This window comes from Wenzhouxiangella psychrophila (assembly GCF_042310375.1).
In the GTDB taxonomy this organism is placed as follows: Bacteria; Pseudomonadota; Gammaproteobacteria; order Xanthomonadales; family Wenzhouxiangellaceae; genus Wenzhouxiangella.
The window spans coordinates 1-115343 of the sequence record NZ_JBHJMQ010000001.1; the positions used below are offsets into that span (position 1 = coordinate 1).

96 protein-coding genes, 2 tRNA genes and 1 pseudogene (1 of these 99 running past the window's edge) are annotated in these 115343 nt (G+C 64.1%); 63 read left to right on the top strand and 36 right to left on the bottom strand.

Annotated features, from left to right (window positions below):
• The first annotated feature begins 292 nt into the window (after window positions 1-292).
• Both ACDC66_RS00005 and ACDC66_RS00010 read left to right on the top strand, forming a co-directional pair.
• A complete protein-coding gene (locus tag ACDC66_RS00005; RefSeq protein WP_376694619.1) occupies window positions 293-2332 on the top strand; it encodes a prolyl oligopeptidase family serine peptidase in 2040 nt (679 codons plus the stop codon).
• 368 nt (window positions 2333-2700) lie between these two features.
• Window positions 2701-4236, top strand: coding sequence for an amidase (locus ACDC66_RS00010; RefSeq protein WP_376694620.1), 1536 nt, complete (start codon window positions 2701-2703; stop codon window positions 4234-4236).
• Window positions 4237-4388: 152 nt separating this feature from the next.
• On the opposite strand, the gene ACDC66_RS00015 is transcribed toward ACDC66_RS00010, so the two are convergent.
• The 3 genes from ACDC66_RS00015 to mutM form a co-directional block, all read right to left on the bottom strand.
• The gene (locus ACDC66_RS00015) at window positions 4389-5525 is read right to left on the bottom strand and encodes a trans-sulfuration enzyme family protein (RefSeq protein WP_376694621.1); all 1137 of its coding nucleotides are present in this window, start codon (window positions 5523-5525) and stop codon (window positions 4389-4391) included.
• 139 nt (window positions 5526-5664) lie between these two features.
• A complete protein-coding gene (locus ACDC66_RS00020) occupies window positions 5665-5871 on the bottom strand; it encodes a DUF3185 family protein (RefSeq protein ID WP_376694622.1) in 207 nt (68 codons plus the stop codon).
• A gap of 81 nt (window positions 5872-5952) precedes the next feature.
• Complete coding sequence (gene mutM / locus ACDC66_RS00025; RefSeq protein WP_376694623.1) at window positions 5953-6765, bottom strand: bifunctional DNA-formamidopyrimidine glycosylase/DNA-(apurinic or apyrimidinic site) lyase; 813 nt, start codon at window positions 6763-6765, stop codon at window positions 5953-5955.
• Window positions 6766-6981: 216 nt separating this feature from the next.
• Between mutM and ACDC66_RS00030 the strand changes: the two genes are divergently transcribed.
• From ACDC66_RS00030 to ACDC66_RS00040, 3 genes are read left to right on the top strand one after another with little or no spacing between them, the layout of a single operon-like run.
• The gene (locus ACDC66_RS00030; RefSeq protein ID WP_376694624.1) at window positions 6982-7320 is read left to right on the top strand and encodes a P-II family nitrogen regulator; all 339 of its coding nucleotides are present in this window, start codon (window positions 6982-6984) and stop codon (window positions 7318-7320) included.
• Window positions 7321-7334: 14 nt separating this feature from the next.
• Window positions 7335-8591 carry an ammonium transporter gene (amt, locus tag ACDC66_RS00035; RefSeq protein WP_376694625.1) on the top strand — a complete coding sequence of 419 codons (1257 nt, stop codon included), beginning with the start codon at window positions 7335-7337 and terminating at the stop codon, window positions 8589-8591.
• A 49-nt stretch (window positions 8592-8640) separates the two neighbouring features.
• Window positions 8641-9132: a macro domain-containing protein gene (locus tag ACDC66_RS00040; RefSeq protein WP_376694626.1), complete on the top strand. Its 492-nt coding sequence runs from the start codon at window positions 8641-8643 to the stop codon at window positions 9130-9132.
• An 828-nt stretch (window positions 9133-9960) separates the two neighbouring features.
• Here ACDC66_RS00040 and ACDC66_RS00045 read toward each other — a convergent pair.
• Both ACDC66_RS00045 and ACDC66_RS00050 read right to left on the bottom strand, forming a co-directional pair.
• Complete coding sequence (locus ACDC66_RS00045) at window positions 9961-12711, bottom strand: S9 family peptidase (protein ID WP_376694627.1); 2751 nt, start codon at window positions 12709-12711, stop codon at window positions 9961-9963.
• A 186-nt stretch (window positions 12712-12897) separates the two neighbouring features.
• Window positions 12898-13344 carry a hypothetical protein gene (locus tag ACDC66_RS00050; protein WP_376694628.1) on the bottom strand — a complete coding sequence of 149 codons (447 nt, stop codon included), beginning with the start codon at window positions 13342-13344 and terminating at the stop codon, window positions 12898-12900.
• Between the two features lie 135 nt (window positions 13345-13479).
• Between ACDC66_RS00050 and ACDC66_RS00055 the strand changes: the two genes are divergently transcribed.
• Window positions 13480-15576, top strand: a complete 2097-nt coding sequence (locus ACDC66_RS00055) for an alpha/beta hydrolase (RefSeq protein ID WP_376694629.1) — start codon at window positions 13480-13482, stop codon at window positions 15574-15576.
• Between the two features lie 33 nt (window positions 15577-15609).
• Here ACDC66_RS00055 and ACDC66_RS00060 read toward each other — a convergent pair whose 3' ends face one another.
• Window positions 15610-16851 (bottom strand): GspE/PulE/PilB domain-containing protein, encoded by a 1242-nt coding sequence (locus ACDC66_RS00060; protein WP_376694630.1) that lies wholly within the window; start codon window positions 16849-16851, stop codon window positions 15610-15612.
• Between the two features lie 108 nt (window positions 16852-16959).
• Complete coding sequence (locus tag ACDC66_RS00065) at window positions 16960-17958, bottom strand: hypothetical protein (protein ID WP_376694631.1); 999 nt, start codon at window positions 17956-17958, stop codon at window positions 16960-16962.
• 168 nt (window positions 17959-18126) lie between these two features.
• Between ACDC66_RS00065 and ACDC66_RS00070 the strand changes: the two genes are divergently transcribed.
• Window positions 18127-19272 (top strand): threonine synthase, encoded by a 1146-nt coding sequence (locus ACDC66_RS00070; RefSeq protein WP_376694632.1) that lies wholly within the window; start codon window positions 18127-18129, stop codon window positions 19270-19272.
• Between the two features lie 6 nt (window positions 19273-19278).
• Here ACDC66_RS00070 and ACDC66_RS00075 read toward each other — a convergent pair whose 3' ends face one another.
• Window positions 19279-20367 carry a DUF2891 domain-containing protein gene (locus ACDC66_RS00075; RefSeq protein ID WP_376694633.1) on the bottom strand — a complete coding sequence of 363 codons (1089 nt, stop codon included), beginning with the start codon at window positions 20365-20367 and terminating at the stop codon, window positions 19279-19281.
• A gap of 923 nt (window positions 20368-21290) precedes the next feature.
• Window positions 21291-21500 carry a transcription antiterminator/RNA stability regulator CspE gene (cspE, locus tag ACDC66_RS00080; protein ID WP_376694634.1) on the bottom strand — a complete coding sequence of 70 codons (210 nt, stop codon included), beginning with the start codon at window positions 21498-21500 and terminating at the stop codon, window positions 21291-21293.
• A 372-nt stretch (window positions 21501-21872) separates the two neighbouring features.
• On the opposite strand from cspE, the gene ACDC66_RS00085 reads away from it, so the two are divergent.
• The 7 genes from ACDC66_RS00085 (at window position 21873) to ACDC66_RS00115 (ending at window position 28871) form a co-directional block, all read left to right on the top strand.
• Window positions 21873-22136, top strand: coding sequence for an RNA recognition motif domain-containing protein (locus ACDC66_RS00085; RefSeq protein WP_376694635.1), 264 nt, complete (start codon window positions 21873-21875; stop codon window positions 22134-22136).
• 72 nt (window positions 22137-22208) lie between these two features.
• Entirely contained in the window at window positions 22209-22754 is a 546-nt protein-coding gene (locus ACDC66_RS00090) for an ECF-type sigma factor (protein WP_376694636.1), read from the top strand.
• Window positions 22751-25204, top strand: coding sequence for a protein kinase domain-containing protein (locus tag ACDC66_RS00095; RefSeq protein ID WP_376694637.1), 2454 nt, complete (start codon window positions 22751-22753; stop codon window positions 25202-25204). Before ACDC66_RS00090 ends, ACDC66_RS00095 begins: the two co-directional genes overlap by 4 nt.
• A gap of 100 nt (window positions 25205-25304) precedes the next feature.
• Window positions 25305-25766, top strand: coding sequence for a cupin domain-containing protein (locus tag ACDC66_RS00100; RefSeq protein WP_376694638.1), 462 nt, complete (start codon window positions 25305-25307; stop codon window positions 25764-25766).
• On the top strand, window positions 25763-26197 hold the full coding sequence (locus ACDC66_RS00105) for a GFA family protein (RefSeq protein ID WP_376694639.1): 435 nt from the start codon (window positions 25763-25765) through the stop codon (window positions 26195-26197). The genes ACDC66_RS00100 and ACDC66_RS00105 overlap by 4 nt, the downstream gene beginning before the upstream one ends.
• A 74-nt stretch (window positions 26198-26271) precedes the next feature.
• Entirely contained in the window at window positions 26272-27090 is an 819-nt protein-coding gene (mddA, locus tag ACDC66_RS00110; RefSeq protein ID WP_376694640.1) for a methanethiol S-methyltransferase, read from the top strand.
• Between the two features lie 122 nt (window positions 27091-27212).
• A complete protein-coding gene (locus ACDC66_RS00115; RefSeq protein ID WP_376694641.1) occupies window positions 27213-28871 on the top strand; it encodes a hypothetical protein in 1659 nt (552 codons plus the stop codon).
• Between the two features lie 10 nt (window positions 28872-28881).
• Here the strand turns inward: ACDC66_RS00115 and cysK are convergent, their stop codons facing one another.
• On the bottom strand, window positions 28882-29844 hold the full coding sequence (gene cysK, locus ACDC66_RS00120) for a cysteine synthase A (protein WP_376694642.1): 963 nt from the start codon (window positions 29842-29844) through the stop codon (window positions 28882-28884).
• A gap of 115 nt (window positions 29845-29959) precedes the next feature.
• Between cysK and ACDC66_RS00125 the strand changes: the two genes are divergently transcribed.
• From ACDC66_RS00125 to ACDC66_RS00150, 6 genes are all read left to right on the top strand, one after another.
• Window positions 29960-30562, top strand: coding sequence for an ABC transporter ATP-binding protein (locus tag ACDC66_RS00125; protein WP_376694643.1), 603 nt, complete (start codon window positions 29960-29962; stop codon window positions 30560-30562).
• Window positions 30559-31362 carry an ABC transporter permease gene (locus ACDC66_RS00130; RefSeq protein ID WP_376694644.1) on the top strand — a complete coding sequence of 268 codons (804 nt, stop codon included), beginning with the start codon at window positions 30559-30561 and terminating at the stop codon, window positions 31360-31362. The genes ACDC66_RS00125 and ACDC66_RS00130 overlap by 4 nt, the downstream gene beginning before the upstream one ends.
• A 135-nt stretch (window positions 31363-31497) precedes the next feature.
• Window positions 31498-33312 (top strand): diguanylate cyclase, encoded by a 1815-nt coding sequence (locus ACDC66_RS00135; protein ID WP_376694645.1) that lies wholly within the window; start codon window positions 31498-31500, stop codon window positions 33310-33312.
• Window positions 33309-34106 carry a flavin monoamine oxidase family protein gene (locus tag ACDC66_RS00140; RefSeq protein ID WP_376694646.1) on the top strand — a complete coding sequence of 266 codons (798 nt, stop codon included), beginning with the start codon at window positions 33309-33311 and terminating at the stop codon, window positions 34104-34106. Before ACDC66_RS00135 ends, ACDC66_RS00140 begins: the two co-directional genes overlap by 4 nt.
• Window positions 34048-34251: a hypothetical protein gene (locus ACDC66_RS00145; protein WP_376694647.1), complete on the top strand. Its 204-nt coding sequence runs from the start codon at window positions 34048-34050 to the stop codon at window positions 34249-34251. The genes ACDC66_RS00140 and ACDC66_RS00145 overlap by 59 nt, the downstream gene beginning before the upstream one ends.
• Window positions 34226-35077, top strand: a complete 852-nt coding sequence (locus ACDC66_RS00150; protein ID WP_376694648.1) for an SAM-dependent methyltransferase — start codon at window positions 34226-34228, stop codon at window positions 35075-35077. The genes ACDC66_RS00145 and ACDC66_RS00150 overlap by 26 nt, the downstream gene beginning before the upstream one ends.
• Here ACDC66_RS00150 and ACDC66_RS00155 read toward each other — a convergent pair.
• Entirely contained in the window at window positions 35074-36648 is a 1575-nt protein-coding gene (locus ACDC66_RS00155) for a phospholipase D family protein (protein WP_376694649.1), read from the bottom strand. The genes ACDC66_RS00150 and ACDC66_RS00155 overlap by 4 nt on opposite strands.
• Before the next feature lie 141 nt (window positions 36649-36789).
• On the opposite strand from ACDC66_RS00155, the gene ACDC66_RS00160 reads away from it, so the two are divergent.
• Genes ACDC66_RS00160 through ACDC66_RS00170 form a run of 3 tightly spaced genes read left to right on the top strand, consistent with a single transcriptional unit; the run spans window position 36790 to window position 38708 of the window.
• Window positions 36790-37083: a sll1863 family stress response protein gene (locus tag ACDC66_RS00160; RefSeq protein ID WP_376694650.1), complete on the top strand. Its 294-nt coding sequence runs from the start codon at window positions 36790-36792 to the stop codon at window positions 37081-37083.
• A gap of 5 nt (window positions 37084-37088) precedes the next feature.
• Window positions 37089-37304 (top strand): ChaB family protein, encoded by a 216-nt coding sequence (locus ACDC66_RS00165; protein WP_376694651.1) that lies wholly within the window; start codon window positions 37089-37091, stop codon window positions 37302-37304.
• A 33-nt stretch (window positions 37305-37337) separates the two neighbouring features.
• Complete coding sequence (locus tag ACDC66_RS00170; protein ID WP_376694652.1) at window positions 37338-38708, top strand: M24 family metallopeptidase; 1371 nt, start codon at window positions 37338-37340, stop codon at window positions 38706-38708.
• 13 nt (window positions 38709-38721) lie between these two features.
• Here ACDC66_RS00170 and ACDC66_RS00175 read toward each other — a convergent pair whose 3' ends face one another.
• Window positions 38722-39888: a lipase family alpha/beta hydrolase gene (locus tag ACDC66_RS00175; RefSeq protein ID WP_376694653.1), complete on the bottom strand. Its 1167-nt coding sequence runs from the start codon at window positions 39886-39888 to the stop codon at window positions 38722-38724.
• 123 nt (window positions 39889-40011) lie between these two features.
• Between ACDC66_RS00175 and ACDC66_RS00180 the strand changes: the two genes are divergently transcribed.
• A tRNA-Ala gene (locus tag ACDC66_RS00180) sits at window positions 40012-40087 on the top strand.
• 15 nt (window positions 40088-40102) lie between these two features.
• Here the strand turns inward: ACDC66_RS00180 and ACDC66_RS00185 are convergent.
• Together ACDC66_RS00185 and ACDC66_RS00190 are read right to left on the bottom strand one after the other, a co-directional pair.
• Window positions 40103-41440, bottom strand: coding sequence for an EAL domain-containing protein (locus tag ACDC66_RS00185; protein ID WP_376694654.1), 1338 nt, complete (start codon window positions 41438-41440; stop codon window positions 40103-40105).
• A complete protein-coding gene (locus ACDC66_RS00190; protein WP_376695134.1) occupies window positions 41424-42506 on the bottom strand; it encodes a PilT/PilU family type 4a pilus ATPase in 1083 nt (360 codons plus the stop codon). The genes ACDC66_RS00185 and ACDC66_RS00190 overlap by 17 nt, the downstream gene beginning before the upstream one ends.
• 198 nt (window positions 42507-42704) lie before the next feature.
• Between ACDC66_RS00190 and ACDC66_RS00195 the strand changes: the two genes are divergently transcribed.
• The 6 genes from ACDC66_RS00195 (at window position 42705) to ACDC66_RS00220 (ending at window position 54129) form a co-directional block, all read left to right on the top strand.
• Window positions 42705-44198 (top strand): sensor domain-containing diguanylate cyclase, encoded by a 1494-nt coding sequence (locus ACDC66_RS00195; protein ID WP_376694655.1) that lies wholly within the window; start codon window positions 42705-42707, stop codon window positions 44196-44198.
• Window positions 44195-44953: an SDR family oxidoreductase gene (locus ACDC66_RS00200; RefSeq protein WP_376694656.1), complete on the top strand. Its 759-nt coding sequence runs from the start codon at window positions 44195-44197 to the stop codon at window positions 44951-44953. The genes ACDC66_RS00195 and ACDC66_RS00200 overlap by 4 nt, the downstream gene beginning before the upstream one ends.
• 845 nt (window positions 44954-45798) lie before the next feature.
• Window positions 45799-47412 (top strand): FAD-binding oxidoreductase, encoded by a 1614-nt coding sequence (locus ACDC66_RS00205; RefSeq protein ID WP_376694657.1) that lies wholly within the window; start codon window positions 45799-45801, stop codon window positions 47410-47412.
• Entirely contained in the window at window positions 47409-49046 is a 1638-nt protein-coding gene (locus tag ACDC66_RS00210; RefSeq protein WP_376694658.1) for a glycerol-3-phosphate dehydrogenase/oxidase, read from the top strand. Before ACDC66_RS00205 ends, ACDC66_RS00210 begins: the two co-directional genes overlap by 4 nt.
• Window positions 49043-50605 (top strand): FGGY-family carbohydrate kinase, encoded by a 1563-nt coding sequence (locus ACDC66_RS00215; RefSeq protein WP_376694659.1) that lies wholly within the window; start codon window positions 49043-49045, stop codon window positions 50603-50605. The genes ACDC66_RS00210 and ACDC66_RS00215 overlap by 4 nt, the downstream gene beginning before the upstream one ends.
• 272 nt (window positions 50606-50877) lie before the next feature.
• A complete protein-coding gene (locus ACDC66_RS00220) occupies window positions 50878-54129 on the top strand; it encodes an SNF2-related protein (protein WP_376694660.1) in 3252 nt (1083 codons plus the stop codon).
• 107 nt (window positions 54130-54236) lie between these two features.
• Here the strand turns inward: ACDC66_RS00220 and thiI are convergent, their stop codons facing one another.
• Window positions 54237-55712, bottom strand: coding sequence for a tRNA uracil 4-sulfurtransferase ThiI (gene thiI, locus ACDC66_RS00225; RefSeq protein WP_376694661.1), 1476 nt, complete (start codon window positions 55710-55712; stop codon window positions 54237-54239).
• 265 nt (window positions 55713-55977) lie between these two features.
• On the opposite strand from thiI, the gene ACDC66_RS00230 reads away from it, so the two are divergent.
• The gene (locus ACDC66_RS00230) at window positions 55978-56403 is read left to right on the top strand and encodes a DUF2784 domain-containing protein (RefSeq protein WP_376694662.1); all 426 of its coding nucleotides are present in this window, start codon (window positions 55978-55980) and stop codon (window positions 56401-56403) included.
• 194 nt (window positions 56404-56597) lie between these two features.
• Here the strand turns inward: ACDC66_RS00230 and ACDC66_RS00235 are convergent, their stop codons facing one another.
• Window positions 56598-59054, bottom strand: coding sequence for a DUF305 domain-containing protein (locus ACDC66_RS00235; protein ID WP_376694663.1), 2457 nt, complete (start codon window positions 59052-59054; stop codon window positions 56598-56600).
• Between the two features lie 232 nt (window positions 59055-59286).
• Here ACDC66_RS00235 and ACDC66_RS00240 point away from each other — a divergent pair, with 232 nt between their 5' ends.
• Window positions 59287-59514 carry an AbrB/MazE/SpoVT family DNA-binding domain-containing protein gene (locus tag ACDC66_RS00240; protein WP_376694664.1) on the top strand — a complete coding sequence of 76 codons (228 nt, stop codon included), beginning with the start codon at window positions 59287-59289 and terminating at the stop codon, window positions 59512-59514.
• Between the two features lie 3 nt (window positions 59515-59517).
• Window positions 59518-59937, top strand: coding sequence for a type II toxin-antitoxin system death-on-curing family toxin (locus tag ACDC66_RS00245; protein WP_376694665.1), 420 nt, complete (start codon window positions 59518-59520; stop codon window positions 59935-59937).
• A 129-nt stretch (window positions 59938-60066) separates the two neighbouring features.
• On the opposite strand, the gene ACDC66_RS00250 is transcribed toward ACDC66_RS00245, so the two are convergent.
• Window positions 60067-62160: a S9 family peptidase gene (locus tag ACDC66_RS00250; RefSeq protein ID WP_376694666.1), complete on the bottom strand. Its 2094-nt coding sequence runs from the start codon at window positions 62158-62160 to the stop codon at window positions 60067-60069.
• 314 nt (window positions 62161-62474) lie between these two features.
• Here ACDC66_RS00250 and ACDC66_RS00255 point away from each other — a divergent pair, with 314 nt between their 5' ends.
• Window positions 62475-63629: a GGDEF domain-containing protein gene (locus tag ACDC66_RS00255; protein WP_376694667.1), complete on the top strand. Its 1155-nt coding sequence runs from the start codon at window positions 62475-62477 to the stop codon at window positions 63627-63629.
• A 23-nt stretch (window positions 63630-63652) separates the two neighbouring features.
• Here ACDC66_RS00255 and ACDC66_RS00260 read toward each other — a convergent pair whose 3' ends face one another.
• A complete protein-coding gene (locus ACDC66_RS00260; protein ID WP_376694668.1) occupies window positions 63653-64357 on the bottom strand; it encodes an SDR family oxidoreductase in 705 nt (234 codons plus the stop codon).
• A 188-nt stretch (window positions 64358-64545) separates the two neighbouring features.
• Between ACDC66_RS00260 and ACDC66_RS00265 the strand changes: the two genes are divergently transcribed.
• The 5 genes from ACDC66_RS00265 to ACDC66_RS00285 all read left to right on the top strand — a co-directional run bounded on the left by ACDC66_RS00265 (window position 64546) and on the right by ACDC66_RS00285 (window position 69107).
• Window positions 64546-64824 carry a type II toxin-antitoxin system RelE/ParE family toxin gene (locus ACDC66_RS00265; protein WP_376694669.1) on the top strand — a complete coding sequence of 93 codons (279 nt, stop codon included), beginning with the start codon at window positions 64546-64548 and terminating at the stop codon, window positions 64822-64824.
• Between the two features lie 27 nt (window positions 64825-64851).
• Window positions 64852-65139: a HigA family addiction module antitoxin gene (locus tag ACDC66_RS00270; protein WP_376695135.1), complete on the top strand. Its 288-nt coding sequence runs from the start codon at window positions 64852-64854 to the stop codon at window positions 65137-65139.
• A 90-nt stretch (window positions 65140-65229) separates the two neighbouring features.
• A complete protein-coding gene (locus ACDC66_RS00275; RefSeq protein ID WP_376694670.1) occupies window positions 65230-67392 on the top strand; it encodes a S46 family peptidase in 2163 nt (720 codons plus the stop codon).
• Window positions 67393-67726: 334 nt separating this feature from the next.
• Window positions 67727-68851 (top strand): Fic family protein, encoded by a 1125-nt coding sequence (locus ACDC66_RS00280; RefSeq protein ID WP_376694671.1) that lies wholly within the window; start codon window positions 67727-67729, stop codon window positions 68849-68851.
• 19 nt (window positions 68852-68870) lie between these two features.
• Complete coding sequence (locus ACDC66_RS00285) at window positions 68871-69107, top strand: MazG-like family protein (RefSeq protein ID WP_376694672.1); 237 nt, start codon at window positions 68871-68873, stop codon at window positions 69105-69107.
• Between the two features lie 21 nt (window positions 69108-69128).
• Here the strand turns inward: ACDC66_RS00285 and ACDC66_RS00290 are convergent, their stop codons facing one another.
• Complete coding sequence (locus tag ACDC66_RS00290) at window positions 69129-70031, bottom strand: alpha/beta hydrolase fold domain-containing protein (protein WP_376694673.1); 903 nt, start codon at window positions 70029-70031, stop codon at window positions 69129-69131.
• A gap of 129 nt (window positions 70032-70160) precedes the next feature.
• Between ACDC66_RS00290 and ACDC66_RS00295 the strand changes: the two genes are divergently transcribed.
• The 7 genes and pseudogenes from ACDC66_RS00295 to ACDC66_RS00325 form a co-directional block, all read left to right on the top strand.
• On the top strand, window positions 70161-70547 hold the full coding sequence (locus ACDC66_RS00295) for an HIT family protein (protein WP_376694674.1): 387 nt from the start codon (window positions 70161-70163) through the stop codon (window positions 70545-70547).
• 48 nt (window positions 70548-70595) lie between these two features.
• Window positions 70596-71888, top strand: coding sequence for a protein NO VEIN domain-containing protein (locus ACDC66_RS00300; protein ID WP_376694675.1), 1293 nt, complete (start codon window positions 70596-70598; stop codon window positions 71886-71888).
• 587 nt (window positions 71889-72475) lie between these two features.
• A complete protein-coding gene (locus ACDC66_RS00305; RefSeq protein WP_376694676.1) occupies window positions 72476-72676 on the top strand; it encodes a ribbon-helix-helix domain-containing protein in 201 nt (66 codons plus the stop codon).
• Window positions 72669-73838 (top strand): DNA cytosine methyltransferase, encoded by a 1170-nt coding sequence (locus ACDC66_RS00310; RefSeq protein ID WP_376694677.1) that lies wholly within the window; start codon window positions 72669-72671, stop codon window positions 73836-73838. Before ACDC66_RS00305 ends, ACDC66_RS00310 begins: the two co-directional genes overlap by 8 nt.
• Window positions 73839-74777, top strand: a complete 939-nt coding sequence (locus ACDC66_RS00315) for a DUF4928 family protein (protein WP_376694678.1) — start codon at window positions 73839-73841, stop codon at window positions 74775-74777. It abuts the gene before it with no gap.
• Entirely contained in the window at window positions 74774-75178 is a 405-nt protein-coding gene (locus tag ACDC66_RS00320) for a very short patch repair endonuclease (RefSeq protein WP_376694679.1), read from the top strand. Before ACDC66_RS00315 ends, ACDC66_RS00320 begins: the two co-directional genes overlap by 4 nt.
• 141 nt (window positions 75179-75319) lie before the next feature.
• A pseudogene (locus ACDC66_RS00325) lies at window positions 75320-75499 on the top strand (Smr/MutS family protein); the annotation flags it as partial.
• An 82-nt stretch (window positions 75500-75581) separates the two neighbouring features.
• Here the strand turns inward: ACDC66_RS00325 and ACDC66_RS00330 are convergent.
• Entirely contained in the window at window positions 75582-76283 is a 702-nt protein-coding gene (locus ACDC66_RS00330) for an SIMPL domain-containing protein (RefSeq protein WP_376694680.1), read from the bottom strand.
• A 153-nt stretch (window positions 76284-76436) separates the two neighbouring features.
• Between ACDC66_RS00330 and ACDC66_RS00335 the strand changes: the two genes are divergently transcribed.
• From ACDC66_RS00335 to ACDC66_RS00345, 3 genes are read left to right on the top strand one after another with little or no spacing between them, the layout of a single operon-like run.
• Window positions 76437-76631, top strand: a complete 195-nt coding sequence (locus ACDC66_RS00335) for a FitA-like ribbon-helix-helix domain-containing protein (protein ID WP_376694681.1) — start codon at window positions 76437-76439, stop codon at window positions 76629-76631.
• Between the two features lies 1 nt (window position 76632).
• On the top strand, window positions 76633-77130 hold the full coding sequence (locus tag ACDC66_RS00340) for a 3'-5' exonuclease (protein WP_376694682.1): 498 nt from the start codon (window positions 76633-76635) through the stop codon (window positions 77128-77130).
• A 26-nt stretch (window positions 77131-77156) separates the two neighbouring features.
• A complete protein-coding gene (locus ACDC66_RS00345; RefSeq protein ID WP_376694683.1) occupies window positions 77157-77411 on the top strand; it encodes a Smr/MutS family protein in 255 nt (84 codons plus the stop codon).
• A 29-nt stretch (window positions 77412-77440) separates the two neighbouring features.
• Here ACDC66_RS00345 and ACDC66_RS00350 read toward each other — a convergent pair whose 3' ends face one another.
• Window positions 77441-78718, bottom strand: coding sequence for an ATP-binding protein (locus ACDC66_RS00350; RefSeq protein WP_376694684.1), 1278 nt, complete (start codon window positions 78716-78718; stop codon window positions 77441-77443).
• A gap of 270 nt (window positions 78719-78988) precedes the next feature.
• Between ACDC66_RS00350 and ACDC66_RS00355 the strand changes: the two genes are divergently transcribed.
• Genes ACDC66_RS00355 through ACDC66_RS00365 form a run of 3 tightly spaced genes read left to right on the top strand, consistent with a single transcriptional unit; the run spans window position 78989 to window position 80464 of the window.
• Entirely contained in the window at window positions 78989-79240 is a 252-nt protein-coding gene (locus ACDC66_RS00355; RefSeq protein WP_376694685.1) for a type II toxin-antitoxin system Phd/YefM family antitoxin, read from the top strand.
• Window positions 79237-79491 (top strand): Txe/YoeB family addiction module toxin, encoded by a 255-nt coding sequence (locus ACDC66_RS00360; RefSeq protein ID WP_376694686.1) that lies wholly within the window; start codon window positions 79237-79239, stop codon window positions 79489-79491. The genes ACDC66_RS00355 and ACDC66_RS00360 overlap by 4 nt, the downstream gene beginning before the upstream one ends.
• A 22-nt stretch (window positions 79492-79513) precedes the next feature.
• On the top strand, window positions 79514-80464 hold the full coding sequence (locus ACDC66_RS00365; protein ID WP_376694687.1) for an MBL fold metallo-hydrolase: 951 nt from the start codon (window positions 79514-79516) through the stop codon (window positions 80462-80464).
• Between the two features lie 13 nt (window positions 80465-80477).
• Here the strand turns inward: ACDC66_RS00365 and ACDC66_RS00370 are convergent, their stop codons facing one another.
• From ACDC66_RS00370 to ACDC66_RS00395, 6 genes are all read right to left on the bottom strand, one after another.
• Complete coding sequence (locus ACDC66_RS00370) at window positions 80478-82166, bottom strand: hypothetical protein (protein WP_376694688.1); 1689 nt, start codon at window positions 82164-82166, stop codon at window positions 80478-80480.
• Window positions 82163-84226: a TIR domain-containing protein gene (locus tag ACDC66_RS00375; protein ID WP_376694689.1), complete on the bottom strand. Its 2064-nt coding sequence runs from the start codon at window positions 84224-84226 to the stop codon at window positions 82163-82165. Before ACDC66_RS00375 ends, ACDC66_RS00370 begins: the two co-directional genes overlap by 4 nt.
• 14 nt (window positions 84227-84240) lie before the next feature.
• On the bottom strand, window positions 84241-84690 hold the full coding sequence (locus ACDC66_RS00380; protein ID WP_376694690.1) for a hypothetical protein: 450 nt from the start codon (window positions 84688-84690) through the stop codon (window positions 84241-84243).
• 139 nt (window positions 84691-84829) lie between these two features.
• Window positions 84830-86833, bottom strand: coding sequence for a hypothetical protein (locus ACDC66_RS00385; protein ID WP_376694691.1), 2004 nt, complete (start codon window positions 86831-86833; stop codon window positions 84830-84832).
• Window positions 86830-87735 (bottom strand): serine/threonine-protein kinase, encoded by a 906-nt coding sequence (locus ACDC66_RS00390; protein ID WP_376694692.1) that lies wholly within the window; start codon window positions 87733-87735, stop codon window positions 86830-86832. Before ACDC66_RS00390 ends, ACDC66_RS00385 begins: the two co-directional genes overlap by 4 nt.
• 89 nt (window positions 87736-87824) lie before the next feature.
• Window positions 87825-88820 (bottom strand): hypothetical protein, encoded by a 996-nt coding sequence (locus ACDC66_RS00395; protein WP_376694693.1) that lies wholly within the window; start codon window positions 88818-88820, stop codon window positions 87825-87827.
• 192 nt (window positions 88821-89012) lie between these two features.
• Between ACDC66_RS00395 and ACDC66_RS00400 the strand changes: the two genes are divergently transcribed.
• The 3 genes from ACDC66_RS00400 (at window position 89013) to ACDC66_RS00410 (ending at window position 91340) form a co-directional block, all read left to right on the top strand.
• Window positions 89013-90572 (top strand): hydroxymethylglutaryl-CoA reductase, encoded by a 1560-nt coding sequence (locus tag ACDC66_RS00400; RefSeq protein ID WP_376694694.1) that lies wholly within the window; start codon window positions 89013-89015, stop codon window positions 90570-90572.
• Between the two features lie 65 nt (window positions 90573-90637).
• A complete protein-coding gene (locus ACDC66_RS00405) occupies window positions 90638-90922 on the top strand; it encodes a FitA-like ribbon-helix-helix domain-containing protein (protein WP_376694695.1) in 285 nt (94 codons plus the stop codon).
• Window positions 90912-91340, top strand: coding sequence for a type II toxin-antitoxin system VapC family toxin (locus ACDC66_RS00410; protein ID WP_376694696.1), 429 nt, complete (start codon window positions 90912-90914; stop codon window positions 91338-91340). Before ACDC66_RS00405 ends, ACDC66_RS00410 begins: the two co-directional genes overlap by 11 nt.
• A 64-nt stretch (window positions 91341-91404) precedes the next feature.
• Here the strand turns inward: ACDC66_RS00410 and ACDC66_RS00415 are convergent, their stop codons facing one another.
• Complete coding sequence (locus ACDC66_RS00415) at window positions 91405-91998, bottom strand: hypothetical protein (RefSeq protein WP_376694697.1); 594 nt, start codon at window positions 91996-91998, stop codon at window positions 91405-91407.
• Window positions 91999-92134: 136 nt separating this feature from the next.
• Between ACDC66_RS00415 and ACDC66_RS00420 the strand changes: the two genes are divergently transcribed.
• The gene (locus tag ACDC66_RS00420; RefSeq protein WP_376694698.1) at window positions 92135-92854 is read left to right on the top strand and encodes an SDR family oxidoreductase; all 720 of its coding nucleotides are present in this window, start codon (window positions 92135-92137) and stop codon (window positions 92852-92854) included.
• A 128-nt stretch (window positions 92855-92982) separates the two neighbouring features.
• Here the strand turns inward: ACDC66_RS00420 and ACDC66_RS00425 are convergent, their stop codons facing one another.
• The 4 genes from ACDC66_RS00425 to ACDC66_RS00440 all read right to left on the bottom strand — a co-directional run bounded on the left by ACDC66_RS00425 (window position 92983) and on the right by ACDC66_RS00440 (window position 100603).
• Window positions 92983-99144: a carboxypeptidase regulatory-like domain-containing protein gene (locus tag ACDC66_RS00425; protein ID WP_376694699.1), complete on the bottom strand. Its 6162-nt coding sequence runs from the start codon at window positions 99142-99144 to the stop codon at window positions 92983-92985.
• Between the two features lie 247 nt (window positions 99145-99391).
• A tRNA-Arg gene (locus tag ACDC66_RS00430) sits at window positions 99392-99468 on the bottom strand.
• A gap of 191 nt (window positions 99469-99659) precedes the next feature.
• The gene (locus tag ACDC66_RS00435; RefSeq protein ID WP_376694700.1) at window positions 99660-100049 is read right to left on the bottom strand and encodes a DUF6768 family protein; all 390 of its coding nucleotides are present in this window, start codon (window positions 100047-100049) and stop codon (window positions 99660-99662) included.
• Window positions 100046-100603, bottom strand: a complete 558-nt coding sequence (locus tag ACDC66_RS00440; protein ID WP_376694701.1) for an RNA polymerase sigma factor — start codon at window positions 100601-100603, stop codon at window positions 100046-100048. The genes ACDC66_RS00435 and ACDC66_RS00440 overlap by 4 nt, the downstream gene beginning before the upstream one ends.
• A gap of 125 nt (window positions 100604-100728) precedes the next feature.
• Here ACDC66_RS00440 and ACDC66_RS00445 point away from each other — a divergent pair, with 125 nt between their 5' ends.
• The 4 genes from ACDC66_RS00445 (at window position 100729) to ACDC66_RS00460 (ending at window position 104220) form a co-directional block, all read left to right on the top strand.
• Window positions 100729-100947 carry an EF-hand domain-containing protein gene (locus ACDC66_RS00445; protein WP_376694702.1) on the top strand — a complete coding sequence of 73 codons (219 nt, stop codon included), beginning with the start codon at window positions 100729-100731 and terminating at the stop codon, window positions 100945-100947.
• A 247-nt stretch (window positions 100948-101194) separates the two neighbouring features.
• Window positions 101195-102232: a DUF2235 domain-containing protein gene (locus ACDC66_RS00450; protein WP_376694703.1), complete on the top strand. Its 1038-nt coding sequence runs from the start codon at window positions 101195-101197 to the stop codon at window positions 102230-102232.
• A 74-nt stretch (window positions 102233-102306) separates the two neighbouring features.
• Entirely contained in the window at window positions 102307-103161 is an 855-nt protein-coding gene (locus ACDC66_RS00455) for a glucosaminidase domain-containing protein (protein ID WP_376694704.1), read from the top strand.
• Entirely contained in the window at window positions 103162-104220 is a 1059-nt protein-coding gene (locus ACDC66_RS00460) for a polysaccharide deacetylase family protein (RefSeq protein WP_376694705.1), read from the top strand.
• 22 nt (window positions 104221-104242) lie between these two features.
• On the opposite strand, the gene ACDC66_RS00465 is transcribed toward ACDC66_RS00460, so the two are convergent.
• Window positions 104243-104581 (bottom strand): hypothetical protein, encoded by a 339-nt coding sequence (locus tag ACDC66_RS00465; RefSeq protein WP_376694706.1) that lies wholly within the window; start codon window positions 104579-104581, stop codon window positions 104243-104245.
• Between the two features lie 97 nt (window positions 104582-104678).
• Between ACDC66_RS00465 and ACDC66_RS00470 the strand changes: the two genes are divergently transcribed.
• Together ACDC66_RS00470 and ACDC66_RS00475 are read left to right on the top strand one after the other, a co-directional pair.
• The gene (locus ACDC66_RS00470; RefSeq protein ID WP_376694707.1) at window positions 104679-105506 is read left to right on the top strand and encodes a M90 family metallopeptidase; all 828 of its coding nucleotides are present in this window, start codon (window positions 104679-104681) and stop codon (window positions 105504-105506) included.
• Window positions 105507-105606: 100 nt separating this feature from the next.
• Complete coding sequence (locus ACDC66_RS00475) at window positions 105607-107625, top strand: S9 family peptidase (RefSeq protein WP_376694708.1); 2019 nt, start codon at window positions 105607-105609, stop codon at window positions 107623-107625.
• 794 nt (window positions 107626-108419) lie between these two features.
• Here the strand turns inward: ACDC66_RS00475 and ACDC66_RS00480 are convergent.
• The 3 genes from ACDC66_RS00480 to putP all read right to left on the bottom strand — a co-directional run bounded on the left by ACDC66_RS00480 (window position 108420) and on the right by putP (window position 113080).
• Entirely contained in the window at window positions 108420-108935 is a 516-nt protein-coding gene (locus tag ACDC66_RS00480; protein ID WP_376694709.1) for a fasciclin domain-containing protein, read from the bottom strand.
• Window positions 108936-109057: 122 nt separating this feature from the next.
• Window positions 109058-111607 carry a tetratricopeptide repeat protein gene (locus ACDC66_RS00485; protein WP_376694710.1) on the bottom strand — a complete coding sequence of 850 codons (2550 nt, stop codon included), beginning with the start codon at window positions 111605-111607 and terminating at the stop codon, window positions 109058-109060.
• Window positions 111608-111625: 18 nt separating this feature from the next.
• Window positions 111626-113080, bottom strand: a complete 1455-nt coding sequence (gene putP, locus ACDC66_RS00490; RefSeq protein ID WP_376694711.1) for a sodium/proline symporter PutP — start codon at window positions 113078-113080, stop codon at window positions 111626-111628.
• 360 nt (window positions 113081-113440) lie between these two features.
• Between putP and ACDC66_RS00495 the strand changes: the two genes are divergently transcribed.
• Window positions 113441-115343, top strand: partial view of a PKD domain-containing protein gene (locus ACDC66_RS00495; RefSeq protein ID WP_376694712.1) — the 5' portion only. The gene runs 401 nt beyond the window's last position; only the first 1903 of its 2304 coding nucleotides appear in the window; the start codon lies at window positions 113441-113443; its stop codon lies beyond the right edge, outside the window.

Here is a 115343-nt window from a genome sequence, read left to right on the forward strand (position 1 = left end):
ACTGGAAGGGTGCCCTGAACCAATTTATTATCCAGTTCGAAGATCGGGTGACCGATCATCTATGAGAATGGGCGGTTACACAGAAATCGGGACAGGCTCTTGCACGTCTTGAGTTTTTCTTCTTGTCCCGTGCCTTTCGTGAGTTCCGTGGCTAATTGTTTTTGGTTTTTGTTCTATTGTTTACTTCGCGTCTTTGCGTTTCAAGGATTCTGACATTAACTTTCTCCGCGCACTCCGCTCCTCTGCGGCTCTGCGTGAGAACCCAACTGCAACTCGATAAAAGAGGGCAACGATGAAAAGAATACTGCTAACCCTGCTACTCCTCCTCCCCACCCTGGCACTGGCCCAGGACGACAACGGCGACGATGAACGCAAGGTTCTCTCGGCCGAGGTGCTGTGGGAGCTCGATCGCATCGGTTCGCCGGTGATCTCGCCCGACGGCGACTGGGTGGTCGCGCCGGTGACCGATTACGACGTCGAGGAAGACAAGGGCGAAACGCGGCTGTGGCTGTTCGCCGCCGACGGCTCGGTCGAACGGCCCTTGACGGTCGAGGGCCAGGACGCCTCCAGCCCGGCCTTCTCATCCGACGGTGATCGGCTGGCCTTTGTCGCCAAGCGCGGTGACGACGAGGCCGGCCAGATCTACCTGATCAACATGGACGGCCCCGGCGAGGCGCAGCGCCTCAGCGACGTGCCCACGGGCGCGAGCGCGCTCAAGTGGGTCGGCGAGCATATCTATTTCATTTCCAGCGTCTGGCCCGAGATGGACTGGGAGGCGATGGAAGAGAAGCTCAAGGAAGAAAAGGACGCCAAGGTGTCCGCCCACCAATGGAACGCCCTGCCTTATTCGTCCTGGGACCACTGGATCGAGGAAGATCGCCACAATCACGTCTTCCGCATCCCGGCAGACGGTGGTGACGTCGAAGAACTGACCCAGCCGCTGGATCGCCAGCTCTCGCGCTCGGGCGCCGCTGCCGGCAGCTACGACATCCATCCCGACGAGACGCATATCGCCTTTGTTTCCGATCGAAAGCGTGACGGTGTCGATCCGGACTACGACGTATTCCTTGCAGAGATCGGCAGCGAGTCGGCGGAGAATCTCACCACGGAAAACGAAGCCAACGACGGCACGCCGATGTTCAGCCCGGACGGCGAGACCCTGGCCTACCTGAAGCAGAACATTCCGGGTTTCTACGGCGATACGCAGAACATCATCCTCGTCGATCTCGATTCGGGTGACGAGCGCAACATTACGGCCGACTGGGATCGCTCGGCCTCGGGACTGGTCTGGGCGCCGGACTCGAGCGGCTTCTACGGTTCCATCGACGACGAGGGTACGGTCCGTGTGTTTTTCATCGACGCGCAGGGCCGCCAGCCGCGCGCGATCTCGACCGACACCAGCTACGGCGATCTGGCCATCGCCGATGGCGGCACCCTGGTCGGCACCAATCAAAGCTTCCTGTATCCGCCGCGCCTGGTGCGAATCGATACCGACAGCGGCGAGACGGAACGCCTGAGCACCATCAACGAGGAACTGCTGGCCGAGGTCGATGCCGGCAGTTACGAGTCGGTGACCTATACCGGCCATGACGGTGCCGAAATCCAGATGTGGGTCAACTATCCGCCGGGTTTCGACGACAGCAAGGAATACCCGCTGTTCCTGCTCATCCACGGCGGTCCGCACGGATCCATCAATGACACTTTCCATTTCCGCTGGAACGCGCAGACCTTCGCGTCCTGGGGTTACGTCACCGCGTGGCACAACTTCCACGGGTCCTCGGGCTTTGGCCAGGATTTCGTCGATTACATCAACCCCGACTGGATCACCGCGCCCTACAACGACACCATCGCCGCGGCCGAGTGGTTCGAGGACAAGGACTGGATCGATGATGACCGCATGGTCGCCGGTGGCGGAAGCTACGGCGGTTACCTGTCTTCGATCCTGCTCGGTAAGGCGCATCCCTTCAACGCGTTGATGATCCATGCGCCGGTCTACAACATGTACTCGCAGATGGCCGCGGACTTCGCCGTGCACGCCCAGCGTTTCGGCAACTTCTGGGAAGCCCCCGAGATCTACAAGGAGATCTCGCCGCATTACTATGCGGAAAACTTCGACACGCCGGCGTTGATCATCCACGGCCAGCAGGACCTGCGCGTGCCGGTCGGCCAGGCCTTCGAGCTGTTCCGCACCCTGCAGAGCAAGGATATCGACTCGCGCCTGATCTACTTCCCCGACGAGAACCACTGGGTGCTCAAGCCCAATAACTCGCTGTACTGGTACGAGGAAGTCCGCAAGTGGTTCGCGGACTTCGCCGAGCCGGGCGCTCAGTAGGGACCTGGTAACCACGGAAGACGCGGAACAAGGGCGCCGGGTCTCGGCGCCCTTTTTTGTGGCTCGATCGGGAACGTGGGGGCGCGTCCTTAAGACCTATTAAACGCAAAGACGCTAAGCAGCAAAGAACGCAAAGGAAAACCTGAAATCGTTTAACGACGGAAGATCACGGAAGACACTGTTCTTTGAAAGAAAGGTCTTTCCGCGTGTTCCGTGCCTTCCGTGGTTCCAATGTTTTTTTCGTTCTTTTATTTTTTCTTTCTTTGCGCTCTTTGCTGCTTAGCGTCTTTGCGTTTTTAAAGATTTTGATTTTTCCCAACGCACTAGTGGCATCATGCCCGGAAAGAGTCCAACACCGGAGAAATGCCATGCGCCATTTAACTCTCGCCTTGCTCTTGATGCCTGCGTTATTCGCCGGCGCACAGGAGTTGCCCGATGTGGCCGAGATGGACGTTGCCGCCGTCCAGGCCGGTTTCGAGCGGGGTGACTTCACGGCGCGGGACGTGACCGCGGCCTACCTGACGCGCATCGAAAAGCTCGATCGCGCCGGCCCGATGCTCAACGCAGTTCGCCACGTTAGCGAACAGGCACTCGAACGAGCTGCCGCCCTGGATCGCGAACGGGCCGAAGGCAAGGTGCGTGGCCCGCTGCACGGCATACCGGTGCTGATCAAGGACAACATCGACACCGCCGACATGCCGACCACGGCCGGCAGTATCTGGCTCGAAGGCGTGATTCCGCCGAATGATGCCTTCATCGTCGAGCGTCTGCGCGAAGCCGGCGCGATCATCCTGGGCAAGACCAACCTGAGCGAGTGGGCCAACTTCCACTCGAGCACCTCGTCCAGCGGCTGGAGTCGGCTCGGCGGCCAGGTCAGGAACCCCTATGGCGATGGCCGCAATCCCTGCGGTTCGAGTGCCGGCTCCGGCGTGGCGGCCGCGGCCAGCCTGGCGACCCTGACCATCGGCACCGAGACCAACGGTTCGATCGTCTGCCCGTCCAACGCTAACGGCATCGTCGGTCTCAAGCCCACGGTGGGGCTGTGGAGCCGCAGCGGCATCATTCCCATTTCGCATACTACCGACAGCGCCGGTCCGATGACCCGCACGGTGCGCGATGCCGCCGTGCTGCTCGGCGCCCTGGCGTCCGAGAATCCGGCCGATGACAAGACGGTCGGCGACGAGATCCCGCGTCATGCCGACTACACGCAGTTTCTCGACGAAGGCGCACTGGAAGGCAAACGGCTTGGGCTGTGGTCCGGCCCGACCGAACAGAACCATCGGGTCGAGACGTTGACGCGCGAGGCCGTTTCGGCGCTCAAAGCCGCCGGGGCCGAAGTCGTCGAGATCGACACCATCACCGAGGAGAACATCGGCGGCGATGCCTTCAACGTGCTGCTCTACGAATTTCACCACGGCATGGACGCCTACCTGGCCGCGCTGGGCGAGCGTGCGCCGTTCGAGAACTACAAGGCGCTGGTCGAAGCCGTCCGCAAGGATCCGGAATCCACCGCCCGTTTCGATCGCTCGCTGCTGTTCCAGGCCGCCGACAAGGGCGACATCGAAAGCAAGGAATATCTCGACGCCCTTACGCGCATGCTCGAACACAGCCGCGAAGAGGGGATTGATCGAGTACTGGCCGAACACGAACTCGACGCCATCATCGCGCCCACCGGCTCGCCGGCCTGGATGACCGACCTCGTACTGGGCGACAACTTCCAGCTCGCCAGTTCATCCCCGTCGGCACGTGCGGGTTATCCGATCATCACGGTGCCGATGGGACAGATCGAAGGCCTGCCCGTGGGGCTGTCCTTCTTCGCCTCGGCCTGGAGCGAACCGACATTACTGGGCCTGGCCTATGCCTACGAGCAGGCAACGAACAAGCGCGTGCCGCCGGAGCTGTAGCCAGTTTCGGGGGTTGCCGATTGGTCGTCCTGAAGATCTTATTGACGCTAAGACGCAAAGCAGCGAAGAGCGCAAAGAAAACCAAAAATCATTTTACTTCGCGTTCTTTGCTGCTTTGCGTCTTAGCGTTTTAAAGATTTTGCTTTTCTGGATCAGTCTGCCAAGGCCCGATTCAGATCGGCCCAGATTTCGTCCACCCCCTCGATTCCAACCGACAGCCGCATCAGCCGGTCGTCGATACCGAGCGCCCGACGCTTTTCGTCTTTGAGCTTGGCGTGGCTCGTTTTCGACGGCTGGGAAATCGTTGACTCCACACCCCCAAGGCTGATGGCCGGGGCGATCATCTGGAGTTGCTCGAGGAAGATCTCAGGGTCAATGGAATCGGCCAGCCTGAAGGTCAACATCCCGCCGAATCCACTCATCTGCTTTGCGGCGACGGCATGGCCCGGATGGTCGGACAGGCCCGGGTACCGCACTTCGGCAATGCGCGAATCGCTGTCGAGTCGTTTCGCCAGATCGCCGGCATTCCCGGATGCGCGTTCCACGCGGACGGCCAGGGTCTTGATCGAGCGCTCCAGCAGGGCCAGGTCCTGGCCGTTGAGCGTCGCGCCCAGGCGCACGATGTTGGGGTGGATGCGATCAATCAGTTCCCCGGATCCGGCCAGCGCGCCGCAAAGCAGGTCCGAGTGCCCGCCCAGGTACTTGGTCGCCGAGTGCATGATCAGCTCGAAGCCGTGTTCGGCCGGGCGTTGCATGACCGGCGTGGCGAAGGTGTTGTCGATAAAACTGACAACGCCATGGTCACGGGCGATCGATGCCGTCGCGGCCAGGTCGACGATGGACAGCAGCGGGTTGGTGGGCGACTCCACCATCAACAGCCGGGTATCGGGTTCGAACAGCTCGGCCAGTGATTCCGGGTCGCCGTTCCACGTGGTGAACCGCATGCCCATCGGCTCGAGCAGGCCTTCGATCAGGTCCGTCGTGCCGCCGTAGAGCCCGTCGAGAATCACGGCGTGGTCGCCGGGTTTCATCAGGCTGAGAAAAACGGCGCTGATCGCCCCCATGCCCGAGGCGGTGACCCGTGCGGTTTCCGTGCCCTCGAGTGCTGCGATCTTTCCGGCGACGACATCGTGGTTGAGCGCGTTGACGTAGCGTGGGTAACGAACGCCCGACTGACGATAATCGAAGGCGGTGCTGGTCACGATGGGGCTGTTGAGCCCGAAACGGCTGTCGTGATGTTGTTCGCCGGCGTGGACGCAGGCGGTGTCAGTCCAGGATTTGCGGGTCATGGTGTCGAATGCTAGAGGTTGCCGTAACTATAGCGTGGGGATGAAACAAGCAGAGGTGCGGTGCTTCGGTTGGGCGATTTGGAAATCTCCGATTTCGTATGAGCCCGACCGAAGCGCCGCACCCCTGCTGGTGTGATTGCTATTTCCCGCCGCGCAGGGCCATGATCAGGCCGACGACCAGTGCCGCGCCGCCGCCGAGCAGGTACCAGGTGGTTTCGTCGGTGAAGCGACCGGTAAAGGTTTCGTGGACTTCTTCGGTCAGCGAGCCGGTGGCCTGCAGGCCGAAGAACAACAGTCCGCCGCCGACGATGATCAGGATGATGCCGATAATGCGGTTCGTGCTCATGAACGTGCCTCCTTAGATGAGTCCCCCAGCACAGAGCATAGCTCGCACGGAGCCGGCCTGTACAGCCGACCGCGTTGGCACTTACCGCTGGCAACGGGGACAGAAGAACGTGCTGCGCTGGCCGATGACTTCGCGTCGTATCGGCTCACGGCAGCTTCGGCAGGGATCGCCCTCGCGGCCATAGACTTGCAGCGACTGCCCGAAATACCCGGGCGTGCCGTCGCCCACGGTGAAGTCGCGCAGTGAAGTCCCTCCGAGTTCGATTGCGTCGGCCAGGGTCTGCCTGATGGTGCCGGCGAGGATGTCGTAGCGCGCCCGGCTTATCCGTCCGGCCGGTCTTCGGGGGTGGATGCCGGCCGCGAACAGGGCTTCGGAGGCATAGATATTGCCCACGCCGACCACGGTCTTTGCATCCATGATGAACAGCTTGACGGAAGCCTTTCGCCCACGGCTTAGTCGCCATAGCCATTCGCCGTCGAATTCGCCGCCCAGCGGTTCGGGGCCCAGTGTTGCCAGGCGCGGATGCTCGAGCGGGTTGTCGCCGCCCCACAAGAGGGCGCCGAAACGGCGCGGATCGGTAAAGCGGATCAGGTAGCCGTCCTCGACCTGCAGATCGACATGGTCGTGCGGTCCCGGAGCCGGGGGATGTTGCCAGCCGCGAAAGGATCCCGACATGCCCAGGTGCCATAACAGCGATCCGGACTCCAGGCGCCAGATCAGCCATTTGGCGCGACGCTGCAGGGCGGTAATGGTCCGCCCCGAGATGTCGTCGACTTCCCGCGGAATCGGCCAGCGTAGCTGGCGTTGCCGGATGGTGATCCCGGCAATGCGCCGGCCCACGACCAGCGGTTTGAGACCGCGGCGGGTGGTTTCGACTTCGGGTAACTCGGGCATGGGCGATGCGTGGTCCGGATGAGAAACACCGGAGCGCATTATCGCCCATGCTGCGCCGCGGCCCGATGACCGGCCTGCCCTGATTGTGAGCAACATCTGCCTCTAATCTGGGCAGCGGCAAGGGGTTCAAGCTCCACAAATCTCCTCTAATCAATGGCTTGCAGATCTGGCACGAGGCTTGCGCTGTCTTTCTGGGACATTCACGGGAGATTCTTCATGAAACTGGTCACGGCCATCATCAAACCCTTCAAGCTCGACCCGGTGCGCTCGGCGCTGGCCGAGGTCGGCGTCACCGGCATGACGCTGACCGAGGTGCGCGGCTTCGGCCGGCAGAAAGGCCACACCGAGCTCTACCGCGGCGCGGAATACCACGTCGACTTCCTGCCCAAGATCAAACTCGAAATCGCCGTCGATAGCGATCGGCTCCAGGACGTGATCGAAGCCATCCAGGTTTCGGCCGGCAGCGGCCGGATCGGCGACGGCAAGATCTTCGTCGCCGAGCTTGATCAGGTCATTCGTATTCGCACCGGCGAACGTGACCAGGACGCCATCTAAGGGAGACGGAAACCATGGAAGCCATTATCGAAACACGTTACGCCCTCGACACCTTCTACTTCCTGGTCTGTGCCGCGCTGGTCATGTGGATGGCCGCCGGCTTCATCATGCTCGAAGCGGGCCTGGTCCGGGCCAAGAACACGGTCGAGATACTGACCAAGAACGTTGCCCTCTACTCCATCGCCTGCTTGATGTACCTGATCATCGGCTACAACCTGATGTACCCCGCCGACGGCATCAATAGCATCTGGCCCGGTATCGACTGGCTGCTTTCGGCCGCCGACAACAGCACCGAGGCGGTGCTGGCCAGCGACGGTGACCTCTACTACTCGAGCCTGTCGGACTTCATGTTCCAGGTGGTTTTCGTGGCCACGGCCATGTCGATCGTCTCGGGTGCCGTGGCCGAACGCATGAAGCTGTGGAGCTTTCTTGCCTTTGCGGTCGTGCTCACCGGCTTCATCTATCCCGTCCAGGGCTACTGGAGCTGGGGCGGCGGATTCCTCGACGGGCTGGGTTACAGCGACTACGCCGGCTCGGGCATCGTGCACATGGCCGGCGCGGCCGCCGCGCTCGCCGGTGTCCTGTTGTTGGGCCCCCGACAGGGCCGCTTCGGACCCGACGGCAAGGCGCGCGCCATCCCCGGCGCCAACCTGCCTCTGGCTACCCTGGGCACCTTCATCCTCTGGATGGGCTGGTTCGGTTTCAACGGCGGCTCGGAACTGGCGGTCTCCAGCGTCGAGTCGGCCAACAACGTCGCGCGGGTGTTCGTCAACACCAACACCGCCGCGGCCGCCGGCCTGGTTGCTGCCCTGCTGGTCGCGCGTGCCGCCTTCGGCAAGGCCGATCTGACCATGGCGCTCAACGGCGCGTTGGCCGGCCTGGTCTCGATCACGGCCGACCCGCTCTCGCCCACGCCGGTGCAGGCCCTGCTGATCGGACTGGTCGGCGGTGGCCTGGTGGTCGCTTCCATCATGCTGCTCGACAAGCTCAAAATCGACGATCCGGTCGGCGCCATCTCGGTGCACGGCACGTGCGGCATCTGGGGTGTCCTGATCGTGCTCTGGACCAACGGGGATGCCACCTGGGGCGGGCAGCTGGCCGGCCTGGCTGTTATCGGTGGTTTCGTGTTCGCCGCCAGTCTCGCCATCTGGGCGATCCTGCGCGTGACGATGGGCCTGCGCGTCCACCCCGACGACGAAGCCGCCGGTCTTGACCGCGTTGACTGTGGCATGGAGGCGTATCCGGAGTTCGCCCCCGCTGGCGGAGACTGAGCGGGCGTCATGGCATCATGGGGCCGGGTCCAACGGAAACGGAGGCCACATGCCACTCGAAATCGTTGAGGGCGACATTGCACGCCAGCCCGACCTCGATGCCGTGGTCAACGCCGCCAACGCGCAACTGATGCCCGGCGGCGGCGTGGCCGGCGCCCTGCACCGCGCCGCCGGCCCGGAGCTGGCGGAGGCCTGCCAGCCCCTGGCCCCGATCGACCCCGGCGAGGCGGTTATCACGGAAGCCTTCGAGCTGCCCAATCGCTGGGTGATCCACGTCCTCGGCCCCCGCTACGGGCTGGATGAGCCGGCCGATCGCCTGCTCGCCGACGGCTATCGCAATGCCCTGCGCCTGGCAGAGGAGAACAGCATCAAGTCGATCGGCTTCCCGGCCCTGTCGGCCGGGGCCTTTGGCTATCCTCTGGAAAAGGCAGCGCGAATTGCGCTCGAGACGGTCCGCGCACATGCGCCATCGAACTTGCACGTTCGCTTTGTGCTGTTCGACAAGAAGACCGTGAAGGTGTTTGAGCGCCTCATGCAGTGACGGGGCGCCGGGTGGTTTGGCGCCACCGGGCGCGGTGCGGGCTTCGACACGTCAAAGGCTATTTCGCCCGGCCTGCTTCGCAGGCTCTTGCGGTGACTCCTTCATTGCCTTATCGGCAAACAGCTTGTTGCTCCGAGGCAGCGGTGGGGGCTTCGACACTTCAAAGGCTGTTCCGCCCGCCTGCTCCGCAGGCTGATGGCGGGTAACTTTTCTCTTGCGCGAGAAAAGTCACCAAAAGCGCGCTGAAAAGATGACGGACTCGTCCCAGGAGTCCCACCGGGGAGTGGCTTCAGTATTTTGTCTGGGGCTTCGTTTGTAATCTCTGAGACGCAGGCGGGCTTACGACGTCCGTTTGGGCAGGCCCGCACGCAGCCGCACGACTTCGAAAGCGAGCGTTCGAGGTCGGTGCCAGGATCCAGAGCCAGGGCGCATTCACCCGAAGTCTTCTCCGATGGCGCAGCCAAAGCCGGGGTGATCGAGATCGTGCCACCAGAATGCAGACTACGCCCCAGGGACGTCGAAGACGCCATGTGTCTAGACGGAGCTGGAGCGAAGGCTTAAGCAAAATCCTGAAGCCCGCACGTCTCGTTGTTCTTGCGGCGCATCCGTAATCTTTTCAGCGCGCTTTTGGTTACTTTTTTCGCGCGAGAAAAAAGTAACTCGCCGCAAGAGCCTGCGAAGCAGGCCGGGCGAAACAGCCTTTGACGTGTCGAAGCCCGCACGGCGCCCGGCGGCGCCAGACCACTTGGCGCCACGGCGCGCAAAGCATCCACAAAAGAAAGAGGCCCGGCTAAACCGGGCCTCTCCAAACGGATGGCGAAGCCGCTCTTATTCGCCGACGCGGGTCAACTCGGTGCTGTATTCCCCGCCGCCCATTTGTGCCGGCAACTTGCCTTCGGCGCGCAGTACCATGCGCGGCGGTTCGGCAGAAACCCACATCGTCAGATCGCCGCCCTCGCCGTCCAGCGCTTCGAGATTCACCTTCCAGGCGTCGTACTCGCCGGCCGGTACCTCGATCGATTCCCGTCCGGCGACGCTGATGGTGAAATAGCGCACCCGCTGCTGCATGCCGACTTCGGCGATGCGCACCTGAGTGCTATAGCCTTCCTCCAGCGGCAGGCCCAGGATCACGGCCTCGAGCGCGGCATCGCCGCCGTAGACGGGCGCGTCGAGTTCGATTTCGATGGGGATTTCCTGCTGGGTCTTGATGGTGCCGGTCACCTTGCGTGCGCCGTACTCGACCTTGATGACGGCCGGGCCCTGGGCGAGCGTGCGGCTGATCGGTCTGAGCGAGTCGCCTTCGAGCACGATCTGGTCGCTGGCCGCGCCCATGTTGGACCGGGTATCGCTGGTGATGACCATGGTGTCACCGTCCTCGCCTTCTTCCATGACGATCTTGCGCTCGGCCTGCATCTCCATTTCGTTGCCCTGCATGCTCAGGGTCGTGGTGTAGCCGAAGTTGCCCTTTGCCACTTTGTCGGCATCGCTGTTGGGTAGCGGCAAGGTCTTGGCCGCGTCGAGCTCATCGGCCACGTTCTCGACTTCGACCGTGTCGACATCGACGGTGATTTCGGCCAGGCGTTCAGCGACTTCGTCTTCCATGTCTTCCTGGTGACGGCCGCCCAGGTGCGTGCCCAGGAAAGCCTCGGTGCGAGCGAACATGGCCAGGCGGTTGTCGCGGCCGCGGAAGCCGTGGCCCTCGTCCGGGGCGACGATGTACTCGACCGGCAGGCCGGCCTCGCGCATCGCCACGACGATCTGGTCGGATTCGGCCTGCTTGACGCGCGGATCGTTGGCGCCCTGGATCACCAGTAGCGGCTCGGCGATCTTGTTGACGTGGTTGAGCGGCGACTGCCGTTCGAGCTGAGCCTTGCCTTCCTCGGTGCTGGGATCGCCCATGCGCAGGGTGAAGATCTTGCGGATCGGGCCCCAGTAGGGCGGAATCGAATTGAGCAGGGTGATCAGGTTGGACGGGCCGACGATGTCGACGCCGCAGGCGTAGAGATCGGGCGTGAAGGTCATGCCGGCCAGGGTGGCGTAGCCGCCATAGGAGCCGCCCATGATGCACACCCGCTCGGGGTCGACCAGGCCTTTGTCGACCAGGTGCTCGACGCCGTCTGTGATGTCGTCCTGCATGGCATCACCCCACTCGTTGTTGCCGGTGTTGAGGAAGGCCTTGCCGTAGCCGGTCGAACCGCGGAAGTTGGGTTGCAGCACGGCATAGCCGCGGTTGGCCAGGAACTGCGCCAGCGAGCTGTAGCCCCAGGTGTCGCGGGCCCAGGGGCCGCCGTGAATCAGCGCCACCAGGGCGAGCTTTTCGCCCTCGACGCCCTTGGGCGTGGTCAGGTAGGCGGGAATCTCGAGTCCGTCGCGTGCCTCGTAGCGAATCGGCTCCATTTCCGCCATGTGTTCCACCGGCAGTTCGGGGCGCGAGCGATACAATTCGGTGACTTCCATCTCGTCCCAGTTGAACAGGTAGGTGGTGCCGGGATCGACGTCGCGCGACAGGCCGACGAGCACCAGCGAGTCGTCAGCGGTCTGCGGGCGGAAGCTGATCTCGCCCTCCGGCAGTTCCTCGCGCAGGAAATCCAGCGCCCCGGCAAAGCGTTCGTTCTTCGGGTAAATGCGCGGTTTGTCGCCGACGTAGACGGTCGCAAGCAGCTCGTCGGTGGCATTGGAATAGACGGCACCGCTGAAATCGACTTCGCCTTCGGGGTCGCGCTCGACGAATTCCAGTTCACCCGTTTTGACGTCCATCAGGTAGAGGCCGACCAGGTCGGTGTCCTCGCCCTTGTTGGACTGGAACCAGACGCGCTCGTTGTCCGGGTGGAAGCGGTTGGGGCCGCAGGTTTCCTGCCAGGAGCAGGTGTAGAGCGTTTCGCCCACCTCGCCGTCGCTCACGCGCAGGGTCTCCGTGCCGCCGTCCTCGGTCTGGCGCACCGCCAGGCGGACATTGCCTTCCAGGCCGACGACCCAGCCGGCGATGTTCTGGTCGTTCTCGATCAGCAGCTCGCGTTCGCCGGAGTCGATGTCGACGCGATAGACGTCGTGCAGGGCCGGGTCGCGGTCATTGAGGCCGACGATGATCTCGCCCGGTGTCGATTTGGGCACCGAGTAGATCTGGGCGCGAACATCGTCGATGTCGGTGAGGTTGCGCGCCGATGGGACGGCGCTGTCTTCAGCCGGCTCGCCGTCGGCGTCGACGGCCCAGACGTGGAAGTTCTCGTCGCCACCCTTGTCCTGGACGTAGAGTACGTACTCGCCGTCGCGGCTCCAGAAGTAGCCCGGCACGGGACGGTCGTCGTCGGTCAGGGGGCGGGCGTCGTCGAAGGACTCGTCGATACCCTTGATCCAGATGTTGCGCACGCCCTCGAAGGGCCGCATGAACGTGACGAATTTGCCGTCGGGTGAAATCTGCGCGCCGGAAATCTCGGGGTCGCCGAAGAAGAGTTGGCGATCGAGCTGCGGCGGCAGCTCGTCGAGGTAGCCAACCGGGTCGACCTTTTCGGCGGCGCCGGCGGCCATCGCCGCGAGCAGGGCAAGGCTGGTCAGACCGTGCAGTAGCAATCTTGGTTTCATGACGAAGTTGCTCCTTGGGTGGGAATTGGGCAATCGAAAAATCCAATCCGATCAGCGAGCCTAAATCAGCCGGAGCTGCAAGCCAATAGCCCATTGGTCATGCGGAATGTGAGTTGCCGCATGGTCCGGCATGACCAGGGTCGTTGGGTCGCGGCGGGGGGTGCCGCCGCCGATGACTGTGGTCGGTCAGTCGTCCTCGGGTTCGAAGGACTGCATGTAGGGATTGTCTTTGCGTCGGACGATATTGATGAAGCCGTAGTCGGTAGCCTGATGGCAGGCGTTGCAGGCTTTGATGAGCCTGTCCAGGCCGGCATCGACCGCCCCGTGGTCCTTTCCATCCACGGCTTCCTCGAACGCCTCGAACGCGGGTATCAGCATGGCGGTGGTCAACTCACCGACCCTGATGCCGTGGTATTCCTCGATGCCCTGTGCCTTTTCAATGTTTTCTTCGACCTCGTGCGCGTAAAACTCCACCAGGTCATTATTGCCGGCTCTGACCGACAGCTCGAGCTTGTGGATGAAATACTGCATGTCGCCCATGGTCTCGATCATGCTGGGTTCCTCTTCGGCCCGGGTCAGGCCGGTTCCCAGGGCCAGGCAAGCGGCCAGGCAGGTGAGGGTGAAGGTCTTCATGAGTAGTTATCCGGGTATGTAGGAAATGATTGCTCCAGACAATAGCATTCCCGACAGAGCGTGACCAGCGACACTGTCGGTCAGCGGTCGACTGCGCTAATCTGGGTCCTTCGTGATTTCCGGGGGAGATGCCTCATGCGCCACCTGCTGTTTCTGCTTGCCTGCTTCTTCGTTCTACCTGCTTTCGCCTTACAGGACGACCCGCCGCCCTCCGAACCCGATGAAGCCGTCGCCACGGAACCGGATTCGACGACCGTTACTGAAGGCAGCAGCGAAATCCTGGACTTCGAGTGGCTGCGCGAGACGGGCCACGACACCGTGGTCTGCCCGTTTCGCACCCGTATCGACTACGAGCCCGGCGAGGTCGAATGTGGCCTGATCCAGGTACCGGAGAACCGCGAGATTGCCGGCAGTCGGACGATCGAGTTGCACTTCGTGCGCATTGCCGCGCGCGGCGAGGATGACGAGGGCAACGAGGTCGAGATCCGCGACGACCCGGTGATCTATCTCACCGGCGGCCCCGGTGTGACGGTCGAAACTTACGTCGAGCGTCTCAAGGATCACAGCGTGATCAACGGCCGTGACCTCTACATTCTCGAGCAGCGCGGCATTGGCTACTCGGGCGATTTCTGCCCGTTCTTCGCCGATCGCAATCGCGCTGATTTCCAGGCCGACAATTTCGTCGACAGCCAGCGCGCCATGTTCGAGCAGGCCCGTGCCTGCATCGAAGGCGCCAAAGCGCGCGGCGTCGACGTCACCGGCTATCACACCTTCGAAAACGCCCGTGACATCAAGGCGCTGCGAATGGCCTTGGGCCTGGAAGACTGGAATGTCTGGGGCATCTCCTACGGCTCGGTGCTCGGGCAGGCCTACATGAAGGTCGATCCCGAGGGCATCCGCGCGGCGGTGATCGATGCCATCGTGCCGCTCGACCTGCGTGAGCTGATGCGGATACCGCACTGGCACGAACAAAACCTCGAGCGCCTGTTTGCCGCCTGCAACGAGCAGCCCGACTGCGCGGACAGCTACGGCGGCCTCGAACGTCGCTATCGGGCCGCCATCGCCAACATGACCGAGGACCCGGTTCGGGTCGAGGTGCCCGAGGGTGAGCGTTACCCCGACGGCGAGACCTGGTTCTTCGCCGATGTCATCGCCGGCCTGCCTTTCAGCCTGCTCTATGAACAATCCAACCATCCCGCCATTCCGGCGATCATCGAAGGGCTCACCCGTGTGGTCGAGGAAGAGGATGAAACCTTCTTTCGCGCGCTGGCCTTGTCCGAGCAAACGGGCGGGCCGGGAATCAGCATGGGCATGTCCGTGGCCGTTCGCTGCCTTGACGGCTACGTCGACCGCTGGGCTGAATCGGCACCCGACGACTTCCGCGACTACCCGACACTGGCCCGTGCTTTCGGCGCCCTGGAGGTGATCGAGGATGCCCCCGGGATGTGCCGGGACATCGGTCTGGCCCCTCGCGACCCGGAGCAGTTCGAGCCGGTCCAGAGCGATCTGCCGGTGGTCGTGGCCAACGGCGCCTGGGATCCCATCACGCCGGTCCCCCTGGCCGAAGCAATCATGCCCGGTTTCAGCAACGGCCAGCTGGTGGTGTTTCCTCATGCCGGTCACGGGCCGACCCGCTCGCTCGACTGCGCCGGCGACTTTCTCAACGGTTTCTACGACGACCCCTCGGCCGGTCTCGACATGGCGTGCGTGGAAGAAGGCGAAGAAGCGGCCGAGTTCATTGCGCCCCATTTCGCCACCCGGGCAGCAGTCGAGGGCATGGTTCTCCACGAAGATCATGAAAAGCGGTTCAACGCGCACCTGGCCTGGGGGGGTGTCTCCGCGCTGCTGAGCCTGTTCGGCCTGTTGGTGATCCTGGTGGCCTGGCTGGCGCGCCGGGTCAATGGCCAACGCCTGGAGGCGGCAGGAAGCGCGCGCCTGGTGGTGTTCCTGGCCACCGTGTCGGCAGTCGTTTATGCCGGTGGCCTGGGCGCGGCGGTAAAGGCTTCGGTTGACGTTACCGAAGCGATGATGCTTTTCGGCCTGGTTTCCTGGGCGAGCTGGATGGCCTGGTTCGGGCCGCTGGCGTTATTGCTCGGACTGGCTGGACTGGTGCAAATCTGGCGCTACCGCGGCAATATCGCGCCTGCCAGCCGGGCGGGCCTGCTGCTCGTCGCGTTTGCGACCGTCAGCCTTGCGGTCTTCGGCCTGGCCTGGGATCTCTGGCCGCTGTAATCGGGAAATGCCGGCCCGCGCGTCGGGTCGGCGTCAATCCGCCACGAGCTGCCAGCGCGGTTGAGCGTCGCTGGTGGTCGTCAGCAGTTGGTCGATGCCCGGCGGCGCCGCTTCCTCGGGTGCTCCGGTAAGCACCAGCAGGATGACCGGCGCAAGCGACAGCGCCCGCTCCCACATCTCGCGGCTGCTGGGGCTGAGTTCCAGGCCCAGGGCGTCGAGGCCGAGCTGCTCGAGCAGGTCGAACATCGGTTCGTCCACGGCGTCTTCGGAGAAGTTGAGAACCAGCAGGTCACCGCTGATGGCGTGCGCGCCTTCCCGGAACAGGCAGACTGAATGATGGTCGGCATCGAGCAGCAGCCTGGGCAGTCGCGTCACGAGATCGCGAGCAGCCCCGCCACGCGGGCTTCGCACACCGATGACCGTACGCCCTTTGCCAACCGAGTCCCTGAGCGCGGCCAGGTCGGAGGCGGCGGGTAACTCCACCAGGCTCTCGGATTCGTCGCGCGCCGACTCGAACAGCAGTTCGTGACCGCCCGGCCCCGACAGGCTGGTCACCTTCACGGCGGCCGGCGACTGGTCGGGTCGAACGCTGGCCCGCCACTGCCGCCGGCCATGCGGCGGCAGGATCTGCGATGGCGGCGGCGAGAGCAGCCGGTCGAGAAAACCCAGCCAGTTGTGGACCAGATGGTGGCGCTCGACGTGCCCGGCACGCTCGATCCAGCCAATGACGCGATTGTGCCGGACCATCAGGCCCCAGCGCGGCGCGCTCGGAGACGTGGCCAGAATCCAGAAGGCCTCCAGTGAAAGGATGCGCTTGGCCTCCTTGCGGACCGGTTCGAGCTTGTAGACCGCGCGGATGGCACTGCGCACCAGGCGGGCCGAGCAAAGCGCGAGCTTGACCGACAGGCCGGTACGACGCGCCAGGTCATCGGCCAGCCCGGCCTTCAGGGGCGAGTCGACCACCAGGGTGAGCCAGCCGTCCTCGAGCAGCACCGGAATGGCATTGTGGCGCTCCGCCCAGGTCGCCGGAACGCGCGCCGCCACGGCCGGATCGATATCTTCGGCCTTGGGCGTCAGATAGGGCAGATTGGCCTGTGCCGCCAGGCTGAAATCCAGTTCTTCCTGCTCGACGATGCCCAGGTCGACCAGGGCCTGCCCGAAAAAGCCGCCCTGAAGCCGCTGGTGTTCGAGCGCGCGCTCGATATCGGCGTCGTTGATGCGGCCGAGTTCGAGCAGTACGGCGCCGATATTGCGGTTTTCCGGGGCTTCGGGCATGGGCGTGACCTCGCGAAGTCAGGCTTCCAACATAGCAGGATCGAGCTGCCGCTGACTACTTTCTACCCGGCACTGTCTGCCACGCCGCTTCGAGGGATGCCCGGGCTCTCAGGCGCCGGACGGGTCGGCCACCGGCTCCGGGTCCTCGGCTTCCATGCGGAGGTAGCTGTCGAGTTCGTCTCGCACTTCCGGAATGATGTCTTCCACGTGGGTGATACGCATGTAGAAGATCGAGAAGTAGATGACCTTGACCGTGGTCGTCACTCGTTCGAGCACGACCGAACCGAGCTTGCCCAGCCAGATGGCGATCAGCACGGGCAGCCACGAGAAATGCAGCTCGTCGGGCAGGAAACCGGCCTCGACGTTGTTGAACGTCTCGCGCAGGTCGCCGGCGTAGAAGGCCGGGAAGGCATCGCCGACCCAGATGCCGAGCAACACGGCGCCGACGAATAGCACGAAATACACCGGTGCCATGATCGTGCCGACGGCGCGCGCGGCGATGTCGATGCCGAAAACGCCGGCCAGGGTCTCGGGCACGTTGTCCTTGAGCGTTCCCATTCGGCCCACGCTGTCGCGAATGCCGTAGCCGTCGACCGCAGCCGAGGGCAGCAGGTAGTGGTTGAGCAGGTCCCAGACCTCCTCGAGGCCGCGCATGAACAGCCGCACAAGGGCACCTGCCTTGCCGCTGCTGCGTGCCATCGACATCATCCAGGCAACCAGCATGTCGAGCAGCGCGATCTTGCGCGCATTCCAGGCCAGTTCCCTGACGCGGGATTTCGCTTCGTCGGCCGATCTTCTCTCGCCCTTGAGCGCTTCGGTGACTAACCAGCTCTGCCGAAGCTCCTGGCGGGTGTAGTAGAAGAACTTGTAGACGAACATCGCGATCGAGACGAAAAGCAGCAGCAGCCCCGTTCCGTTGGCATCGACGATGAAAGCCGTGATGGCGGAAAAGAACAGGCAGACCATCACCACGCCGTAAATGGCCATGCGCACCCAGGGGCGCAGAATGCCCGGGTCGCGTCCGACGATGGTGAAGGTGTGCTTGAGCAAGTAGCCGAGCTGTTTCAGCCGTTCGCCGAAACCCGGCTTGCGCAAAGTCTGTTGCATGGGGAAAAGGGCTGGTAGAAGTCTGACCCATCCTACGCGATCGGGCCGCGGATTCTGCCACGACATTTCCGTTCGATTGTCTTGAACCGCGCAAGGCCCCTTCCTTCTCGCGCGCGGCTCGTCGGCTCCGTTAGACTGATCAATCACAACCCGCCTGGAATACCTCGCATGGACCACCACGTCACCGGCTTGCGCTGCAGTCTCGAAGGCACTTCATACAAGGCCGGAGAGCTCCATCGCTTGTCCAGGGCCGGCCGGCCGCTGCTGGTCGAGTACGATCTCGATGCCATCGGCAAGGAGGTCGATCGGGACGCAGTGGCCGTGCGGGGCGGCGGTTTCTGGAAATGGCGGGAACTGTTGCCGGTGACCGATTTCGATCGTGTGCCGCGGCTGGGTGAGATCGACACCCCGCTGATCGAAATCGACGGAGCGCCGGGCCTGGTGGTCAAGGACGAAGGCCGGTTGCCCACGGGGTCATTCAAGGCCCGCGGGTTGGCCCTGGCGGTGGCCATGGCCCGCGAACTCGGCCTGGAGAAACTGGCCATGCCTTCGAACGGCAACGCCGGGGCGGCCCTGGCCGCCTATGCCACACGCGCCGGTCTCGATTCACTGGTCTATTGCCCGGCTGATACGCCGCGGATCAACATCGAGGAAACCCGCTTCGCCGGGGCCGAGGTGGTCGAGGTCGACGGCTACATTGACGACTGCGGCAAGCTGCTGGCTGAACGCAGCGAACGGGAAGGCTGGTTCGACGTGTCGACCCTCAAGGAGCCCTATCGTCTGGAGGGCAAGAAGACCATGGGACTGGAGCTCGCCGCCCAGATGGACTGGCGCCTTCCCGACGCGATCTTCTATCCCACCGGCGGTGGCACCGGCCTGATCGGAATGTGGAAGGCTTTTGCCGAAATGAAGTCGCTGGGCTGGATCGAGGGACCCCTGCCGAGGATGTACGCGGTGCAGGCCGAGGGCTGTGCACCCATCGTGCGTGCCTTCGACGCCGGCGAACGGTTCGCGCAGCGGTGGGAATATGCCCACACGATCGCCGCCGGCATTCGGGTGCCGAAGGCGGTGGGCGACTTCCTGATACTCGATGCGGTCCGCGAGTCCGGCGGTTCGGCGATTGCGGTTGCCGAAGACGAGATCGTGGAATCCTGGCGCGAGCTATGCCGCAGCGAGGGCGTTCTTGTGTGTCCCGAGGGCGCGGCCACGCATGCCGCCTGGCGCCGGGCAGTGGCCGGCGGAGACTTGCCCGCCGACGCCCGCGTGGTCTTGTTCAACTGCGCGACCGGTTTGAAGTATCCACTTCCGAACTGAGCCGCTTCAAAGACCGCGATCGGTTTCCAGGTAGACGGCGAAGCTGGCCAGCCAGTGCCCGCCAGCGTAATGTTCGTCGCTGACGCCTGACAGGCCGGCTTCGGCATGCTCGCGCGCCGATGCTTCGAGTGCCCCGCGTCGGTCATCGCCCTCCGGCAGGCCGGCGGCAATCCCCTCGAGCATCCAGGCGCGGGACAGGTTGAGCCCGTCGATATGCGAAAGCTTGCCGTCGGCGCGATCGGTGACGACCGCCACCGGCAGCCAGTCGTCCTTGCCGATTTCGGGCAGGAATGTTTCCAGCCAGGCGGCGAATGCTTCCGCATCCATCACGCGCCGCATCAGGTCGGCTTCGGCCAGGCAAGGAGAGAGGAAATCGTGGCCGGAGGGTTCGTAGTGCAGCGGGCAGTCGCGATCGCCGGCGTAGAACTGTTCGGTGGCCTTCTCCACGACTGAGGCCAGTCGATCGTTACCGACCTGCCGCGCATAGTCGAGGGCGAGGCTGAAGGCGAATGCCGTCTGATCGTGCTCACCGATGCGAATCGGATAGTGCAGCTTCGGAATCCAGTCCACCAGCCGCCGGACCGCGATCTCCTCGACCGGGCGCAGCCATTCCCGCCAGTCATCGGCCTGTTCGTCATCCCACTGGTCAAGCTCGGTGATCAGCTGCAACAGCCAGGCGAGCCCATAGGGCCGCTCGAAGCCGGTCCGGTCCGGATGGGCCATGTAGGCGGCTTCAGCCAGAAGCTTGTTCTCGGTGAGATTGGCGGCCAGTTTGCCGCGCGCCTCGTCGGCGAAGCCGGCATCCGGGAACAGTCGCGTCAGGCGAACCAGCAGCCAGTGTCCGTGCACCGAGGAGTGCCAGTCGAAGCAGCCGTAGAACGCGGGCGTGAGTTCACGGGGCGGACCGACATCGTCGTCGCCGGCCATCACGTGGTGAATCAGGTTGGGATATTCCTGGTCGACGCAATCGAGCGCGAGCGCCGCAAAGCGGCCGGCGGTTTCGGCATCCAGGGACTTTTCCGGCGTACTCGCGTTGGCCGCTGCCATCATCACGGTAGCGAGAAACAGCGTCGGCAGGCAGGAAAGGATTCGCATCTTGACTCCAGGGGGTCGCACATGGGGTCAGCTTAACCCAACCACTCTGGGGCTTTGGGTGGGTTGGTGTCACCGCCCGCGGTGCGGGTCTCGACACTTCAAAAGCTGTTTCGCCCGGCGCTTCGCGCGCTCTTGCGGTGGCTCTTTCAGTGCCTCATCGGCAAACAGCTTGTCGCCCCCGGCCGCCGTGCGGGCTTCGACACTTCAAAGGCGGTTCCGCCCGCCTGCTCCGCAGGCTGATGGCGGGTACCTTTTTTCATGCGCGAAAAAAGGCACGAAAAACGCGCTTAAAAGACAGACGGATTCGACTCAGCAGCCTTCCAGCGGAGTGGCTTCACAGGATTACGACTGGGGCTTCGCTCATGCCCGGCCGTATTCATTGAGGCTTCGATTCAATGCTTGGCGTGGCCCGACCGACTGCCACGACCTCGTTAAACACCAACAGCGGCGCCAAGGCGCCCACACTCGATGCTATGGCTCTTTAGCCTAATCCTGCCCACGCGGTGAAGGAAGTTGGCGTCCTTCGAAGTCGTACCGTTTCGGTGCGGGCTACGCCCGATTCCTGCCGAAGATGCCATTCAATTCGACCGAGCAGGAGCGAAGGCGGAAGCAAAATACTGAAGCCCGCACACCAGCTTGGTCCTGCGGCGCATCCGCAATCTTTTAAGCGCGCTTTTGGTTACTTTTTTCGCGCGAGAAAAAAGTGACTCGCCGAAAGTGCTTGCGAAGCAAGCCGGGCGAAACAGCTTTTGACTTGTCGAGGCTGACAGCCTTGGCGGTAGCAGCACACAACCTAGCAACAGGGAAGTTGATGATCCACCCGCTATCAGCCTGCGGAGCAGGCGGGCGAAAACGATAACCCCTTAAACGAAAAAACCCCGCCATTGGCGGGGCTTTTCGGCAAAACTGCTTGTCGGAAACCCTTACAGGGTCTGGACGTTGGCAGCTTGCGGGCCCTTCGGGCCGTCGGTGACGTCAAAGCTGACCTTGGCGCCTTCGGCCAGGGACTTGAAGCCCGAGCCGTTCAGGGCGCTGAAGTGCACGAACACGTCGGCGCCGCCATCGTCCTGGGAGATGAAACCGAATCCCTTCGCGTCATTGAACCACTTCACTGTTCCGGTTGTGCTGGACATGATGTCTTTTACCTTTCTAAAAATATGATGTACAGGACTCGGCCACACGGCCAGTCCCGGTGATGCTGTAGAGTTCAGATGGTGGAAAATGAGGGGTAAACGGAAGGAATACTTTCAGATTCGACCACTGCTGTGTTCCGCAGCGCTTTGCACTATACGCCCTCTCGGGGTAAATAGCTACAACTATTTCAAGAATTTCGCGCGGCCCTTGTATAAACGACCGTCGGCACCCACCATTGGAGATGCTGGACGGATGGACGTCCGCCTGCCCTCACCGACAGCACCGCTCCCTCCATCGATTCCGTACCGGTAACAGCCCGGCGTCGGGCGTGTGCTGCGTCAATCACTACCGGCCCGGAGGCCGCCCCCGACATGAAAACCCTCTTTATCCGCAACATTCATCCGGAAACGCGCGAAAAAGACCTGCGCGATCTATTCTCCAAGCACGGCACCGTTCGCGGCCTCAAACTGCCGATGGATATCTTCACCCGCCGCTGCAAGGGCATTGCCATGATCGACATGGAAGGCCATGAGGCGCGCGCCGCTCAGGCCGAGCTGGACGGCTCGATGTTCAATGGCCAGCCCCTGCAGGTACGTGAAGAGCGCCCACGCGGCAAGCGCGGCGGCCGCCGCTAGCCGGCTCACTAGAGTTCCCGCAACCGGGGGTGGTAAGCTGATTTGTGGGTTCTTTGGCCCGCGGTAGCAACCATGCCCGGCGAACTGACGCAACTGCTCCACGCCGCCAGCGACGGTGACCAGCCGGCCCTCAACCGGCTGGTGGCCCTGCTTTACGTGGACCTCAAGCAGCTCGCCCACCGCTGTCGGCGGGGAAACGAAGCGCTCGACACGACCAGTCTCGTCCACGAGTGTTACCTGCGCTTTCTCAACAGCGGCGATCTCGCCGTCAACGACCGTGCCCATTTCTTCAATCTGTCCGCCCGTGTCATGCGGCAGTTGCTTTGCGACTACGCGCGCGAGCGCCTGGCCGACAAGCGTGGCGGTGGGGCGCAGCATTTCGAGCTGCGCGAGGACGACGCCAGCGTGCGGGCCGAGGCGGAGCATTTCCTGGCCATCGACCAGGCACTCGAGCTACTGTCCGGGCATGATCCAGACCAGGCCCGGGTGGTGGAATGCCGTTTCTTCGCCGGCCTGACTGAGCAGGAAACCGCCGAAGCCACGGGCCGATCCCTGCGCTCGGTCCAGCGCGACTGGCAACAGGCCCGCGAGTGGCTCAGCCGCCGGCTGGCGTCATGAGCGACGATCCGCTCCAACCCGGCGGTGCCCTGGAGGGACGGCTTTTCGGTCGTTTTCTCCGCGACCTCAGTGAGATTCGCGAACCCCGGCCGGGCGAGCGCATCGGCGCCTGGCGCATCGAGCGCGAGATCGGTCGCGGTGGCAGCGGGGTCGTCTACCTGGCCGAGCGCGCCGATGGCGCTTATTCCCAACAAGTCGCCTTGAAGTGGTTGCGCGGCGACCGGCCGGTTCCCGGTGGTCGCGGCGTGCTGGCCCGGGAACGCGAATTGCTGGCCAGTCTCGACCATCCCAACATCGCGCGCCTGATCGACGGTGGGGAAACCGACGACGGAATGCTGTGGTTCGCCATGGACTTTGTCGACGGCACCACCGTCGATGGCGCTGTCGACTCGATGACGCTGAACGAACGCCTGGAACTCGTGCGGATACTGTGCCGGGCCGTGCACCACGCCCACCGCCGCGGCCTGATCCACGGCGACATCAAGCCGACCAATGTTCTGGTGGACGACCGTGGTCGTCCGCGACTGGTCGACTTCGGTATTTCCCGCATTCGGGGTACCGGCTTCGGCAGCAGCTACGGGCTTACGCCCGACTACGCCAGCCCGGAACAACGGCGCCGAGAAGCGCTCACCACCGCTTCGGATATCTGGCAGCTGGGACGACTGCTCGAAGACCTGGTCGGGAACGAGCCGGTTCCCGCCGACCTCCGTTCGGTCGTCGCCCGCGCGACGGCAGAATCCCCCGAAGACCGCTATGCCTCGGCCGAGGCCATGGGAACGGATATTGCCGACTGGCTCGCCCGCCGACCCGTGACTGCGTACGCAGGGGGCGCGCTCTATCGGCTGCAGCGGATGATCCAGCGCAATGTGCTGCTTTCGGCGGTATCCGCCGTGGCCGTGGCGATCATCGTCGGTGGTGGCGCGTGGATGACGTGGCAGCTGGCCGAAGAACGAGACCGCGCCCGGGCCCAGGCCGATCGCGCGGAAGCCGCCCTGTCTGAAACGGAAACCGCGCTGGCGCGTGCCGAGGCGCTCGGCGAGTTTCTGGGCGATCTGTTCCGGGCCACGCGCCCCGATCGCCCGCGCGAGGAGCTGCCCAGCACCGAGCAGATTCTCGAGCGCGGCGCCGAGCGGGCAATGGATCCCGGCGCCGCCCCGCCGGGCGAGCGTTTCGACATGCTCTCGACCATCGGTCAGGTTTACCGGGCCCGCGGCCGCTACGACGATGCCGCGCCGTTGCTGGAAACCGCGCTGGCGCTGGCCGACGCGGCCGGGTCCCTGTCGGCGCTGGACCGCGCCCGCGCCCGCGAGCGCCTGGCCCGGCTGATGATTGCAGCCGGCGACTCCCTAGACGATGCCGAAGCCTTGCTGATCGAAGCCGAAGGCCTGCTCGCCGGGAAAGCCGACACCTGGGACACGCTCGTGCGCGTGCGCATTACCCGAACCTGGGTCGAGCGCCATCGCGGTCGCCACGACCGGGCGCTCGCCCTGGTGAAGCCGCTGTGGTGGCAGATGCCGCCGCCCGGCGCGATGGATGCCTCGCTTCGGGCAAGCCTCCTCGACAGTCTGGCGGGCCTGCACCGTGCCACCGGGGATCTCGATCGCGCCGCTGCCTTCCGCGATTTGTCGCTGGCTGCCTTTCGCGACACCCAGGGTGAAGCGGGTCAGGGTTATGTGGTCAGCCTGGCCAACAGCGTTGGACTGGAATTCGCCCGCGGCCGCTTCGAAGAAGCCGAGCGGCGAGCGCGCCGGGCGCTGGAGCTCTATGACCGCATCTACGAGGGGCCGGTGGATTATCGCGCCTCGCTCCGGCGTACGCTCGCCCGCGTGCTGCTGGCGGCCGGGGAGATCGACGAAGCCTTCGAAGTCCTGCGAGATTCCGGCGAGGAATATGCGCAGTTCCGGGGCAACGACCCGGACCAATGGCCGCTCTACTACAGCGCGCGCGGGCATTTCCACGTGCGCCTCGGCAACCTCGACAAGGCGGTGGCCGACATGCAGCGCGCGCGCGAACTGATGGCCGAACAGGCCCGGGATTTCGACCGCCGGCTGGTGGTCAGCATCGACATGCTGCTGGCGTGGGCGCGATGCCGGCGCGGTGATGACGGCCAGGCTGTGCTCGATGCAATCGGCGAGGATGTCGAGCTGCTCAACTACCAGCGAGAACGGGCCCAGCTACGCGAAGCCCGGGCGGCCTGTCGCTGGCGCTCCGGCGATCCCGAGGCGGCGCTGGCCCAGCTCGAACCGCTGCTGGTCTCGCCGATTCCGCCCGGCCAACTGGTCGACGGGGCCGATCGCCGTATTCTCGCCGCCGATATCCTCGCCCGGCTCGATCGGGGGGATGAGGCCATCGCCCATCTCGACGAGACCCGGCAGGCCTTCGATGCGCACGGGCTTACCGATCACCCCGTGCTCGATCGTATCGAAAGCCGCGTCGCACGACTGCGGTAACTGGCGCGCGTACAAATCTCCTGGCGGGCCCGGCCGCCCCGATCCGCTCTTCCCCTGAAAGGCGCATAATCACAGGATCGTTTCTGAAAAGGAGACCGATATGCCACGTTATCTTGCTACCCCGCAACGCTTGACCCTACTCGCCGCCGGCCTGCTCGCGTTTCTGGCGTGGCCTGCTATGGCCGGTGACAACGCACTGGTCCGCACTGCGGATGACTCTGCCGTCGAGTGGGGGCCCTGCCCGGACTTCTTCCCGGAGTCTTGCCGGATCGGCGTATTGCACGGCGACCCGGCCGAACCCAACGCTGATATCTTCTTCAAACTGCCGCCCGACACGGCCGTGCCGGCGCATACCCACACCTCCGCCGAGCGCATGGTGCTGGTCTCGGGCCGGATGGAGGTCGACTACGAAGGCCAGGACCCGGTCGTTCTCGAGCCCGGCACGTATGCCTGGGGCCCGCCCGAGCATCCCCATTCGGCCAGGTGCCTCGACGCTGGAGACTGCGTGCTGTTCATCGCTTTCGTCGAGCCGATCGACGCCATGCCGGCTGGCGATCAATGAGCTCCCAGCCGGAGTACCGGGGCCGATGTTTTTGTGGCGCCGTCGAAGTGGTCGCTCGCGGCGAGCCGGCGGCCATGGGTTATTGTCACTGCGAATCCTGTCGGCACTGGTCGGCCGGGCCGGTCAATGCTTTCACCCTGTGGCCGCCCGAAGCGGTTGAAGTGGTGCGTGGCGAGGATCAACTGGCCGAGTACAGCAAGACGCCGGCCAGCGTTCGGCAGTGGTGCGGGCACTGCGGCGGTCATGTGCTCACCCGCCACCCGAAACTGGGCCTGATTGATATCTACGCCGCCCTGCTGCCGGAGCTGGGTTTCCAGCCGGGGGTGCATGTGCACTACCAGGAAGCGGTGCTGAGAATCCATGACGGCCTGCCCAAGCAGCGCGATGTGCCGTCGGAACTCGGCGGCTCGGGCGAGTTGGTGGCTGAATAGTCAATTTTCTGGCGGGCCGGGCAGAAAAGAGGCGTTTCCCTGGATGGATGCCTTGAACCAGGGAGTAACCGGTCATGCAAAGATTTCTGATTCTGCTGTTCGGGATAGCCGCCTATCTCGTTTTCCTGCCCACGTTCCTGTACTTGATCGCCTTTGTCGGCAATCTACAGACCACTGCGCTGGTCGAGACCATACCGGCCCTGACCTGGCTGGTGCCGCAGTCGGTCAGCTATGGCCGTGAAACCGGACCGGTTGGCCTGGCGGTCGTCATCAACCTGGCGCTGATCGCCCTGTTCGGCCTCCAGCACAGCGTGATGGCGCGCTCGGGCTTCAAGGACTGGCTCAAGAAGATGCTGCCGGCGTCGGCCGAGCGCAGCGTTTACGTCCTGATATCGAGCCTGCTGCTGATCCTGCTGTTCTGGCAATGGCGGCCGATGGGGCCGGTCATCTGGTCGGTGGAATCCGGAGCCGGTCAGGCCATGCTGTGGACGCTGTTCGCGGTGGGATTCGGCATTACTTTCATCTCGACGTACTTGATCGATCACTTCGACCTGTTCGGTCTCAAACAGATATGGAGCCAGTTCCGTGGCCGGAAAGCGCAGCCGCCGCGGTTCGTAACACCGCTTTTCTACCGGATCGTCCGCCACCCGCTGTATCTCGGGTTCCTGATCGCGTTCTGGACGGTACCGCATGTCACGCTGGGCCATGTGCTGTTTGCCGGCGGCATGACGGTCTATATTCTCATCGGCATCCAGCTCGAAGAGCGCGACCTGGTGCGCTACCTCGGCAAGGACTACCAGCGCTACCAGAAGCAGGTACCGCAACTCGTTCCCGTGCCTGGAAAGGCCTGGCGCGACGACGAGACCCTGGAAGGCGCCGGTGATCGTGCATAGCAGAGCGGCTGTGGCACGGAAATCGGGCGTAAACTGGCATCGTTCAGGATCGGTTCTGCGCAGGGCCGACTTCATGCCGGGCCCCGCGCAATTGCCACCCAGGTTGGAACGGAGGTGCCACCATGACTGATCTCAAAAGCCCACGCTTCGCGCGTCGAAGCATCCTGACGCTGCTAGGTTCCCTCGGCCTGGTGCTCGTTCTGATTGCGCCAGTTGCCGCCCAGCATGAAATGCACGATGAGGCCCCGGTGGGCGTCGAAGAATCGATCGGGACGGTTGATTTCCGGGCCGATTGCACCGATGAAGCCCGGGCGGCGTTCGACCGCGCCCTGGCGCTGATGCACCACATGATGTACGAACAGGCGCGCGGCGAGTTCGAAGCGATCGCAGACGCCCAACCGGATTGCGCCATGGCGCACTGGGGCATCGCCACCACACTGTTCCAGCCCTTGTGGGGCACCACGCCCTCGAGTGAAGCGATCGAGCGGGGGCGAAACGCGGTCGAGCGCGCCCACCAGGCGGTTGACAGTGAGCGCGAGCAGCGCTTGATCGAGGCCACCGCCGCGTTCTTCGAACCCGAAACCGATAAGCTCCGGGACCGGCTCCCGGGCTGGATCGAGGCCATCGCCGAAGCCTTCCGCGCCCATCCCGACGATCTCGACATCGCGGCGCTGTACGGGCTGTCACTGTTGACCGAGGCGCAACGGGCCGACAATGCCGCCGCGCTGCACGACGAGGCGGAATCGGTACTGGCCGAAGTCTGGCGGCAGGAGCCGACGCACCCCGGCGCGGTTCACTACACCATCCACGCCACCGATGCCGACGGCCGGGCGGAAAATGCCCTGGACATCGTCGCCTCCTATGGCGAGATCGCACCCAATGTGCCGCATGCCCTGCACATGCCGTCGCACATCTACGTCCGGCTCGGCGACTGGCCGGCAGTGGTCGATTGGAACGAGCGCTCGGCCGAGGCCGCGCTTGAACATCAGGCTGATGGCGCGCTGTCCTTTCACTATATTCACGCCATCGACTACCTGGTCTACGGTCATTTGCAGCGTGGCGAGGATTCACGGGCGAAGTCGATCCGCGATGCGGCATGGGAGAAACATCCACACCAGGGCAACTTTCCCGGCGCCTTTCACCTCGCGGCCGTTCCGGCGCGACTGGCCGTGGAGCGGCGCGACTGGCAAACCGCGGCCGCCATCGAGCCGCGAGTGCCCGACTATATCGCCTGGGATGACTTTTACTGGCCGGAGGGCATGAGTTGGTTCGCCCGAGGGCTGGGTGCGGTTCATGTTGGCGACCTGGAGGCGGCCCGGGAGGCCCGGCGCCGGCTTGCCAGACTGGCCGAAGAGGCTGAATCGGCCGCCGATGCGCGATTTTCGGTCTACATCGAGGTCGACCGCCGCATTCTGGATGGATTCATCGCGCATGCCGAGGGCGATGCCGAGCGCGCGCTTGAACTGATGCGATCGGCCGGCGAACTGGAGTCGTCGGTCGAGAAACATCCGGTGACGCCGGGGGCGCTCTACCCGCCCTACGAGGCACTGGGTGAACTGTTACTGGCCCTGGACCGGCCCGATGAAGCCCTGGCTGAATTCGAGCGCTCCGACAAGGATTGGCCGGGGCGCTACAACACCCTGATCGGGGCGGTCCGTGCTGCCAGAGCCGGTGATGATCGGGATGCAGCTCAGCGCTGGGCCGAAAGGCTGCTCGAAGTGGCACCGGCGGCTGAACGCAGGAGCATTCACCCGGTGCGGAAACTGGCCGGCGGAGACTAAGCCGGGTACTTCAGTTCCCGGTATATTCGGCCAGCCAGTCGTCGTCGGAGCCTTCGTTGATGTCCTCGAACATGAAGGTCGACAGGTAACGCTCGCCGGTATCCGGCAGCATGGCCAGGATGCTTTCGCCCTCCTCGGCCTTCTCCGCGACTTTCAGCGCGGCGGCCACGGTGCCGCCGCCGGAGATGCCGGTGAAGATGCCTTCATTGCTGGCCAGGGCCAGTGCGGTGTCGCGCGCTTCCTCGTCGGTGACCGGCACGATCTCGTCGGCGACTTCGAGCTTCAACACCTTGGGCAGGAAGTCCGGGGTCCAGCCCTGGATCTTGTGTGCCTGCCATTCCTTGCCGGCCATCAGCTGCGCCTGGTCCGGTTCGGTGGCGATGATCCGGATATCGGGCCGCGCCAGCTTGAGCATCTCACCCGTTCCGGTCATGGTGCCGCCGGTGCCCCAGCCGGTTACGAAATAATCCAGGCGTCGTCCGGCGAAATCGCGCAGGATTTCCGGCCCCGTGGTGTTGCGGTGATAGGCGGGGTTGGCTTCGTTCTCGAACTGTCGCGCCAGGAACCAGCCGTGCTTGTCGGCCAGCTCTTTGGCCTTGCGGACCATGCCGGTGCCCTTCTCTTCCTTGGGGGTGAGGATGAGTTTCGCACCGAGCGCGCGCATCAACTTGCGCCGCTCGATCGAAAAGGTCTCGACCATCACGGCGACGAAGGGATAGCCCTTGGCCGCGCATACCATGGCCAGGGCGATACCGGTATTGCCCGAGGTCGCCTCGACCACGGTCTGGCCGGGTTTGAGGTCCCCGCGCTGCTCGGCGTCCTCGATGATGCCGATGGCCAAACGGTCCTTGACCGAGGAGAGCGGGTTGAAGAACTCGGCCTTGACGTAGAAATCGACATGCTTCGGGGCAAGTCGATTGATGCGCACCACCGGTGTTCGGCCGATGGTCTGGAGAATGTTGTCGTGGATCATGTTCGGGCCTCCCGCTTTCGGGTGTAGACGCTTTGACAGCGAACGTCGGAAGTCATTGTCCAAATGTTTTAACCTTAGCTTACACTTTGGCCGGGAACGCCGGAGTGAACAATACGTGGAAGCCGAAGCGCTAGAACTCGAGCAGGTTGGCGTCGGCACGCTCGCATATGTCGATCTGACGGTGGCACCGGGGGAGATCGTGTGCCTGTCCGGGCCGTCGGGTTCGGGCAAGACGCGACTGCTGCGTGCCGTCGCCGATCTCGAGCCGCATGCCGGCTGTATCCGCCTGGGCGAGATCGAACAGGACGCCATGCCCGCCCACGAGTGGCGCCGCGCCGTCATGCTCGTGCCGTCCGAGAGCCAGTGGTGGCACGAGCGGGTCGGTGCGCACTTCGCCCGGCCCATGAAGGAAGCACTGGCCGAGCTGGGCTTCGAGGCCGGCGTCGAGGACTGGCCGGTTATGCGCCTTTCCTCGGGGGAGAAGCAGCGCCTGGCGCTGGTGCGTGCCCTGTCGACGGGGCCGCGCGCCCTGCTTCTGGACGAACCCACGGCCAATCTAGATGACGACAGCGCAGAGCGGGTCGAGGCCTGGCTGACGCGGCTGATTCGCGAGCATCACATGCCGACCCTGTGGGTGGCGCACAGCATCGCGCAGATCGAGCGCGTTGCCGACCGGCATTTTCGGGTGGCCGGTTCACGGCTGAAGGTGGCGGCATGAGTAGCGTGATTGATCTCAGTTGGTGGCAACTGGCCCTGGCGGCCGTGCTGGTGCTGGCCCTTGCCGGCAGCATGTGGTTGACCCGCCTGGGCCTGAGTGGCTCATTGCTGGTTTCCGCGGGTCGAACCGTGGTGCAACTGGCCCTGGTCGGCCTGGTACTCGAGGCCCTGTTCGCCGTCGGCGCCCTGGGCTGGATCGCGCTGATGGCGCTGGTCATGCTGTTGCTCGCCGGGCGCGAGGTAATGGCGCGCCAGAAGTACCGACTGATCGGCGGCTGGGCTTTCGGTATCGGCACCGTTTCGATGTTCGTCTCGGCGTTCACCGTCACCGTCCTCACGCTGGTGGTGGTGATCGGGCCCGATCCCTGGTACTCGCCGCAGTACGCCATTCCCCTGCTGGGCATGCTGCTGGGCAACACCATGACCGGCGTGGCGCTGAGCCTGGACCGGCTGACCGAGTCGGCCTGGCGTGAGCGTATGTTGATCGAGCACCGGCTGCTGCTGGGTGAAACCTGGCTGGAGGCCATTTCCGAAATTCGCCGCAACGCCATGCGCTCGGGCATGATCCCCATCATCAACGCCATGGCCGCGGCCGGCCTGGTCAGCCTTCCCGGCATGATGACCGGCCAGATCCTGGCCGGCAGCCCGCCGGCGCTGGCGGTCAAGTACCAGATCCTGATCATGTTCACCATCGCAGCCGGCACCGGTTTCGGCACCATGGTCGCGGTCTCGCTCGGCAGCCGGCGCCTGTTCGATGCTCGTGAGCGCCTGCGCATCGATCGCTTGTCGGGCGGAACCTAGAGTCGGTCCAAAGAAACCCGCTCGAAGTGCGACTCGGGTTGGACTTGAGACGCCGGCGAGTATAGCCTTGCACTCTGGACGAAAGAGGGAGTTCGGACAAGCGATGGGTCACCCGGTTGCACGGATTCGGGGGCGATGAGGGCGTTTTCCTTGAGGGGACGATACGGCCTCGGGTGGTGTGCGCTTGCCGTCATCATCCTTGCCGTCGATTTCGCGTCGGCCCAGCCGGCCGGCAATTCTTTCATCGAACTCCCCGCCGAGGGCGTGGTGGCGGACGTCAAGCAGTATGCCCTGACGAGACCCGACCCGGATGGCGAGCTCGAAGCGGCCGCGCTGCTGCGGTCCGATGCCGGCTTCGTTCCCTTCGATCCGGGGCTGAATGAAGACGCGCCGCCGACCTGGCTGAAGTTCCACGTGGTCGCGCCGGAGTCGTCGAACGGGCGCTACGTGCTGCGCGTGGCCCGGCGCTTTTTTCGCGAATTCGATCTTTATACCGTCAGCCCCGACGGACCGATCGAAGTCCGGCGCGCCAACACCCACACCGCTGTCGATGCCGAGACCGTTGGGCGTCAGTATGTGTTCGACCTTGCCTTGCCGACCGACGAGCGCACGGCTTTTCTGATCCATGTGGACACGATCCAGTCCAGCCTTCAGCCGGTCGAGCTGTGGATTCAGGACGAATTAAGCTTCAGCCGGACGCAGAGCCGGCCCTACCTTTTGTTCGGGCTGGTTTTCGGGATCCTGCTGGCGCTGATCATCCAGAACCTGGTGCTCTATCTCAACCTGCGCCTGGCCGGCCATCTCTACTACGTCATTGCCACGCTCAGCCTGCTGGTGATGCTGGGCTTCGATTCAGGGTTGCTGCAGAACTTCCTGTTGCCCGAGGCGCTGCAGCCCTACGTGATTCGGCTCAACATTCTCTTCGCCGCCCTGTTCGCCATTTCCACCATCCTGTTCTTCCGGTTCTTCGTGCGCGCGGAGCGCAGCATTCCTCGATTGGCGAAAGTCTTCAAGGTCGGGATCGTAGTGTTGCTCATTCTCGGCATCAGCCAGATCTTCGTACCGAACTCGATCTTCTTTCAGGTTGCGATGCCCGTCCAGTTCGTCTCGACCTTCCTTTACCTGCTGCTGATACCGGGTTCCATCATTGCAGCGCGAAAAGGGGTCATCGAAGGCTGGATCTTCCTGGTGGCCTGGAGCATTTATTTGTTCAACGGCATCGCGCGGAGCCTGATGTCGCTGGATGTGTTCGAGCGTATCACCGTGCTCGAGTACCTGCTGTATGGCTGCGCCGTGATCGAGGCCACCATCCTGGCGCTGGGCCTGGCCTATCGCGTGCGCCAACTTTACCGGCGGCACGACGAAGCCCTGCGCGAGCAGCACCGCGCGGCAAGACTGGCCAACCTGGATCCCCTGACCGAAGCCTACAATCGCCGCTTCCTGCAGACCTATCTCGAAGGCGTCGTGCCCGAATCGTCCACGGACTCCTTCGATCGGGCGGTGCTGATTCTCGATCTGGACAACTTCAAGGAAACCAACGACGAGTACGGTCACGCCGCCGGCGATATGGTGCTGCGTGAACTCGTCAAGCGTTGCCGGCGGGCCTTGCGCGAAGGCGATGTCATCTGCCGGCTCGGCGGCGATGAATTCGTGATCGTCCTCTCCGACCAGGCCGATCGCAACGGCCTGCAGGTTTCGCGGCGCATACTCGACGAGGTCGCCGGCAGGCCGTTCCTGTTCGAGGGAGCCACCATGCCGGTGACCACCAGCATCGGCGTGGTGTCGAGCATTTCGCCCAAGTGCGGCGTCAGTGACATCCTGCGCATGGCCGACCAGGCGCTCTACCAGGCCAAGCAGGCCGGCCGCAATCGTGCCGTGCTGTTCGATCCTGACAAGGCGACCCCCTTCCGCCACGGCCCTTCCCGCGAGCCCCTGAGATACGAGACATGAAACAAGAACAGATCACGATCATCGGCGGCGGCGTCTCCGGCCTCTATGCCGCCTGGCGGCTGTTGAAAGCCGGCCACGATCCCTCGAAGCTCGCCGTGCTGGAAGCCACCGACCGCCTCGGTGGGCGGCTCTGGTCGCTGCGCATGCAGCCCGACAGCACGCTGCCGGCCGAACTCGGCGGCATGTTCTTCAATGACCAGCAGCGTTTCGTCTACGGCCTGTGTACCCGGGCCTTCGATCTGCCGAAGGAAACCGTCAAGCCGCAGCCCGATTTCGCCTGGATGCGCGCGACGCGCTTCCGGATCGAGGATTTCGACGATTCCGAGACTTTGCCTTACAACCTGTCTTCGGATGAACAGGGTCTGAGCTATTATCAACTGCTCGACCTGGCCTGCACCCGAATCGCGCCCGACATCAAGCATCTGTGGCCGAGAAACCCCGACGGCACGCGCGAGCAGACGCTGGAATATCTCAGAAACCACGAAATCGAGGGCCGGCCCCTGTGGCGCTGGGGATTCTGGAATCTACTTGCCCGCGCGATCAGCAACGAAGCCTGGCTGGCGCTGCGCGGCATGCTCAGTTCCAACGCGGAACTGGCCAACTGGAACGCCTTCGACGCCATGGTCTCGATCGTGGTCGAACAAAGCGGCAAGTGGTACCGGCTGACCCACGGCTATCAGCACTTGCCCGAGCAGCTCGCGGCTGAGCTGGGCGAGGCCGGCGAGGAGTGCCGAAATGTCCGAAGCAACCAAGAGTTTTTTGACCAAGCTGGCCGAGGATCCCGAGTTGCGTGAAAGCTTCAAGGCGGATCCGAAAAAAGTCATGGACGAGCACGACGTGCCTGCCGATCACCAGGAAATGATCCTCAAGGGCGACAAGCAGGGCGTGATGGAAGCCGCGGGCGCCCAGGATATTGACTCCGATCTGCTCATCTTCTGATCGATCACGTATTGGCCGTCTGAGCGTTGTCGGCACCGGCATACGCCCGGGCGGCCATCTCACCCGAGAGGCGCAGCATGTCATCGCCGCCGCCGACTGTGTCTTCACGGTTGTCGACGGTCTGACCCTCGAGCGCCTGCGTGAAATCAATGCCGTCATTGAATCACTGCAGGACAGCTATGCCGTCGGTCGGCAGCGTGACGACAGTTATGCCGAGATGGTGCAGCGCATTCTTGCCCCGCTCGAGGACGGCCGGCATGTCTGCGCCGCCTTCTATGGCCATCCCGGGGTATTCGTCTGGCCGGCCCACGAGGCCGTGCGCCGGGCGCGCGCGGCCGGCTACCGCGCCGTGATGTATCCCGGCATCTCGGCCGAGGACTGCCTGTTTGCCGACCTCGGCCTCGACCCGGCCCTACATGGCTGCCAGAGTTTCGAGGCGACCGACTTCCTGCTCCATGCGCGCCGCTTCGACCCGACGGCGGCGCTGATCCTGTGGCAGCCGATCACGCTCGGCGATCTCGGCCGCAACGTATTCGATTTCGACCCCGAGTGGGTGCGCGTGCTCGCCGAGGTGCTGGTCGAAGACTATCCGGCCGACCACCCGGTGACGATCTATGAGGCAGCCGTGTTTCCGCTCGATGCGCCTCGCATCGAGCAAGTGCCGTTGAACCGCCTGCACGAGGCACACTTCACGCAGGTTTCAACGCTCTACCTGCCGCCGGCATCGGGGCCGATGTTGAGCGCAGAACGGCTCGAGCGCCTGGGTGTTCGTGAATCGGACCTGGCTCTCGGCGCCTATCAGCAATACCGCCGGCGGGAAGGCTAAAGCAGCCAGAGAATCGGCAAACGCGCCAGTACCGCGACGCCCATGCGTTTGAGCACACTGGTGTGCGGCTCGTGTTCGTGACGGAGGGCGCCCGAATCAGTCCGCTCGATCCAGTACAGTCCGCCATGGCCGTCAAGGTGGACCGAGTAAGCACGCTGCGGCACTTCCTCGGCAAAGGTCACGGCCATTTGCTCGGCCAGTTCCGCGTTGTCGATCAACAGGCCCATCTCGGTGTTGAGCCTGGCCGAACGCGGGTCGAAATTGAACGAGCCGACGAAAACGCGCTCGCCGTCGACAGCGAAGGTCTTGGCGTGCAGGCTCGAGCCCGAGCTGCCCAGCGGTCCCTTGCCGCGCATCCGTTCCTGTCCCGAAAGCCGTTGCATTTCGTAGAGCTTTACCCCGGCCTTCAGTAGCCGCTTGCGGAAACGGCTGTAGCCTGAATGAACAGCAGCCACATCGGTCGCCTCCAGGGAGTTGGTCAGCACCGTGACTTCCACGCCGCTTTCGGCCAGTTCGGTAAACAGTTTCGCGCCGTTGCGCGTCGGCACGAAGTAAGGCGAGACCACGTAGATGCGCTTGCCCGGCAGCCCGATGGTTTCCTGCAACTGCTCGCTCAGCGGCCCCCTCGGCCCGGGCTTGTCGAGGATTTTGTGCGGATCATCGCTGACAAGCTTCGCCCGCCCCCACAACATGGCCAGCCGACCGTCGAGGAACTGATCGACGAAGGCCGAATTCTCGAAATTGTCCAGATAGGCAATCGCTCGCTTGTCGTCTTTCAGTTCGGCGGCTTCCCGGCGCAGCCGCCGGCCCGGATTATCCTCCGGCAGCGCGACCAGGGATTCGATCGGCCAGGCGGACTCGCTGTTCCAGTAGCGGTCGAAATCCTCCGAGACGTCCCCGACAACCTGGCCCACGGTCAATACGTCTACGTCGGCAAACAGCAAGCCGGTTCCGGCGGCGAAGTACTCGTCGGCGATGTTGCGCCCACCAACGATGGTGGCCCGGTTGTCGGCGGTGAAGGACTTGTTGTGCATGCGCCGGTTGACGCGGCGAAAATCGGTCAGGTAATTGACCCAGCGCGGCCAGCGCAGGGCGAAGGGGTTGAACAGGCGGACCTCGATGTTCTGGTGGCCGGCCAGGACCACGAGCTTGTTGTCCAGGCCCTCGATGCCGTTGTCATCGAGCAGCAGGCGCACGCGCACACCGCGGTCGGCCGCCTCGAGCAGCGCGTGCAGCATCAGCGTACCGGTCAGGTCATCGCCCCAGATGTAGTACTGGATGTCGAGCGTTCGTTCGGCCGCCTGGGTGAGCAGGTAACGTGCGGCGAAAGCGTCGAGCGGGTCGTACAGCGGGTGGACGCCGCTCTTGCCGGGATGATCGCTGATCTGCTCGCCAAGCGACCGGCCCAGCCGCGTCTCGCGCGCCGTTTCAGCAGGCAGCGCATCGGAACGGGCCGCGCCGGGGTATTCAGGCAGCCGGGGCCAGAACATCCCGATCAACCCGGCAATGACCGCTGCTGCCACCAGGCGCCGCCATGGGAAACCAGCGCGTTGTGTGGGGCTTGCATTCATTCATGAACCAAGCTTGTTGACGCTTTTCGGGATTTGCAAGCCGGCAGTCCCTCCGCATGGGTATGCAGTCTCCAACTTTCCGTCGGGGTGGCGTAGACTCCTTTACTGTAGCGCCCGACGGCGTTCAACGGGAGATCAATAATGAGCAGCGAAGACAGAAAGGCATTCATCGAGCGACTCAAGTCCAACCTCGACGAGCTCGACCACAAGATCGAAGAATTCGAAGGTCGGACCGAGGAAGTCAGTTCGAAGGCACGCGAGGAATACCATGAGCGCCTGGCCGAACTGCGGAGCAGACGCAAGGACCTGGCCAACAAGCTCGACGAGGTTCGTGCGGGCGGCGAGTTGCAGTGGAACAAGCTCAAGCGCGAAGCCGAGCACACCTGGGATGCACTGCAGAACTCGTTCAACTACTTCAAATCGCACTTCAAGTAGCGGCCATGCCTTACGAGCGCAACGCCGACCTGCCCGATTCGGTGACCGACAACCTGCCGCAGGGTGCCCAGACCATCTATCGCAAGGCTTTCAACTCGGCGTGGGAGGAATACAGCGACGAGTCCGATCGTGAGGGCATAGCGCATCGCGTGGCCTGGTCGGCGGTCAAGGAGTCCTACGAAAAGGACGAGGACGGCGCCTGGGTCAGGATCGAAGACTGAGCCGGGGCCACGCGCCCCGCACGAGGAAATGAAATGACAAGCAATCCGATATCACGAGCGGCCCTGGCGTCGCTGGTCTTGCTGACGCTGTCGGCTTTCAGCGCCGACGCCATGGCCGCCGAACAGGGCCGGACAATCACTTCAGCCGACCGCGCGGTACTCTCGTCGCGCGAACGGGTCGAGCCGGAAAACGCCATGCTGACCGACCGGCTCGAGGGCCTGCTGCCGGGCCTGATGGAAGAGACCGGCATCGACATGTGGCTGGTGCTCAATCGCGAATATGCCGAAGATCCGGTCTACTTCACCCTCGTGCCGCAGCCGAGCTTTGCCGCGCGACGCACCACCATGCTTGTCTTTCACCGGCACGAAGACGGTTCGGTCGACCGCCTGACCGTCAATCGCTATCCATTGGGCGACCCCTATGAGTCCGCCTGGGAAGGCGGCTCGCTGGATGAACAATGGCAGGCGCTGGCCGAACTCATCGTCGAGCGCGATCCAGAACGCATCGGCATCAATACCTCCGCCACGTGGCCGGAGGCCGACGGCCTCACCCACGGCCTGCACGAGAAGCTCGTGGCTGCCCTGCCCGGCGATTTCCACGATCGCCTGGTTCCCGCCGAGGATTTGGTGGTGCGCTGGCTCGAGACACGCAGCGAGCGTGAGCTGGCGGTGTATCCGCACGCCGTCTCGATTGCCCGCGGCGTGATTGCCGAGGCCTTTTCCGGCCGTGTCATCACACCCGGCGTGACGCATACCGACGACGTTGCCTGGTTCATTCGCCAGCGTTTCGAACAGCTCGGACTGGAACCGTGGTTCATGCCCTACGTCAACATCCAGCGCCCCGGCGAGGACTGCGGCGAGGACGACGCCTTCTGCGGCATCACCGGCACCATAAGGCCGGGCGATGTCCTGCATACCGATGTCGGCATCTGCTATCTCAAGCTGTGTACCGACACCCAGGAGATGGCTTACGTGCTCGAAGCCGGTGAGAGCGAGGTCCCGCAGGGCCTGGTCGATGCCCTGGCCGAGGGCAATCGCTGGCAGGATCTGCTCACCGAGGAGTTCGTCACGGGCAGGACCGGTAACGAGATTCTCGCCGCCGCGCAGGACGCCATGGCCGACGAACCCTGGTCATTCAATATCTATACCCATCCCATCGGCTTTGTCGGCCACGGACCCGGACCGACGATCGGCATGTGGGACCTGCCCGGCGAAGTGGCCAATACCGGCGACTGGCCCCTGCACGAAAACACGGCCTATGCCATCGAGGGTGGCATCATGACGCCGGTGCCGGAGTGGGACGACCAGTTCGTCAACATCAAGCTCGAGCAGACCGCCGTGTTCGACGGCGAGCGGGTGATCTACCTGGCCGGCCGCCAGACCGAGTGGCACCGGGTGCAGTAGCGCGCCTGATTGTTCAGCGCAGCCAGCGGCGCAGGCTGCGATAGACCTCGGGGTGGTGCAGCAATCCCCAATGGCCTGCGCCGGTCACGATCCGGCGGTGTTCTTCCGGAATCTTCAGAGCCTGTTCCGGGTCGGGATGCCGGCCCAGGGCGCTGTCGACGGGTACCAGTTCATCGCCGAGAAAACCACCGGCCAGGCCGCTGGCTCGCGTCCGGGCGGTTGCGGCGATGGCGTACTCCTCGACCCCGGCATCCAGAACCGCCAGGCCGCCGTGACGCAGGTCCGTGATGCCCGCGCTGCGGATGCCGCCGAGCCGCATGAACGGCGCGCTGTACGGGCTCATTCCCAGCAGGGATTCGAAGCGATGACCTGCTCGCTCGAGTGGTGCGCCGTGGTGCGGCGTGCCCAGGTAGACCACGCGATCCAGCGATCCGGGCCAGCGAAGATCCTGGTCCATGCCATGATCGAGCGCGCTCCGGGTCACCAGGCCGCCCATGCTGTGCGCCAGGATCGTGATGGACTCGACCGGTACCGGCCAGCGCTCGACCAGCGCCTCGAGCAAGGCCGCGAAGTCGTTGCCGTTTTCCCTCACGCGCCGGCCCGAGTTGTAGTGCAGGTACAGCGGCGTGTAGCCGAGGGCCGAACCAAGACGGGCGGGCAGGCCCGGTCGGCGTTCGCCGTTTTGACCCGCCCTTTCCCAATGCAGGTCGTTCATGCACAGGCCGTGGATGGCAATCAGCAGCCTTCCGGTGGGCCCTTCGATGTGCTCCGCCAGCGCCGATTGCTCGAGTACCAGCGGCTCACCACCCAGCCGGAACGACATGGGAATGGCCAGCGGATTATCGCTGGCGTCCAGATGGTCGCCCAGAACGCCGTTGAGCACGGCAAGCCAGTGCTCCCGGATCCCGGATGCGCCCGCGCGCGGCTGTCGGGCCACGAGTGGCGACGCAACGGCATTGATTGACGCGCCGACCGCGGCATTGACGCCGCGCACGCTGCGGTAGACCAGGCCGGTGATGCCGCGCGAGCGCGCTTGCACCGGCGGGCCCAGGGGCAGGGCCGCACGGGCAATGGTGGCGTGCAGGTGCTCGACCAGGTGGCTGGTGCCCGCCACGCCGTCGACCGCCAGCCGGGCAAGACCGTGGAAGTCGGAGGCGTAGAGGTGTCGGTAGGGGGTCAAACGGCTTTCCTTCTGGGCAGGCGTCGGTATCTTGGACTCCCGGCGGTGTATTTGGTTGCCACGGGCTCCCTGATGACTTTTATGTGCGAAGTTGGGTAGAATACGCGGCCAGCCTGATCCCGTGGGGCCGTAGCTCAGTTGGGAGAGCGCAGCATTCGCATTGCTGAGGTCAGGGGTTCGACTCCCCTCGGCTCCACCACTTTATCCAATCCTTCTATTTCTCCTGTCCCGGACTGGTCCGCGGTCGTTGGATGTAGTCGCCCTGGATGAAGTCCACGCCGGCCTGCCAGAACTCGATGACCTGTTCCTCGCGGTCGACCTCGGGCATGATCACGGCCTGGTCGGCGCTGTGGGCCTGCTTGATGAAGGCCGTGAAATCACCGGACAGTTCCGGACGCTCTTTCATGCTTTCGGCAAACTCGGGGGCCATTCGCAGGTAATCGATCGCTGAATCCCCGGCCGGCCGGTGATCGAGATGGTCCGCGTTGATGCCGCTCAGGCCGATACGGATTCCCAGGTTGGATAGGGCCTCTGCGGCCCGGCGTGTTTCGCCGGCGCGGTTCTCGAGGTCGAAAATCTCGAATTCGGCGATCACGCGCGGCCCGACTTGTGGATGACGGTCGCACACGCGCCTGAGCCAGCTCAACATGGGCTCGGAAAGGGCTTCGGGAGAGACGTTCACGAGAAGCCGCAGTGCCGGCGCATCGTCCGCCGCAGTGGCCAGGTAGTGCACGCTTCGTCGCAGGGTCCAGCGCTGCAGGGCGCCGATCAGTTCGTGACGCCGGGCCACACCCAGGAAATGCCGGGCCGGGATGAGTTTGCCGGAGTTGCTGATCAGCCGCGCCCAGACCTGGTAATAAAGGGACAGATCGTCACTGGCGGCCAGCAGCGGCTGGAAGACCATTCGCAGTCGGTTCGACTGCAAGGCGCGCTGAATTTGCCCGGCGAGTTGCCGTTCGCTGCCCAGCTCCTCGCGCGGGGCTTCCACCGGCCGGAACAGGCGGTACTGGTTCTCTCCTCTTTCCGACAACTGCTCGGCCAGGTGCATGGCGTCGAGCAGCGCTTCCTCAGCGCCGCGTACGCGACGGTCGAACCAGCACAGGCCGATACTGAAACTCGCCGTCAACCAGCGTGACCCGATCGGGTACTCCGCCTCGGTGAGCTTGTGCAGCATGTCGGCAGCCCACTGCTCGATATCGCGTTCGCCGTCGCCCGGCCAAAGCACACCCACCAGGCTGCTGTCGGCCAGGCGCAGGAAGATATCGTGATCGGCAAGATTCTCGAGCGCTCTTTCTTCGATCAGGCCGTTGACGGTTTCCAGTCCGCCGAAGCCGAAGTGGTCGCGACACTCGCGCCAGTTGTTGAGGTAGATGCAGGCGACGCCGTGCGGATTTTGCTGTGGGTCGTTGATGAATTGACGATAGCGGTGCTCGGCATAACGCAGGAACTTTTGCCGCGCTCCCCGCGTTCCGGCATGGGCGTCGATCAGCCGCGCGGTGCCGACGCGCTCGGGCTGCGCTTTTGCGCCCTCCCGTTCAGTCGGATCGGTCAATGCTGAGACCTTCCGGTGCGTCGTCGGTGCTTCTATCCCGCGAGGTGCGAATGGCCAGGCCCAGATCGTTGCGCGAGTCGGCGTGCTCCATCGCCTGCTCTTCGCTGATCCTGCCTTCCTTGTAGAGCCTGAGCAGCGCCTGGTCGAAGGTCTGCATGCCGGCTTGCCCGCCTTCTTTCATGGCTTCCTTGATGCTGTCGATGTCGTTTTTCAGGATCAGGTCGGCAACGTAGGGCGTGCGGATCAGAATCTCGACGGCTGGCACCCGCTGGCCGTCGGTGGACGGCACCAGGCGCTGGCTGACGATCGCGCGCAGGTGTTCCGACAGATCGACGAAAAGCTGATGGTGCGCGGACTCGGGAAAGAAGTTGATAATTCGATCCAGCGTCTGGTTGGCGTTGTTGGCATGCAGGGTCGACAGGCACAAGTGTCCCGTCTCTGCATAACTGATGGCGTGCTTCATCGTCTCCCGGTCGCGGATCTCGCCGATCAGGATCACGTCGGGCGCCTCGCGCATGGCGTTCTTCAGGGCATTGGAATAACTCAGCGTGTCCAGGCCGAGTTCGCGCTGGTCGACGATCGATTTCTTGTGCTGGTGGAGGAACTCGATCGGCTCCTCGATCGTGAGGATGTGCCCCGTCTTGTGCTGGTTGCGGTGATCGATCATCGACGCCAGGGTCGTCGACTTGCCCGAGCCGGTCGCCCCGACGACCAGGATCAGGCCGCGCGGCTCCATGATCAGGTCCTTGAGAATCGGCGGCAGGTTGAGGTCCTCGATTGAGGGAATCTCGCTTTTGATATAGCGAATCACCATGGCGACCGAGCCGCGCTGCCGGAACAGGTTGATCCGGAAACGCCCCAGTGACTCGAGCGCGATCGCGAGGTTGAGCTCCAGTTCCGCCTCGAAAGAAGCGATCTGCTTGTCGTTGAGCAGCGAGTAAGCCAGCTTTCGCACATCCTGGGAAGAAAGCGGCTCCTTGCCCAGGCGCCTGGTCTCGCCCTGGATCTTGATACCCGCTGGCGTTCCGGCGCTGAAGAACAGGTCGGAAGCGTTGTGCTTGACCATCGTGTGCAGGTAGGTCTCGATTTCCACGGTCACCACTACAGCATGCGTTGAACCGGCAGCATAGGTAACCCCCCGCTTCTATGCAATCGGCGGGTGTGCGTTGGTCTGGAGGACATGCTGCTATTATTCATCTTGTAGGGCCGGTCTGAACACCGCTTGGTTCTGCACTTCGCAGGAAAGGGGCACTTCAAGTTACTGATGGTTAAAAAGAACCAACCAAGCGGGGATGGGTTCCACTCTGCGGTCCGGCTGGTCGGACTGGCGCTGGCGTGGATTCTGCTGTGGCGGGCTTCGGCGTTGATGGAATACGCCCCGCACGCCAGTATCTGGTTTCCGCCGGCCGGGCTGACGCTCGCCGCCTTTCTCACCATGGGCTGGCGGGCGGCCTGGGCGATTGTGCCCGCGGCCATTCTGGTGACTTTCTGGACCGCCGCGCTCTACGACCTCGAACAAACGACACCGCACACATTGTTGGCGGGCGTCCTATTCGCGCTCGCCCACGGCGGCTCATATGCCCTGGGTGCGGCCGTTCTTCGCTGGCTGGGGCGTCGCGAGCCTGCCCTGTCCTTGCCGGCACTGGTCATCACCTTCCTGGTCATCGCATCGGCTTCGGCGTTGCTGGCTTCGAAGCTGGGTATCGAATCCCTGATCCTGGGCGGTTCGTTGAAGCGCGCTGACAGCGCCGGGCTCTGGTTGCCCTGGTGGATCGGCGACATGGCGGCTGCCGTGACCCTGGCGCCCTTGTTCGCGGGCCTGCTGGGTCAGGCGAAGCGGCCGGGCACGAGCCGGTTTCCGATCATCAGATTGACGGGGTCGGAGAACGCCCGGGCCCCCTGGTTCCTGAAGCTCACGACGCTTCTGACCCTGCTGGCCATCATCATGGCGCTCACCGCGCTGTTCGGCCGCGGTGAGCTCCTCGCTTTTGCCGCGTTCTTCCTGATCATCCCGCAAATGTGGATCACCTATACCGAGTCGGCTTTCCGGGTGGCCGTCTCGCTGGCGGCATTCAGCATCCTGATCGCCGTAAGCGTCGGCGCGCTGGGGCTGGAGGAGCACGCCATGGTCTACCAGTTCGCCATCACGGTGATCGCGGCCAGCACCTGGTTCGGACTGACGGTGCCGACACTGGTCGAACAGAATCGCCACCTGCGTGAAATCGCCGAAGCCGACGAGCTCACCGGCGTGACCAGTCGCCGCCACTTCTTCGAGCGCGCCCGGGAAGAACTGGACAGCCTGCAGGGAAAAGCTTCATCGTGTTCACTGGTCATTTTCGACGTCGATCGCTTCAAGCAGATCAATGACATTCACGGGCATTTTGCCGGTGACGCTGCCCTGCAAGAGATTGCCACGACCGTGTCCGGGCGTTTGCGTCGAGAAGACCTGTTCGGTCGCTTCGGTGGCGATGAATTCATGGTGCTTATGGGTAACTGCCCCGGCCCACGCGCGGCCGAACGCGCGGAGGAATTGAGGCTGGCGATTCACGAGATTCGGCTTCCCAACCTCGATGCCGCACTGTCGGGGACGTTCAGCGTGGTCGAAGTCATGCCCGACGAATCGATTACCCACGCCTTCGACCGTGCCGATGCGTTGCTGCTTCATGCCAAACGATCGGGCCGCGACCGGGTTGTGCGCGGTGACCGAGCCAATGGACGCCATCACCGATTTCCGACTTCACCGATAATGCAGCCATGAACGACAAGACCGGAAAACACAACATCCTGATCACCGGCGCCAGCTCCGGGCTGGGCCGCGGCATGGCGCGCGAATTCGCCGCGAAGGGCTGCAACCTCGCGCTGTGCGCGCGCCGTACCGACCGGCTCGAGGAACTGCGCGAGGAGCTGACCGGCAAGCACGGCATCCGGGTCGAACTGCGCGCCCTCGACGTCAACGACCACGACCGGGTTTTCGAGGTCTTCCGCGACTTCGCGCGCACCCTGGGTCGCCTCGACCGCGTGGTGGTCAACGCCGGAGTCGGCGATGGCCGCCGCATCGGCACCGGTCGTTTCGACCACAACCGCAAGGTCATGGAAACCAACCTGGTCGCCGCCCTGGCGCAGTGCGAGGCCGCCGTCGAAATCTTTCGCGAGCAAGACCATGGCCACCTCGTGCTGGTCTCCTCGATGAGTGCCGTGCGCGGCCTGCCCGGCCACATGACCACCTACGCCGCCAGCAAGGCCGGCCTGGTCCACCTGGCCGAGGGCATTCGCGCCGAGCTGATGAAAACGCCGATCAAGGTCACCACCCTGCTGCCGGGCTTCATCCGCACCGAACTCAACGAAGACGCCGACAAGATGCCCTTCGAAGTCGACGAAACCACCGGCAGCCGCGCCATGGTCCGCGCCATCGAGCGCGCGCCTGCCACCGCCTGCGTGCCGGGATGGCCCTGGCGGCCCATCAGTTGGTTGATGAAGATCCTTCCCCTGAAGGTGATTGCCAAAAACGCTTGATCCGGCAGATTGCTCGTTGCCGCGAGGCCGCTGTGCGGGCTTCGACACTTCAAAAGCTGTTTCGCCCGGCTTGCTTCGCAAGCTCTTGCGGCGAATTCCTTTTACCTCGCGCGGCAAAAGGAATCAAAAGCGCGCTTAAAAGATTGCGGAAGCGCCGCAGGACCACCGAGAAGTGCGGGCTTCAGGATTTTGCTTGCGTCTTCGCTCTAGCTCCGTCTAGACACATGGCGTCTTCGACGTCCCAGGGGCGTAATCTGCATTCTGATGGCTCGACCTCGATCACCGCGGCCTCACCTGTGCCAGTGGAGACGACTTCGGGTGAATGTGCCCCGGGTTCAGACCTATGGCACGGCCGTCGAACACTCGCTTTCGAAGTCGTGGCGCTGGGTGCAGGCCAGTCCAAGCGGACGTCGAAAGCCCGCCTGCGTCTCAGAGATTACGAACGAAGCCCCAGCCAAAATACTGAAGCCACTCCCGCTGCAACTCCCGAGAGGAAAGTCGAAGGCTTTTGACTTTAAGCGCGCTTTTGGTGACTTTTCTCGCGCAAGAGAAAAGTTACCCGCCATCAGCCTGCGAAGCAGGCGGGCGGAACAGCCTTTGACTTGTCGAAGCCCCCACCGCGGCCGGGGGCAACAAGCTGTTTGCCGACAAGGCATTGAAGCAACCACCGCAAGAGCTTGCGAAGCAAGCCGGGCGAAACAGCCTTTGAAGTGTCGAAGCCCCCCCGCAACCGGGGGCAACAAGCAAGCTGCCGACAATGAAGGCGACGATCTGCCGCAAGAGCAGCAGGCTTAGACAGCCCAATGATCTGCTAACGTTACCCCCTGGGAACAAGGGAGACCACCATGCGTCGCTGGAACGGCTGGGGTGACCAGTCCGTCGACATGACCCTGCCGGCCTCGGCGGAGTCCTTGCTGTCGGAATTGCTCGGTTCTTCTGCGCCGCTGCCGGACGCGTCGTTGTCCGACGTCGTCGGGCGGGTGCCCGAATCCCGGCTGGCGGGTATCGATCACGCGCTGCTCGAAACCGATCCGGAAACGCGCGTGCGCCACGCCCGGGGCCAGAGCCTGCCCGACTGGCTCGCTATGCGTTCGGGTGATTTCGGCGTTTTTCCCGATGCCGTCGCGCGGCCGGAGAGCGGTGAGCAGGTTCGCGAGCTACTCCGGCTGGCCGATGCGCATGACGCCATCGTCATTCCCTACGGCGGCGGCACTTCAGTGGCGGGTCATATCACCCCCGCGAGGTCGCAACGCCCGATCATCACCCTGGCGCTGACCAGAATGAATCGCCTGCTCGATCTCGACGAAACCAGCGGCGTGGCGACATTCGGCGCCGGCGCGCGCGGTCCGGAAGTCGAGGCCCAGCTGCGCGCCCGCGGCTACACCCTGGGGCATTTCCCGCAGTCCTGGGAGCTGTCGACCCTGGGCGGTTGGGTCGCCAGCCGTTCCAGCGGCCAGCAGTCGCTGCGATACGGCCGCATCGAGCAGTTGTTCGCCGGCGGCCGGGTTGAAACCCCGTCCGGGCCGCTTGACCTGCCGACCTTCCCCGCTTCCGCCGCCGGGCCGGACCTGCGCGAACTGGTGCTCGGTTCCGAGGGTCGGCTGGGCGTGATGACCGAGGTGCGCGTTCGCGTCAGCCCGCTGCCGGAAGAAGAAATCTTCGAGACGCTCTTCCTGCCCGATTGGCAGCGCGCATTCGACTGCGCCCGGCAGTTGGCCCGCCAGCGCATCGACCTGTCGATGCTGCGCGTGGCCAACGAGGCGGAGACCTTCACCGGCCTGCGCCTGGCCGTCGACGAAAACCAGCTGGGCTGGTTCGAGCGGCTGCTTCGTCTGCGCGGGATCGGCAAGGGCAAGTGCATGCTTACACTGGGCTACACCGGCGATCGCGTGGCAGTCGCCGAGACCCGTCGTCAGGCCCGTGCGGTGCTGCGTCGGCACGGCGCCAGGGCGCTGATGCCGGGCAAGCTGGGCCGCAAATGGGCCCACGGACGCTTTCGCTATCCCTACCTGCGCGAAGCCCTGTGGCGGATGGGCTACGCGGTCGATACCTTCGAAACAGCACTGGACTGGTCGCGCGTCGACGGCTATATCCGCGACGTGGAAGAACGCATCGGAAAAGCCCTGGCCGAGCACGATGAGCGAGTGCATGTATTCAGCCACCTGTCGCATGTCTACCGCCAGGGCTCGAGCGCTTACACCAGCTATCTCTACCGCGTGGGCGACGACTACGACACCGCGCTGGCGCGCTGGCGGATCATCAAGGCGATCGCCAGCCAGACCATCGTCGACTGGGGCGGCACCATCAGTCATCAGCACGGGGTGGGCCGGGATCATGCGCCGTATCTGAAAGCCGAAAAGGGCGAGCTGGGCCTGGCCGCCCTCGGCACTCTTTTCCACCGTTTTGATCCGGACGGACGCATGAACCCCGGCGTTCTGCTTGAACAGGAAGAACCGTGAAGCATCCCGACGGCTGGCAGCCCGGCTCGCGCTCGGCCCTGTTCGATCGCCTGGCCGACGACGACAAGCCCTGGGATCTCATCATCGTCGGCGGCGGCATTACCGGCGCCGGGGTGTTGCGCGAAGCCGCCCGCCGTGGCTGGCGCGCATTGCTGGTCGAGCAGCGCGACTTTGCCTGGGGAACCTCAAGCCGCTCGGCGCGCATGATCCACGGCGGCCTGCGGTATCTCACCCAGGGCGACTTTCGCCTGACGCGCGAGGCGGTGGCCGAACGCGAGCGCCTGCTGCGCGAGGCCCCCGGCCTGGTCGAGGAATTGCCCTTTCTCTACCCTGTACGCAAGGGCCAGTTCCCCGGCCGGCGCGTGTTCGGCTCGCTGCTGTGGTTCTACGACCGCTTCGCCGGGCGGAGCCGGCATCGTTTTCATTCACCGGAAGAAACCCCCTGGCTGTTGCCGGGCATCGACGAGACCGGCCTGCAGGGCGCGGTGGGCTACGTCGACGCGGTCACCGACGACGCCCGCCTGGTCATGCGCCTGCTCGACGAGGCCCGCCGCGACGGCGGCAATGCGGTCAACTACCTGCGCGCCGAGGCCCTGCAACAAACGGGCAATACCGTGGATGGCATCGAACTCTCCGACGAGATCGACAGCAGGCGCCTGTCGGTGAAAGCCCGCTGCGTGGTCAACGCCACCGGCGCCTGGGCCGACCGGCTGCGGCAATCCGTCGGCGCCGCGCCGCGCCTGCGCCCGCTCAAGGGCTCGCACCTGGTGGTGCCGGCCTGGCGCCTGCCGGTCTACCAGGCCCTGGCCTGCCCGCACCCGCGCGACGGCCGCTTCGTCTATCTCTATCCATGGGCCGGCCGCACGGTTGTCGGCACCACCGATCTCGACTACGACGGTGATCTCGACGAGGAGGCCGGCATCTCCCACGACGAGATGGTCTACCTGCTCGAAGCGGTCGACGCACAGTTTCCCGGTGTCGGGATCGACGAGCACGACATCGTCTCGACCTGGTCGGGCATCCGGCCGATCGTGGCGAAGGCCGGCGACGACCCGGCCCGCATCGCGCCCTCGAAAGCCAGCCGCGATCACGTGGTGTTCGAAGAAAACGGGCTGGTCACCGTCACCGGGGGCAAGCTGACCACCTTCCGGCTGATGGCCAACGATGTGCTGCGCCGCGCCGCCCGGGTCCTCGGCACGGATTATTCAGCGGATTCCGACGCGCCCGTTTTCGCCCCCGCGCCGTCGCATCTGCCCGGCCTGCGCTTCGACCACGACCTGCCGCGCCGCCTGGGCGGGTATTTCGGCAGCGCCGCGCCCCGCCTGCTGGCCGAGGCCGAGCCGGATGAGCGCAAACCCGTGCCGGGCACGGACACGCTCTGGGCGGAACTGGGCTGGTCGGCCCGCCGCGAGGCGGTGGTTCATCTCGACGACCTGCTGCTGCGCCGCAGCCGCCTGGGGCTGTTGCTGGCTGACGGCGGCGCCGATTTCGCCGACCGCATCGAGGCCCTGTGTCGACGCGATCTTGGCTGGGACGCGTTACGCTGGCGCGAGGAATGGCAGCGCTACAGCGCTATCCATTCAAGCCACTATTCGCTACCGAAACCGGATCGTCCGGACGGGGAGACATCATGAGCGACCAAGAAGACCCGCTGATCCTGGCCATCGACAACGGCACGCAGAGCGTTCGCGCCCTGCTGTTCGACGCCCGCGGCGAGCTCGTGGGCCGGCACAAGATCGAGATCGAACCCTGGTACTCCGAAGCGCCGGGCTGCGCAGAGCAGGACTCGGAGCTGTACTGGCAGGAAATCGGCCGGGCCTGCCGCGCGCTCTGGGACGATTACGATCCGAAGCGTGTCGCCGCGGTGTCGGTCACCACGCAGCGCGGCACCCAGATCTGCCTGGACGCCGACGGCCAGCCCCTGCGGCCGGCCATCGTCTGGACCGATCGTCGTCGCGTCGACGAAAAGCGGTTGCCGAAAATGCCGCCGCTGTGGCGGGTTCTGATCGGGCTGAGCGGCCGCAGAAATGCGCTCAAACAACTGCGCGAAAACGCCGAGTGCAACTGGCTGGCCGTGCACGAGCCCGAAACCTGGGAGAAGACCGCCGCCTTCGTCGGCGTGTCCGGCTTTCTCAACCACCGCCTGACCGGCCGCCTGGCCGATTCCGTCGGCAGCCAGGTCGGCTACCTGCCCTTCGACTACCGCGCCCGCCGCTGGGCCAGCCCGAAGAGCTGGCGCTGGCCGGCGCTGTCGATCCGGCGCGATCAACTGCCCGAGCTGGTCAATCCCGGCGACCGGCTCGGTGAACTGACCGACTCGGCCGCCGAGCACCTGGGCCTTTCCGCCGGCCTGCCCGTGATCGCCGCCGGCGCCGACAAGGCCTGCGATCTCGTCGGAGCCGGTATCAGCGATCGCAACACCGCCTGCATCAGCTTCGGCACGCGCTCGACCATCAGCGTCCACAGCGCGCGCTATTTCGAGGCCAAGCCGCCCATGCCGGCGTTTCCCGCCGCGCGCCACGGTTATTTCATGGTCGAGGCGGCCGTGCCCAGGGGCTTCTGGATGGTGAGCTGGTTCAAGGAACAGTTCGGGCTCGAAGAGCGCCAGCGCGCCGAAGCCAGCGGGGTCAGCGCCGAGTCGCTGCTCGACGAGCTGGTCGATGAAGTGCCGGCGGGCTCGCTCGGCCTGATGCTCCAGCCCTACTGGGGCCACGACATCGACCCGGGCCCGGAAGCCAAGGGCGCGATCATCGGTTTTGGCGACGTGCACACCCGCGCCCACCTCTACCGCGCGTTGCTCGAGGGCGTGGCCTATGAGCTGCGCTCGGGCGCCGAACGAATCGAGCGGCGCAGCAGCCGGCGCCTTCAGGCCCTGCGCGCCTGCGGCGGCGGAGCGCGATCGGACACGGTCATGCAGATCACCGCCGATATCTTCAACTGCCCGGTCGAGCGCCCGCACACGGTCGAGACCTCCGGCCTGGGCGCGGCCATCCTCGCCGCTTACGCCCTGGGCTGGTACCCGAGCGTGCGCGTGGCCACCAAAGAGATGACGCGCGTCGGCCACCGTATCGAACCGAATCCCGACAACCGCGCCGTCTACGAAAAGCTCTACCGCCGCGTCTACCGGCGCCTGTACAAGCGCCTCGCCCCGCTCTACCACGACATCCGCGAGATTACCGGTTATCCCGACTGAAGCCGCCACCCCAAATCTGTCGTCCCGGCCCCCGAGCCGGGACCCCGCATGCTGAGAGTTTCTGTACGTCCTCGCTGAGTGCCAGCCGATGGCTGCGAGATCACGGATAGCCACGCGCGAACGGCATTCCGGAACGACCGATTCGAAGAAGCGAGCAGCGCCAGCGCAACGCATCGTTTCCTGGCCGCTTTCCTCGCCGAATACGCCCACAATGCGGCACAATCCCCCCAGAGGCTAGCAGGCTTCTCTGAACAATGGGTTCCGCCATTTCGATGACCAGACGAGACCACGACACCCTTGACCTGTTCACCGCCGCCCGCGGCGCCGCGCCGCTGTCGGGAGAGTGGCCGGCGGCCACGCGCTTTCCACTCAACCGCGACGACGCGGCGGTGGCCGACGTGGTGCTCGCCGACCTGAAGGCCTCGGAGCGATCGCTGATCGTAACCGGCTATGCCGGGCTCGACCGTCTGGTCGAGTTTATCGCCGAGGCTGATACCGACAGCGATATTCGCGTGGTCTTCGGTTCCGAACCCTACGACACCGGCGGCAGCACCTGGGCGGTGGGCGACTACGACCTGCCGCGGGCGATGAAGGAATACTGGCTCGACCGTGGCTTTTCGGTACTCTTGTCCTCGCGCGTGCTCACCTGCCTGGAGCGGCTGCGCGGCGGCCGGGTGCGCGCCCGCTATGTTGCCCGCTCGGCCTGGCGGCTGCACGCCAAGATCTTCGTCGGCGATAACGCCGCCACGCTGGGTTCGAGTAACTTTACCCGCGCCGGTTTCCATCACCAGCTTGAGGCCAATACCCGCTTCGAGCGTGGTCGTCGCGGCGAGGAGCGTCGCCGCTTCGACGAGACAGTGCAGATTGCTGAACAGATCTGGGATCTGGGGAGCGACTTCAACGAGCGCCTGATCGAGTTGCTCGAGGCCCTGCTGCAGGTCGTCGGCTGGCGCGACGCGTTGTCCAGGGCCGCGCTGGAGCTGCTCGAAGGCGACTGGGCCGGGCGCTACCTGCGCGAGCGCTACCTGGCCGAGGACGCCCGACTGTGGCCGTCGCAGCGTCAGGGCATCGCCCAGGCGCTGTATATCCTGAAAGAGCGCGGCAGCGTGCTGGTCGCCGATGCCACCGGCTCGGGCAAGACCCGGGCGGGCATGCATCTGATGGGCGCGAAAATGCAGGAAATTCTGGCCGCCAGCCGCTTGCGGCAGGGTAAGGCCCTATTGATCTGTCCGCCCTCGGTGGTCGACAACTGGCGCGACGAAAGCGCAAAAGCACAGGTTCAGGTCGACGTCTACTCGCACGGCGCGCTCAGCCACGCCCGCTCGGGCAACCGCGACAACGTGTTGGCCAACCTGCGCCGCGCTCAGCTGCTCGGCGTCGACGAGGGGCACAATTTTCTCAACGTGGCCTCCAACCGCACGCAGCAACTGCTGCGCAATATGGCCGACCACGTCATGCTGTTTACCGCCACGCCGATCAATCGCAGTGCCCAGGATCTGCTGCGCATCGCCGATATGCTCGGCGCAGACAATCTCGATGCCTCGACCCTGGCGGCCTTCGAACGGATGCTCGGTGTCCGCTCGATCACTCGCTCGCTGACCCCCGAGGAAATCGCCCAACTGCGGCGCGAGATCGCCAAATTCACCGTCCGGCGCACCAAGCGCATGCTCAACGAGCTGATCGAGCGCGAGCCCGATGCCTACCGTGACGCTGCCGGCCGCCCCTGTCGCTTTCCCGAGCATCGTGCGCGTATTTATCGTCTGGACGAGCCGAAGTCCGACTGCCGCGCCGCTGCTGAGATCCGCGAGTTGTCCGGACAACTCAAGGGCGTACTGCACTTCCGCAAGAAGATCGTGCTGCCGCGCAGCCTCGCACGCCGCGGCGTGAGCGAGGAGCGTTTCCTGGCCGGGCGGCTGCGCGCGGCCACCAAGTTGTCGCAGTACATGATCATGCAGTCATTGCGCTCTTCGCGTGCAGCTCTTATTGAACACTTGTGCGGCAGTGATGCGGCCAGCGAGATCTGCGGCATCGAGCACTTGAGCCGTTCCGGCGGCGGCAACCTGATCGCAAGCGTTGGGCGCATTGCCGGTCAGCCGCCGAAGAGCGCTCTGTCGATCGAGTTGCCCGACTGGCTGGCCGACGTCGAAGCCCACAGACGCGCCTGCGAGGAAGACCGGGCCCTGCTGGAACGCATCGCCGAACTGGCCGGTCAAATCTCGGACGGGCGCGAACGGGCCAAGGCCGCGCACCTGGCCGAGCTGAGCCGGCGGTTCGAGCATGTTCTGGCGTTCGACACGCGGCCGATCACCCTGGCGGTGATCCGTCACTACCTGCACGAGATCGACGCCGAACTGGACGTAATGGTGGCCACCGGTGATGCACAGTCCCAGCGCAGCGGGCTGCTCAAGCGCTTCTCGCCGGCCAGTGACGAGCCTGGACGGGCTGTCGGCCTGTGTTCCGACAGTATTTCCGAAGGCGTCAACCTGCAGCGCTCGCAGGTCGTCATCCATCTCGACATGCCCAGCGTGGTGCGCATCGCCGAGCAGCGCGTCGGCCGGATCGATCGCCTCGACAGTCCGCATCGCTGGATGGAGGCCTGGTGGCCGGCCGACGATCCCGCATTCGCCCTGCAAAGCGATGAGCGCTTCATCGAACGCTACGAGACGGTCGACAACCTGCTTGGTTCCAACATGCCGCTGCCCGAGGAAGTGCGCGCCAGCTCGCCGGCGCTGACTGCCGAGCAGGCAATCGCCGACTTCGAGACCCAGGCTGGTGAGTGGGACGGCCTCGAGGATGCCTTCGGGCCGGTCCGCATCCTGGTCGAGGGCGAGCGGGCGCTGATCGATGCCGAGTGGCTGAAAGCCTGGCGCGATATGGGCGAGTCGGCGCGCTCGGTGATCAGCGCCGTGGCTGCCGACTCCGCCTGGGCTTTCTTTTGTACCTCCGACTCGACCGGCATTCCGCGCTGGATCGCCTTCGAAGGTGAAGATACCGAGCCGCTCGGCGACCTCGAGTCGGTCGCCGCGCTGCTGCGCCGGCGCCTGGGGCCGGATACCGTCGACCTCGAGACGATCACGCCGGCGGCCGAGCGGATGCTGGGGTATTTTCTAGACCGCCTTGCCGCCGGTGAGCGAAACCTGCTTTCGCGCCGCAAGCGGCGTGCGCTGGAGGAAATGCGGGCGGTCATCGAGGTCTGGCTGGCGAATGCCAGCAACCGCCAAGATCAGGCGGCCGTCGACATTCTCCATGCGCTGGCGACCATGCTGGACGAGCCACGCGCCAGCCATCAGCCCGACTGGGAAGAGGTCGCCGCGCGCTGGCTCGATCTGATCCGGCCGGTGTGGTACGAAAAACTCACCGAGGGCGGACGCAATAAGCCGTTATTGCTCAAGGACATCCGGTCGGCCGTGATCGAGGCCGAGGATCAGCTGCTGGGGCACATGCTCGAGGAGTTCAGCCGTGAATTCCCGGCTCAGCGACCGATCGACGAGCGGATTATTGCCGGCATTGTCGGCGTCCCTTAGGATACGTGCGGCCTGTACGCTTCTTACCGGCCCCAATCTCTGTCGCCCCGGCCCCCGAGCTGGGACCCCGCACGCCCGAAATCAGCACGGCTTTCGGGACGAGAGGCTTATTGGGGCACCGCGGCCAGCTTGCGCAGGCCGCGGATCCCGCCCCGGAAGCTCCAGGCGCGATAGCCCTCGAGGCGCATGGCCTCGGCCAGCCAGGCGCTCTTGAGGCCGAACTCGCACACCAGCAGGTAGTCGCGGTCTTTCGGCAGGGCGCCGGCGAAACGGCAGGCCCGGTCGAAATCGAGCTGGATGGAATCGGGCCAGTGCCAGTCGGCGTGCGCCTGCTCGCTGCGCAGGTCGATGACGGCCGCCTCGTCGGGGACCTTATCCAGCGAAGCCTCGTCGCGGCGGGGCGTGTCGAAGTGCTCCCGTCCGATCACCTCGGCCTCGTCGACCAGGCGCTCGAGCAGTCCCATATCGATGCCCTCCTCGAGCCGGTCCAGGACGCCGGCGCGGGCGCTGGTCACCGGTCGGCCGCCGTCGAGCGCGCAGAATTCGGCATTGCCGGAGCTCGCCTCGAAGGTGCCGATCTCGCGCGCGCGTTCGAGGATGGCTTCCTTGTTCAGGCCAACCAGCGGACGCAGGATGGGCAGTTCGCTGCGCGCGCCGATGGCGCCCAGGTTGGCCAGGGTCTGCGACGACACCTGCCCCAGCGCCTCGCCGGTCACCAGCGTGCCGGCCCGGGTGTGTTTCGCCAGCCGGTCGGCCGCGCGCATCATCAGCCGCTTGATCATGACCTGCCAGTAATCGCCGCGGGTGTTGCTGCGCAATTCGGCCACGACCGGGCGGAAGTCGACCACGAAAAGCCGGGCCCTCGAACCGGCCATCCATCGTTTTTCCAGCTCGGTCAGCACCCGCTGGACGCCGGCGACCTGCTCCGGGCCGGCCAGGTCGAACAATACGAAATCCATGTCCAGGCCGCGCTGCATCATCTGCCAGGCGGCCACGGCCGAATCGAAGCCGCCGGAGATCAGCGTCAGCGCACGGCCCTCGATGCCCAGCGGCAGGCCGCCGGGGCCGGGCAGGGGATTGCCGAACAGCAGCGCGTCATCGCGGCGGATCTCCACGTGCACGGCCACTTCCGGGTTGTCCAGGTCGACCCGGCCGCCGGCCCCGACCAGCTTCGCGCCCAGCTGCCGGGCGATATCGTCGCTGGTCCGCCGCGGATGGCGGCTGTTGCCCACCCGCCGCGGGCGTACGGCGAAGCGCCGGCCCTCGATGTCGCCGGCGAACAGTTCGGTGCCCGCTTCGATGATGTCGTCGAGCGAGTCCCAGGCGAGCGAGTAAGCCGTGCGCACCGACTGCACCCCGAACACCCGGGCCAGCAGCGGCGCGGCCGAGGCCGGCACGTCCTGGATATCGATGCGATCGCGGCTGTCGACGATGCGCGGGGCGTGACCTTCGCGCGTGAGCGCGGCCTTGAGGTTGCTGCGCAGCTTGCGCTGAAAGCGCCGACGCGTGTGCGATGACTTCGTCGACACCTCGCCGGAAATGCTCAGCGACAGCAACGGTTCGAGAACGGGCCGGGTGGACATGGTGCGGGGGAGGGTTCCGAGTCTGCTTCTACAAGTGGGGCGGCGTGAATGAAACGTCAAGGCGACCGGCGAAGTCGGTCGTCCCGGAAGCCGCGAAAGCGGCTATCCGGGATCTCGCACCCATCCGGCGGCACTCAGTTGGACCGTGCCGTTTCCAGGCGTGCGGGGTCCCGGCTCTCCGCTACGCTCCGGCCGGGACGACAGGGTTGAGAGAGCTGTGCCGGGGGCGATCGCCGCTGAGCGCGCGGGCCGATATCATGAAGCCATGAGCCGAGAATTTCTCCACAGCCTTCCCTACCCCGGCCTGCTGGCCGATGCGGTGCTCGTGATCCACGCACTATTCGTGGCGTTCGTCATCGGCGGGCAATTGGCCGTGATGGTCGGCTGGGTCCGCGGCTGGGGCTGGGTGCGCAATCCGTGGTTCCGGGGGATTCACCTGGTGGTCATTGCCTACATCGTCGGCCAGACCTGGCTCGGCCAGCTGTGCCCCCTCACCGTCTGGGAAGGCGAGCTTCGCCGCGCGGCCGGGCAGGCGCATTACGGCGAGAGCTTCATCGGTTACTGGCTGGGTGCGCTGCTGTTTCTCGACCTGTCATGGTCGACGTTCCTGGTGATCTACAGCGCTTTCGGCGCCCTGGTCGTGGTCAGCTGGGTGCATTTCCCGCCGCGGTGGCGCCGCCGAAATCCCTGACTGCCTCGCTCACGCGCAAGAAGCGCCGACACGCTCTGTCGTCCCGGCCTGCACCCAACCCATGTCGTCCCGGCCCGAGCGAAGCGAGGAGCCGGGACCTCGCACGTTGGGCCCTGCACGGCTCAAGCTCAGTGCTCACCGATGGGTGCGAGGTCCCGGACAGCCGCTTCCGCGGCTTCCGGGACGACACGCTGTCATTGCGTGTTGGCCGCGATGCCCTGCAGGGTGTCGGCTAGCGCGCTCAAGCGCTTGCGGTCTGCGCCTTCGTGCTCGTCCGACTGTTCACTGAACACGCTGGCGAGCGATCGCAGGCCCTGTACATCCCCATCGTCGGCTTCGAACGATGCCAGCGCGGCGTCGAGCTGTGCACGGTTTTCCTCGCCCAGGTCGCCGCTTCGCTCGAGCTGGTCGGCGTAGGCGCGCGCGACGACCGGGGTGTCCGGCCAGCTCAAACGGGTCTGCGTCTGCGGGTTGAACAGGTCGCCGTCCATGACGGACTTGGCTGCCGCGATTTCGTTTTCGCTCAGGTGATCGCTCGGCACCAGCTCGAACACGTCCAGGCCGCGCGCGATCTCGGTGCCGTAGATGCGGCCGTTGTACCAGTAGGTCGACCAGTAGCCGCCCATGGTCAGTTCCTCGCCGTTGACCGGACCGCGGTCGAAGAAGGCGATCTCGTAGGGTTCGGACGAATCGGTGAAGTCGACGATCGAGACGCCGCCCTGGTACCAGGCCTGCACGAAGATGTCGCGGCCGGGGACCGGGATGATCGAGCCGTTGTGGGCCACGCAGTTCTCTTCCGGCGTCTGCGGCGCGGGCATCTTGAAGTAGCCGCCTTCGACCAGTTCGCCGTCGACGATGTCGTAGAAGGCGTCCGCGCCCCAGTCCAATGGATCCGAGGCCCGGCAGCGCGGCCGGCTGCCGCCGCCCCATTCGTCGGTGAACAGCACCTTGGTACCGTCGTTGTTGAACGTGGCCGAATGCCAGTAGGCGAATCCGGGGTCGACCACCTCGTCGATGCGCTGTGGATTCAGGGGGTCGGAAATGTCGAAGATGATGCCGTTGCCAGAGCAGGCGCCCGCGGCCAGGTTCTTCTCCGGGAACACGGTGATGTCGTGGCAGTGGTTGGTCTCGTTGGTTTCCTGGGTGTCGTCGCCGTGGTCGCCGCCGGCCCACAGCCCGGCCAGGTTGCCCGATTCGGGGTCCGCGAACACCGCCGGGCTGTCGACGATGCGCGCATCCTGCGGCCGCTCGACCGGGATTTCGATGATGTCGATGCGGAACAGGGCGGTGCCCTCGTCACCGTAGCGGCGGGTGTCCACGCAGCCTTCCATTTCCTCTTCCTCGCGCACCGGGGCGGTGCCGGAGTTGTAGACGATCAGCGAGCCCGACTCGCCGTCACCCTCAACGATGGTGTGCGTATGCGAACCGCGGCAGGTCTGGACGCCGCCGACCTGCACCGGGCGGGTCAGGTCGGAGATGTCGAAAATGCGAAGGCCGCGGAAGCGATCCTCGCTGACCTTGCCGGACACGCCCATCAGGCCGCAGTCGACCCGGGCGCGCATGTCCTGCACCGACATGATCAGCAGGTCGCCGGCGATCGAGACGTCGCCCTGACCGCCGGGGCAGACAATCGAGCTCATCAGTTCGGGCACTTCGCTGCTGATGTCGTAGACGTTGAAGCCGTGGTAGTTGCCCGCCACCAGGATGTCGTCGCTGAAGGCCATGTCGGTGTTGGAGAAGCTCAGCAGCGAGGGGCGCGGCTTACCGTCGTTCTCGCGACCCTCATCGTCGCCTTCGGCTTGCTCATCCTCGTCAGCCGCCTCGTCCTCGTCGGCCTCGTCTTCCTCCTCCTGGTTCTCGTCGTCGTCGTCGCGCGGAATCGGCCGGCCGGCCGGATGCTCGGGGTCGAAAAAGCCGTCGGGCTTGGGCAGGGCCGCGACCAGTTTCAGGTTGGAGATCGCCTCACCGGCGTCGCGAAAGCCGGCGGCCAGGCCCACCCGGGGGTCGGGCGAGAAGCCGGCCAGCATCGCGGTCATGCGCTCGATCTCGGATTCCTGGTCGTTGACGACGTCGGTGGTGAATTCATACAGCACGGGATCCTGGGCCGAGCCGCTGCTCTCGAGCAGCTCGTCGACCATCGTGATCGCACCCTGGTGGTGGTCGATCATCAGCTCCAGGAACAGGCGGTCGAAGTCCGGGCCGCTGGAAGCCTTGAGCTCTTCGATTTCCCCGGGGCTGGCCATGCCGGCCATGTCGTGGTGGGTGTGCATGGCCTGGTGTTCGGTCGGGTCGGGCACTTCCTCGCCGCGCTCGCGCAGCCAGTCCTGCATGAAGGCGATCTCGTCGTTCTGCGAGGCGGTAATGCGTTCGGCCAGCTCCGTCATCTTGTTGCGCCCGGTGCGTTCGGACACCAGGTCCGACATCACCAGGGCCTGGTGATGGTGCGGAATCATGTCCGTCATGAAGGTTACGTCGGCTTCCGAGTAGCCGATGCCGGCCAGGTCGGTCGCCTCCTCGGGGCTGATCGTGCGGCTGGCCTCGCCCGGCTTGCCGGGCTGGACGATCGGCACCTGGGCCACGACAGCACCGAACAGGCCGGCGATCATCGCCAGCGCGAGCAGGGGCTGGGTTACCTTCGAAACTGCAGACATCAATTGCTTCCTGAAGCTGGGGGGACCGCAGAATCTAGCAGATTCGGGGTGACAGGGTTGGGCGTGCCCGCAATTCCCTGTCTTTCCGACCCCGGAAATTGTCGTCCCGGCCCCCGGGGACCCCGCACGCTGGCATTCGGCAAGGCCCTGGCTGACAAGGGAGTGCTTCATGGGAAAATCGTCGTAATACATTTGTTATACTAGCGCTTCCAAGCACCCAGGAGCGCCAACCATGACCCGCAAGCTGAAAGTCTCCGCCATCGGCAATTCCACCGGCGTGATCCTGCCCAAGGAGGTGCTCGAACGCCTGCGCGTGGGACGCGGAGACGAGCTGATGGTGCGCGAGACGCCCGACGGCATTGTGCTGAGCCCGTACGACCCGGAGCTGGCGCGGCAGATGGATGTGGCCGAGAAGATCATGCGCAAGCGGCGCAACCTGCTCAAGAAGTTGGCGGAGTAAGTCATGGATGATCCGATCTGGCTTTCAGTCGATTTGATTGAGGCGGTTCACGAGCGGCAGTTGATCGAGCACGGAGGTGGAACCGGCGTGCGGGACCGGGGAATGCTGGAATCGGCGTTGGCCCGGCCGCAACAGTTGCACGCCTACGGTGAAAATACCGATGTCATTGCGCTTTCCGCCTCTTATGCGTTCGGTTTGAGTCGGAACCACCCATTCGTCGACGGCAACAAGCGAACGGCCGCTGTCGCCTGCGAATTGTTTCTGGAATTGAACGGCCACCAGCTCGTGGCCGAAGACAGCGATTTGTACCCCGTATTCATGGCGCTGGCCGCCGGCGAAATGGACGAAGAAGCTTTAATGGAATGGCTCCGCGGTCACGCGCGGCCGCAGCAAGTCAGCGAACCCGCCGGCGAATACACCTGAATTCCCTGTCGTCCCGGCCCACGAGCCGGGACCCCGCACCCTGGCATTCGGCACGGCCCCGGCTGAGGGGCAAATTGCCCGTGCGAGATCCCGGATAGCCGCTTTGCGGCTTCCGGGACGACGCTTTTGTCATTCCTCTTTCAGATACTCCGCCAGCCAGGCATGCACTTCTTCCCAGAAGTAGCGCGCTTCCTTGCCGTTCATGATCCAGTGATTGGCGTCGTGGAAGACCAGCAGGCGTGAGGGCACCTGCATGCGCTGCAGGTAGCTCCAGGCGGCCAGGGTCTGGTTGAGCGGCACGCGGTAGTCGGACTCGCCGATGGTCAGCATGGTGGGCGTGGAGAAGTTCTCGACGTAGCTCGACGGGCTCTGCTCTTCCCACACCGTGCTGTCGCCCCAGGGCGGGCCGTCGTTCATGCGTTCGCGGTGATAGATTACGTCGCTGGTGGTGTACTGGCCTTCCAGGTCGACCAGGCCGGCGTGCCCGACCAGGGCATCGAAGCGCTCGGTGGTGGCCAGCAGCCAGTTGACCAAGTGCCCGCCGTAGCTTGCGCCGGTGGCGGCCTGGCGCTCGGGGTCGATAAAGTCGAAGCGCTCGGTGGCCACCTCGGCGGCCTGCACCAGTTCCTCGCCCGGCGTTTTCAGCGGGTCGCCTTCGATGTTGCGCGAGAACTCCGCGCCGTAGCCCACCGAACCGGTGTAGTCGGTCAGCAGCACCACGTAGCCTTCCGATGCCAGCAGGTGCGGGCTCCAGCGCACGTGGTCGGCGTCCAGCGATGAGCTGAACGGCCCGCCGTGGATGAACAGCACGAGCGGATACTGCTTGGACTCATCGAAGTCCGGCGGCAGCGCCAGCCAGTTGTGGATCTCGCGGCCCTTCTCCGAGGTGAACGAGAACTCGCGGAAGGCGGGGCGGTCCAGGCCTTCGGCGCGCTCGGCGTTGAATTCGCTCAGCGCTTCGTGCTGGCCACTGGTGGCGTCCACGCGAACCACTTCGACCGGCACGGCGGAGCTTTCCCAGTTGGCGACGACCCCATCATTGCCGGCAGCTTGGATGCCCCCGTAGACGCCGCGGCTCTCGGAATCCACCACGGTGATTTCGCTGCCGTCGGCCGTCATGGCGAACAGGCGCACGCGCCCCTGGTCGGCGGCGCTGAAATAGATCGTCTCGCCGTCGGCGGAAAGATCGAACTCGGCCACCGAGCGGTCGAAGCCCTTGGTGAGCACCTCGAGTTCCCCGTCGATACCCTCGCCGTTCCAGGCGGCACGGGCGATCTCGTTGTGGTTGTAGACCCACTCGTTGATCGGCTCGTAGTTGCAGAAGACGAACTCGCCGTCGGCCGAGAACTGCGCGCCGGTGCAGCTGAAGTCGTCGCCGTCGGTGATGCGTTGCGGCTCGCCGCCTTCGACCGGCACGCGGTAGAGATGCTCGCGCACGATCGAGTGGGCGGCCTCGTGCAGGTTCTCCGTGGCGGTGATTACCAAGGCATCGCCCCCGGGTGTCCAGGCGGCGTCGAGGCCGCCCTGGTAGCCCGGGCCGGAGACCAGGCCGGTTTCGAACATCAGGTCGGTGGGCTCGTCATCCGATTCCGGGTCGGCGTCGACCACGAACAGGCGCTTGTACTTCTCGTCGCGCCAGGTGTCCCAGTCGCGCACCGGGAAGTGCTCGTAGCGCGAGACGTTGATGCCGTCTTCGTCCTCTTCCTCCTTGCGCTCGGCGTTGGCCTCGCTGCCTTCGGTGTCCGGCCACACGCTGCTTTCGAACGCGATGCGCTCGCCGTCCGGGCTCCACTGCGGATTGGACGCACCCATCGAGAAGTCCGTGATCCGCCGGGCCTCGCCCGGGCCGGTCATGTCCATCACGTGGATCTGGGCCTGGGCGTCTTCCTCGTCGCTGCGCTTGGCCGAGAACGCGATCATCTTGCCGTCCGGGCGCCAGTCCACGCCGGACTCGCCCTCGGGCGTGGCCGTCAGCCGCCGTGGCGGCTCGGACCCGTCGACCGTGATCAGCCACAGGTCCGACACATCGCCGTCTTCCTCGTAGGAGGGCTCGGTCACCGACACCACGGCGTGTTCGCCGTCGGGGCTGACCACCGGCGAACCCAGCCGTTTCATCAGCCAGACTTCCTCGTGGGTGACCGGCCGCAGTTCCGAGTCCTGGGCCAGGACCGACGCGGCGGCGAAAATGAAGCAAAGAACAAAGCAAACGAACAGTCGGCGCATCTCGGCGATTCCTTTTGGCAACAACCGTCAATCCTAACCAATGAGCAGGCCGATAGGTGCGAGGTCCCGGATAGCCGCCTGCGCGGTTTCGGGGACGACGATGATTGGGGGTGGCGGCAAGGTCTGTCGTCCCGGCCTCCGAGCCGGGACCTCGCAGGCCGGGTTGTTGCACGGCTTGGCTGAGTGCCAGCCGATCGGTGCGAGGTACCGGATAGCCGCTTGCGCTGCTTCCGGGACGCCTGGGCTGGAAGTTGTGGGCAACCCGTTGACGCCACTTATGTGAATGCCTGCTAATATTCCAATCTCGATCCATCATGGAACAAGCCAACAATGAAGCGCCGCGTCGGTGTGAAGGGGAGGGCTGGCCGGTGACTCTGGCATTCATGCCGCCCGAGGCGCCCGCCTTGCTGCAGCGCACGCCGGTCGCGACGGGCCGGGACTTCGACACCTGGCACCCGGAACTGCGTTTGGCGCAGGTGCGCTACGTAGCGCTGCTGACCGCCGCCCTGTATTTCATCTATGCAGCCCTGGAGTGGCGACAGAGTGGGTTCGACGCGCTCTCCGAGCAGCAAGTGTTGCGCGGGCTTGCGGTCTGCCTACTGTTGATTGTCGTCGCACTGATGAGCTTCCGCCCGTCCCTCCATGGCCTCATGCGGATGCTGTTGCTGATCGCGCCTGCCGCCGCCATCGCGGGCAATCTGTACCTGAGCATCACCGACAAGAACTTCGCGTCCTATTCGCCGGAAATCTACCTGGCGATCATGTGGACTTTCGCCGTCTCCGGTCTGACGCTTCGGCCGGCCACCGTCTCGGCGCTGATCTCGGCAGCCATGGTGCTGGTCTTCACCGCCCTGTACTCGAACACGCAGGCTATGCCCTATCTGCACCTGCTGTGGTTGACCTCGGCCTTTGCCTTCGGCCTGCTCGCCGCCTATCTGCTGGAACGCAGCTATCGCAAGCTTTTCGCCCAGCAGCGGGAGCTGGAACGCCTGGCCACGGTGGACGATCTGACGGGTCTCTGGAACCAGCGCCACATCCGCGAAAGACTAGCGCGGGAAGTGGATCGCACCGAGCGCTCCGGGTCGCCCCTGTCGGTCATCATGTTCGACATCGACCACTTCAAGCGCATCAACGATGAGCACGGTCACGTGGCCGGAGACGCGTTGCTGACGGAGCTGGGCGAACTCCTCCACGACCGGGTCCGGTCGACCGACATCGTTGGCCGAACCGGCGGCGAGGAGTTTCTGGTGGTGCTGCCCGACACCGATCTCGCACAGGCCGAAGGCGTGGCCGAGAAGCTGCGCTGCGCCATCCGCGAGCACTGCTTCGAGCTGGGCGGGCAGCAGACCGCCACCTTCGGCCTGGCCCGATACCGCCCGGGTGAGACGCTGGTCGAGCTGATCCAGCGCACCGACCAGGCGATGTACAGCGGCAAGCGGGCCGGACGCGACCAAGTCGTTATCGCCTGATCGGGCCGTCGCCAGGCCGCATCCTAATCCCCGGCGCCCTCCGGCGGCGTTGGCAGCACCAGCACCTCATGCACATCCACGTGCCTCGGCTGGCTGAGCGCATACATCACCGAGCGGGCGACGTCGTCCGCTTTGAGCGCGTCGGGGACGGGATTGTCGAAGAACGGCGTGTCGACCATGCCCGGCTCGATGATCGTGGTGCGCACGCCTGTGCCCTTGAGCTCCTCGCGCAGGCCGTAGCCAATGGCCGACACCGCCCACTTGGTGGCCGAGTACATCGACCCGGCCAGCGTGCGGCGCCCGGCCACCGAGCCGGTGAGCAGGACGTGGCCCTTGTTCTTTTTCACCTCGTCGAGGGAGGCGCGCAGCGTGTAGGCCGCGCCCAGGATGTTGACGTCGACCATTTCCTTCCAGTCGTCGACCGAGCCGCTAGCAAAACCGGCGGGCCGACCGCCGACACCGGCGTTGGCGAACACCACATCAATGCGCCCGTAGTGATCCATCACCGCCTGCACCATCCGCTTCTGATCCTTGAAGTCGGTGACGTCGCAGATCGTGGCGAAAGCGCGATCGGCGCCCAGCTCCTCGACCAGCGCGTCGAGCTTGTCCTTCGAGCGCGCGCACAGCGCCAGGCGGTAGCCGGCCTCGGCCGCATGCCGCGCGGTTGCGGCGCCGATCCCGCTGGAAGCGCCGGTAATCAGCAAAACTTTTGTGGTGTTGTCCGTCATGGGGAATCTCCGGTTGTCGAATGCAGGGAACGTTAGCACCTGACGCTCCAGCGTGGGGGCAAGGCCTGTCCCTACAAAAACGCCCGGCCGGGAAGAGTTAGGCACTCGCAGGCCATGGCGCCACGGGTGTTAATCGACGCCCGACCGGAGGTTGATTCTTATCGCTTAACGTTATACATTAAGCCTCAATGATCCGGAGCTTCCGCTGCAAAGACACGAAAGCCCTGTTCGAAACTGGTCGAAGCCGGCGGTTTTCCGCCATCCTGGCGGTTGCCGAACGCAAGCTCACCCAGTTGCACGCGGCTGAAACTCTGGAGTTTTTGCGGTCTCCGCCGGGCAACCGGCTCGAAGCCCTCAAGGGTGATCGGGAAGGTCAATACAGCATCCGGATCAACAGCCAGTACCGGGTGTGCTTTCGCTGGACAACAGAAGGCCCGGAAGACGTCGAAATCGTGGACTATCACTAGAGGTTGGATATGACGATCAAAAATGGCATGCGTCCGGTCCATCCCGGCGAGATCCTGCGCGAAGATTATCTCGTCCCTCTGGAGATGAGTGCTAATGCGTTGTCGAAGGCGCTGCGAGTTCCCGCCCCGCGCATCAACGATATCGTTCGTGAGCGCCGCGGCATTACCGCTGACACTGCTATGCGCCTGGCCCGTTATTTCGGTGGCGATGCGCGTTCGTGGCTCAACCTTCAGACCAGTTACGAGCTTCGCAAGGCCGAAATCGAGAACGCCCGGCGAATCGAGAGCGAGATTCAGCCTGCGGCCCGCGCCTGAGCCGACGCCCCGCCGATTTCGGGTAGCATGGCCCGTTTCGACTGAACGGGCGGCGCCAGTTCCGCCGCCCCTGGAAACGGAGCACGCTCGATGAAGTACGCAACGATCGCCCTGGCCGCCTTGCTGATGTTGGCCAGTCACGCCTCCGCCAAGGAAGGCATGTGGACGCCCGACCAGCTGCCGCTGATCGCCGAGGACCTGCGCGAGACGGGCCTGGAGCTCGACCCCGAAAGCCTCAACGAGCTGACCGCCTTCCCCATGGGTGCGGTCGCCTCCCTGGGCGGCTGCACGGCCAGTTTCGTCTCGCCCGAGGGCCTGGTGATCACCAATCACCACTGCGCGCGCGGGTCGATCCAGTTCAATTCCACCGAGGAAAAGAACTACCTGGAAGAGGGCTTCCTGGCCGAGGACCCGGCCGACGAGCTGCCCGCCGCACCGGGTACGCGCGTGTACGTCACCGTCGCGGTCGAGAACGTGACCGATCGCATGCGCGAAGACATCAGTGCCGACATGGAAGGCCAGGCCGTCCACGACACCATCGACATGCGCCGCAAGGAAATCATCGCCGAGTGCGAACAGCAGCCGGGCCATCGCTGCCAGGTGGCCAGCTTCCACGGCGGGCTCGAATACAAGCTGATCGACCGCCTGGAAATCCGCGACGTGCGCCTGGCCTACGCCCCGGCCGACAACATCGGCCGCTACGGTGGCGACGAGGACAACTGGATGTGGCCGCGCCACACCGGTGATTTCGCCTTCTACCGCGCTTATGTCGGCCCGGACGGTGAGCCCGCGGCGCATTCCGAAGACAACGTGCCGTTCGAACCCGAGCACCACCTGAAAGTCTCCGCCGCCGGCCTCGACGACGGTGATTTCGTGATGGCCGCCGGCTACCCCGGCTCCACCCGGCGCTACGCGCGCATGCACGAGGTGATCAACACCTTCGAGTGGCGCTACCCCAAGACCATCGACATGCTCGACGACTGGATCGCGACCATCGAGGAAGCCGCCCCGGAAGGCTCGGACGCCCGCATCAAATACGAGAGCCTGCTCGCCGGCCTGAACAACTACCACAAGAACCTCGGCGGCCAGATCGAAGGCGCCCGAAGGGTCGGCCTGGTCGAGCGCCGCCGCGAGCGCGAGGAAGCCCTCGACGCCTGGATCGAGACCGAGGCCGCGGGCCGCGGCTACACGGAAACACTCGAGAAGCTCGACGCCCTGAGCGAGGAATCGGCCCAGTCCGCGCGCGAGGACTGGTACTACGACAACGCCACGCGATCGAGCCTGCTCTCGGCCGCGCAACGGCTCTACCGCCTGGCCAATGAACGCAAAAAGCCCGACGCCGAGCGCGAGTCCGGCTACCAGGAACGCGACATGTCTTTCTTCAAGCAGGGCATGCAGGCGATCGAACGCCGCTTCGACCCGGCCGTCGACAAGGCCGTGTGGCTGCATTTCCTCGAGCAGTACATGAACGCACCCGAGACCGCACGCGTGGCCGCACTGGACGAAGCCCTCGACCTGCCCGAAACCTGGGACGAGGAACAAGTCGCCCGGTCCCTCGACCGCTTCTACGAACAAACCGAACTGGATGACGTCGAGCGCCGCCTGGCCCTGATGGAAGCCGACCTGGCAGAACTCGAAGACAGCACGGACCCCTTCATCCAGCTCGCCGCCGCGCTCTACGACCACCAGATGGCGCAAGAGGCCGAGTCCGAAGACCGCGTCGGGCGCATGCAGATCCTGCGGCCGGACTACATGGAAGCGATTATCAATTGGCAGGAAGACCAGGGTTATGCTGCCTACCCGGACGCCAACTCCACCCTGCGCGTCACCTACGGCACCGTGCTGGGCGGCTCGCCCAAGGACGGCCTGGTCTACGAGCCCTTCACCACCCTCGAAGGCATCCTGGAAAAGAACACCGGCGAGGCCCCCTTCAACGCCCCCGAGCGCCAGCTCGAGCTGATCCGCCAGGGCGACTACGGCCCCTACGAACTCGAGAGCATCGACTCGGTGCCGGTCAACTTCCTTTCCGACCTGGATTCGACCGGCGGCAACTCCGGCTCGGCCACGCTTAATGCCCGGGGCGAACTGGTCGGCCTGCTGTTCGACGGCACCATCGAGTCAGTCAACTCCGACTGGGACTTCGACCCCCGCACCACCCGCACCATCCACGTCGACACCCGCTACATGCTGTGGGTGATGGACAAGGTCGATGGTGCCGGGGCCCTGATCGAGGAAATGGAGCTCGTGGAATAACAGCGCGCCTGCGTTTCGGGATGCCAGCGTCTTTTCCCTGAGTCGTCCCGGCCCCGGATCAAGTCCGGGGCAGGCTCTTGAGCCGGGACCCCGCACGTCCGGATCCGGCACGGCCCTGGCTGACGCGGCGGCCAGACGATCAGGACCGGTCGGGATACGCTCCACAGTTCAAGTCACGCTTTACTATGGGTGCCAAGCTGGCCCATGTTAAAGGGATGATTTACTATGTAGCCAAATTCAGTCCATGGTAAAGCGCCGAGAAAGCATGGCCAGTCAATCCCACTCAGCCCGGGCGGGTCGCTATGTTCGCCAACCGAGCGGATATCGAGCCTTCATGCCCTCGCCGTTACCCCCTGACCCGCCCGTGACGCTGGATGGAAAGCTCCACACGCTGCTGTCAGATGCGGACCGAGCCTTAGGCCGGCTGGATGGTTCGATTCAGACCCTGCCCAATCCAGACCTCTTTGTGGCTATGTACGTGCGCAAGGAGGCGGTGCTTTCGAGCCAGATCGAGGGGACCCAAAGTTCTCTGCAGGATGTTCTGAGAGCCGAAGCGCAGATGCTCTCGCCCGAAGCCCCCGACGACGTTGACGAGATTTTTAATTACATTCATGCCATGCGGCATGGTCTGGAGCGCCTGACATCGCTGCCCGTCTCAGTTCGCCTGATCCGCGAAATCCACGCCGAACTGTTGCGAGGTGGGCGCGGCCAAAATCTCACCCCGGGCGAGCTGAGGACATCCCAGAACTGGATTGGCCCTTCAGGCTGCACCCTGCGCGAAGCGACTTTCGTGCCCCCGCCACCCACCGAACTGCTGCGGCTGCTCGGCGAGCTCGAAACCTTTCTCCACCAGGACCAACAGCTTCCAGTCTTGATCAACATTGGGCTAGCCCATGCACAGTTCGAAACCATCCATCCGTTTCTTGACGGCAATGGCCGCGTCGGCCGCCTGCTGATCACCTTCCTGCTGTGCGAAAAGACGATCCTGAGCCGTCCGGTCCTCTACCTGTCCTGGTACTTCAAGGCTCACCGTCACGACTACTATGATCACCTGCAGGCGGTGCGTGATCGAGGCGATTGGGAGGGATGGCTGGCATTCTTCCTGCGCGGCGTATTCGCCGTCAGTCAGCAGGCCAGTGAGACGGCCGGCCGCATCCTGCGATTGCGCGAGGCTCATCGGCAGGCCATCACCGACCACCTGGCCGGCAGCGCGGCCAATGGCCACCGAACGCTCGAACATCTCTATGAGCAACCCATTGTGACCGTCAAGCAGGTGCAAGACTGGATAGGCACAACCTACCCGGCGGCCAACAATCTGGTTAGCCGAATGACCGATCTTGGCATCCTGCATGAAATGACCGGCTACAAACGTAACCGCCGCTTCCTGTATCGGGATTACCTGCAGTTGTTTCACGATGAGCATGAACCCAATCTTGGGCTTGGAGACACAGCCGAATAATGCCTGGACGAGGTGCAAATTGAACCAGGACAACCAGCAACATAAAACCGGCGAATGGCTTGAACTGGCCGAATTCAAACAACAATTCCGCCAATTCGTCACCGACATCCAAATCTACCTGGCCGCTATCTCCGACCGCTTAGGGATAGACATCGGCCCGGCGGTGGCCGAGAAGATGAAGCTCAATGCCGAGAAGTACCCGGCCGATCTGGCGCGGGGAACGTCACTGAAATACAGCAAGCTGAGACAGCCCTGAACCAATGGCCCCGGCCAGCCCTCACTCCCCGTCCACCTGGCGCCCTGCCATGTCATGCAGAAAGGCAATGGCGCTTCGCATCGCGCCGGCACGGGTGAGAAACGAAGTGACGTGCCCGCGCAGGCGCATCCGGTAGAGTTCGGCGTGCACGTCGTGTTCGAGCAGCGCCTCGTACAACACCCGGGCGTGCTCGTAGGGCACCGTTAGATCCAGCGTGCCGTGAAAGAGAAAAAACGGCGGCGCATCGGCATGCACGTGCGCAATCGGCGAGGCCGCCCGGTAGGATTGCGGCGCTTCGTCCTGCTTGGCCCCCATGAGCTGCCGGAGCAGCTTGCCGCCGGAGAACAGGCCGAAATCCGACGGAATGCCGCCCACCACCACCGCAAAATAGCCCTCGTCATCCGGCCCGTATTCGGCATTGAGCGATGAGTCCGTGCCGGCGACCAGCCCGGCCAGCGCCACCAGGTGCGCGCCGGAGGAAAACCCCAGCCCGCCAATCCGGTCGGCATCAATCCGCAGCCGCGAGGCCTCCTCCCGCATCCAGCGATGCGCGATCTGCACATCATGGAGCTGGGCCGGAAAGCGATACTCGGGTGCGAAGCGATAGTCGATATTGACCGCCACGAAACCGCGATCGGCCAGCCGGCGAGAGATGCTCGTCATATCATCCCGGCTGCGCCGCTCCCAGCCGCCGCCGTGGACCACCAACACCGCCGGCCAGGCCACCCGCTCGCCATCCGGAATATAGACATCCGCATACAGCGCCTGCGGCCAGTCCGGCGGCGAAAAACGCTGATCGGCCAGCACCACATGGCCCTTCTGCGGCAACGAAATGTCACGCCCGGGGTCGTTTAGATGACGCGCGCAGCCGACCAGGACCAGGCAAGCCAGCAGCACCACCGTGAAGACAATCGAATTGGTCATGAACAGCATCATGGCCACACCCGAGTGACGTTGCCATCAATGCGTTTGACTGAGAGCACCCGGAATTCGAACTGAACCGGCTAGGTCTGCTGGCTTGTTGGCAACCGTTCAACCAGGGATACTGACCGTATGGATGACGGAGACTGCCCCTTCTGCCAGCCGGATCCTGACCAGGTGTTCCACGAAGACGAGCACGTGCTCGCCCTTTGGGATCGCTACCCCGTCAGCCCGGGCCACGCCCTACTCGTCCCACGCCGGCACGTCGCCGGCTGGTTCGAGGCATCGCCGGCCGAGCAACTGGCGGTGGTCGCGGCGCTTCCCGTAGTGCGAGAGATGATCGAACGCGTGCATCAGCCCAATGGCTGGAACATCGGCATCAACGTCGGTCGGGCGGCTGGCCAAACAATTTTCCATTTGCACGTTCACCTGATCCCGCGTTACAAGGGTGATCAGGAGGATCCAAGAGGTGGGGTACGCCACGTGATGCCCGACAAGGCCAAGTACTGGGGGAGCTGATCGACTATGGGCCTGCTGGACTACGAGCGCCGGTTCTCGAATTTGCGCATGAATAGCAATGGCGGCAGTCGAGGGGGTGGCGGGGGCGGCCACCGCAGCCCGCACAAGGTGGCCATGCTATTGGCGGTGATCGACGGTATTCAGTCCGGTGAGATCGTCGACAACCGCATCTTCTTCAGCCAGGCACTGCGCGCTCGATTCAAGACGCATCTTGAAACGCTGGCAGGAGAGACAGACCGCAATAACCCTCATCTGCCCTTCTTCCACCTCCGTAGTGAGGGCTTCTGGCACCACCAGACCAAGCCGGGTGGCCGCGCCGAGTACGCTTCCCTCAGCACTGTAAGCGGCCCGGGCGTGATTGAGCGTTGCATTCACTACGCATACCTTGATGACGAGCTTTTCGAGTTGCTCGGCAATTCGCTCGTCGCGGAGCTGCTCCAGCAAGCCCTACTCACCAATCTCGACGACGCCCGACGCGAGGAACTCCTGCGCTCGGCCGGGGGCTGGGACTGGCTCGAGTGCGAACTCGTCGTCCAGGACTACCTGGCAATGCTCAACCAGGATATTCGAGGCGAGCCGTACAAAAAGGCAGAGCACAGAAAGCGGCTACGGACCAGGCTTAACAATCGCAGTGAAGGTTCGATCGAGTACAAGCACCAGAACATCAGCGCTGTCCTTCTCGAGCTAGGTCTTCCATACGTTCCTGGCTACAAGCCAGCCTTCAACTACCAGCAGCAGCTCAAGCAGGCCGTGCTCGCGCACATCGCTCGTGATCCCGCGGAATTCGACGAACTCACCCAGGGCGCAGAAGCTGAACCAGCGCCACCCAATCCGGAGAAGGTCAACTGGTCGAGCGTGTTCGACCCCGACCCGCCCGAGCGTCTGACGGACTACAAGCGGCCGGATCGTCGTTACCTTGGCCGCAAGATCGATTTCGCCACGCGAGAACGCCTGAATCGCGCCCTGGGCGAAAGCGGCGAACAGTTTGCGCTGGAATTCGAGCGCTATCGGCTCACTCAGAGCGGTCGCCCGGACCTCGCCGAAGAAGTGAAGTGGTCTAGCCGGGACGAAGGCGACGGACTCGGATTCGACATCCGCTCATTCGATCCAGACTACGAGAAGGAGCTGTTCGTCGAAGTAAAAACCACCAACTCCGGCAAATACCAGCCATTCCTAATCAGCGAGAACGAAAGGGCATTTTCAAACGACCAGGCCGGCAGCTACCGCCTGTATCGAATCTACGAATTTCACCGTCAACCCCGGCTGTTCATGCTGAGCGGGGCTCTCGAGCAGCACGCAACCCTGCTGCCGCAGCAATACAGGGCAGTATTCGGCTACTAGCTACCGAGATACGGAGTCCGCGCATCTGGGCGCATTTGCGGGACTAGTAGCAAACGCTCCGAGTTAGAATCGGGTAAATGAACAGAAGCCACAAACCCTTCCAGGGAGAGTGAGCGGACCCAAGCGCTGCACGAATTTCTACTGGCACATTGGAATCAAGACCTTCGCTGCAAACGGTCGTCCACCGTCTAAACGCAGCTGACCTCTCAACATCCGTTGGTTCAATCTGGGGGATCCCGCAGGTGTGTCGGTTGTCTGAGAGGGACAACGTAGAAGATTCTCACAATATGAGAAATCAAGAATCTAAGGTGGCGACAGAAACGTTTGATCGCTAGGAATGGCGTATGTCCTCTACGCTGTTCCTATTGGTCAAGCCTATTAATGCTTTAGTCCGTCCAAGGTGAGCTAAGACCCAGCGAGACTGCCTGGATTCAGCTGCCCACGGAGCCGGAACGAGGCGCTTCATCAGACCTTGACTACATAAGGGCGCCATATGGGTCATCGGCACTTGACGGCGCTCGGTACCCGGCCTATGGTGCATCAAAGTGCTGCACCAATGCGCACCTATGCACTCGAGGGTCAGGGCTATGACTTCCAAGTACCGCATCACAGTGAACTTGTCGGAAGACGAGTACCAAGAACTTGCACAACTGGCCGCTGAATGCGCCGCTTCTCGGGCGTGGATCTGTCGGCGAGCTATCAAGGATCTTCTCGATTGCCAGCGGAAGGTCCAACCGGCATTACCGCTAGATGCCCCATATTCAGTGAGGAAAGCGAGCAATGACTGACACGAATCAGCACGATCGCCGAAGATATTTAGAGTTTTTTGCGGGGGGCGGCATGGCGCGCTCCGGACTGGGCGCAAATTGGCACTGCGTATTCGCCAATGACATTGATCCCAAGAAAGCGAAGTCCTATACGGAAAACTGGGGCGGTGACCACCTAAGAGTCGGGGATATCCGCGAGATCAGTGTCGCCGAGCTCCCGACTGCAGACCTCGCGTGGGCCTCCTTCCCATGCCAGGATCTTTCACTGGCAGGTGGGGGAGCCGGGTTGAGAGGCGATCGATCAGGGACGTTTTGGCCGTTCTGGCACCTCATGAAACAATTGATAGAAGAGGAGCGGGCCCCCTCGGTGATCGCGCTCGAAAATGTCTGCGGTACCCTCACGTCTCACCAAGGGCAAGACTTTGCTGCCATTTGTGAAACGTATCACACGGCAGGCTATAGAGTCGGCGCTGTGGTCATTGATGCAGCTCGCTTTGTTCCACAGTCTCGACCTCGTCTCTTCGTGATCGGCGTCAAGTCGGATATTCAAATTCCACAGTCGCATTGTCGAAATAAACCGGATCCCGAATGGCACTCGCGAGGAGTCCTCACAGCTTACGATAGGCTGCCTCAACGTCTGAAAGAGTCATGGGTATGGTGGCACCTTCCGTGCCCGAGTGCGCGACAGCACAAATTTGCAGACCTTATCGAAGAAGAACCGACGGGCGTAGAATGGCACACAGTGGAGGAGACGAAGCGCTTACTGGCGATGATGACGGACGTAAACCTTGCCAAGGTGCGGGAAGCTGAGCGAGCCGGAACCCGAAAGGTTGGTGCGGTCTATAAGCGAACTCGGCAAGACGAGGATGGCTACAAAGTGCAGCGAGCCGAAGTGCGCTTTGATGACATCGCAGGATGCTTGCGGACACCGGCTGGCGGTTCGAGTCGGCAACTAATACTTGTGGTGGATGGCCCAAAGATTAGGTCGCGCCTGATATCTACACGAGAGGCAGCGAGATTAATGGGTCTACCCGACTCGTACTGGCTGCCAGAAAAATACAACGAAACATATCACCTCCTTGGTGATGGTGTGGTAGTTCCAGTTGTTCGCCACCTTGCGGCGAATTTAATTGAACCGATTCTCATGTCAGTCCATAAAACAGATGAGCAGGAAGCTGCTTAAATGCCAGGTGATGATCTAAAGTCGGCCCTATATACGTTTGCGAAGAAGGAAAAATTCAGAGGTAAGGGGCCGCTGTCTATTGCGTTGGTGATCACACAGCACGCTAAGAAAAATGGCCTGCCGTTGGATCCCGAAACACTTGTTACTGATGGTGGTGGTCAGGTGCGGGGGCTTGGTAAAAATGCAGTTCAGTCTGTTCTAGAACGCCATGGAGAATATCGAGTGCTGGCTTCGGAAGGCGGTCGGACCAGCCGTGGCAGCCTGGGAAAAATGCGGGCATATGTCGCCTTCCTAAACACGCTGGAAGAGAAGATCGCTTTGGATTTGGACATCGTTGAAGATTTCTGGATTAAGCAGGTTAAGGAGTTCTTTGCTGGGCATCCGTTCAAGATTAAGCTGGATTCATCGCGTGGGCTTCGCACAGTTGTTCACCACGTTATCGATCAAGCCGTTGAGCGCCAAAAAGAATCCGGCGGGACATACTACGCTGGTGCGGTGCTGCAGCATATGGTGGGTGCAAAGTTGGACTGTGCCCTTGGAGAAGGAAACTTCCAGCACAACAGTTTCGCGACGGCGGACGCGCCAGGCGGAAGGGCTGGGGACTTTGTCGTTGGCGATGTTGCAATCCACGTTACGACCTCGCCGGGTGAAGCGGTAATCGGTCGCTGCAACGACAACCTAAACGATGGATATCAACCGGTACTCGTAACCATGGACCGCGGGTTGCTAGTTGCCCAAGAGCTGGCGAAACAGAGGGGTATTGATGATCGGATCGACATATTTGAGATTGAGCAGTTTGTCGCGCTCAATCTCTATGAGATAGGTAGGTTTGACGGCGATGGAAGGCGGACAGCTGTGATGGATCTTGTGAAGCGTTACAACGAGATCATCGAGGAGTTTGAGACCGATCCAAGTATTAAGATTGAATTGAAGCGATGACTGAGGCCGCGCAACACCGCAGCCGAGTTATGCGAGCTGTAAAAAGTAAGGATACGGAGCCCGAAATGGCAGTGCGGCGGCTGGTGTATCGAATGGGTTATCGGTACAGGCTTCACCGCAAGGATCTTCCAGGCAATCCCGATCTGGTGTTTGGGTCGCGCAAGAAGGTCATATTTGTGCACGGATGCTTCTGGCATGGCCACGATTGCAAACGTGGAAGCCGGATGCCGAAGAGTAACCGCAATTATTGGGAGCAAAAGATTTCCCGGAATCAGGAGAGGGATCGAGAGCACCTAAAGGCGCTTAAAGCTGGAGGCTGGCGCGCTCTAGTTCTGTGGGAGTGTGAATTAAAGGAGAACGGGGAAATTGAACGTCGGTTGAGCGAGTTTTTGGAGCACTGACGAGAGGCCCCAATTGAAACTGTGAAAAAGCCACCCTTTCCGACCAGTAGGCGTTTAACGTCACGCCGGTGTACACGCTCGAGTTCTGCGCGGTCTCGCCACTAAAGCAATAAGCTGCCAGAATCTCGCCGTCAGGAAGTGCTACACGAAGCGGTGGACAAGCGCATCAAGGAGGTCGAGATCATCCCCGGCCGCGGCTCGGGGCAGCTCAAGAAGCGCGTGCTCAAGTTTCTGGAACGCCCGGATATCAAGGCGCTCTACCATCGTGTCGACAAGGACTCGAAAAATCTGGGGCGCTTGTTCGTGCACTTCCGGTTCTGATGGCATCGAGGCGCACGGCTGCAGACGCATGGCCATGCGGGGAAGGATCAGCGAGTCACCCTCGGCGGAGTCGTTCCCGAACCTATTGCAGTATGTACTCGATGGTTGTCACCACCCGCACCAGCTTGACTTCGGGCGTCGACGGGTCGCGCTCGTTGATCGAGAAAAAGCCCTGGCGGGCCGAGCGGATGGCGCCGACTGCCGCGTCGGAGTCGGCGGCGAACTGGGCTGCGGCCGCGCGCGCGTCGGCGGTGGCTTCGGCGATCATTTCGGGCTTGATGGCCTCCAGGCCGGTGAACAGGAACTGTACCGACTGGCCCCAGTTGGGCGTGAGCACCACGCCCTGGCTGATCAGCTCGGCGGCTTCTTCCAGCGCCGTGCGCATGGCCTCGACGCGGGTGGTGCGCAGGGTGACGCCGCGCTCGGCCATGTAGCGGTTTTCCGGCCGCTGCTCCCCGTAGGCGTGGATCCACTGGTCGGTGATGCGCGGTGGCGTGCGGCTGATCTCGTCCTCGTCGAAGCCGCGCAGCTTGAGATAGGCAATGACCGCTTCGTCGGCGGCGTCCATGGCGCTGCGGATCTCCTCGAGCGTTGTGCCCGAGAGCTGGAACTGGATCGGCCAGATGGCCAGGTCGGCCGTCACTTCGCGCTCGGCCAGGCCCTTGACCTCCACGTAGCGATCGCTGATGCGAAAGTCGCGTATCGCTCCGCCCAGAACGACGGCAGCCACGATCAAACCCAGGGACAGCAGTCCCGCGGAAATCCAGCTTTGCCGGTCGTTCATGTCAGTTTTCGCCGCAATTGATCAGGGGGGTCAATTTAGCCCAGAAACCGGCCGCTGTCGCGCTGGAGATGAATCGACGTTTCAGCGGAAACGTGTACTTCGCGTGGGACTGCCGTGTATGCATCTTGCAGCTGGTGCTCTCATAATGGCTACATGAGCAAATTGATCGCCGTTCGCAACGTGCCGGATCAAGCCAGGAATGAACTAGCTGCCCGAGCCGCCCGGCAGGGGCAGTCTGTGCAGGACTTCCTGCGGGCCGATTTGATTGCACTTGCGGATCGGCCCAACAATCGAAGCCTGATGCAAACCGGCCCCGATGAACCCTGGGCCGGGGTCTTGGTGGCCTAACATGCGTTTTGCCGCCATCGATTTCGAAACTGCCAACCGCGGCGCCGACAGTGCATGCGCGGTGGGTGTGGTGATGGCCGAAGATGGCCGTATCGTTCATCGCGAGAACCACCTCATCTGTCCGCCGCCCGGCGAGTTCGTGTTTACCTATATCCACGGTCTCGGCTGGGACGATGTCTGCGATGCACCCGATTTCGGCCAGGTCTGGTCTAGGCTCAACCCGATGCTAGAGGAGGTCGATTTCCTGGCCGCCCACAACGCGCCTTTCGACCGCAGGGTGCTGCACGCTTGCTGCGACAGCCATGGCCTGTGTTTGCCGGAAGCGCCCTTCGAATGCACCGTGGCCCTGGCACGCCGGGTGTGGGGTATCTATCCCACCAAGTTGCCCGATGTCTGCCGCCATCTCGGCATCCCCTTGAACCACCATGACGCCGCATCCGACGCCGACGCCTGCGCCCGTATCGTGCTGGCTGCCGAAGAAGCTGGCTGGCGCCCGTAGGCGTCCGGATCATTGGCTTCCAGCACATGGCCAAGCTAAAACTCGACCTCCACGACATCTACGACCGCGGCAACGCCATCGACCAGGAACTCGAGCGGGTGATCCACGAGGCGGTGGACAAGCGCATCAAGGAGGTTGAGATCATCCCCGGCCGCGGTTCCGGGCAGCTCAAGAAGCGGGTGCTGAAGTTCCTGGAGCGCCCGGACATCAAGCAGCTCTATCACCGCATCGACAAGGATTCGAAGAATCCGGGACGTTTGTTCGTGCATTTCCGGTTCTGAACGATGCCAGCGTGTTTGACGCGCTCATCTTATGCGGTGAGCAAGGCAGCCGGAATCACTCCGATACCGTCCTTGCGCCGGTAGGCTTCGGGTCCGGTGTGGATCACCACTGCATCGAGCAAGTCATCTCCAATCCGGTCCTTCAGCCAAAGTAGGTGCTTGACGTCTTCGTCGCTCACGGTTCGGCTGAGCTTGACTTCGATTGCCAATACCTTTCGGTCTGCACGCTCGATGATGAGGTCGATTTCGCGCTGGCCGCCGTGCAGGCGCAGGTGTCTCACATGGGCCTCGCTCGCCTGGGCGTAGACGCGGAGGCTGAGCGTTACCAGCGATTCGAACAGCCGACCCAGCAATGATCCGCCGCGGGCCACTCGTGGTCCCCTTTCGCTGCCTTCGAGCAGCGCGGCGGCATCCAGGCCGAGCAGGCGAGCGGCCAGTGCCGGGTCGGCAAGATGATGTTTTGGAGACTGCGCCAGCCGATGGAGTTCGTTCTGTGTGGGCAGCCAGGCCGGGACTGGATCGAGAATCCACAGCCTTGCCAGGGCATCATGCCAGGGCTGGGTCGTGGTTTTTGCCGGCTTGTCGCCCTCTCCGCTCGTTGCCGCATCGCGTATCGCCTCGAAGCTGGCCGAGGTTGCCGTCGCGGCGGCGTAAGCGATCAACCAGCGTCTCAGTGCGTCGGGCCGGCGTACGGTCAGACCCTGTTCCTGGAAGTCTCGCTCGATGATTCGGTGCAGGTAGCCGTCGAGCTGGGCGCGCAACCCGCGGCCCGAGTAATCGCGAAGACCGGGCAGACCGGATTGGACGATTTCATCGACATACTCCTTCAGCCCCGTTTCGCACTTTCCATCGAGCCCGGGCCGCTCACCGAGCAACAATTCACCCAGACTGACTGTCGGCCGTGTCAGGTTGCGCTCGGCAAGCGACAAGGGTCGCATCCGTACCGTGACGATGCGGCCTGCGCCGGAATGGGTGGGCGCGTCGGCCGGGCTGGCCGAGCCGGTCAGCAGAAATTTTGATGGCGGACAGCCGGCATCGACTGCGCGGCGGACGATGTCCCAGATGGCTGGCACTCGCTGCCATTCGTCAATTAGAAGCGGTGGGTCGCCGGACAGTACCCGCGAAGGGTCGGCCTCAACGATCGTGCGCTGGGCCGGATCATCGAGTTGATGGATCGTCTCGGCGCGACGTCGGGCGGTTTCTGTCTTGCCAACGCCCTTGGGGCCCTCCAGTGAGATGGCGGGCAGCTGGGGCAGCAATTCGTCGAGCTCCCCGTCGACGATTCGTTTGAGATATTGCGTACTCAAGGACGGTCGGCCTCGGTCCGGTGCCAAAGTTTGTGCGTGACGGCTGGATGCACTTGGCAGCATCTACACTACCGTTTCGCAATTTCATACACTACCATTTCGCAGCGCGATACACTACCGTTTCTCGTATTGTTATCACCCGCCTCAATAAGGACTCGAAGAATCCGGGGCGCTTGTTTGTGTATTTCCGGTTCTGACGGGCGCCGGGGCCGCCCATGCGAGCGGTAATCAGCCGTTGACGTACAGATTGTTGTACATTAAAATTCCGGCATGTCTACGATCAGCTATACCGATCTGCGTCGCCGTCTGGCCAGCGCCATGGACCAGGTCAACGAAGACCACGCGCCGCTGTACATCACCCGCCAGAAGGGCAAGGGGGCCGTCATGCTTTCGGCGGATGACTACGCCTCGATCGAGGAAACGCTTTACCTGATGTCCAGCCCGCGCAACGCGGCACGGTTGACCGAAGCGATTGAGGGTTTGCGGCGAGGCGAGGCTGAGGCGCGTGAACTGATCGAGTGAAGATCTGTTTTCATGCCAACGCCTGGGCCGATTACCTCTACTGGCAGAAGGCCGATCCGAAAAAGCTCAAGCGCATCAACGAACTGATCCGCGCCATCCAGCGCGACCCCTTCCAGGGTATTGGCAAGCCAGAGCCGTTGAGAGGGAACTGGTCGGGCTTCTGGTCCCGCCGGATCGATCGCGTACACCGGCTGGTCTACGCGGTTGAAGGCGACAAGCTGTTTGTCGCCCAGTGTCGGTTTCACTATTGATAGCCGATGGTAGGCTTGCCGCATGAGCGACATACACACCATCGATACGCACTACCTCGATCGCCCCGAAGTGGCGGCTGCCTATCTGATCGTCGAAGGCGATCGCGCGGCCTTTGTCGACAACAACACCAATGCGGCGGTGCCGCGGCTGCTGGCCGCGCTCGACGAACAGGGGCTTTCGCCTGAGCACGTCGAGTACCTGATCATCACGCATGTGCATCTCGATCATGCCGGCGGGACGTCCAAACTGGCCAAGGCCTGCCCGAACGCCACCGTGCTGGCCCACCCGCGCGCCGCACCCCACGTGATCGATCCGTCCAAGCTGGTTGCCAGCGCCTCGGCGGTTTACGGAGAAGACGAGTTCGAGCGCCTTTACGGAACCATTGAACCGGTGGCCGAGGAGCGCGTGCGCGTGATGGATGATGAGGAGACCCTGCGTTTCGGCAACCGCGAGCTGCGCTTCCTGCACACTCGCGGCCACGCCAATCATCATTTCTGCATCGCCGACAGCGCCTCGGGCGCGATCTTTGCCGGCGATGCCTTCGGGCTGGCCTACCCGGCCCTTCAGGGTGAGGGCACCTTCGCGTTTCCGTCGACCAGCCCGACGGATTTCGAACCCGAGCTGGCGCGCGAGTCGATCCGCCGGCTGGTGGATGAACAACCGAGCTGCATCTACTTGACGCACTTCGGCGCGGTGACCGATATCGAGGAAGCGGCCGGGCAGTTGACGCGCCACCTGGATTTTGCCGAGAGAGTGCGCGACGACGCCGAGGCCAGCGACCTGCCCGACGAGGCGCTGGAAGCGTATTGCCGCCCGCGCCTGTATGACTATGTCGCCGGCCTGCTCGATGGCCGGGGCAACCTCGGCCGCAACGCCAGCGTCTGGTCGCACCTGAAGCTCGATCTCGACATCAACGCCCAGGGCATCGCGTTTGCCGCCAATAAGCGCCGGCGCAAGGCCCGCGGCGCCTAGGTCTGCCCGCGCCTTACAGCTTCCCCGGCTCCAGCGGCCGCTCGCGGTGCACCAGGATCCACTCGGCGTGTTCGTCCAGGGCGGCTTCGCCGAGGGCGCGCAGCAGATCCCGTTTCTCGGCCGCGGTCTTGCAGCGCGACAGGCGGAAACAGGCCATGCGGTAGATGTCGAGCATGTAGCTGTACTGCTTGAGCAGTTCCTTCTCGGCCACCTTGTGGGCGTAGGCTTCGCGCACGGCGGCGAGCAGCGGCAGCATGCCCATGGCGGCGACCATGCCGGTGACAGCCACGTCGTCGAGCTGATGCTGCAGCAGGGCCAGCACGACGGTGATGACGATACCGGCCCACAGGGTGAGGGCCACCAGCCGGCTGGTCTGGGTGACGTGGCGGCGGTGGCTGCGACAGCGGTTCTCGAAGTAACCGAGCTGGCCGGTGCCGCCGGGCTGCCCGATCCAGTGTTCGATGACGCTGTCGACATCGGCGGCGCGCCGGCGCATGTAATCTTCGGGCGCGCCGGCAAAACGCATGACGTTGCGGATCCAGCCGATCTCGACATCCTGTTTCTGCAGGAAATTGTCGTAGGCGAAGTCGTTTCGCAGCTGGCCCGATACCCCGCCCAGGCGCCAGTAGAACTGCACGCGCAATCCCTCCGCCAGCGCCCGGTAGTCGAGGAACTTGCGATGCCACTGCAACCTGGAGACAAGGCGGTAGAGCGCGAAGCCGACGAAGAACAGCACGAGGAAGGCCGCGATCATCGAGGGGTGGTCGAGATCGGCGTAGGCGATGAAGGAAAGGCCCATTAGCGCGGCCAGCACGTAGAGCACCCGCAGGGCGACGCGATAGCGCCACGCGTAGCGGCCGGCCAGGTGGTCGGCCAGGGTGAAGTACTCGGCCGTGCGCGCCAGGTCGGGCTGCCCGGCCAGCCCGTCGTTCCAGCCGGGCAGTACATCGGCGATTGAAGGCGCGTCGCTAACCCGCGCGACGTCGCGGTTGAACTCCCCGGTGCGCTTGATCATGCGGTTCAGGCTGGCCGGGATGTCCTCGACCGCCATGCGCTCGGGGTCGGCGACCAGCCAGCGCGCGGTGCCGGGCTGCAGTCCGGCGGCCGGTGACCCGTGCCCGCGGTCGCGCGAGCACACGATGTGGTAGACGAGATCGGTGTCGTCCTTGGCCAGGCCGCGGCGCTCGGACGGGTTCAGCCCAAGCTGCGCCATGTCGCCGAACTGGTGGTACTCGACGACTTCGGCCGTGCCGCCGCTGTGCCGGGCGGGTTTGCCGTCCCAGATGGCGATCAGGATCTGGCAATGGTCGGAACTGTAGATGCCCGCCTTGGCATAGGCCTGGTCGCGCTTGCGCTCGGCGTTCCCGCGCGCGGCCCTCATCTCGACCACCATGGCCCCGGCCAGCAACTCGCGAAACGCTTTTCTCGAATCGTGGTCGCTAAAATCCTCTTCGTAGACGTCAACCGGTAGCGGCAGGGGCACGAGCAGCTCGATGTCGCGCTCGCGCGCCACTTCCGCGGCGATGCGGTCGCCACCTTCGGCAAGCGGCGTGACCAGGCGCAGCGGCGTGTCGGGATAGCGGGCCTCGAGCAGGTCGAACAGCTCGCGCAACCGCCGCCTGATGGCGGGAATTTCTTCCTCGACCAGGTCGCGGTGCCCGGTCACACCCAGCGACAGCGGGACCTTGTGATCACTGTTCATCGGCGTAGCGCCAGGGTTCGCAGCGCCCGGTATTCGGGCGAGCTGAAACCGGCCTCCTCGACCTGTTCGTCGAGCTCGTCGGCCGCGTCGTGATGGCCGCCCAAACGCGCCAGCAGGGCCGCCAGGTGCCAATGGGCCTGGTGTTGGCGCGGATGAGCGGCCAGCTGTTCCAGGGCGGCCTGGGCGGTGTCGCCGCCGGCGAGCTGCTGCAGGACGGCCAGTTCGTAGTAGTGACGGGCGGTGATATGGTCCTCGCGCGCAGTTTCCAGGTTGGCGCGCGCCAGCGGCATGACACGATCCAGGTAGTCGCCGGCGGTGGCCGGGTCGCCCTCGAGCAAGGCGACGGTCGCCAGGTTTCGTCCCGCCGACACGGCCACGCCCGCCCACAAGGAGTTGTCCGGGTTGCCGGCGGCAATGGCCAGCAGTTGTTCGAACGCGGCCTTGCCCCCGCCCAGTGCGTCGACCATCACCACGCCGATATTCCCGGAATGTTCCGGGGCAAATCGGCGCAGCAGTGCCATTCGGCTGCGCGCGCCGAGCCAGTGAACCCGCCATTCCAGATTCTCCGGATCACCTTCGGCCAGGGTGTTGTACCGGGCGATGGCGCGCGACTGGGCCTCGATCGCCGCGGCAACGCGGCCCAGGGCGAACTCGGCCCGCGATTGCCGGCTCCACGCTTCGGCCTCGATGCGCCTGTGGAAGGGGTGCCTGGTTTGCTCGGTGACTTCGGCGTGGGCTTGCGCGGCCGCACGGCGGTATTCAGCCGCGCCCTTCCAGTCGAAACGGGCTTCGCGCACGGCGGCCCGCCAGGAATCGTTGGCGGCCATCTCGAAGCGCAGTTCGGGGTTGTCCGGGCTGCCTTCGGCCAGCGAATCGAAGATCACGCCGGCCTCGGTGAAGGCCGTTTCGGCCGCCTCCAGGTCGCCCTGGTCGAGGGCCAGCGTGCCGAGATTGGACATGGCATAGGCTTCTTCCAGGCGATAGTCGGGGTTGTCGGGCGCTAGCGCCACGAGTTCGCTGGCGCTTTGCGCGTAGCGTTCCCACAACGGCCGCGCGCGATTGAACTGCAGCGCCTGGTAGTGGCTCGAGCCCAGCCAGAACTCCGCCTGCGCACGCTCGAAAAGCACTTCCGCATCGCCGGCTTTGCGCTTGGCCAGCGCCTCGAACTGCGCCAGCGAGGTAGCGAAGGCGCGCTGGGCGGCAGCGTGCTGTCCCTGCTGCAGACGGACTTCCCCGATCTGGCGCAGTGCCAGGGCCTGCTTTTCCAAAGCGTGGTGGTTGATTTCCTTCGGCGGCAGGGCGGCGAAGTAGGCTTCGGCCTTCTCGCCGACGGCGTCGAGCACGTCCAGGCGGCCGACCTCGCGCAGGCGCGTGCGCAGGTCGCCCAGCATGAAACCGATCAGGTCCTCGGCCTGGGCGCGGCGCACCTGCGCAAGGTCGCGCTGCTGGACGGCGTAAATGGCGGTCAGTGTGGTGATCATGGCCACCAGGGACGCGACGGCGGCCAGTCCCATTGCGCGCCGGTAGCGGCGCTGCGCATCGCGGCGCTTGATGACGTCGAAACCGACCCCGAGCAGGCCGGCGATGACCTTGAGCATGCCGTCGCGCGGCCCATCGGCGCCCGGCCGCAGGTCGCCGGCGATGGGCTCGAAGCCCGCCGCGCCCTCGCTGCGCAGGGCCGGTGGAAAACACTCGTGTTCGTCTCCGCTGTTGGGTTCGCCCTCGATGATCAGCGGGAACACCCGCCGCCGGCCGTGGGCGGCAACAAAAACCCGGATTTCCTGCTCGACCCATTTCGACCTGGCCGCCGCCGGCGTGCAAAGCACGATCAGCGCGCCGGAGTCGCATAATGCCGCTTCCAGGCTGTGACGCAGGTCGCCCGAACTGGCCAGATCGTCGCGGTCGCGAAACACGGGGCGCAGCCGTTCGCCGACGACCTGCCCCCCGACCTTCAGCCCGCGTAAGGCCGCGGGCACCCGGAATGACTCGATTCGTCGGTGTACCCTGCGCGCGTGCCGTTCGTCGGCGTGCCCGTAGCTCAGGTAGGCCCAGTACGCCACAGGGCGCTCCGCTGTTATTCGCGGATGTCGTAAATCCGGGGATCGAGCTTCACGCGCTTGCCGTCCTTGTTTTCCAGCGTGACGGTGTAGCCGTCGTAGCTGCCGTAATGGCCGGTCGGAACGTTGGAAGCGTTGATGGTCAGCTTGTCGGTGGGGGTCAGGTCGACGTCGGGCGCCGGGGCGAACGCAACCCCCGGGATCCCCTCGCTGCTGAGGTTCCACTGGACGATCTTGAAGTTTTCCCGGGTCGTGTCCTTGACCTTGATTTCCCAGGAGCCGGATTCTTGTGCCAGCGCGACTTCGCCGGCCGGGCCGTCGTCGTCGCCGACCGGCTCGGGCGTGATCTTTCCGTTCCTGAACCCGTAGCCACCCGTGAACATGTAGTAGTAACCGGCCGGGTGCGTCGGCTCGAAGTTGAGCGGTTGATCCTTCCTGATGTTGGCCTTGATCTTGATTTTCGGCATGCTGGCAACCTCTCGGAATTACCGATTTTTGTGACGTGCGTCACACGTCAGTGCCGAATATAGCACTTGCTTGTTCCGTAGGGAATCGTATCGGGCTAACTACTTGCCCGAGCGGGACGGATTGGTGGCGCCAAGCCGGCTAGTCCGGGGAATGCCTTGACGGGGTTCTTGCCGCTTGCTTCGTGGCGTCCGCGCGATTGGCCTGGTGTAGCTGGTTAAGCCGCTGGATGAAGGCGTTGGCGTCGCTATCGGTCTGGGTGTCGAAGCCGACCACGGTGACGGTACAGGTCAGGGTGTAGTCGGCCTCGCCGACACGGAAGGGCGGGTCGGCCAGCACTTCGAGCAGGCGTTGGCTGAAAATCCCGGCGCCTTCTTCCCCGGTCATGGGCAGGATGATGAAGGGCACGGCGCGTTGTGATTTCTCCAGCGAGCCGACCAGGTCGAGTTCTTCGCGTGCCAGGCGGACGATGCGGTCATAGAGTTCGGGCAGCAGTTCCGGGATGTCGTCCTTGCGCGGCCGGCGCGAGGCGCCGTCTTCGGTGGGGACCAGCCATTCGACCAGCAGCTTGATGGCCGAAAACGGGTTGCCGTAGCGATGGGCGCTCTTGACCTCGTGCTTGAGAAAGCGGGCGGTGTTGCTCACGCTCAGTACCGAGCGCGGGATTTCGGTTGGCTTTTTCGGCTCGGCGACCTTGTCGCTGGACTTCTGCGCCCGGCGATGCGCGAGCTCCATTTCGAGCTGCCTGGCGGCCTCCGGTGCCAGGCCGCCTTCGCTCATGCGTTCGATCAGTTCCTTTTGCACGCGCCCGAGCTGCTCTGACAGGCTGCCGGGTTGAGTCGGTTTACCCGCCCGGGCGGGGCTCAGCGCCAGCTTGCGGCTGATGCGCTCGAAATAGTCGGTAAAGGCGCTCGACAGTTGCTGGTCATCACCGACGCCGCCGCGGCGAAGCTCGCTGGCGAGCACGACCAGGCGCGTGGCTTCTGCGGGGTCTTCGCGGATCTGCCGGACGATCTCGTCGACGTCCATCCCGACCTCTTCGGCGCCGCCCTCCAGGGCCCGCACCAGGTGCTCGCCGCGCAGCTCGTTGGACAGTTCGTGCACGAGATCGGTGTACTTGTCGAGCGGCATGCCCTCCTTCATCAGGCCTGTCTTGAGGCGCGGCAGCAGGCGCTTGAGGTCGCCCGCGTCGGGCAGCATGCGGTTGACGATCTGTGCCATGCGCTGGACCGAGAAGTTGCCGCCGCGGTACTCCTCGCACACCAGGCCGACCAGTGTGGAGTAGGTCAGTTCGTCGACCTCGCTGATTACCTCGTTGCCGGCTTCCATGATTTGATCGACGTCCTGCCGGGCCGATACGGCCTTGTGCAGGCGTTGCCGGAGCGCAGTCATGGCGGTGAACAATTCCTCTTGCGAAAAGCTCGCCGCGTCGCCGCCGCCGAATTCGACCTCGCGGGCCAGTTTCTGGAGGTGCTCGACCAGCCTGGCGCGCTGTTCCGGATCGGCGTCCGCCGAGGCCTCGAGCTGCTCGGCCGCGGCGTCCGGGTCGCCGGCCAGGCCGCTGAGAGAAAAGAAGGAATCGAGCTGGTTGAGCACGCGTTCGCCGGCGCTCGACAGGCGCGCGTGGGGCTTGTTCTCGTGGATGGCGTCGCCCTGGTCGACGCCCTGGTCAGTACTGCTGACCACCTTCTGTTCAGAGGTGACCTTGCGATAGACGATGTGGTTGAACAGGATGGCCCCGCTCTGGCGCTGGCGCAGGTCGGCCTCGGCGGCATCTAGCGATGGGTAGTCGGTCAGCGTCGAAAGCACCGACACCAGCGCCCGCGCGTCGGCGGCAGTCAGCCCAGCGCTGAAGCTGATCGACTCCAGCCCCATCTCGTTGAAGGAGTCCATCAGGCGCCGCGGATTGAAGCGCGTGCCCACCGGGTGCTTTTCAAGGTAGAGGCTGCCGCGGTCGAGGATCAGCGACAGCGACGGGTCCTTGATCAGGGCCTTGGAGAGCGTGTCGTGGAAGATCTCCAGCGCCCGCTCGGTGGTGGGGTGGTCCATGCTGAAGCCGCAGGCGTTCATGAACGCCGAGTTGAGCTGGCGGGCAATCAGTTCGGCGGTGCGGGCGTCGAGGTTATGGGTGCCGGACTGGCTCATGGTGCGACCTTTTGCTGTTGCGACTGGGCCCAGCGCTGGATCGCCTGGCCGAATGCGCGTGCGGTGACAAAGCGTTTGGCGGGATCGGTGGCGGTGGCCCTGGCGATGATGGCCTCCATGCCTTCGTCGATCCAGGGCGAGCAGGCCGAGGGCTGCTCGAGGAAAAAGGACTCGGGCTGCCGGATCTTGCGCCTGAGCGTTTCCTTGCCGGACTCGTTGCGGATCGGCAGGCTGCCGGCGAGGGCCTCGAACAGGATGACGCCCATGGCGTAGATGTCGGTGCGCCGGTCGGTGTCCCGGGCGGCCGCCTGCTCGGGCGAGAGGTAGCGCGGGGTGCCGACGATCAGGCCGCGAGCGTAGAACTCGATCTGCTGCGTCTTGGCGATGCCGAAGTCGGCGATCTGGGCGCGGCCGCTGCGGTTGTCGACGAGAATGTTGGCCGGCTTGATGTCCTGGTGCACCACGCCTTCTTCGTGGGCGAACTCCAGGCCCTCGAGCACTTCGCCGACCAGCCGGATGGTGTGGCGCAGCGGCAGGATCCGGCGCGCGGGCACGGGGTGGCGCCTGAGCTTGGCGAGGATGCGCGCGAGGTCCTGGCCGTCGACCAGCTGCATGACCTGGAAAAAATAATCCTCGTCTTCGCCGCTTTCGAAAATGGTGATGATGTTGGGGTGGTCCAGGACCGCGATGGTCTCGGCCTCGTCGCGGAACTGCTGGCGGGCGGAGTCGCTTCGCGCGATCGTCCTGGGCAGCAGCTTGATCGCTACCTGGCGCTTGAGCGACTTCTGGTAGCCCACGAACACCGCCCCCATCGCGCCGCGGCCGAGCTCGCGCACGACGACGAAGTTGCCGAAGCTTCGCCCGATGACGCTGGTGTAGTCGTGAGTGTGGATTTCGCCCAAGAAACTCGCCCCCGCAGCGGGTTTGTCGCCTGCATATTACCCCAGCGATTTTGAGAATCAAATCACGCCCTGAGACCGTTCATGTGCCTTCAACTACGGCCAGGCGGGGTTTCCTCCTTGTCTTCGTCGCTCAACCACGCGGGCAAGTCGGGCGAACGGGCCACCATGGTCGGCGGTTCCTCGTCGTCGGGCGCCATCACCACCGTCCCTCCATCGCGGGAAGGCGCGCCCCGTGCCCGGTGCTTGCCGGGGTTGGCGCCAGCCTGTTCGGGGTGGCCGAGGTATCGGGCCAGCCGCGTGCGCCGGCGAATCAGCAGGCCGATCATCAGCACGATGACGCCGCTGGCGCCGAGAATGACGGCGGCCTGGTTGTCTAGGGGCGCCTGCATCACCCCCCGGGTCCATTGCAACACCAGGCTGGTGTCGGCAATCGAGACCGGGTGGATCGGACCGGTCGCCGAACGGCCGCGGGCGTCCAGAATGATCGCCCCTGGATTGCCTTGCTGTGCGAGCGCGACGAAGTCCAGCATTTCATCGTCTCGCAGCAGGCTGGTGACGACGCTGACGGTCAGGCGCAGCAGCAGCACGCCCGTATCGCCGGGCATGCGCTGGGCCATGACCAGGTTCTCCGCCGGTGTCCCCGGCTGGAGAACGCGAATGTCGGCGCGCTCGTTGCGTATGGCCTCGATGACCATCTCCGTGGTCCCAAGGTCGAGGCCAATGTATTCACCCACGGCGATCTCGTTGATGTCCGCGGGCAGGAGGCGGATGTCGAGAATACTGACCACGCCGCGCTCCCGAAGCGCGGCGCGCAGTCTGTCGTTCGAGCCGGTTCGCACGGCATCGACCACGCTGGCGTCACGCAGGTCGGTCTGGATTTCGTCCAGCGCGTCCGCGATGCGGTCGGCCTGCCGCGAAGCCGCGCGATCGGAGCGCTCCAGTTCGAGCTGCGCGGAGAGATTCAGGTAGACGGCGAGTGCGCCGATCACGACGGCGAACAACCCCACGGCGACGGCGAGCAGGCTGCCCAGCCGCAGCAGGTCGGCGATCGAGTCCCGCGTCAGGTACGCCTGGCGCGTCTTCATGTGATAGCCATCACGAAACAGAAGCCCCTCTGTGACGCCCTACGTGACCTGGATTATGCCAGCCTTGCTCGCCCGTCTCCACTCGCGCTGCTTGATCTGGAGCAAGATTGACGGCGTTTGAAGAGTCTATGATCGGATGCAGGTGGAGGCGAGCAAACTCGCCGCAGGCGCGGCGAAGGAGACAGGATCATCATGCGTTTCGTACCCAAGGCCATGCTCAAGCGACTCTACAACCGCTCGAGCCTGCGCAACACCGATGGCGGCGTTGTCTTTTCGATCAAGAACCGGCTCAGCCCGGCGCGGCTCGAGGCGGTCGAGCATCTCAAGCTCGACGGCGACGAGGTCGCGCTCGAGAACGTACGCCTGTCGGTCGAGGGCGCGACGCCGCTGCGACTGTCCGAGTTGCCCGGCGACGGGCTGGACTTTCCCCTGGGCACGCTGCTGGTGCTGGAGCTGGGCGTCGATCCGCTGGGTGAGGGCGAGCACGATATCGAGCTGTCGTTCCAGGCCTCGCCCTTCGGCAAGCTCACGCTCTCGGTCACCGACGCACTCCAGGCCGGGAAGCGCTCGCCGGAGACTATCCCGCGCGATCCCGAAAACGACTACGGAGCCGACATCATCGGCGCGCGCCAGCGCTTCATCAAGGAACGCACCGGCGCCGACATCGAGCACATCGCGCGCTACTCCTTCGACCCGGCGATCACCCGCGGCAATATCGAGCACTTCACCGGTGCCGCGCAGATCCCGCTGGGGATCGCCGGCCCGCTGCATGTTCGCGGCCAACACGCCGACGGCGAGTTCTACGTGCCCCTGGCCACCACCGAGGGCACGCTGGTGGCGTCCTACAACCGGGGCATGCGCGTGATCCGCGAGTCCGGCGGTGTGAAATGCGCGGTCGTCGGCGACAACATGCAGCGCGCGCCGGTGTTCGCTTTCGAGGATGCCGCCGCCGCCCGGCGCTTCGCCGACTGGCTCAAGGAACGCACCGAAAAACTGCGCGAGGTCTGCGCCGAATCGGACCGGTTCGTGACGCTGAAGTACGTTGACTACTACCTGGCCAGCCGCTTCTGCTACACGCGCTTCAATTTCACCACCGGCGATGCCGCCGGCATGAACATGGTGGGCAAGGCGACCTTCGCGGCCTGCAACTGGATCCTGCAGAACTTCGACGGCGCCGAAGTGAAGGACTTCTACCTCGAGGCCAACCTCGCCACCGACAAGAAGGCATCGCAGATCAACACCATGCGAACGCGCGGCAAGCGCGTCACCGCCGAATGCACGGTCAAGCGCCAGGTGCTTCAGGATGTCATGGACGCCGACACCGAGCAGCTGTACATGCACTCGAAGATTGCCAGCATCGGTTCCATGCTCTCGGGGGCCAACAACAACGGCGCCCATGCCGCCAACGCCATCACGGCCATTTTCATCGCCACCGGCCAGGACGTGGCCAACGTGGCCGAGTCGTCGACGGGCATTCTCTATACGGAGCTGACCGAGGACAAGGATCTCTACATTTCGACCACCCTGCCGTCGCTGATCGTGGCCACGCTCGGCGGCGGCACGGGCCTGGCGACGCAGTCCGAAAGCCTGCGCATCATGGACTGCGAGGGCCCGGGCAAGGTGATGAAATTCGCCGAGATCGTTGCGGGCACCGTGCTCGCCGGCGAGATCTCCCTGGGCGCGGCGATTTCCTCGCTCGACTGGGTCTCCAGCCACGACCAGTACGGGCGCAACGATCCGACGAGTCAGTAGACAGTAATTGACCTGTTGCTGAAGCGGTTCCATAATGGTTCTGTTCCAGATCCGTTGACATGATCATGCCCAATCTTTCCATCAAGAATGTGCCCGAGCCGGTCGTGGAAGCGCTTCGGGCGAAGGCGCGGAGCAATCACCGGTCGCTGCAAGGTGAATTGCTGGCCCTGGTCACCGAGTCCACGGTTGCAGCCAGCAAGTCCGCTGATGATCGGTTTGAGGAACATGCCGAGCCCGGCCAGGTGGACATCGAGGTGATTGCCAACGAGCATCGGGCCCGATGGCCGGAGCCTTTCGCCGAGGGGCCCGCCTCGAGCGACATCATTCGCGCAGAGCGCGATGCCCGATAATCCGTTGATCATTGCCGAACCGGCGGGCGCGTATGCTCGTCGACCGCCCCTGGTCGTCGATTGCAGTGTGCTTGCCGCCGTTCTGTTTGATGAACCCGAACGCGAATCGGCGGCGTTGGCGCTGGCTGGAAAAGCGCTGTTTGCGCCGGACCTGATCGATCATGAGCTGGCGAGCGTTGCCGTGAAGAAAGCGCGCGCCAGTCTCATTGAGGTGGCCGAACAAGGACTTTCCGATCTTGCCCGCCTGGCGATTTCCCGTAGACGAATCGACCCGACACAGCAGTGGGCCGCAGCGCGTGCCCACGACCTTACGGCCTATGACGCTGCCTATCTTCAACTGGCGATAGAACTACGAGCGCCCCTTGCGACATTCGACAAGCGACTCGGGCAAGCGGCGAGCAAGGTGCTGTCGGGCTGAATCACAACCGCGCTGTTTTAGCAGGAATAGTCCGGAGCGCTCGCCCGGGCAAGCGTCGGCACCGCTATGGCGAATCGCGACCAGCCCCGTCGCCGACCCGTTCATGCAGGAAATCGCTGATGAATTCGATATCGTCGTGTGACCACTGCCAGGCCTTGCGCACCAGCAGTGTGCCGCCGACCAGCAGGGCCACGCACGTCATCGGAATCGACAGCGGCATCGACTCCTCAATGCCGAACTGGGCGTGAAAAAAGGTCATCAATAGCACGAAGGCGGTAGCCGCGAAGACGCCCAACAACCAGAAAGCCGTGAAGGCCTGCACGAAGGGATGGATGGTGAACTCGCCTTTCAGGTGCAGGGTGCCCCGGCGCATGCGAAAGTCGGCGAACAACATGGGGCGCCAGGAGTTGGCCTTGAACGTTCCCGGCCGGCCTTCGATCGGCTCGATGCGGTAGAGCTTGACCCCTTCGCGTGAAACCCGGCCGCCCAGCTTTTCCTCTTCCAGTCGTGAAAACAGGGCCTTCCAGCCCGGGATGACCTGTTCGGAGAGGTGGTTGATCGCCTGGCTGCGCTGCACGGCCAGCGGCAAATCGAATTCAACCGACGGGAAGTAGAAGCGATAAACCCGCCGTAGCGGCTCGAGTGGATTGAGCGTCATGGCGCTGCCCCGGGAAGTGGTTCGGTGCTCACCCTAGCAGTGAGAAGGCGGGTTTGGCCATGGGAGACCTTGACGCCCTGTTGCGGTCCAGTGCGTCACCATGCCGGTCCACCAGACAGTTTTGTCATTGAGCGTCATGAATAAAACCGAACGCCCTGCTGGCTCCGGATCCACACGCCTTGCCATCGTCATCGGAACCGGCGGCATCGGTACGGCGCTGGCCGAAGCGTTGCGCGCGTCCGACGCCTGTGACGACGTGGTCGCCCTGTCGCGACAGAGCGACCCGCCCCTGGACGTCATGGACGAGGACAGCATTCGCGCGGCCGCCGAGTTCGTGAAGGGCCTCGATGGGGAGCCGCGGCTGATCATCGACGCCACCGGCTTCCTGCACGACGACCGATTCGGTCCGGAGAAGACCTGGTCGCAGCTTGATCCGGCGCACATGGCGAAGGCATTTGCCGTCAATGCCATCGGCCCGGCGCTCTTGATGAAGCATTTCCTGCCGTTGCTGCCCGGAAAGGGCAAGTCGGTGTTCGCCACGCTGTCGGCGCGCGTGGGCTCCATTGGCGACAATCGTCTCGGCGGCTGGTACAGCTACCGCGCCTCCAAGGCCGCGCTCAACCAGTTCGTGCGCACCGCCGCCATCGAACTGCACCGGCGATCGAAGGACGCTATCTGTGTGGCGCTGCACCCCGGCACGGTCGACACGAAACTGTCCGCGCCCTTCGGCAAGTCGGGCCTGAACGTGCGCTCGCCCGAAGTCGCCGCGCACGAGCTGTTGGCGGTGATCGCCGGGCTGGATGCCGACGCCAACGGCGGCTTCTTTGACCACAAGGGCAAGCCGGTGCCGTGGTGAGGCCGGAAAATGCGGGGTGGCGCGCCCGGGAGGACTCGAACCCCAACCCTTAGCTTTAACGAATCGGCGGATGGGAAGGCCGACACCCACGGCAGACTTGGGCTGCCACGGGTGCCGGCAATCTTCACTCAGTCCGTTGTGGAAAAGTCACTCTGGAAAATGATGTCGCCGCGGTTGAGTACGAGCGAGCCGGCTTGCTCGCTGGATGCGCCGGAGATCGTGAATTGGGTCCCGGATGTTGGATCGCAGGTCACGCAAGCGCCCAAACCGACGACGAAGTCATCGTACTGTTCCAATAGATCGGTTTTCAGCAAGACGTAATAGTTTCCGTCCGGCAAGCCATCGACGGTCCAGTTGCCCAAGGAGTCCACGGCGGACTTTCCGGCCAACTGACCCTGGCCGTTGAACACCTGAATCTCCGTGCCGACCAGACCGTTGTCGGAGCCGTCAACCGCCAGCCCGGACAGGCTGCCGCCCGCTTGTGCCGAAAAGTCGATGCCCTCGGCGTCCAGCTGTCCGTCGAGCACGATTTCGGTTCCGGCAGTCACGTCGCATTCGAGTGCGCAGGCGCCGCCGCTGTAGAGCTGGTTGACCAGTCCGTTGCCAATTCCGCGTTCCAGGCCGTCGCTGGTGGCAGCGAAGTAAGTTCCCGCGCTCAGCGCGGCGCTTGACTCGTAGTCGCCGGCGCCGTTGGTGCTAGCCTGTCCGACCACCTCGCCGGCAGCGTTGAAGAACGTGATCGTTGCATTGGCGATGCCCTTTCCTTGCCCATTTTCGACGTGACCACGAATCAGCGAGCCGGGTTGCAGGGAAAACTCAATGGGGCCCTCGCCCGTTGATCGAGCCGCTTTCGAGCTGTCTCTGACCGCATCGAGTGCTTCGGGAGCGGCGCCGGCATCGCCCACGACCAGCGGCGTGCCCTGTGTGATGTCGCACTGGCCGCCCGGGCATGGGATGTCGGCGAACAACTCGTCGATCAGCCGCGAGCCGTTCAGCACGACCAGGAAGTAGGAGCCGTCGGCGATTCCGGTCAGGCTCCATGTGCCCGAGCTGATAGGGGCGCGCTTGACTTCGCGTCCGAGCTCGCCGTAGAGCACCACCTCGCCGGACGGCAGCGGATTGCCGAACTGGTCCGTCGCGGTACCGGAGATGGTCGAACCCCCGGCTAGACTGAAGTCGATGCCCTCGACGATGCCGCCGGTGAGGTCGATGGCTGTTCCAGTGCCCATGATGCATGGTGTGGGTGTGCAGCCTAGATCGCGGTAGACCTCGTCGACGAGACCGCGTCCGTTTCGCGTTCTGACGAAGTGGCGACCGTCCGAAAGTCCTCGCGCGATGTAATCGCCAGCGGCATTCGTGTTGACCGTCGCAACCGTGGTGCCGAGTCGGTTATAAACCTCCACCTGCACGGCGCTGAGCGGGTTGTCGGACTGATCGGTCAGTTGTCCGGCGATGCCGCCTCCGGGCGTCAGGGAGAAGTCGACCCCGCCTGCGAGGCCGCCAGCGCTGACTGTGACAGCCGTTCCGTTGAGCGCATCGCAGACCGGCACACAGTCGAATCCGGCGTAGACCTGGTCGGTGAAGCTGCCGGGGGCGTTGGTTCTCAGATAAATGTTGCCCGCCGGCAGGCCGCCGATTTCGTAGCTGCCGTCAATGCCGGAGGTCGCGCTTCGAATGATTCGCCCCGTTGCATCGACCGCCCTGACAATAACGCCGCCGAGCGCGTTGGCCGCATCATCACGCACCGTGCCTCCAATGCGTCCGGCCGGCTGCAGCGAGAAATCCGCGGTATCCGCCGCGCCTGCGGCCAGCGAAATCGGCGTACCGTCGGTCGGCAGGCAATCGGGCTCGCAAGCCGTACCGCTGAACAACTCGTCGACAAAACCAACCGAGCTGCGTGTAGCCACGAAGTAATCGCCCGGGGCCAGGCCGTTGACCTCCCAGTTGCCGCCGCTGGTTGTGATGTCGGTGCCGGCTGGCTCACCGGAGGCGTCGAAGACGTCAACATTGACGCCGCCGATTGGATCGGAACCGGCCGCGGAAAGAACGACGCCGGAGATGGTGGCCCCCGTGACCAGTTGCACGTTAATACCAACCCGCTCTTCGCCTTGTTCCAATTCGATGGGCGTGGCATGGGCCGGGCCGCAGGCCGGGCAGTCGAAGCCGTCGTAGCCGCGGTCGACCAGCCCGAGTGAATTGCGGGTGCGCATGAAGTACCGGCCGCCGGCCAGATTGCCGATCTGCCATTCGCCGGCCGCATTAGTCAGAGCCGTCGCTTTCAGCTGGCCCAGTGCGTCGTAGACTTCGACTTCTACGGCTTCGAGCGGACCGTCGAATTCGTCGCTTACGACGCCGGCCAGCGAGGCCGCGCCCTGCAGGCTGAAGTCGATCCCGGTGATTTCGGCAGCCGCGGTGACCTCGATCGGCGTTCCGGATGTCGGGTTGCAGAACGGTTCGCACTCCAGGCCGTTGTAAAGTCGGTCCTCCAGTCCAAGACTGCTCCCGGTGACGGCGTAGTAGGTGCCCGGCAATAGACCGGCTACCGTATAGTTGCCGTCGGCGTCTGAGAACGCGCTTCCGACCTTGTTGTCCGGGCCGTCGAATAGTCGAACTTCTACGCCCTCAAGCGCGCCGGAGGGTCCTTGAATGTTGCCCGCGACGGATGCGCCGCGGGTCAGGTTGATCTCGATTGGCGCCGGCGGATCGCCCTCGATCACGATGGGCGTCCCCGCCGAAAAGTCGCAACCGTTCTGGCAGGGCAGGTTGTCGTAGACCACGTCGATGAACTCGGGCGGCACCTGGCTGAACGGATTGTCATTCGAATCGTCTATGGTCGCGGCATACCAGTCGCCGTCCGGAAAGCCGGAAGCGCTGCTGAAGCTGCCGTCGGTGTTCGAGACGGAAGCGAATCCGGCATAGCTGTTGTCCTGGGCATAGAACATGACCGCGCCGTACTCCGGCGGTACCGCGGGGCCGGTATCGGCATCGAGCATCGTGCCGGTAATCGCTACGCCCTGGCTGAATTGCACTTCGAGCCCGGTGATTTCCGCGCCCTGGGCTACATCCACCGCTTGGGTGGTGGTCATGCCGCAGCTGCCGCGTGGGCAAGGGTGCTGTCCCAGCGCGGTATCCACCAAGGCCTGTGAGGGATTGTTGGTTTCAAACAGCAAGAACCACTGGCCCGGCGGCAGTTCGGTGGCGAAGCTGCCGTCTCCGGTGTCGTTGTAGAAATCGATGGCGTAAGCGAAGCCCGGCTGGAATTGGTTGCCGTCGGCATCGTACGGTCGAATCCGGGCGTTCGTTGCGGCGGACGCCGGTGTGCCGTCGGGCAGGCGCAGGGTGCCCGAGATCCGGCCGCCCGGGTCCATTTCCACGGACAGGTCGGACACGTCGGCGTCGACGGTAATCTTCGTCCCGGGAAACGCGAAACAGCGCCGCGCCGGGCACCATGGACTGGCCGTTGGCGAGAAGCCTGAAACCATCCGCGTCATGTAGCCGCTGCCTTCGTAGACGAACGCGTATTCGTTCTCGAGCAGTCCGTCGAACTGGTATTGGCCGTCGGCATCGGTGACGGTTGTCAGCGTGTTATTGACCGAGCCGCCGATAAACGCCTCGACCGTGATGTCGGGTATCGGCTCGCCGGTGGTCGAATCCGTCACGACGCCGCTGACCGTATAGGTGGGGACAGGTTCGAGAACGAAGTCGGCAACCGCCGTTGCGCCGGAGGTCACGACGACCGGAGTGCCCCCATCGGTCTCGTAATCGCAATTGAAATCCGGACAGGGAACGCCGTCGAACAACTGATCGACGAGCGGTGGATCGGTCTGATTGCTTCTGGCCAGCAACCAGTACTCCCCGGCGGGCAGGCCGACGAACTCGAAGCTGCCGGTGGCCGACAACCCGAGGCCCACCGAAATCGAACCGTCCTTGGAGATGAGCTGCACGCTGCCGCTGTCGACCACAGGCATGCCATCAGTATTGGCGACCACGCTGCCTGAAATCGTGCCGCCGAGGCTGAGGTCGGCATCGGCCTGCGCATCGGCGCCGTCCAGCAGAACCGGCGATCCATTGGTGATGTCGCAGCTGGAGTAGGGGCAGGGGATATCGTCGAACAACTCATCAACGAACATATCCCGGCTCGCAACCGGGTTGAATTTGATTCGATACTCGCCGTCGGGCAGGCCCAGCAAATAGCTGCCGTCGTTCTGGTTCACCAGGGTTGAAGCGACCGATTGACCGGTTGGGTCGTAAGCCTCAATCAAAACATCGCTGGTTATCGGGTCACCGGTCGCCTGCTCGGTAATCTGTCCAGTGATCGCGTTCTGACGGGTTAGGCCGGCGTTGATCTCGATATCCTGGTCGACCAAATCGATGATGTCACCATCATTCTGAACGTCGCAGAATCCGCTACAGGGCTTGTCGTTGTAAAGCTCCTGTTGGTAGCGCGAAAAATTGCCCGATGGATTAAACCAGAGTTTATAACTGCCCGCTGGCATTGCAGGGCTCGACCATGAGCCATCGCCGGCGAGGCCGAATCCGCCGAGCGACACGCCGTCGGCATCGTACAGGTCGACCGATCCTTCGGCGATCGGCGTTCCCGAATCGCCGTCGTCGACCACCTGCCCGAACAGGCGGTACCCCGGATTGAGCGTGAAGTCCACCGTCTGTTCTCCCGCGGAAAGATCGATGGTGTCGGCGATCTGCAGGTCACAGAACGCCACGCAATCGATGCCGTTGTGCATCTGCCGGATGAGATCGCCGTCGCTGCCGTAGGGGCTTGCCTGGAGTTTGTATGTTCCCGGCAGGGCGGCGATGGAGTACTCGCCGTTCTCGTTCACGGGTGCTTCCGCGACCAAGTTGCCAATCGTGTCGAACAGTTGCACTGAGACGTCCGTTGCTGAACCGCCACCGGCCCTTGAAACAGTGCCGGCAAGCAGTGCGCCCTGCTGCAGCTGAGCATTGACGATCGTTTCCTGAGCCGCACTGACGGTGACGGGCGTTCCCAGGGCGCTAACGTCGCAGCCCATACTGGGGCAGGTCACGCCGTCGTGGAGTTGGTCGAGATAGCTCGCACTTTCGCCCCCGCTCTGGAAATACACCAGGTAGTCGTTCGGATCGAGGCCTTCGATCGAGTAGCTACCGTCGCCTGAAGTCGATTGTGTCCTGAGGATGTCGCCGGCCGTGGAAAGTAGCCTGACTTCGCCCTCGATCGGCAATCCGGCACCCGAGGAGGTTACGCTACCCGAAACTACACCACCCTCGCTCAATGCGGCGTCGATGGTGACATCAGCGCCGGCGATAGCGACCGTATCGCCCTGACTCGCCGGGTTGCATGTCGAGCCGCAATCGATGCTGTTGTAAATCTGGTTGAGATAGGGGCCGCCGGCGGCTTCGGCGTTGAACAGCACCCGATAGTCCCCGTCCGGCAGTGCACCGGTCGCGTAATCGCCGCCGCTGACACCCGTACTGGCCACCAATGAACCACCGAGGTCAAAAATTTGAATGAACACCGAACCATCGGGTACTGAGTCGGTCGTGGCCGATTCGGTGAGCGTACCTGTAATGACGTATCCCGTCTGCAGTTCGACCGTGCCGATATCGATATCGGCATCGACCAGTGAAACGGGAGTCCCCTGGCTGTCAAGGTCACAGAGGCGGTCGACGCAGGAAACGCCATCGAACAGTTGATCGATGTGGTGGTCGGGATCAGCAACTGTTCCCTGAGTGGTGACCAGGACCTTATAGTCTCCGGGGATCATGGTGCCGCTTTCGAACGAGCCGTCGGGTTGCGCTACCCCGCCGACGAAAGTGCGACCCTGGGCGGTGCTGCGCGTGAACTGCACGCCGAATGAATCGAGCGTCGAGCCGCCGGGCCCGGTAGCCGTGCCGGTAATCCGGAAGCCCGGCACCAGGGAAAAATCGATATCGGTGCGATCGCCGGCTGCCAGGTCGATGGATTCCTCGAGGCCGGGTTCGCCGGTACTGATGCCCGGCCAGGCCTGGCGTGGGTAGGATGTGGTTTCAACTGTGGAGACGTAGACCTCGCCGCTTTCCGGCAGTCCCGTGATCGCGTACTCGCCCGTTGCATCGGACGTCACACAATTTTGCTGACCCGGATCGGCTGCTCGGATGGAGCAGACATCGATATCGGCAATCGGGGCGCCCGAATCCGCGTCGGTGACGATGCCCGAAATCGTCGTGCCCGCAGCCGGGCCCGAGTAAAGTAGTGCAAGAAAAACAAGAGAAATGAACGACAGCGTGCTGGCGCGCGCAGCGAATGTTGGCAACATGGATGACTCCCTCTTTGAATCCTTCTCGTGGGGGAGAAGGTTGTCCCTCACCTGGTCAGCGCCCCGGGAATGCAGCCAACGAAGCAATTTGAGCAGGCCCTTTCTAGAATATACACGGCAAGATAGGGCGCTTCAAATGTGACTGGATTCACGCTTGCGCCGAGGTGTTTGCGGGCTTCCGAGTGGAGTTTGACGAGAGGCTGCCCCGGACAGCCGACGGATGGGCCGCTAGAGGGCAGTAGTGGAATGGCGCGCCCGGGAGGACTCGAACCCCCAACCCTCAGGTTCGAAGCCTGATGCTCTATCCAGTTGAGCTACGGGCGCTTTCGGAACTGCTGAGAGCTACTGCGCAAGTGCCTGACGGCGTCTTTCGGTGCTCGGAATCCTCATGTACTAAAACGTACACTGCGGTTCCTGCGCTCCGCGAGTCACCGTCAGCCACTTGCTCGCTACGCTCTCAGCAGCTCCTTAATAAAATACCACCGCTTGGCGGTGGACCGAAAGGCCTGAATGCTTCATTCAGTGCTTCTTGGCGTGTCTTCGGGTTTCGAGGCGGCCAGGCGGAGTTCGAGTCTGGCGAGTTCGCGGAGGATGCGGTTGGCTTCGAAGTGATCGCCCATGAAACCCCTGAGGAACGTCATGATTTGTACCAGGATGACGGTCACCACGCCGGTCTGAACGGCTTCCACGGCGTTTTCGGCCTGGAAGAGCGAATAGATTGTCATCACGGCGGCCACGAACACGATCAGCTGGCTGCTCATCACCAGCCACATCAGCCAGCCGAGCTTGCCGCGGAATAGTCCGAAAGCCTGGCTGAAGTAGCCCGGTTCGTTGTTCAGTTCTGCCATCAGCGCCTCGTCGCGTTCGGACAGGGATTCGTTGATCAGGTCGTCGATCTTGGTCATGTTGTTTCTCCTTCCAGTCGGGCACGAAGCTTGTTTCGTGCGTGCATGAGTCGGGTCTTTACGGTGCCGGGGGCGACTTCCAGCGCCACCGCGATTTCTGCGATGCGCAGGCCTTCCTGGTAGAAAAGACCCAGCGCCGCGCGCTGTTCGGGCGGCAGTTCGTCCATCGCCCGGCGGATGATGTCGAGTTCGGCGCGGTCTTCATGACCGGTGTGGTCCTTGCCTTGCTGACTGTCTTCGCGCGCCAGCGCCGCGGTGCCGGCCCGGCGCCGTTGGCGCTTGCCGATCGCGCGAGCGCAGCGTCGGCTGACGATCCGGAAGGCCCAGGCCGGAAAGGCGTTGGTGTCGTCGAGCCCGCGGATGCCTCGAATGATCTCGGCCCAGGCCTCCTGGGCCATGTCGGAGGCCAGGTCCGCCTCGCCGGTGAGGCGGTGGGCATGGGCCAGCAACTTGCGATGCCAGCGACCGGCCAGCTTGTCGAGCGCATCGCGGTCGCCCATCCGGGCCGAGGCGGCCAGGTAGGCATCGAGGGCTTTTTCCTTGTCGGTTCGCAACTTGGGCTTCCGGGTGGTTTTTTCTTCTCGCCTTAACAGTGCCCCGATCGGGGAAAACGGTTCAATCATTTGGTGTTATCTTTTCCCCGAAATGGTTCCGCATCCAATCACGGAGTAGTACCGGCATGAAACGCGAAGAACTGGTCGACGCGATGTTCAAGGAAGTCGATACCAACGGCGACGGCGTGCTCTCGCGCGGTGAATTCGTCGAACTGGTGCGCTGCCTGACCGGCGAGCACGGTCTGGGCGTGAGCTCGAAGATCTTCGACGAGTTCGATCTCGACCACGACGGCGTCATCTCGCGGGATGAGGCCTTGGAAATGATCATCGAATATGCCCTGTAGCTATATCCCTGTCGTCCCGGAAACCGCGTAGCGGTTATCCGGGATCTCGCACCTTTGAACTCGGCACTCAGTCGGGCCCAGTCGATACCCGGCGTGCGAGGTCCCGGCTCTTCGGCCGGGACGACAACTCTTGAGAGCACCTAACGTACTTGCTGTCCCGGCTCGTTGGCCGGGACGACAATGTGGGTGGATTTGAAGCGTCGGTTCCGCAGCAGTAGCATCGCTCCGGGAGACCGGGGATTGGGCCATGAAGCGCATTGTCATCTGCTGCGACGGGACCTGGAGTTCGGCCGACCGCGAGCGCAATGGTGAGCCGGCGCCGACGAATGTCTTGCGTCTGGCCGAAGCGGTGGCCGGGACTGATTCGCTGGGGGTCGAGCAGCGTATCTACTACGGGCCGGGCGTGGGCAGCGACGGTGGCTGGCTCTATCGCTGGTTTGCCGGCGCCACCGGCTGGGGCCTGTCGGACAACCTCAAGGATGCCTACCGTTTCGTCGTGCAGCATTATGAGCCCGGCGACGAGCTGTTCCTGTTCGGCTACAGCCGCGGCGCTTTCACCGTGCGCAGTCTCGCCGGCATGATCCACAACGCCGGCATTCTCAAGCACGAATTCGCCGATCGCGTCGACGCGGCTTTCGACCTGTACAAGTCGCGCTCGCCGCTCAAGCATCCGGACGCGGAAAAGGCGGAGCAGTTTCGCGAACGCTTCACCTGGGGACACTTGACGCCGATTCAGTTCATCGGCGTGTGGGATACGGTCGGCGCACTGGGCAATCCCCTGCTGCTTCACAAGAGCCCGCTCAGCCGACGCGTGCAGTTCCACGACACCCGGCTCGGGCCGAGCGTGCGCTGTGCTTATCACGCACTGGCCATCGACGAGAAACGTCGGCATTTCAAGGCCACGCGCTGGCGGCGTCATCCCGACGCCGGTGAGCAGACCATGGAGCAGCGCTGGTTCGTCGGTGTCCACGGCGACGTCGGCGGCGGCACTGCGAACGAAGGGTTGTCTGACATTACCTTCGACTGGATGATGCGCCAGGCACGTCAGTGCGGGCTGGCGTTCGACACGGTTTCGACAGAACCCGATGTCTTCCAGGGCCCGGCGCGCAGCCGCCGCGGCCTGTTCCGGCTGATTCCGCGCTGGCATCGACCGATTGCCGACGAACCGCCCAGGCATTCCGGCGAAATCGTGGACGCCAGCGCAGAGCGGCGGTGGCGCGACGATGCCCGTTACCATCCACCGAACCTGGCCGATTTCTTCCGGCGGCATGCCGACTCGTCGTAAGAGGCTGCCCTCGCTTTTCTGATAATTACCCGTCCTTAACGGTGAATTTCGCCGCTTGGTGGCAAACTATGGCCATGACTGACAAGGTAAAACGAGACGAAAAAGCACCCGCGAGACTGATCGACCGACTGCCGCCGCAGTGGGGCGGCGAAGGCGCGGCGCTTGTTGCCATGGCGCTGCTTGCCCTCTATGCGCTGCTCGGTCCGGAACCGGAGACCCTGCCCGACTTCACCGAAATCGAACGGGCCGATCTGCGCAAGGAAGCATTTTTCGAATTCCTGACGCCGATCGTCGAAAGCGAGAACGAGCGCGTGCTCGAGCAGCGTCGCAAATTGCTCGAGGTCGCCCCGAAGGTCGAGGACGGCCAGTCGCTGCCGCTGTTCGATCGGAACTGGATGCGCAAGCTCGCCGCCGAGTACGAGCTGGCCTGGCCGGGCGACTCGCGCGAGGAAACCCTGTCGCTGTTGCTGCGTCGGGTCGACATGGTGCCGACGCCGCTGGCGCTGGTTCAGGCCGCCAAGGAATCGGGTTGGGGCCGCTCGCGGTTCGCCCGGCTGGGCAACAACCTGTTCGGGCACTGGTGCTACGTTCGCGGTTGCGGCATCGTCCCCGGCCGACGCAATAGCGATGCCGCGCACGAAGTCGCCGCGTTCGATTCGGTGCGCCATTCTGTGCGGCGCTATATCAACAATCTCAATACGCACGCTTCCTACCTGCCGCTGCGCCGCATCCGGGAGGCGGAGCGCGAAGCGGAGTTACGCCCGCGCGCGCTGTCGCTGGCCGACGGCCTCATCCGCTACTCCGAGCGCCGCGAGGCCTATGTCGAGGAGATCAAGCAGATCATTCGGGCCAACCGGGAGTTGATCGGGCAGGTGACCGACAAGACTTCGGGCTCCACGGCCGCAGCGGCATCCGCCGGAGGAAAGTAAATGGTGCGATGGCTTGCCTTGATCGCCTTGCTGGCCGGCTGCGCGCCGGCCGGTTCGGCCCAGGAGGGGCATGGCGTGATCCTGCTCTACCACCACGTCAGCGACGAGACGCCGCCGTCGACCAGCGTTACGCCCGAACGTTTTGAAGCGCATCTCGAGTACCTGGACGAACATGATTTCGAGGTCTGGCCGCTCGCTCGCCTGCTGAACGCGACCATCGACGGCGAGGAGGCGGTGCCGGACAAGGTGGTTGCCATTACTTTCGACGATGCCTACGAGTCCGTCTTTACCGAAGCCTGGCCAAAACTGCGCGAGCGTGGCTGGCCGTTTGCCGTGTTCGTCAACACCGATGCCGTTGACGCCGGCCATTCGCCGTACATGGACTGGAACCAGTTGCGGAAGCTGCACGAAAACGGCGTGACCATCGGCAACCACAGCGCCAGCCACGGCCACCTGATCGCCCGGCAGGAGAACGAGCGAGAGTCGGACTGGGAGAAGCGGGTGGAGGCCGACATTGAACGTGCCGCTAGCCGCATTTCGGAGGAAATCGGCGCTGAGCCGGATCTCTTCGCTTATCCCTACGGTGAGGATTCTTCCGCGCTCGCGGAAGTGGTTGGCGGTCGGCATGAATTCGCCCTGGCGCAGCGCTCGGGTGCGGTCGGCGAATACACCGATCCGCTGTCGGTGCCGCGCTTTCCGATGGCCAGCGGCTTCGACGGCATGGATCGCTTTGCCCTGGCGGTGAATTCGCGCGCCCTGCCGGTTACCGAGGCGCAGCCGACCCCGACCGGTGACGAGGTGCGCGGCCCGGTCGAGTCCCTGCGCCTGAAACTGGCCGAAGGCGGCTACCGGCAGGCGCAGATCGCCTGCTTTTCCGGCGGCGGCGAGCGCCTGGAAACGCGCCTGGAGGAAGGCCCGCCCCACGCGCTCAACATCGAGGTGGGCGGTGGCGGCTCGACCGGCCGCAACAAGCTCAACTGCACCGCACCGGCGTCCGACGGCAGCGGCGACTTTTACTGGTACTCGTTCCAGTGGGTGCAAACGGCCGTTCGCGATTGACGCGAATCGTTGCTCCCGCGCTTCAGTCGTTGAACCACTTCAAGCCGATGGGCTTGCGCACGATGCGCACCCAGGGGGCGCCCTTGATCAGGCCCGGCGGCAGGACGTGGATCGCAGCGATGACCAGCCCGGCAAACACGTAGGTCATCCAGAACGGGGGATTGTTGCCGACGAGCGTGTCGAGCAGCGGCACGGCGCCCACCGCCGCTTGGGTAATGGTCGAAAGATGCCCCGCGGTTCGCGCCTTCAGCGGCGCCGTGCAGTACCAGCAGTCGAGATTGCGGCCGCGAAACAGCACTTCCATTTCCTGCGGATGCAGCTTCTTGTCGCAGTCCGGACAGTGATCGCGTGCTTGTGTCATGGCGTCTGACATAACTTCCCCGTGCGTGCCCTCCCTTGACGAATTCTAGCGGCCCCGCCCCTTGCCTTCCAGGCCGCGGGTGCCGATCATGGCCGGCATGGAGATTCTTTTCATCGTTGCCGGCGCGGCGCTGGCCTGGTGGTTTTGGGGTCGCTGGCGCCGGAATCGTCGCCGCGCGATCGCCGATACGCCGCCGCCGGAAGAATGGCGCGAAATGCTCGAGCGCAACGTGCCGCTGTACCGAGGCCTGCCCGAGGATCTTAAAAAAGAACTGCACGGGCATATCCAGCTGTTCCTGCACGACAAGACCTTCGAAGGCTTCCAGGGGCTCGAAATCACCGACGAAATGCGGGTCACCATTGCCGGCAACGCCTGCATTCTCCTGCTCAACCGGCCGCACGACGAGTACGCCAATTTCTCGAGCATCTATCTCTATCCCAGCACCTTCGTGTCGCAGCACACCAGCTACGACGGCGTGGTTCAGTCGGTCGGGCCCTCCGCCCGCCTCGGGGAATCCTGGCACCGGGGGCCGGTGGTGCTCTCCTGGGACTCCGCCCTGGCCGGCAGTCGCGACATCAAGGACGGCCACAACGTGATCCTGCACGAGTTCGCGCACAAGCTCGACGGCGCCGACGGTTCGGTCGACGGCGCGCCGATCCTGCACCAGCGCTCGCAATACGTGAGCTGGGCGCGGGTGATGAAGCGCGAATTCGAGCAGCTCAGGCGCGAGGCCGGTGAAGGCACACGCGAGTTGCTCGATCATTACGGCGCCACCGCGCCGGAGGAATTCTTCGCCGTGCTGGTCGAGACCTTCTACGAAAAGCCCCACCAGCTCAAGCGCGAGCACCCGGACTTGTACGAGGAAATGCAGAAGTGCTTCAAGGTCGATCCGGCTGAATGGCACGAGGCGATCCGGGACAGCTAATCGAGCTGTCGTCCCGGCCTTGAGCCGGGACCCCGCACGCCGACGTGTCCATCGTATGATGTTCGCCTGCATTCAAAACCGATCCACAGGAAATTTGCCCATGAAACGCCTTGTCTCCGTTGTGCTGCTCGTTTGCCTGTTGCCGCTGCCGGCCCTGGCCGCGCCCTTCTCGCTCGAGGACCTGTTCGCGATGGAGTGGGCTGCCGATCCGCAGATCGCGCCCGATGGCGAGCAGGTGGTCTACGTACGTAATTTCGCCGACCGCCAGGCCGATCGCTGGCGCTCCAACCTCTGGCGCATCGATTCCGACGGCGATGGTCACCGGCCCCTGACCAGCGGCATGCAGCGTGACCTGTCGCCGGCGTTCTCGCCCGACGGCGAGCGCGTGGCCTTCGTGCGTGCCGGCGAAGGCGGCGCGCAGCTGCATGTCCTGTGGCTGGAATCCGGCCAGTCCACCCAGCTCTCGCAGTTGCCGGCGGCCCCCTCGGGCATCACCTGGTCGCCCGATGGGCGATACCTGGCCTTCAGCATGCTGGTCGAGACGCCCGACGAGCCCATGGCCCAGCTGCCGCGCAAGCCTGAAGGCGCCGACTGGGCCGAGCCGGCAAAAGTGATCGATCGACTGCACTACCGCCAGGACGGCGCCGGCTATCTCAAGCCCGGCGATCGGCACCTGTTCGTGATCGCCGCCGACGGCGGTGCGCCGCGCCAGCTCACCGAAGGCGAACTCGACCACGGCAGTAACCCGGCGTGGACGCCCGACGGCGAGTCGCTGATCTTCGCCGCCAACCTGGGTGACGATGCCGAACACGAGCCGGTTCGCTCCCATCTCCACCGTCTCGATATCGACTCGGGCGAGATCGAACAGCTCACCGAGGGCGAAGTCAGCCACGGTTCACCGGCGGTCTCCCCCGACGGTCGCTACATCGCGTTTACCGGTTTCGACGACGAGCGCATGAGCTACCACATGCCGCGGCTGTATGTGCTCGACCGCGAAACCGGCGACTACGAACAACTGCTGGCCGAGCTCGACCGGCCGATTGTCCAGCCCGTCTGGGACCGGCGCTCGCGCGGGCTTTATTTCCGATACACCAGCGAGGGCGTGACCCGGCTGGGTTATACCGATCTCGGCGGCGACATGCGCGAACTGGCGGCCGACATGGGCGGGGTCTCCAACAGCCGGCCCTACGGTTCAGGCAGCTTTTCGGTCAGTGAGAACGGCCGCTACGCTTTCCCGCTGACCGATGTCACGCATCCGGCCGACGTAGCCGTGGGCCGCAATGGTGAGAACACGCGCTTGACCGATATCAACGGCGTGCTGTTCGCCGGCCGCGACATCGCCAACGCCGAGGAACTCTGGGTGGAATCGAGCCATGACGACCGGCGCATCCAGGCCTGGCTGGTCAAGCCCGCCGATTTCGATCCGGACAAGCAGTATCCGCTGATCCTGGAGATTCACGGCGGCCCGCACGCCGACTACGGCCCGCGCTTCGCCTCGGAGATGCAGCTGTTCGCTTCGGCCGGCTACCTGGTGCTCTACGTCAACCCGCGCGGTTCGACCAGCTACGGCGAGGAATTCGCGCAGCTGATCCACCACGCCTATCCCTCGCAGGACCACGACGACCTCATGAGCGCGGTCGACGCTGTCGAAGGCCGCGACTACGTCGATTCCGACAGGCTCTACATCACCGGCGGCAGCGGCGGCGGCGTGCTCTCCGCCTGGGCGATCAGCAAGACCGACCGCTTCCGCGCAGCCGTGGTGGCCAAGCCGGTGATCAACTGGTTCAGCTTCGCGCTGTATGCCGACGCCTCGGCGTTTTTCTCGAAGTACTGGTTCCCGGCCATGCCCTGGGAAGACCCGGAGCACTACATGACCTATTCGCCCATCTCGCGTGTGGGCGAGGTCAATACACCGACCATGCTGCTCACCGGCGAGGCCGACTACCGCACCCCCATGCCGGAATCCGAGCAGTACTACCAGGCACTCAAGCTGCGCGACGTGCCGGCGGCGCTGGTGCGCATCCCCGACAGTTCGCACAGCCTGAGCAACCGGCCAACCCAGTTGATGAGCAAGGTGGCGCATATCCTGGCGTGGTTCGAACGCTATAGCGGGGAGTGACGCCAGAGCGGTCATTCGGTGCGCTCCACATTTTTGTGGGGCGCACTTGCTTTGGGTGTCATCGTTTGTTTATTGATGGCACCGGGTGCGGTGGGGGCTCCGACACTTCAAAGGCTGTTTCGCCCGGCGCGCTTCGCGCGCTCTTGCGGCGAATTCCTTTTACCTCGCGCGGTAAAAGGAATCAAAAGCGCGCTTAAAGTCAAAAGCAGGCGATTTTCCTCTCGGGACTTGCAGCGGGAGTGGCTTCAGTATTTTGTCTGGGGCTTCGTTTGAAATCTCTGAGACGCAGGCGGGCTTGCGACGTGTGCTTGGACAGGCCTGCACGCAGCCTTACGACTTCGAAAGCGAGCATTCGAGGGCGGTGCCGCGGGTTTGAAGCAAACGCTCATTCACTCGAAGTCATCTTCAGCGGCCTCGCCGAAGCCGGGGTGATCGAGATCGGGCTGTCAGAGTGCAGATTACGCCCTGGGGACGTCGGAGACGCCATGTGTCTAGACGGAGCCAGAGCGAAGATGGAGGCAAAATACTGAAGCCCGCACGCCTCCATAGTCCTGCGGCGCGTCCGCAATCTTTTAAGCGCGCTTTTGGTTACTTTTTTCGCGCGAGAAAAAAGTAACTCGCCGCAAGAGCCTGCGAAGCAGGCCGGGCGAAACAGCCTTTGACTTGTCGAGGTCGACACCGCGCCCGGTGTCGCCAACCTATCCAACGCCCCAAGGCGTGAAGGTGCCTATTCCAAACAAAAAAGCGCCCACCGAAGTGGGCGCCCATTTCCCTTCCCGCAAGGGATGGAAACGTTACGGCATGATCACCGAATCGATGACGTGAATGACGCCGTTTGAGGTTTCGATGTCGGTCTTGATGACCGTGGCGCCGTCGATCATGACGGTATCACCGTCGACCGTGATATCGACCGTCGAGCCCTGGACGGTCTCGGCTTCGGACAGCCCGACCACGTCGGCGGCCATGACCTTGCCGGCCACCACGTGATAGGTGAGCACGTCGGTCAGGGCAGCCTTGTCGGCGAGCAGCGCGTTGAGGTCGGCTTCGGGAATCTTCGCAAAGGCCTCATCGGTCGGTGCGAAGACGGTGAACGGGCCTTCGCCCGAGAGCGTTTCGACCAGGCCGGCTTCCTTGATCGCGGTTACCAGGGTGTCGAACTGGCCGGCGGCGACGGCCGTCTCGACGATGTTCTTGCTTTCCTTCATGCCATGATCCTTGTCCTTGCCGCCGTGATGGTCGGCGAGAACTGCCGTGGAGGCGGCCAGGACCAGGGTGGCGCCAGCGAGCGTAATCAGTTTGCGAACGTTCATGCTTGATCTCCGGTTGGTTTCAGTCAGTCGCCCGTATCGGCGATGGACGCATCATGCGCCGGGGCGATGAAGGCGGGATCAAGCTGAAATGAAGGACTTGTGCGGTTTGTGTGAGGGAAGCATCAACGCCCGGCGTCGATCTTCTCCAGCAGTTGCCGGGTATCGGCCAGTGCCGGGTGCGGCGCCTCGTCGTGAAGTTGTTGGTACGTACCCAGGGCCTGTCGCGCATATTCGGACGCCTGCTCGAAATCGCGGCTTTGGAAATGCAGCTCGGCCAGGGTTCTGAGGTTGTCGGCGACGTGGTGATGGCGCTCGCCGAGTTCGGCGCGATTCATCTCCAGCGCGCGCTGGAGCAGGCCGACAGCGCGTTCGAAGTCGCCCAGCACCATGTGAGTGGCGCCCAGGTTCCCGAGGACGAGCGCAATATCGTGATGGGACTCGCCGTAGCGGCTGCGGTAGATCCTGAGCGCCTTTTCGAGCAGTTCGAGGGCTTCGGCATGGTTGCCCTGCGCCCTCGCCACGCTGGACATGGCGTTGTACAGCACGGCGACCGAGGGGTGGTCATTGCCCATACTGGCCTCGCGGATGGCGAGCGCCTGTTCGTAGTATTTTTCGGCCTCGTCGTATTGCTCCAGGTTGGCGTACGCCCAGCCCATCTGGTAGAGCACGCTGCCCACGGCCGGATGATCCGCATTGAAGGCATTGCGGCGAATCGCCAGGGCCTCGCGAAAAGCCGGCAGCGCTTCCTCGGCCCGGCCGGTCTGAACCAGCAGCGAGGCCAGGTTGGTCAGCGAAAAGCTCGTGGTCGGATGGTCCTCGCCGAGCACGCTCCGGCGCAGTTCGATGGCGCGTTCGTAGTGATCGCGGGCCAGTTCGTTGCGGTCGGCCGTGGCATGCAGCAGTGCCAGGTTGTTGTGGGACTCGGCCAGCTCGGCACTGCCCGGCTGGTGTTCCAGGCGAATGGCCAGGGCTCGTTCCAGGAGTTCGCGAGCCTCGTCGAGGCGACCCAGGGAGTAGAGCGTCAGGCCGAGGCCGTTGATGAAACCGGCGCGAACCGGCGGCGCTTCGTCAGCGACCATCGCCAGCGCTCGACGATGGGCAGACTCGGCCTCGCGGTAACGCCCCTGCGAGGCGAGGGTATTGGCCCTGAGGGCCCAGGCCTCGGCTCGCACCAGCGCTGTGGCCCCGGGCTCGGATTCGAGCATTTCGACCGCCTCCAGCGCCAGCCGCCCGGCCTGTTCGTAATCGGCCAGACCGCGATGGACGCGTGCCAGGATCCGGTACATTTCGGCCTGGACCTGCGGAGACTCGTTGAGGACGCGGATGCGTTCGGCACCGCGGTCGACCAGGTCACGCGCGCTCAGTTCCCGCTGGCGCGCGCGCCAGGGATCGGCCTGTTCGAAAAGCCCGATGAGGAACTCGCTCACCCGTTCGGTCTTGCCGGCTTCCAGCCGCGCGCGGTCGCGTTCTACGGCCGCCTGCTGCGCCTGCCAGCTGGTTCCCGCCAGTCCAAGCACCAGCAGGACGGCGGCCAGTGTGCTCAGGCCCACGGCAAACGGGTTGCGTTGGACAAAACGGGTGGTCACGTAACGGCGGCTCGGGGTGCGGACCTGCACCGGTTCACAGCGGCGGTAGCGCTCGATGTCGCGAATCAGGTCGGTGACGGAAGCGTAGCGGTCTTCGGGGCGGCTCGCGCCAGCCGTGGCAATAATTGCGGCCAGGTCGTCACGACGCGGGCAGTGCCGGCCCAGGCGCATTGCCAGGAGTCGGGCGTCGTCGGCAAGCTCCGGGTCCAGGCGGTCACCGGTGAGCATCCAGAAGAGCAGCGCGCCCAGCGACCAGAGGTCGGATTGCGTCGATACCGGTTCGCCCGCTCGCAGTTCAGGCGCCGACCAGGCCGGCGTGAGGGCACGAATGCGATTGTGCGGGTCGTCGGCCTCGCCGGCAAGCAATCGGGCCACACCGAAGTCCAGCAATCTGACCCGGCCGTCGTCGCCGACGCGGACGTTGGCCGGCTTGATGTCCCCGTGGACGACCCGGCGCTGGTGGGCGTGGCTGACCGCTTCGGCCAGCGGCAGGAAGTGGCCGAGACAGGCGAGGCAGTCGCCGACGTGGTCATCGCGGCAGCGATGCAGGTCCCGGCCGCCAACCCATTCCATGACCAGCCAGGCCTGCCCGTCGTCCGTCGTTCCGCCGTCGAGGATGCGCGCGATGTTGGCATGATCGAGCCGGGCCAGGAGCTGACGCTCGAGGGTCAGGCGGGTACGCAACCGGCGATCGCGCCGCATGCGAATGACCTTGACGGCGGCCTCCATCTCGAAGGCGCCGTCGGCCCGTTCGGCGCGGTAGACGTGACCCATGCCGCCGCGCCCGACCAGTTGCGTGAGCTCCCAGGCGCCCAGGCGGGTGCCCTTCGGCAGCTCGGCATCGTCGCCGTCGAGCTCGGTGACCGCCGAGTCGGCGACCTCGCGGATCATGGCCTCGAGGTGGTCGGCCTTGTCCGAAAGCGCCTCGAGCAGCGGGCCCAGCCACCGGGTCAGGCGAGGGCAACGCTCGGCGAGGCGGTGAAGGCGCTCGCTGCGCTGGCTTTCGTCGAGTTCGAGCAGCCGCTCGAACTCAGCATCGAGAACCCGCCGTCTGAGCGGCGTCAGTCGCCCGGTACGCTTGCTCATCGTCAGCCGGGCACCCGGTCAGTCGAGCATGCGCTGGTACTGCTCGGTGGCGCGGTCGTCCGGAACGATCAGGCTGAAGATCCAGGCCGCCAGGGCTGCGAAGATGGCGCCGGGCAGAATCTCGTAGACGTCGAACAAACCGCCTTCGAGCGGCTGCCAGACCAGCACTGTCACGCCGCCGGCGAGCATGCCGGCAATCGCGCCCGCACGGCTCATCCGGGACCAGTACAGCGAGATCACGATCACCGGCCCGAAGGCCGCACCCAGTCCGGCCCAGGCATAGGAGACCAGGTCGAGCACCTTGCTGTCCGGGTCGCGGGCGAACCACAAGGCGACCAGGGCGATCGCGATCACCGAGATGCGCCCCACCCAGACCAGCTCGGTCTGGCTGGCGCCGGGTCGAAGCAGGCCCTTCCAGAAGTCCTCGGACACCACCGAGGAGGCGACCAGCAGCTGCGAGTCGGCCGTCGACATGACGGCAGCCAGGATCGCCGCCAGGCAGATGCCGGCCACGAGCGGATGGAAGAGCACCTCGACCAGGCGCATGAAGACCTTTTCGGTATCGGCGCCGGTCAGCGTGGTCTCGAGTCCGCCGATACCGGCCAGGCCCACCAGCACGGCGGCGGTCAGGCCGATGGCGGCCCAGCTCACGGCGATACGCCGTGCGGCGACCAGTTGGCTGGCTTTGTGGATGCCCATGAAGCGCGCCAGGATGTGCGGCTGGCCGAAGTAGCCCAGGCCCCAGGCCATCGCCGAGATAATCGCGATCAAACCGATCGCTTCGCCAGAAGCATCGGTGAACGGATTGAGCAGCTCGGGGTTCTTGTCGCGAACGGCCTCGAACAGCCCGGTATCGCCGGTGCCGAACACCATCAGCGGTACCGCCACGAGCGCCAGCAGCATCAGCAGCGCCTGCAGGGCATCGGTCCAGCTCACCGCGAGGTAGCCGCCCATGAAGGTGTAGATGATGATCGCCAGCACGCCGGTCGACACGGCCCACATGTAGGACAGGCCAAAGACTTCCTCGAACAGCCGGCCGCCGGCGACCAGGCCGGAGCTGACGTAGAGCGAAAAGAAGATGAAGATGAAGATGCCGGGCAGGATGCGCAGGATGCGCGAATTGTCGGCGAAGCGGCGCTGGAAGTAATCCGGCAGGGTGAGCGAGTCGTCGAGCCGCTCGGTGGCGGTGCGCAGCCGCGTGGCGACCACCAGCCAGTTCAGCCAGGTGCCGATGAGCAGGCCCAGCGCGATCCAGCCGGCCTCCAGGCCGCTGAGATAGGCCGCCCCGGGCAGGCCCAGCAGCAGCCAACCGCTCATGTCGGACGCGCCGGCCGACAGGGCCGTGACCCCGCTACCCAGCGATCGCCCGCCAAGGATGTAATCGGAAAGATCCTGCGTGCGCCGCCAGGCGATGATGCCCAGGGCCAGCAAGACCACGAAATAGAGTGCAAAGGTGATGTAGATGCCGCTCATGACTGCATTCCCTCCCGAATGAGTAACGACGGAAACGGCATGGCCGTGCCGCCTGGTTGTACGGCCTCCTCCCGGCCGTTCAGCGGATGGTAGCACGGCGCTTTTTTCGCCTATTGCCTTGACAAGGGGTTGCTAATGTGTTCATGCTGAAAAGATGCGCTGCTTCACAAGAAGTGGCGTATTTGCATCAAAAGACCACAAAATATTGTCCTTGAAGCGCATCAATCAGGAATCGAGAATCGCCGCCGTGGCGGCGGAAGGCGAGTCTGAGCGCGATACCAGGCCCCAAGGGGACGAGACGGGGAAACGGGATGCGAGGACAAGGTCACCCCAACCCATCTTCTTAGTGGAGGAACATTCATGAATCATCGAGCATCGAGACTGGCCGCGCTCGCGGGCGCTGCCGGCCTGCTGCTGTCCGGGGCCGCACTGGCCGAAGACGGCCGCTACATCATCCAGTTTGCCCCCGGCGCTGCCGGCCAGGGCAAGGCGGCCGTTTCCGCCATGGGGGGCGACGTCAAGATCGACCTGACCAACCGCAGCGTCAACGCGGTGGCGGCGACCTTGCCGGAACAGGCGCTCAACGGCCTGCGCAACAATCCCAACGTGCTCAACATCGAGGAAGACTCGCGGGTCTACCCGATGGCCGAGACCGTGCCCTATGGCATCACGATGACCCAGGCCGACCAGGTCAGCGATTCGAATGCCGGCGGCAAGAACGTCTGCATCATCGATTCGGGTTACCACGCCGGTCACTTCGACCTGGAAGCCAACCCGGTCAACGGACTGAACCTCAGCGGCAGCGGTGATCCGTTCGTCGATAGCTGCGGTCACGGCTCGCACGTTGCCGGTACGGTTGCTGCCGTCAACAACGGCGATGGCGTGATCGGCGTGATGCCGGGCGCCAACATCAACCTGACCATCGCCAAGGTCTTCGGCGATGACAACTGGACTTCCGGCTCCTGCGATTGGAGTTACAGCTCCGGCGTCATCGAGGCCGCCTATGCGTGTGCCGACGCCGGCGCGGACGTGATCAACATGAGCCTGGGCGGTGGCGGTGCTTCGAGCACGGCCGAGCAGGGCTTCCAGGATCTGCTTGACCAAGGTGTCCTGTCGATTGCCGCGGCGGGTAACGACGGTACAACCAACCTCAGCTACCCGGCCAGTTATCCGGCCGTGGTGTCCGTTGCCGCGATCGACGAAAACAAGTCGGTTGCTGATTTCTCGCAAAAGAACAGCGCAGTCGAACTGGCTGCCCCGGGTGTAGCTGTGATGAGCACGGTGCCCACCATCAGCGCAACGGCGGAAGTCAACGGTTCGAGCTATACGGTTTCGGCCCTTGACGGCTCGGCAAGCACGACTGCTTCCGGTGGCCTGGTTGACGGCGGCCTTTGTGACAGCGCCGGCAATTGGTCCGGCGATGTCGTTTTGTGCGAACGCGGCTCGATTTCTTTCGGTGACAAGGTCGCCAACGTCGAATCCGGCGGTGGTGCGGCCGCGATCATCTACAACAATGAATCCGGCGGATTCCTGGGTGTGATCGAGTGCAGCGGACCGTCCTGGAAATCGTGTTCCAGCATTCCGGCAGTGAGCACCAGCGACACCAACGGTGCCGACATGCTGACTCAGTTGGGCAGCAATGCAACGGTCTCGACCGAGTCCACCGCCCCGGCCGACGGCTACGACAGCTATGACGGCACCTCGATGGCGAGCCCGCACGTGGCCGGTGTTGCCGCCCTGGTCTGGAGCCAGGTTCCGACGGCCACGGCTACCGAAATCCGCGATGCCCTGGCGGCCACGGCTGAAGACCTGGGCGATGCCGGTCGCGACAACAGCTACGGTTACGGCCTGGTTCAGGCTGCCGACGCGGTTGCCTACCTCGGCGGTGACGGCGGCGGTGACGAAAATACCGCACCGACGGCCTCGTTCACCTACTCCTGCACCGACCTGAGCTGTGACTTCGACGGTACGGGTTCCAGCGATGCCGACGGCGATTCGCTGAGCTACAGCTGGGAATTCGGCGACGGTGGCACGGCCAGCGGTTCGACGGCCAGCCACACCTATGCCAATGATGGCAGCTACACGGTGACCCTGACGGTCAGCGATGGCGAAGCCAGCGACAGCGACAGCCAGACGGTCACCGTCAGCGCTCCGACCGAGGAAAACGAAGCACCGACGGCCTCGTTCACGTCCTCGTGCACGGACCTCGGCTGCAGCTTCGACGGTTCGGGTTCCAGCGACAGCGACGGTTCGATTGCCTCGT

Coding starts and splice junctions, on each gene's coding strand:
- ACDC66_RS00275 (WP_376694670.1), top strand. CDS start 65,230: ATGAAGTACGCAACGATCGCCCTGGCCGCCTTGCTGATGTTGGCCAGT.
- ACDC66_RS00165 (WP_376694651.1), top strand. CDS start 37,089: ATGCCTTACGAGCGCAACGCCGACCTGCCCGATTCGGTGACCGACAAC.
- ACDC66_RS00415 (WP_376694697.1), bottom strand. CDS start 91,998: ATGACGCTCAATCCACTCGAGCCGCTACGGCGGGTTTATCGCTTCTAC.
- ACDC66_RS00220 (WP_376694660.1), top strand. CDS start 50,878: ATGACCAGACGAGACCACGACACCCTTGACCTGTTCACCGCCGCCCGC.
- ACDC66_RS00300 (WP_376694675.1), top strand. CDS start 70,596: ATGAATAGCAATGGCGGCAGTCGAGGGGGTGGCGGGGGCGGCCACCGC.
- ACDC66_RS00355 (WP_376694685.1), top strand. CDS start 78,989: ATGTCTACGATCAGCTATACCGATCTGCGTCGCCGTCTGGCCAGCGCC.
- ACDC66_RS00335 (WP_376694681.1), top strand. CDS start 76,437: ATGAGCAAATTGATCGCCGTTCGCAACGTGCCGGATCAAGCCAGGAAT.
- ACDC66_RS00060 (WP_376694630.1), bottom strand. CDS start 16,851: ATGCCCGAAGCCCCGGAAAACCGCAATATCGGCGCCGTACTGCTCGAA.
- ACDC66_RS00105 (WP_376694639.1), top strand. CDS start 25,763: ATGAGCTCCCAGCCGGAGTACCGGGGCCGATGTTTTTGTGGCGCCGTC.
- ACDC66_RS00420 (WP_376694698.1), top strand. CDS start 92,135: ATGAATAAAACCGAACGCCCTGCTGGCTCCGGATCCACACGCCTTGCC.
- ACDC66_RS00045 (WP_376694627.1), bottom strand. CDS start 12,711: ATGAAACCAAGATTGCTACTGCACGGTCTGACCAGCCTTGCCCTGCTC.
- ACDC66_RS00400 (WP_376694694.1), top strand. CDS start 89,013: ATGCGTTTCGTACCCAAGGCCATGCTCAAGCGACTCTACAACCGCTCG.
- ACDC66_RS00065 (WP_376694631.1), bottom strand. CDS start 17,958: ATGCAACAGACTTTGCGCAAGCCGGGTTTCGGCGAACGGCTGAAACAG.
- ACDC66_RS00130 (WP_376694644.1), top strand. CDS start 30,559: ATGAGTAGCGTGATTGATCTCAGTTGGTGGCAACTGGCCCTGGCGGCC.
- amt (WP_376694625.1), top strand. CDS start 7,335: ATGGAAGCCATTATCGAAACACGTTACGCCCTCGACACCTTCTACTTC.
- ACDC66_RS00070 (WP_376694632.1), top strand. CDS start 18,127: ATGGACCACCACGTCACCGGCTTGCGCTGCAGTCTCGAAGGCACTTCA.
- ACDC66_RS00485 (WP_376694710.1), bottom strand. CDS start 111,607: ATGAGCAAGCGTACCGGGCGACTGACGCCGCTCAGACGGCGGGTTCTC.
- ACDC66_RS00250 (WP_376694666.1), bottom strand. CDS start 62,160: ATGCGCCGACTGTTCGTTTGCTTTGTTCTTTGCTTCATTTTCGCCGCC.
- ACDC66_RS00445 (WP_376694702.1), top strand. CDS start 100,729: ATGAAACGCGAAGAACTGGTCGACGCGATGTTCAAGGAAGTCGATACC.
- cspE (WP_376694634.1), bottom strand. CDS start 21,500: ATGTCCAGCACAACCGGAACAGTGAAGTGGTTCAATGACGCGAAGGGA.
- ACDC66_RS00480 (WP_376694709.1), bottom strand. CDS start 108,935: ATGAACGTTCGCAAACTGATTACGCTCGCTGGCGCCACCCTGGTCCTG.
- putP (WP_376694711.1), bottom strand. CDS start 113,080: ATGAGCGGCATCTACATCACCTTTGCACTCTATTTCGTGGTCTTGCTG.
- cysK (WP_376694642.1), bottom strand. CDS start 29,844: ATGATCCACGACAACATTCTCCAGACCATCGGCCGAACACCGGTGGTG.
- ACDC66_RS00380 (WP_376694690.1), bottom strand. CDS start 84,690: ATGCCGAAAATCAAGATCAAGGCCAACATCAGGAAGGATCAACCGCTC.
- ACDC66_RS00370 (WP_376694688.1), bottom strand. CDS start 82,166: ATGAACAGTGATCACAAGGTCCCGCTGTCGCTGGGTGTGACCGGGCAC.
- ACDC66_RS00235 (WP_376694663.1), bottom strand. CDS start 59,054: ATGTCTGCAGTTTCGAAGGTAACCCAGCCCCTGCTCGCGCTGGCGATG.
- ACDC66_RS00075 (WP_376694633.1), bottom strand. CDS start 20,367: ATGCGAATCCTTTCCTGCCTGCCGACGCTGTTTCTCGCTACCGTGATG.
- ACDC66_RS00115 (WP_376694641.1), top strand. CDS start 27,213: ATGACTGATCTCAAAAGCCCACGCTTCGCGCGTCGAAGCATCCTGACG.
- ACDC66_RS00425 (WP_376694699.1), bottom strand. CDS start 99,144: ATGTTGCCAACATTCGCTGCGCGCGCCAGCACGCTGTCGTTCATTTCT.
- ACDC66_RS00475 (WP_376694708.1), top strand. CDS start 105,607: ATGAAACGCCTTGTCTCCGTTGTGCTGCTCGTTTGCCTGTTGCCGCTG.
- ACDC66_RS00170 (WP_376694652.1), top strand. CDS start 37,338: ATGACAAGCAATCCGATATCACGAGCGGCCCTGGCGTCGCTGGTCTTG.
- ACDC66_RS00010 (WP_376694620.1), top strand. CDS start 2,701: ATGCGCCATTTAACTCTCGCCTTGCTCTTGATGCCTGCGTTATTCGCC.
- mddA (WP_376694640.1), top strand. CDS start 26,272: ATGCAAAGATTTCTGATTCTGCTGTTCGGGATAGCCGCCTATCTCGTT.
- ACDC66_RS00455 (WP_376694704.1), top strand. CDS start 102,307: ATGACTGACAAGGTAAAACGAGACGAAAAAGCACCCGCGAGACTGATC.
- ACDC66_RS00345 (WP_376694683.1), top strand. CDS start 77,157: ATGGCCAAGCTAAAACTCGACCTCCACGACATCTACGACCGCGGCAAC.
- ACDC66_RS00040 (WP_376694626.1), top strand. CDS start 8,641: ATGCCACTCGAAATCGTTGAGGGCGACATTGCACGCCAGCCCGACCTC.
- ACDC66_RS00460 (WP_376694705.1), top strand. CDS start 103,162: ATGGTGCGATGGCTTGCCTTGATCGCCTTGCTGGCCGGCTGCGCGCCG.
- mutM (WP_376694623.1), bottom strand. CDS start 6,765: ATGCCCGAGTTACCCGAAGTCGAAACCACCCGCCGCGGTCTCAAACCG.
- ACDC66_RS00465 (WP_376694706.1), bottom strand. CDS start 104,581: ATGACACAAGCACGCGATCACTGTCCGGACTGCGACAAGAAGCTGCAT.
- ACDC66_RS00280 (WP_376694671.1), top strand. CDS start 67,727: ATGCCCTCGCCGTTACCCCCTGACCCGCCCGTGACGCTGGATGGAAAG.
- ACDC66_RS00215 (WP_376694659.1), top strand. CDS start 49,043: ATGAGCGACCAAGAAGACCCGCTGATCCTGGCCATCGACAACGGCACG.
- ACDC66_RS00205 (WP_376694657.1), top strand. CDS start 45,799: ATGCGTCGCTGGAACGGCTGGGGTGACCAGTCCGTCGACATGACCCTG.
- ACDC66_RS00145 (WP_376694647.1), top strand. CDS start 34,048: ATGTCCGAAGCAACCAAGAGTTTTTTGACCAAGCTGGCCGAGGATCCC.
- ACDC66_RS00260 (WP_376694668.1), bottom strand. CDS start 64,357: ATGACGGACAACACCACAAAAGTTTTGCTGATTACCGGCGCTTCCAGC.
- ACDC66_RS00435 (WP_376694700.1), bottom strand. CDS start 100,049: ATGACCAAGATCGACGACCTGATCAACGAATCCCTGTCCGAACGCGAC.
- ACDC66_RS00015 (WP_376694621.1), bottom strand. CDS start 5,525: ATGACCCGCAAATCCTGGACTGACACCGCCTGCGTCCACGCCGGCGAA.
- ACDC66_RS00270 (WP_376695135.1), top strand. CDS start 64,852: ATGCGTCCGGTCCATCCCGGCGAGATCCTGCGCGAAGATTATCTCGTC.
- ACDC66_RS00305 (WP_376694676.1), top strand. CDS start 72,476: ATGACTTCCAAGTACCGCATCACAGTGAACTTGTCGGAAGACGAGTAC.
- ACDC66_RS00085 (WP_376694635.1), top strand. CDS start 21,873: ATGAAAACCCTCTTTATCCGCAACATTCATCCGGAAACGCGCGAAAAA.
- ACDC66_RS00200 (WP_376694656.1), top strand. CDS start 44,195: ATGAACGACAAGACCGGAAAACACAACATCCTGATCACCGGCGCCAGC.
- ACDC66_RS00410 (WP_376694696.1), top strand. CDS start 90,912: ATGCCCGATAATCCGTTGATCATTGCCGAACCGGCGGGCGCGTATGCT.
- ACDC66_RS00230 (WP_376694662.1), top strand. CDS start 55,978: ATGAGCCGAGAATTTCTCCACAGCCTTCCCTACCCCGGCCTGCTGGCC.
- ACDC66_RS00315 (WP_376694678.1), top strand. CDS start 73,839: ATGCCAGGTGATGATCTAAAGTCGGCCCTATATACGTTTGCGAAGAAG.
- ACDC66_RS00240 (WP_376694664.1), top strand. CDS start 59,287: ATGACCCGCAAGCTGAAAGTCTCCGCCATCGGCAATTCCACCGGCGTG.
- ACDC66_RS00320 (WP_376694679.1), top strand. CDS start 74,774: ATGACTGAGGCCGCGCAACACCGCAGCCGAGTTATGCGAGCTGTAAAA.
- ACDC66_RS00245 (WP_376694665.1), top strand. CDS start 59,518: ATGGATGATCCGATCTGGCTTTCAGTCGATTTGATTGAGGCGGTTCAC.
- ACDC66_RS00395 (WP_376694693.1), bottom strand. CDS start 88,820: ATGAAGACGCGCCAGGCGTACCTGACGCGGGACTCGATCGCCGACCTG.
- ACDC66_RS00450 (WP_376694703.1), top strand. CDS start 101,195: ATGAAGCGCATTGTCATCTGCTGCGACGGGACCTGGAGTTCGGCCGAC.
- ACDC66_RS00090 (WP_376694636.1), top strand. CDS start 22,209: ATGCCCGGCGAACTGACGCAACTGCTCCACGCCGCCAGCGACGGTGAC.
- ACDC66_RS00340 (WP_376694682.1), top strand. CDS start 76,633: ATGCGTTTTGCCGCCATCGATTTCGAAACTGCCAACCGCGGCGCCGAC.
- ACDC66_RS00255 (WP_376694667.1), top strand. CDS start 62,475: ATGGAACAAGCCAACAATGAAGCGCCGCGTCGGTGTGAAGGGGAGGGC.
- ACDC66_RS00470 (WP_376694707.1), top strand. CDS start 104,679: ATGGAGATTCTTTTCATCGTTGCCGGCGCGGCGCTGGCCTGGTGGTTT.
- ACDC66_RS00365 (WP_376694687.1), top strand. CDS start 79,514: ATGAGCGACATACACACCATCGATACGCACTACCTCGATCGCCCCGAA.
- ACDC66_RS00155 (WP_376694649.1), bottom strand. CDS start 36,648: ATGAATGCAAGCCCCACACAACGCGCTGGTTTCCCATGGCGGCGCCTG.
- ACDC66_RS00290 (WP_376694673.1), bottom strand. CDS start 70,031: ATGACCAATTCGATTGTCTTCACGGTGGTGCTGCTGGCTTGCCTGGTC.
- ACDC66_RS00265 (WP_376694669.1), top strand. CDS start 64,546: ATGATCCGGAGCTTCCGCTGCAAAGACACGAAAGCCCTGTTCGAAACT.
- ACDC66_RS00030 (WP_376694624.1), top strand. CDS start 6,982: ATGAAACTGGTCACGGCCATCATCAAACCCTTCAAGCTCGACCCGGTG.
- ACDC66_RS00295 (WP_376694674.1), top strand. CDS start 70,161: ATGGATGACGGAGACTGCCCCTTCTGCCAGCCGGATCCTGACCAGGTG.
- ACDC66_RS00005 (WP_376694619.1), top strand. CDS start 293: ATGAAAAGAATACTGCTAACCCTGCTACTCCTCCTCCCCACCCTGGCA.
- ACDC66_RS00135 (WP_376694645.1), top strand. CDS start 31,498: ATGAGGGCGTTTTCCTTGAGGGGACGATACGGCCTCGGGTGGTGTGCG.
- thiI (WP_376694661.1), bottom strand. CDS start 55,712: ATGTCCACCCGGCCCGTTCTCGAACCGTTGCTGTCGCTGAGCATTTCC.
- ACDC66_RS00050 (WP_376694628.1), bottom strand. CDS start 13,344: ATGAAGACCTTCACCCTCACCTGCCTGGCCGCTTGCCTGGCCCTGGGA.
- ACDC66_RS00405 (WP_376694695.1), top strand. CDS start 90,638: ATGCCCAATCTTTCCATCAAGAATGTGCCCGAGCCGGTCGTGGAAGCG.
- ACDC66_RS00100 (WP_376694638.1), top strand. CDS start 25,305: ATGCCACGTTATCTTGCTACCCCGCAACGCTTGACCCTACTCGCCGCC.
- ACDC66_RS00160 (WP_376694650.1), top strand. CDS start 36,790: ATGAGCAGCGAAGACAGAAAGGCATTCATCGAGCGACTCAAGTCCAAC.
- ACDC66_RS00330 (WP_376694680.1), bottom strand. CDS start 76,283: ATGAACGACCGGCAAAGCTGGATTTCCGCGGGACTGCTGTCCCTGGGT.
- ACDC66_RS00385 (WP_376694691.1), bottom strand. CDS start 86,833: ATGAGCCAGTCCGGCACCCATAACCTCGACGCCCGCACCGCCGAACTG.
- ACDC66_RS00190 (WP_376695134.1), bottom strand. CDS start 42,506: ATGGTCAAGCACAACGCTTCCGACCTGTTCTTCAGCGCCGGAACGCCA.
- ACDC66_RS00195 (WP_376694655.1), top strand. CDS start 42,705: ATGGTTAAAAAGAACCAACCAAGCGGGGATGGGTTCCACTCTGCGGTC.
- ACDC66_RS00020 (WP_376694622.1), bottom strand. CDS start 5,871: ATGAGCACGAACCGCATTATCGGCATCATCCTGATCATCGTCGGCGGC.
- ACDC66_RS00095 (WP_376694637.1), top strand. CDS start 22,751: ATGAGCGACGATCCGCTCCAACCCGGCGGTGCCCTGGAGGGACGGCTT.
- ACDC66_RS00310 (WP_376694677.1), top strand. CDS start 72,669: ATGACTGACACGAATCAGCACGATCGCCGAAGATATTTAGAGTTTTTT.
- ACDC66_RS00140 (WP_376694646.1), top strand. CDS start 33,309: ATGAAACAAGAACAGATCACGATCATCGGCGGCGGCGTCTCCGGCCTC.
- ACDC66_RS00055 (WP_376694629.1), top strand. CDS start 13,480: ATGCGCCACCTGCTGTTTCTGCTTGCCTGCTTCTTCGTTCTACCTGCT.